107 protein-coding genes (1 of these 107 cut by a window edge) are annotated in these 114,532 nt (G+C 59.8%); 61 read left to right on the top strand and 46 right to left on the bottom strand.

Annotated elements, in window-relative coordinates; genetic code table 11:
* The 6 genes in view from ACQZ45_RS14745 to ACQZ45_RS14720 are tightly spaced (at most 14 nt apart) and all read left to right on the top strand, a layout consistent with a single transcriptional unit that may run on beyond the window.
* On the top strand, window positions 1–266 hold the 3' portion of the coding sequence (locus ACQZ45_RS14745) for a hypothetical protein (RefSeq protein WP_065688507.1). It extends 2,260 nt beyond the left edge of the window; only the last 266 of its 2,526 coding nucleotides appear in the window; the start codon falls outside the window, past its left edge; it ends in the stop codon at window positions 264–266.
* Between the two features lie 13 nt (window positions 267–279).
* Window positions 280–1,374 (top strand): beta-galactosidase BglB, encoded by a 1,095-nt coding sequence (gene bglB / locus ACQZ45_RS14740; RefSeq protein ID WP_013762386.1) that lies wholly within the window; start codon window positions 280–282, stop codon window positions 1,372–1,374.
* Complete coding sequence (pglB, locus tag ACQZ45_RS14735) at window positions 1,371–2,723, top strand: polygalacturonase PglB (protein ID WP_065688506.1); 1,353 nt, start codon at window positions 1,371–1,373, stop codon at window positions 2,721–2,723. Before bglB ends, pglB begins: the two co-directional genes overlap by 4 nt.
* The gene (locus ACQZ45_RS14730; protein ID WP_448742314.1) at window positions 2,723–3,829 is read left to right on the top strand and encodes an ABC transporter ATP-binding protein; all 1,107 of its coding nucleotides are present in this window, start codon (window positions 2,723–2,725) and stop codon (window positions 3,827–3,829) included. Before pglB ends, ACQZ45_RS14730 begins: the two co-directional genes overlap by 1 nt.
* A gap of 1 nt (window position 3,830) precedes the next feature.
* Complete coding sequence (locus ACQZ45_RS14725) at window positions 3,831–4,826, top strand: carbohydrate ABC transporter permease (protein WP_004431062.1); 996 nt, start codon at window positions 3,831–3,833, stop codon at window positions 4,824–4,826.
* Window positions 4,827–4,840: 14 nt separating this feature from the next.
* A complete protein-coding gene (locus ACQZ45_RS14720; RefSeq protein ID WP_004431060.1) occupies window positions 4,841–5,887 on the top strand; it encodes a carbohydrate ABC transporter permease in 1,047 nt (348 codons plus the stop codon).
* Between the two features lie 10 nt (window positions 5,888–5,897).
* On the opposite strand, the gene ACQZ45_RS14715 is transcribed toward ACQZ45_RS14720, so the two are convergent.
* From ACQZ45_RS14715 to ACQZ45_RS14675, 9 genes are all read right to left on the bottom strand, one after another.
* Window positions 5,898–6,944: a LacI family DNA-binding transcriptional regulator gene (locus ACQZ45_RS14715; RefSeq protein ID WP_013762382.1), complete on the bottom strand. Its 1,047-nt coding sequence runs from the start codon at window positions 6,942–6,944 to the stop codon at window positions 5,898–5,900.
* A gap of 220 nt (window positions 6,945–7,164) precedes the next feature.
* Complete coding sequence (locus tag ACQZ45_RS14710; protein WP_076844714.1) at window positions 7,165–7,950, bottom strand: TIM barrel protein; 786 nt, start codon at window positions 7,948–7,950, stop codon at window positions 7,165–7,167.
* Between the two features lie 9 nt (window positions 7,951–7,959).
* The gene (locus ACQZ45_RS14705) at window positions 7,960–8,970 is read right to left on the bottom strand and encodes a Gfo/Idh/MocA family protein (protein ID WP_448742313.1); all 1,011 of its coding nucleotides are present in this window, start codon (window positions 8,968–8,970) and stop codon (window positions 7,960–7,962) included.
* A gap of 10 nt (window positions 8,971–8,980) precedes the next feature.
* Window positions 8,981–9,880: a sugar phosphate isomerase/epimerase family protein gene (locus tag ACQZ45_RS14700; RefSeq protein ID WP_004431052.1), complete on the bottom strand. Its 900-nt coding sequence runs from the start codon at window positions 9,878–9,880 to the stop codon at window positions 8,981–8,983.
* Between the two features lie 143 nt (window positions 9,881–10,023).
* Window positions 10,024–10,965, bottom strand: coding sequence for a sugar ABC transporter substrate-binding protein (locus tag ACQZ45_RS14695; RefSeq protein ID WP_309510109.1), 942 nt, complete (start codon window positions 10,963–10,965; stop codon window positions 10,024–10,026).
* A gap of 282 nt (window positions 10,966–11,247) precedes the next feature.
* Window positions 11,248–12,276: a LacI family DNA-binding transcriptional regulator gene (locus ACQZ45_RS14690; RefSeq protein ID WP_038495107.1), complete on the bottom strand. Its 1,029-nt coding sequence runs from the start codon at window positions 12,274–12,276 to the stop codon at window positions 11,248–11,250.
* Between the two features lie 403 nt (window positions 12,277–12,679).
* A complete protein-coding gene (gene pcaF / locus ACQZ45_RS14685; protein ID WP_309510108.1) occupies window positions 12,680–13,885 on the bottom strand; it encodes a 3-oxoadipyl-CoA thiolase in 1,206 nt (401 codons plus the stop codon).
* Window positions 13,886–13,895: 10 nt separating this feature from the next.
* Window positions 13,896–14,591 (bottom strand): CoA transferase subunit B, encoded by a 696-nt coding sequence (locus tag ACQZ45_RS14680; RefSeq protein WP_013762376.1) that lies wholly within the window; start codon window positions 14,589–14,591, stop codon window positions 13,896–13,898.
* Entirely contained in the window at window positions 14,588–15,295 is a 708-nt protein-coding gene (locus tag ACQZ45_RS14675) for a 3-oxoacid CoA-transferase subunit A (RefSeq protein ID WP_112515306.1), read from the bottom strand. Before ACQZ45_RS14675 ends, ACQZ45_RS14680 begins: the two co-directional genes overlap by 4 nt.
* Before the next feature lie 136 nt (window positions 15,296–15,431).
* Here ACQZ45_RS14675 and ACQZ45_RS14670 point away from each other — a divergent pair, with 136 nt between their 5' ends.
* Window positions 15,432–16,193 (top strand): IclR family transcriptional regulator, encoded by a 762-nt coding sequence (locus ACQZ45_RS14670; RefSeq protein ID WP_060642653.1) that lies wholly within the window; start codon window positions 15,432–15,434, stop codon window positions 16,191–16,193.
* On the opposite strand, the gene ACQZ45_RS14665 is transcribed toward ACQZ45_RS14670, so the two are convergent.
* A complete protein-coding gene (locus tag ACQZ45_RS14665) occupies window positions 16,139–17,086 on the bottom strand; it encodes a helix-turn-helix domain-containing protein (RefSeq protein ID WP_309510107.1) in 948 nt (315 codons plus the stop codon). The two genes, ACQZ45_RS14670 and ACQZ45_RS14665, sit on opposite strands and share 55 nt — an antisense overlap.
* Window positions 17,087–17,205: 119 nt before the next feature.
* Between ACQZ45_RS14665 and pobA the strand changes: the two genes are divergently transcribed.
* Window positions 17,206–18,378 carry a 4-hydroxybenzoate 3-monooxygenase gene (pobA, locus tag ACQZ45_RS14660; RefSeq protein ID WP_309510106.1) on the top strand — a complete coding sequence of 391 codons (1,173 nt, stop codon included), beginning with the start codon at window positions 17,206–17,208 and terminating at the stop codon, window positions 18,376–18,378.
* On the opposite strand, the gene pcaQ is transcribed toward pobA, so the two are convergent.
* Window positions 18,375–19,316 (bottom strand): pca operon transcription factor PcaQ, encoded by a 942-nt coding sequence (gene pcaQ / locus ACQZ45_RS14655; RefSeq protein ID WP_019567002.1) that lies wholly within the window; start codon window positions 19,314–19,316, stop codon window positions 18,375–18,377. The genes pobA and pcaQ overlap by 4 nt on opposite strands.
* A gap of 95 nt (window positions 19,317–19,411) precedes the next feature.
* Here pcaQ and pcaD point away from each other — a divergent pair, with 95 nt between their 5' ends.
* The 12 genes from pcaD to aroQ all read left to right on the top strand — a co-directional run bounded on the left by pcaD (window position 19,412) and on the right by aroQ (window position 28,704).
* On the top strand, window positions 19,412–20,209 hold the full coding sequence (gene pcaD / locus ACQZ45_RS14650; protein WP_309510104.1) for a 3-oxoadipate enol-lactonase: 798 nt from the start codon (window positions 19,412–19,414) through the stop codon (window positions 20,207–20,209).
* Window positions 20,210–20,212: 3 nt separating this feature from the next.
* Window positions 20,213–20,635, top strand: coding sequence for a 4-carboxymuconolactone decarboxylase (pcaC, locus tag ACQZ45_RS14645; protein WP_004431033.1), 423 nt, complete (start codon window positions 20,213–20,215; stop codon window positions 20,633–20,635).
* Window positions 20,632–21,372 carry a protocatechuate 3,4-dioxygenase subunit beta gene (gene pcaH / locus ACQZ45_RS14640; protein ID WP_323131631.1) on the top strand — a complete coding sequence of 247 codons (741 nt, stop codon included), beginning with the start codon at window positions 20,632–20,634 and terminating at the stop codon, window positions 21,370–21,372. The genes pcaC and pcaH overlap by 4 nt, the downstream gene beginning before the upstream one ends.
* 2 nt (window positions 21,373–21,374) lie before the next feature.
* Window positions 21,375–21,995: a protocatechuate 3,4-dioxygenase subunit alpha gene (gene pcaG / locus ACQZ45_RS14635; RefSeq protein ID WP_025595017.1), complete on the top strand. Its 621-nt coding sequence runs from the start codon at window positions 21,375–21,377 to the stop codon at window positions 21,993–21,995.
* Window positions 21,996–22,013: 18 nt separating this feature from the next.
* A complete protein-coding gene (locus ACQZ45_RS14630) occupies window positions 22,014–23,075 on the top strand; it encodes a 3-carboxy-cis,cis-muconate cycloisomerase (RefSeq protein WP_448742312.1) in 1,062 nt (353 codons plus the stop codon).
* A gap of 368 nt (window positions 23,076–23,443) precedes the next feature.
* Window positions 23,444–24,112: an amino acid ABC transporter permease gene (locus tag ACQZ45_RS14625; RefSeq protein WP_004431026.1), complete on the top strand. Its 669-nt coding sequence runs from the start codon at window positions 23,444–23,446 to the stop codon at window positions 24,110–24,112.
* Between the two features lie 10 nt (window positions 24,113–24,122).
* The gene (locus ACQZ45_RS14620) at window positions 24,123–24,773 is read left to right on the top strand and encodes an amino acid ABC transporter permease (RefSeq protein WP_004431025.1); all 651 of its coding nucleotides are present in this window, start codon (window positions 24,123–24,125) and stop codon (window positions 24,771–24,773) included.
* A 43-nt stretch (window positions 24,774–24,816) separates the two neighbouring features.
* Complete coding sequence (locus tag ACQZ45_RS14615; protein WP_004431022.1) at window positions 24,817–25,653, top strand: transporter substrate-binding domain-containing protein; 837 nt, start codon at window positions 24,817–24,819, stop codon at window positions 25,651–25,653.
* 34 nt (window positions 25,654–25,687) lie between these two features.
* Complete coding sequence (locus tag ACQZ45_RS14610; protein WP_111801968.1) at window positions 25,688–26,527, top strand: transporter substrate-binding domain-containing protein; 840 nt, start codon at window positions 25,688–25,690, stop codon at window positions 26,525–26,527.
* Between the two features lie 29 nt (window positions 26,528–26,556).
* Entirely contained in the window at window positions 26,557–27,318 is a 762-nt protein-coding gene (locus tag ACQZ45_RS14605; protein ID WP_004431018.1) for an amino acid ABC transporter ATP-binding protein, read from the top strand.
* Between the two features lie 58 nt (window positions 27,319–27,376).
* Complete coding sequence (locus ACQZ45_RS14600; RefSeq protein WP_448742311.1) at window positions 27,377–28,264, top strand: shikimate dehydrogenase; 888 nt, start codon at window positions 27,377–27,379, stop codon at window positions 28,262–28,264.
* Window positions 28,261–28,704, top strand: coding sequence for a type II 3-dehydroquinate dehydratase (gene aroQ, locus ACQZ45_RS14595; protein WP_004431014.1), 444 nt, complete (start codon window positions 28,261–28,263; stop codon window positions 28,702–28,704). The genes ACQZ45_RS14600 and aroQ overlap by 4 nt, the downstream gene beginning before the upstream one ends.
* On the opposite strand, the gene ACQZ45_RS14590 is transcribed toward aroQ, so the two are convergent.
* A complete protein-coding gene (locus ACQZ45_RS14590) occupies window positions 28,676–29,371 on the bottom strand; it encodes a TetR/AcrR family transcriptional regulator (RefSeq protein ID WP_004431011.1) in 696 nt (231 codons plus the stop codon). The genes aroQ and ACQZ45_RS14590 overlap by 29 nt on opposite strands.
* A gap of 121 nt (window positions 29,372–29,492) precedes the next feature.
* Here ACQZ45_RS14590 and ACQZ45_RS14585 point away from each other — a divergent pair, with 121 nt between their 5' ends.
* Complete coding sequence (locus tag ACQZ45_RS14585) at window positions 29,493–31,391, top strand: bifunctional sugar phosphate isomerase/epimerase/4-hydroxyphenylpyruvate dioxygenase family protein (protein WP_448742371.1); 1,899 nt, start codon at window positions 29,493–29,495, stop codon at window positions 31,389–31,391.
* An 80-nt stretch (window positions 31,392–31,471) separates the two neighbouring features.
* Here ACQZ45_RS14585 and ACQZ45_RS14580 read toward each other — a convergent pair whose 3' ends face one another.
* Entirely contained in the window at window positions 31,472–31,765 is a 294-nt protein-coding gene (locus ACQZ45_RS14580) for a putative quinol monooxygenase (RefSeq protein ID WP_013762362.1), read from the bottom strand.
* Between the two features lie 523 nt (window positions 31,766–32,288).
* On the opposite strand from ACQZ45_RS14580, the gene ACQZ45_RS14575 reads away from it, so the two are divergent.
* The 5 genes from ACQZ45_RS14575 to ACQZ45_RS14555 all read left to right on the top strand — a co-directional run bounded on the left by ACQZ45_RS14575 (window position 32,289) and on the right by ACQZ45_RS14555 (window position 39,280).
* Complete coding sequence (locus ACQZ45_RS14575) at window positions 32,289–34,109, top strand: ABC transporter ATP-binding protein (RefSeq protein WP_004431005.1); 1,821 nt, start codon at window positions 32,289–32,291, stop codon at window positions 34,107–34,109.
* Between the two features lie 41 nt (window positions 34,110–34,150).
* Entirely contained in the window at window positions 34,151–35,686 is a 1,536-nt protein-coding gene (locus tag ACQZ45_RS14570) for an ABC transporter substrate-binding protein (RefSeq protein ID WP_004431003.1), read from the top strand.
* Window positions 35,687–35,762: 76 nt separating this feature from the next.
* Window positions 35,763–36,686, top strand: coding sequence for an ABC transporter permease (locus ACQZ45_RS14565; RefSeq protein WP_003499197.1), 924 nt, complete (start codon window positions 35,763–35,765; stop codon window positions 36,684–36,686).
* 6 nt (window positions 36,687–36,692) lie between these two features.
* Window positions 36,693–37,541, top strand: a complete 849-nt coding sequence (locus ACQZ45_RS14560; protein WP_004430999.1) for an ABC transporter permease — start codon at window positions 36,693–36,695, stop codon at window positions 37,539–37,541.
* 5 nt (window positions 37,542–37,546) lie between these two features.
* The gene (locus ACQZ45_RS14555) at window positions 37,547–39,280 is read left to right on the top strand and encodes a M14 family metallopeptidase (RefSeq protein WP_112493298.1); all 1,734 of its coding nucleotides are present in this window, start codon (window positions 37,547–37,549) and stop codon (window positions 39,278–39,280) included.
* A gap of 194 nt (window positions 39,281–39,474) precedes the next feature.
* On the opposite strand, the gene ACQZ45_RS14550 is transcribed toward ACQZ45_RS14555, so the two are convergent.
* Window positions 39,475–39,846: a hypothetical protein gene (locus ACQZ45_RS14550; RefSeq protein WP_013762356.1), complete on the bottom strand. Its 372-nt coding sequence runs from the start codon at window positions 39,844–39,846 to the stop codon at window positions 39,475–39,477.
* 379 nt (window positions 39,847–40,225) lie between these two features.
* On the opposite strand from ACQZ45_RS14550, the gene ACQZ45_RS14545 reads away from it, so the two are divergent.
* From ACQZ45_RS14545 to ACQZ45_RS14495, 11 genes are all read left to right on the top strand, one after another.
* Window positions 40,226–41,398: an ABC transporter substrate-binding protein gene (locus ACQZ45_RS14545; protein ID WP_448742310.1), complete on the top strand. Its 1,173-nt coding sequence runs from the start codon at window positions 40,226–40,228 to the stop codon at window positions 41,396–41,398.
* A gap of 82 nt (window positions 41,399–41,480) precedes the next feature.
* Window positions 41,481–42,344 (top strand): branched-chain amino acid ABC transporter permease, encoded by an 864-nt coding sequence (locus ACQZ45_RS14540; RefSeq protein ID WP_013762353.1) that lies wholly within the window; start codon window positions 41,481–41,483, stop codon window positions 42,342–42,344.
* Window position 42,345: 1 nt separating this feature from the next.
* Window positions 42,346–43,353, top strand: a complete 1,008-nt coding sequence (locus ACQZ45_RS14535) for a branched-chain amino acid ABC transporter permease (RefSeq protein ID WP_004430989.1) — start codon at window positions 42,346–42,348, stop codon at window positions 43,351–43,353.
* Window positions 43,350–44,114 carry an ABC transporter ATP-binding protein gene (locus ACQZ45_RS14530; RefSeq protein WP_013762351.1) on the top strand — a complete coding sequence of 255 codons (765 nt, stop codon included), beginning with the start codon at window positions 43,350–43,352 and terminating at the stop codon, window positions 44,112–44,114. The genes ACQZ45_RS14535 and ACQZ45_RS14530 overlap by 4 nt, the downstream gene beginning before the upstream one ends.
* Entirely contained in the window at window positions 44,095–44,811 is a 717-nt protein-coding gene (locus tag ACQZ45_RS14525; RefSeq protein WP_038495053.1) for an ABC transporter ATP-binding protein, read from the top strand. The genes ACQZ45_RS14530 and ACQZ45_RS14525 overlap by 20 nt, the downstream gene beginning before the upstream one ends.
* A 187-nt stretch (window positions 44,812–44,998) precedes the next feature.
* Window positions 44,999–45,814: a MurR/RpiR family transcriptional regulator gene (locus tag ACQZ45_RS14520; protein ID WP_004430982.1), complete on the top strand. Its 816-nt coding sequence runs from the start codon at window positions 44,999–45,001 to the stop codon at window positions 45,812–45,814.
* A gap of 170 nt (window positions 45,815–45,984) precedes the next feature.
* On the top strand, window positions 45,985–47,901 hold the full coding sequence (locus tag ACQZ45_RS14515; RefSeq protein WP_448742309.1) for a bifunctional 5-dehydro-2-deoxygluconokinase/5-dehydro-2-deoxyphosphogluconate aldolase: 1,917 nt from the start codon (window positions 45,985–45,987) through the stop codon (window positions 47,899–47,901).
* A complete protein-coding gene (gene iolD / locus ACQZ45_RS14510; protein WP_111799916.1) occupies window positions 47,898–49,724 on the top strand; it encodes a 3D-(3,5/4)-trihydroxycyclohexane-1,2-dione acylhydrolase (decyclizing) in 1,827 nt (608 codons plus the stop codon). The genes ACQZ45_RS14515 and iolD overlap by 4 nt, the downstream gene beginning before the upstream one ends.
* Window position 49,725: 1 nt before the next feature.
* On the top strand, window positions 49,726–50,634 hold the full coding sequence (gene iolE, locus ACQZ45_RS14505; RefSeq protein WP_065663301.1) for a myo-inosose-2 dehydratase: 909 nt from the start codon (window positions 49,726–49,728) through the stop codon (window positions 50,632–50,634).
* A 187-nt stretch (window positions 50,635–50,821) separates the two neighbouring features.
* Window positions 50,822–51,634, top strand: coding sequence for a 5-deoxy-glucuronate isomerase (gene iolB, locus ACQZ45_RS14500; RefSeq protein ID WP_448742308.1), 813 nt, complete (start codon window positions 50,822–50,824; stop codon window positions 51,632–51,634).
* 145 nt (window positions 51,635–51,779) lie between these two features.
* Entirely contained in the window at window positions 51,780–52,907 is a 1,128-nt protein-coding gene (locus tag ACQZ45_RS14495) for a Gfo/Idh/MocA family protein (RefSeq protein WP_076844751.1), read from the top strand.
* A 133-nt stretch (window positions 52,908–53,040) separates the two neighbouring features.
* Here ACQZ45_RS14495 and ACQZ45_RS14490 read toward each other — a convergent pair whose 3' ends face one another.
* The 3 genes from ACQZ45_RS14490 to ACQZ45_RS14480 all read right to left on the bottom strand — a co-directional run bounded on the left by ACQZ45_RS14490 (window position 53,041) and on the right by ACQZ45_RS14480 (window position 55,967).
* A complete protein-coding gene (locus ACQZ45_RS14490; protein ID WP_076844753.1) occupies window positions 53,041–54,003 on the bottom strand; it encodes a 2-hydroxyacid dehydrogenase in 963 nt (320 codons plus the stop codon).
* Window positions 54,004–54,302: 299 nt separating this feature from the next.
* Window positions 54,303–55,325, bottom strand: coding sequence for a LacI family DNA-binding transcriptional regulator (locus tag ACQZ45_RS14485; RefSeq protein ID WP_004430963.1), 1,023 nt, complete (start codon window positions 55,323–55,325; stop codon window positions 54,303–54,305).
* A 132-nt stretch (window positions 55,326–55,457) separates the two neighbouring features.
* Window positions 55,458–55,967 carry a MarR family winged helix-turn-helix transcriptional regulator gene (locus ACQZ45_RS14480; protein WP_004430960.1) on the bottom strand — a complete coding sequence of 170 codons (510 nt, stop codon included), beginning with the start codon at window positions 55,965–55,967 and terminating at the stop codon, window positions 55,458–55,460.
* Window positions 55,968–56,046: 79 nt separating this feature from the next.
* On the opposite strand from ACQZ45_RS14480, the gene ACQZ45_RS14475 reads away from it, so the two are divergent.
* The 3 genes from ACQZ45_RS14475 to ACQZ45_RS14465 all read left to right on the top strand — a co-directional run bounded on the left by ACQZ45_RS14475 (window position 56,047) and on the right by ACQZ45_RS14465 (window position 59,264).
* Window positions 56,047–56,847 (top strand): creatininase family protein, encoded by an 801-nt coding sequence (locus ACQZ45_RS14475; RefSeq protein WP_060642662.1) that lies wholly within the window; start codon window positions 56,047–56,049, stop codon window positions 56,845–56,847.
* A 115-nt stretch (window positions 56,848–56,962) separates the two neighbouring features.
* Window positions 56,963–58,027, top strand: a complete 1,065-nt coding sequence (locus ACQZ45_RS14470; RefSeq protein ID WP_448742307.1) for a CobW family GTP-binding protein — start codon at window positions 56,963–56,965, stop codon at window positions 58,025–58,027.
* Window positions 58,028–58,271: 244 nt separating this feature from the next.
* Window positions 58,272–59,264 (top strand): WD40 repeat domain-containing protein, encoded by a 993-nt coding sequence (locus ACQZ45_RS14465; protein WP_013762340.1) that lies wholly within the window; start codon window positions 58,272–58,274, stop codon window positions 59,262–59,264.
* Window positions 59,265–59,480: 216 nt separating this feature from the next.
* Here ACQZ45_RS14465 and ACQZ45_RS14460 read toward each other — a convergent pair whose 3' ends face one another.
* From ACQZ45_RS14460 to ACQZ45_RS14450, 3 genes are all read right to left on the bottom strand, one after another.
* A complete protein-coding gene (locus tag ACQZ45_RS14460) occupies window positions 59,481–60,662 on the bottom strand; it encodes an MFS transporter (protein ID WP_013762339.1) in 1,182 nt (393 codons plus the stop codon).
* Between the two features lie 190 nt (window positions 60,663–60,852).
* On the bottom strand, window positions 60,853–61,500 hold the full coding sequence (locus ACQZ45_RS14455) for an outer membrane protein (protein WP_004430952.1): 648 nt from the start codon (window positions 61,498–61,500) through the stop codon (window positions 60,853–60,855).
* Between the two features lie 487 nt (window positions 61,501–61,987).
* Window positions 61,988–62,275 carry a hypothetical protein gene (locus tag ACQZ45_RS14450; RefSeq protein ID WP_004430950.1) on the bottom strand — a complete coding sequence of 96 codons (288 nt, stop codon included), beginning with the start codon at window positions 62,273–62,275 and terminating at the stop codon, window positions 61,988–61,990.
* Window positions 62,276–62,545: 270 nt separating this feature from the next.
* Between ACQZ45_RS14450 and ACQZ45_RS14445 the strand changes: the two genes are divergently transcribed.
* From ACQZ45_RS14445 to ACQZ45_RS14435, 3 genes are all read left to right on the top strand, one after another.
* On the top strand, window positions 62,546–63,724 hold the full coding sequence (locus ACQZ45_RS14445; protein WP_448742306.1) for a hypothetical protein: 1,179 nt from the start codon (window positions 62,546–62,548) through the stop codon (window positions 63,722–63,724).
* Window positions 63,725–63,827: 103 nt separating this feature from the next.
* The gene (locus ACQZ45_RS14440; RefSeq protein WP_004430943.1) at window positions 63,828–64,469 is read left to right on the top strand and encodes a DUF1007 family protein; all 642 of its coding nucleotides are present in this window, start codon (window positions 63,828–63,830) and stop codon (window positions 64,467–64,469) included.
* Window positions 64,463–65,524, top strand: a complete 1,062-nt coding sequence (locus ACQZ45_RS14435; RefSeq protein ID WP_149916181.1) for a nickel/cobalt transporter — start codon at window positions 64,463–64,465, stop codon at window positions 65,522–65,524. The genes ACQZ45_RS14440 and ACQZ45_RS14435 overlap by 7 nt, the downstream gene beginning before the upstream one ends.
* Here ACQZ45_RS14435 and ACQZ45_RS14430 read toward each other — a convergent pair.
* The 4 genes from ACQZ45_RS14430 to ACQZ45_RS14415 all read right to left on the bottom strand — a co-directional run bounded on the left by ACQZ45_RS14430 (window position 65,515) and on the right by ACQZ45_RS14415 (window position 67,978).
* Complete coding sequence (locus ACQZ45_RS14430) at window positions 65,515–65,754, bottom strand: hypothetical protein (RefSeq protein WP_003516247.1); 240 nt, start codon at window positions 65,752–65,754, stop codon at window positions 65,515–65,517. The two genes, ACQZ45_RS14435 and ACQZ45_RS14430, sit on opposite strands and share 10 nt — an antisense overlap.
* Entirely contained in the window at window positions 65,741–66,433 is a 693-nt protein-coding gene (locus tag ACQZ45_RS14425; protein ID WP_019566970.1) for a GNAT family N-acetyltransferase, read from the bottom strand. The genes ACQZ45_RS14430 and ACQZ45_RS14425 overlap by 14 nt, the downstream gene beginning before the upstream one ends.
* Window positions 66,434–66,533: 100 nt before the next feature.
* Complete coding sequence (locus ACQZ45_RS14420) at window positions 66,534–67,229, bottom strand: tellurite resistance TerB family protein (RefSeq protein WP_111789865.1); 696 nt, start codon at window positions 67,227–67,229, stop codon at window positions 66,534–66,536.
* A gap of 110 nt (window positions 67,230–67,339) precedes the next feature.
* Window positions 67,340–67,978, bottom strand: coding sequence for a 2-dehydro-3-deoxy-phosphogluconate aldolase (locus ACQZ45_RS14415; protein ID WP_003516242.1), 639 nt, complete (start codon window positions 67,976–67,978; stop codon window positions 67,340–67,342).
* Window positions 67,979–68,149: 171 nt separating this feature from the next.
* On the opposite strand from ACQZ45_RS14415, the gene ACQZ45_RS14410 reads away from it, so the two are divergent.
* From ACQZ45_RS14410 to trhO, 3 genes are all read left to right on the top strand, one after another.
* Entirely contained in the window at window positions 68,150–68,638 is a 489-nt protein-coding gene (locus tag ACQZ45_RS14410; RefSeq protein ID WP_025595043.1) for a CYTH domain-containing protein, read from the top strand.
* Complete coding sequence (locus tag ACQZ45_RS14405) at window positions 68,622–69,530, top strand: CHAD domain-containing protein (RefSeq protein WP_149916180.1); 909 nt, start codon at window positions 68,622–68,624, stop codon at window positions 69,528–69,530. The genes ACQZ45_RS14410 and ACQZ45_RS14405 overlap by 17 nt, the downstream gene beginning before the upstream one ends.
* 101 nt (window positions 69,531–69,631) lie before the next feature.
* Window positions 69,632–70,588: an oxygen-dependent tRNA uridine(34) hydroxylase TrhO gene (gene trhO, locus ACQZ45_RS14400; RefSeq protein ID WP_149916179.1), complete on the top strand. Its 957-nt coding sequence runs from the start codon at window positions 69,632–69,634 to the stop codon at window positions 70,586–70,588.
* Between the two features lie 110 nt (window positions 70,589–70,698).
* Here the strand turns inward: trhO and ACQZ45_RS14395 are convergent, their stop codons facing one another.
* From ACQZ45_RS14395 to ACQZ45_RS14345, 11 genes are all read right to left on the bottom strand, one after another.
* Window positions 70,699–72,948: a bifunctional diguanylate cyclase/phosphodiesterase gene (locus ACQZ45_RS14395; RefSeq protein ID WP_003516234.1), complete on the bottom strand. Its 2,250-nt coding sequence runs from the start codon at window positions 72,946–72,948 to the stop codon at window positions 70,699–70,701.
* Between the two features lie 196 nt (window positions 72,949–73,144).
* Window positions 73,145–73,924, bottom strand: coding sequence for a MetQ/NlpA family ABC transporter substrate-binding protein (locus ACQZ45_RS14390; protein ID WP_003516232.1), 780 nt, complete (start codon window positions 73,922–73,924; stop codon window positions 73,145–73,147).
* 53 nt (window positions 73,925–73,977) lie between these two features.
* On the bottom strand, window positions 73,978–74,646 hold the full coding sequence (locus ACQZ45_RS14385; protein WP_003516230.1) for a methionine ABC transporter permease: 669 nt from the start codon (window positions 74,644–74,646) through the stop codon (window positions 73,978–73,980).
* Window positions 74,636–75,736 carry a methionine ABC transporter ATP-binding protein gene (locus ACQZ45_RS14380; RefSeq protein ID WP_162692105.1) on the bottom strand — a complete coding sequence of 367 codons (1,101 nt, stop codon included), beginning with the start codon at window positions 75,734–75,736 and terminating at the stop codon, window positions 74,636–74,638. Before ACQZ45_RS14380 ends, ACQZ45_RS14385 begins: the two co-directional genes overlap by 11 nt.
* Window positions 75,737–76,031: 295 nt before the next feature.
* On the bottom strand, window positions 76,032–76,661 hold the full coding sequence (locus tag ACQZ45_RS14375; protein WP_003516226.1) for an NAD(P)H-dependent oxidoreductase: 630 nt from the start codon (window positions 76,659–76,661) through the stop codon (window positions 76,032–76,034).
* Window positions 76,662–77,033: 372 nt separating this feature from the next.
* Window positions 77,034–78,413: a GH1 family beta-glucosidase gene (locus ACQZ45_RS14370; RefSeq protein ID WP_448742305.1), complete on the bottom strand. Its 1,380-nt coding sequence runs from the start codon at window positions 78,411–78,413 to the stop codon at window positions 77,034–77,036.
* Between the two features lie 771 nt (window positions 78,414–79,184).
* Window positions 79,185–80,495 (bottom strand): xylose isomerase, encoded by a 1,311-nt coding sequence (gene xylA / locus ACQZ45_RS14365; protein ID WP_003516221.1) that lies wholly within the window; start codon window positions 80,493–80,495, stop codon window positions 79,185–79,187.
* Between the two features lie 241 nt (window positions 80,496–80,736).
* Window positions 80,737–82,191: a xylulokinase gene (gene xylB, locus ACQZ45_RS14360; RefSeq protein WP_448742370.1), complete on the bottom strand. Its 1,455-nt coding sequence runs from the start codon at window positions 82,189–82,191 to the stop codon at window positions 80,737–80,739.
* Between the two features lie 103 nt (window positions 82,192–82,294).
* Entirely contained in the window at window positions 82,295–83,317 is a 1,023-nt protein-coding gene (locus ACQZ45_RS14355; protein ID WP_448742304.1) for a LacI family DNA-binding transcriptional regulator, read from the bottom strand.
* 368 nt (window positions 83,318–83,685) lie between these two features.
* The gene (locus ACQZ45_RS14350) at window positions 83,686–85,269 is read right to left on the bottom strand and encodes a DHA2 family efflux MFS transporter permease subunit (RefSeq protein WP_013762324.1); all 1,584 of its coding nucleotides are present in this window, start codon (window positions 85,267–85,269) and stop codon (window positions 83,686–83,688) included.
* 30 nt (window positions 85,270–85,299) lie between these two features.
* On the bottom strand, window positions 85,300–86,505 hold the full coding sequence (locus tag ACQZ45_RS14345; RefSeq protein WP_019566960.1) for an HlyD family secretion protein: 1,206 nt from the start codon (window positions 86,503–86,505) through the stop codon (window positions 85,300–85,302).
* 160 nt (window positions 86,506–86,665) lie between these two features.
* Here ACQZ45_RS14345 and ACQZ45_RS14340 point away from each other — a divergent pair, with 160 nt between their 5' ends.
* The 6 genes from ACQZ45_RS14340 to ACQZ45_RS14315 all read left to right on the top strand — a co-directional run bounded on the left by ACQZ45_RS14340 (window position 86,666) and on the right by ACQZ45_RS14315 (window position 95,866).
* Entirely contained in the window at window positions 86,666–87,352 is a 687-nt protein-coding gene (locus tag ACQZ45_RS14340) for a TetR/AcrR family transcriptional regulator (protein WP_333704649.1), read from the top strand.
* A gap of 182 nt (window positions 87,353–87,534) precedes the next feature.
* Window positions 87,535–88,293, top strand: coding sequence for a TerC family protein (locus ACQZ45_RS14335; protein ID WP_003516210.1), 759 nt, complete (start codon window positions 87,535–87,537; stop codon window positions 88,291–88,293).
* A 232-nt stretch (window positions 88,294–88,525) separates the two neighbouring features.
* The gene (locus ACQZ45_RS14330) at window positions 88,526–90,298 is read left to right on the top strand and encodes an SLC13 family permease (RefSeq protein ID WP_003516208.1); all 1,773 of its coding nucleotides are present in this window, start codon (window positions 88,526–88,528) and stop codon (window positions 90,296–90,298) included.
* A gap of 212 nt (window positions 90,299–90,510) precedes the next feature.
* Window positions 90,511–91,968 (top strand): glutamate--tRNA ligase, encoded by a 1,458-nt coding sequence (gene gltX / locus ACQZ45_RS14325; RefSeq protein ID WP_035200649.1) that lies wholly within the window; start codon window positions 90,511–90,513, stop codon window positions 91,966–91,968.
* Window positions 91,969–92,171: 203 nt separating this feature from the next.
* A complete protein-coding gene (gene lysS / locus ACQZ45_RS14320) occupies window positions 92,172–93,671 on the top strand; it encodes a lysine--tRNA ligase (protein ID WP_013762320.1) in 1,500 nt (499 codons plus the stop codon).
* Between the two features lie 494 nt (window positions 93,672–94,165).
* Complete coding sequence (locus ACQZ45_RS14315) at window positions 94,166–95,866, top strand: patatin-like phospholipase family protein (protein WP_414896265.1); 1,701 nt, start codon at window positions 94,166–94,168, stop codon at window positions 95,864–95,866.
* 29 nt (window positions 95,867–95,895) lie between these two features.
* Here the strand turns inward: ACQZ45_RS14315 and ACQZ45_RS14310 are convergent, their stop codons facing one another.
* Window positions 95,896–96,774 (bottom strand): hypothetical protein, encoded by an 879-nt coding sequence (locus tag ACQZ45_RS14310; RefSeq protein ID WP_448742369.1) that lies wholly within the window; start codon window positions 96,772–96,774, stop codon window positions 95,896–95,898.
* A 314-nt stretch (window positions 96,775–97,088) separates the two neighbouring features.
* Between ACQZ45_RS14310 and ACQZ45_RS14305 the strand changes: the two genes are divergently transcribed.
* From ACQZ45_RS14305 to ACQZ45_RS14285, 5 genes are all read left to right on the top strand, one after another.
* Entirely contained in the window at window positions 97,089–97,979 is an 891-nt protein-coding gene (locus ACQZ45_RS14305) for a metal ABC transporter substrate-binding protein (RefSeq protein WP_013762318.1), read from the top strand.
* Entirely contained in the window at window positions 97,976–98,884 is a 909-nt protein-coding gene (locus ACQZ45_RS14300) for a manganese/iron ABC transporter ATP-binding protein (protein WP_162694205.1), read from the top strand. Before ACQZ45_RS14305 ends, ACQZ45_RS14300 begins: the two co-directional genes overlap by 4 nt.
* Complete coding sequence (locus tag ACQZ45_RS14295) at window positions 98,865–99,725, top strand: metal ABC transporter permease (protein WP_003516197.1); 861 nt, start codon at window positions 98,865–98,867, stop codon at window positions 99,723–99,725. The genes ACQZ45_RS14300 and ACQZ45_RS14295 overlap by 20 nt, the downstream gene beginning before the upstream one ends.
* Window positions 99,722–100,576, top strand: coding sequence for a metal ABC transporter permease (locus ACQZ45_RS14290; RefSeq protein WP_065688481.1), 855 nt, complete (start codon window positions 99,722–99,724; stop codon window positions 100,574–100,576). The genes ACQZ45_RS14295 and ACQZ45_RS14290 overlap by 4 nt, the downstream gene beginning before the upstream one ends.
* A gap of 109 nt (window positions 100,577–100,685) precedes the next feature.
* The gene (locus ACQZ45_RS14285) at window positions 100,686–100,859 is read left to right on the top strand and encodes a DUF1328 domain-containing protein (RefSeq protein WP_003516193.1); all 174 of its coding nucleotides are present in this window, start codon (window positions 100,686–100,688) and stop codon (window positions 100,857–100,859) included.
* Between the two features lie 58 nt (window positions 100,860–100,917).
* On the opposite strand, the gene ACQZ45_RS14280 is transcribed toward ACQZ45_RS14285, so the two are convergent.
* Window positions 100,918–101,649: an SDR family oxidoreductase gene (locus tag ACQZ45_RS14280; protein ID WP_013762314.1), complete on the bottom strand. Its 732-nt coding sequence runs from the start codon at window positions 101,647–101,649 to the stop codon at window positions 100,918–100,920.
* Window positions 101,650–101,865: 216 nt separating this feature from the next.
* On the opposite strand from ACQZ45_RS14280, the gene ACQZ45_RS14275 reads away from it, so the two are divergent.
* Window positions 101,866–102,639 carry an IclR family transcriptional regulator gene (locus ACQZ45_RS14275; RefSeq protein WP_111799903.1) on the top strand — a complete coding sequence of 258 codons (774 nt, stop codon included), beginning with the start codon at window positions 101,866–101,868 and terminating at the stop codon, window positions 102,637–102,639.
* Window positions 102,640–102,744: 105 nt separating this feature from the next.
* Here the strand turns inward: ACQZ45_RS14275 and tal are convergent, their stop codons facing one another.
* Window positions 102,745–103,710: a transaldolase gene (gene tal, locus ACQZ45_RS14270; RefSeq protein WP_013762313.1), complete on the bottom strand. Its 966-nt coding sequence runs from the start codon at window positions 103,708–103,710 to the stop codon at window positions 102,745–102,747.
* A 206-nt stretch (window positions 103,711–103,916) separates the two neighbouring features.
* On the opposite strand from tal, the gene ACQZ45_RS14265 reads away from it, so the two are divergent.
* On the top strand, window positions 103,917–104,903 hold the full coding sequence (locus tag ACQZ45_RS14265) for a sugar-binding transcriptional regulator (protein ID WP_003516185.1): 987 nt from the start codon (window positions 103,917–103,919) through the stop codon (window positions 104,901–104,903).
* A gap of 66 nt (window positions 104,904–104,969) precedes the next feature.
* Here the strand turns inward: ACQZ45_RS14265 and ACQZ45_RS14260 are convergent, their stop codons facing one another.
* Complete coding sequence (locus tag ACQZ45_RS14260; RefSeq protein WP_333704643.1) at window positions 104,970–105,842, bottom strand: bifunctional helix-turn-helix domain-containing protein/methylated-DNA--[protein]-cysteine S-methyltransferase; 873 nt, start codon at window positions 105,840–105,842, stop codon at window positions 104,970–104,972.
* A 131-nt stretch (window positions 105,843–105,973) separates the two neighbouring features.
* Complete coding sequence (locus tag ACQZ45_RS14255) at window positions 105,974–106,453, bottom strand: DUF2244 domain-containing protein (protein ID WP_003516181.1); 480 nt, start codon at window positions 106,451–106,453, stop codon at window positions 105,974–105,976.
* A 37-nt stretch (window positions 106,454–106,490) separates the two neighbouring features.
* Here ACQZ45_RS14255 and nth point away from each other — a divergent pair, with 37 nt between their 5' ends.
* The gene (gene nth / locus ACQZ45_RS14250) at window positions 106,491–107,273 is read left to right on the top strand and encodes an endonuclease III (protein WP_003516179.1); all 783 of its coding nucleotides are present in this window, start codon (window positions 106,491–106,493) and stop codon (window positions 107,271–107,273) included.
* On the opposite strand, the gene ACQZ45_RS14245 is transcribed toward nth, so the two are convergent.
* Window positions 107,235–107,972 (bottom strand): sulfate transporter family protein, encoded by a 738-nt coding sequence (locus ACQZ45_RS14245; protein WP_333704641.1) that lies wholly within the window; start codon window positions 107,970–107,972, stop codon window positions 107,235–107,237. The genes nth and ACQZ45_RS14245 overlap by 39 nt on opposite strands.
* Window positions 107,973–108,267: 295 nt before the next feature.
* Here ACQZ45_RS14245 and ACQZ45_RS14240 point away from each other — a divergent pair, with 295 nt between their 5' ends.
* Window positions 108,268–109,101, top strand: coding sequence for a MurR/RpiR family transcriptional regulator (locus ACQZ45_RS14240; RefSeq protein ID WP_025595058.1), 834 nt, complete (start codon window positions 108,268–108,270; stop codon window positions 109,099–109,101).
* 65 nt (window positions 109,102–109,166) lie between these two features.
* Here the strand turns inward: ACQZ45_RS14240 and ACQZ45_RS14235 are convergent, their stop codons facing one another.
* The 5 genes from ACQZ45_RS14235 to ACQZ45_RS14215 form a co-directional block, all read right to left on the bottom strand.
* Window positions 109,167–110,741 carry an FGGY-family carbohydrate kinase gene (locus ACQZ45_RS14235; RefSeq protein ID WP_448742303.1) on the bottom strand — a complete coding sequence of 525 codons (1,575 nt, stop codon included), beginning with the start codon at window positions 110,739–110,741 and terminating at the stop codon, window positions 109,167–109,169.
* Between the two features lie 60 nt (window positions 110,742–110,801).
* On the bottom strand, window positions 110,802–111,521 hold the full coding sequence (locus ACQZ45_RS14230) for an HAD family hydrolase (protein WP_003516170.1): 720 nt from the start codon (window positions 111,519–111,521) through the stop codon (window positions 110,802–110,804).
* 6 nt (window positions 111,522–111,527) lie between these two features.
* Window positions 111,528–113,012, bottom strand: a complete 1,485-nt coding sequence (locus tag ACQZ45_RS14225) for a mannitol dehydrogenase family protein (protein ID WP_112191688.1) — start codon at window positions 113,010–113,012, stop codon at window positions 111,528–111,530.
* Between the two features lie 91 nt (window positions 113,013–113,103).
* A complete protein-coding gene (locus ACQZ45_RS14220) occupies window positions 113,104–114,102 on the bottom strand; it encodes an ABC transporter ATP-binding protein (protein WP_013761442.1) in 999 nt (332 codons plus the stop codon).
* Window positions 114,103–114,114: 12 nt separating this feature from the next.
* A partial coding sequence (locus tag ACQZ45_RS14215; protein WP_448742302.1) for a carbohydrate ABC transporter permease occupies window positions 114,115–114,532 on the bottom strand: 418 nt, incomplete at its 5' end.

Raw genomic sequence — 114,532 nt, 5'->3', positions numbered from 1 at the left:
TCGGCATTATCGGCTGCGGAGATACGAACGCATTCGCGCACTTCCGCGAAAGAATTCTCGCCACGCAGGTCATGTTCGACGCCGACAGGCGCCTGCTGTCTGTCACGCCGCCCGGTGGCCCCGAACTCTCCCTCAACTGGGACGGCAACTTCACCATCGGCGGGCAAGGCATGGCCTTCGACCACGAGCAGCCACAGCCACAGATCACCTTCGACAGTGCCAAAACCGCCGCAGGCAACGGCGTGGCACAGCCATTTTACTCCTAAGCGGAATGACCAGATGAACCAGCAAAGCATCGAGAAAGACACTCTCAGAACGACGATCGACAGCGTCGCCGCCGCCTTCAGCCGCCTCAAGGGCATACAGGAAGGCCTGGCAAGCGGCAGTTCCGACGGCAAGATCCAGTTCGATGAATGGGATTGGGAAGTGGGCGTTGGGCTTTACGGCTTCCTGCGTCGGGCACTTGCCGCGAACGACCAGAAAGCTCTGGACGATCTCGTGACCTGGTACGGCTGGCAGATCGATCGTGGCCTGCCGCCACGCCAGATCAACAGTTCCGCGCCAATGCTGCCGCTCGTCATCCTCACCGAACATGTCGACCGGCCGGATTTCCGGGCGCTGGTAGAAGACTGGGCCGACTGGCTTGTGCACAAATTGCCGAAAACCGAAGATGGCGGCTTCCAGCACGTGGTCAAGGAGCGGCTTAACGAGGGTGAACTCTGGGACGACACGCTGTTCATGGCTTGTCTGTTCCTTGCACGCGCCGGTGTGGTCTGCAAACGTCAGGACTGGATCGATGAGGCAGTCTACCAGTTCATGATCCATGCGCGTTACCTGTCAGACCCCGTGACCGGGCTGTGGTATCACGGCTGGACCTTCATCGGACGCCACAATTTTGCGCATGCCTTCTGGGCACGCGGCAATTCGTGGATCACCGTTGCAATCCCCGAACTCTTCGAACTGGTGCCGACGCTTGCCGAAAAGGACAAACGTTTCCTCGCCAATGTGCTTGCAAGCCAGGTGCGTTCGCTGCGCCAGTATCAGCGCGAGGATGGCATGTTCCACACGCTCCTCGACGATCCGACTTCGCCGGTCGAGACGTCGGCAACCGCTGGCATCGCCTATGGCATTCTGCGCGGCATCGAGGCAGGTATTCTCGGCGAAGAAAACCGCGCCCATGCCGAGCGGGCGCTGAAGGCGGTGCTGGGCAATATCGATGATGAAGGCGTCGTGCACGGTGTGTCGGACGGAACGCCCATGGGCCACGACCTCGATTTCTACCGCCGCATTCCCAATTTGCCGACACCCTATGGGCAGGCGCTGACGATGCTGCTGCTGATCGACGTCTTTCTGAAGAGGCCGCAGGCATCATGAGTGCTCACACCAATATCACCATAGCCGCCGAGGGCCGTGACGCCACTGCCGATATCCAGCAGGCAATAGATACAGCATCGGCTGCAGGCGGCGGCGTCGTGTCGCTCTTGGCCGGACGGCATGTCAGCGGCGGCCTCCATCTTAGAAGCGACGTGGAACTTCACCTTGCACAAGACGCTGTGCTCGCGCCGATTTCCGACTACGACGCCTATGCCCATACGTCCGTTTCTGTCATCGCCGAGGATTCCGATCGCGGCATGATCGTCGCAAAGGGCGCGAGCAACATCGCCGTCACCGGCCCCGGCCGTATCGAGGCTGGCGGTGAGAACTTCATCATCGGTGACGACGAAGCCATGGGAACCTATGTGCCCGCGAAAAAGAGGCCGCGTGTCATGGTTCTGGAATCCTGCCGCGACGTTCGCCTTGAAAACCTCGTCGTCAGCGGTTCGCCAATGTGGACCCTGCACATGGTCGATTGCGAAGATCTGAGTTTCCGCAACATCCGTGTCGAAAACGATCGCCGCCTGCCCAACACCGACGGCATCGTGCTGGATGCCTGCCGGCGCGCACTGATCGAGGATTGCTCCATCTCCACCGCCGATGACGGTATCTGCCTGAAGACCAGCGCCGGACCGGATGGCAAGGCTGTTGGCGCCTGCGCCGATATCACGGTTCGCCGCTGCACTGTCTCAAGCATGAGCTGCGCCTTGAAGCTCGGCACGGAATCCTTCGGCGATTTCACCGATGTGGCGTTCGAGGACTGCAAAGTCATCGCATCCAATCGCGGCATCGGCCTTTTCTCCCGCGATGGCGGCGCCATGCGCAATATCCGCTTTTCGCGGATCGAGGCGGAGTGCCACGAAACGCCGGGCGGGTTCTGGGGATCGGGCGAAGCCGTGACTGTCACCGTGGTAGACCGCCGGCCGGAACGTCAGGCCGGTAAGGTTGAAAACCTTGTGGTGGAAGACCTGAACGGCTCGATGGAAGGGGCGATAAACCTCGTCGCCACCTCGAGCGCCGGCATCCACAATGTCACGCTCGCGCGCATTTCACTGTCGCAGCAGCCCGGCAAACTCAGCACCGGCCTGCAATATGATCTTCGCCCGACCAATGCGGACATTGCGCCAAGTCCGGAGGCTGCCGGCCGCGCCAATGCCTGGACACGCAGCGCCGACGGCAGGATCGTCGGACTTGAAGATTACCCCGGCGGCATGCCTGCGGTCTATCTGTCCGGCGTTCACGGATTTTCTGCGCGCGACGTTGCCATTGGAAGAACGATGCCCTTACCCGAGGGCTGGAATGCAAAAGAGATCGTCGCAGAGACGACCTTGCCCGAAGGGAGCAGGTAATGGGAAGTCTAAAGCTGGAAAACCTCAACAAGGCATTCGGTGCCGTTCATGTCCTGCATGATATCGATCTTCAGATCGAGAACGGGGAATTCGTCGTTTTCGTCGGTCCTTCCGGCTGCGGAAAATCCACGCTGCTGCGCATCATCGCCGGCCTTGAGGATGTGACGTCAGGCACCATCGGCATTGGCGGACGCGATGTCAGCGCGCTCTCGCCGGCCGAGCGCAAGATCGCCATGGTCTTCCAGTCCTATGCGCTCTATCCACATATGAGTGTGCGCAAGAACCTCGCCTTCGGCCTTGAAAACCTGCGTTTCAAGCGGGCGGAAATCGAAAGCCGCATCAACGAGGCGGCACGCATGCTGGCCATCGAACCCTATCTCGACCGCAAGCCGAAACAGCTTTCCGGCGGCCAGCGCCAGCGCGTCGCCATCGGCCGCGCCATCGTGCGCGAGCCTGACATTTTCCTGTTTGACGAGCCGCTGTCGAACCTCGATGCGGCGCTGCGCGTGCAGACACGCGCCGAAATCACAAGGCTGCATCGCGATATCAAGACGACGATGATCTATGTGACCCACGATCAGGTGGAAGCCATGACCATGGCCGACAAGATCGTGGTGCTGCGTGCTGGCCGCATCGAACAGGTTGGCAGCCCGCTCGAGCTTTTCGACAATCCGCGCAACCTCTTCGTCGCCGGCTTCCTCGGTTCACCGCGCATGAACATATTAAAGGGCACATTCGTCGCCGGCAGCGACGGCGGCTTCGCAATCGACACCGGATACGGCGTGTCCCTGCCCTGCCTCGTCGATCCCGCCGTGGCTACCCCCGGACAGGCAGTTCTGGCGGGCATCCGCCCCTCGCATTTTGTCATCACGCAGGAAAGGGGCCTGCCCTTCGAGGTGCAGTATCACGAGAGCCTCGGCACCGAGACCTATCTCTACGGCAATCTTCAGGGCCAGAAAGAGCAGATCATCGTGCACCAAGCTGGCCACTTCGCACCCGCTTCAGGCTCAGTTCTGAACATCATGCCGGCGCGCGAAAGGGTGCATGTCTTCGACCCCGAAACCGAACTGGCGCTGCCGCGCCTTGACAGCCACGGGAGAGACTAGCATGGCCAATCCGACGCTTGCGAGACTGTCCGACCGCGTGCTCGACGCCGTGATGGCGATTGCCGAAGTGCCGCTCAACCTCATAGAGCGGCTGATCGGCAAAAGACGCATGCCCTATATTTTCCTGATGCCGAACCTCGTTCTCTTCGGCATCTTCACCTTCCTGCCGATTGCCATTGCCGTCGGTTACGCCTTTACCGGCGGCACCGAGCTGCTGATCACCGACCGCCCCTTTGTCGGTCTGGAGAATTTCGGCAAGCTGCTCGATTGCCAGAGCTATATGGACCCCGGAAGCTGCCGGGAATCGCTGTTCTGGACAGCGATCTGGAACACGCTCTGGTTCGTCGGCTTCAACGTTGTCGCCACGCTGTTCGTCGCGCTGGTCACGGCCCTCATTCTTAACAGGGCGATTGCCGCGCGCGGCTTCTTCCGCGCCATGTTCTTTTATCCCGTGCTGCTGTCACCTGTCGTCATCGGCCTCATCTGGAAATGGTTTCTTGACCGCAACGGACTGCTGAACGCCTTCTTCCAGATGCTCGGCGTGCCGCCGGAAATCTTCCTGCTGGATGTCGGCTGGTCGCGCTTCTTCGTCGTGGTCGTATCCGTCTGGTTCCACATGGGCTTTTACACGCTCATCCTGCTGGCCGGGCTGCAGGCCATTCCCAAAGACCTTTATGAGGCAGCCGCAATCGACGCCGCTTCGCCCCGGCGCACATTGCTGCGCATCACCCTGCCGCTGCTGGCTCCCAACCTTCTCGTCGTACTGATCCTTTTGATGATCCGCTCAGTGCAAATATTTGATGAGGCCTGGGTTTTGACCAATGGCGGCGGGCCGGGCACGGCCAACACGTTCGTGGTGCAATATATCTACCAGATGGCCTTCGGCAGCGATCTCAGGCTCTTCGGCCTCGCATCCGCCGCATCGGTTCTGATGGGCCTTGTTCTTCTCGCGCTGACGCTCGTGCAACTGCGCCTCGGCAAAAAGATGGAGTCCTGATCATGTCCGGCAATATGAACGCAGTCACTTTCCTGACGCGAACCCGCCGCCCCGGCAGGATCGGTCTCACCGATATTCTCTCCTGGGTGTGGCTCATCGGCGGCACGCTCGCGGTGTTGATACCCGTCGTCTGGGCCGCGATGTCCTCGCTGAAGCCGGAAGCCGAGATCACACGGTTTCCGCCGAGCCTTCTGCCGCGCGCCGCCGTGCAGGTGGAAGTTCCAGGTTATGACAGGCCGCTCAGCCTCTGGACCGTCACCATCGACGGCATGGAGCGGGAGATGGCCATGGTCCGGCGCGTTGGCATCAAGGCGCAGATGGTGGATCCGGCCAATCCCGGCCCGCCGGTCAGCGTCGACACGCGCGAAATGTCGCCCGTCCAGAAACTGACGATCGCGACGCAGAATTTCACCGATCCCTTGACCCAGTTCAACTTCCTGACTTTCCTGAAAAACTCGGTCTTCGTCACTGTTGTCGCGACCGTTTTAACCTTGATCGTCAACGCCATGGCGGCGTTTGCTCTCTCGAAATACCGCTTCCGCGGCGAGAAGGCGATTTTCGTGCTGATCATCTCCACGCTGATGATCCCTCTTACCGTCGTCATGGTGCCAGCCTATCTTGTTATCGTCGGTGTCGGCCTCGTCGACAATCTCTGGGGTGTCATCATTCCCACCGTCGCGACACCAACCGGCGTGTTCCTGCTCAGGCAATATATGCTGACGATCCCGGACGAACTGATCGAAGCCGCGCGCGTCGATGCGGCCAGCGAATTCCGCATCTTCTGGCGCATCATCCTGCCGCTGACGGCACCTGCACTAGCGGTTCTCGCAATCTTCTCGGTGCTGTGGCGCTGGAACGACTTCCTCTGGCCGTTGATCGTCCTCAGCAGCCGCGAGAACTTCACACTGCAGGTGGGTCTGAACGCCTTCCAGGGCGAGTTCTCGGTGCAATGGCACTATATTCTCGCCATGACCTTCCTCAGCCTGGCGCCGGTTACCGTCGTGTTCCTGTTCCTGCAACGCTATATCACGACAGGCATTGCTGGGACGGGCATGAAGTAAAAGCTCGGTATCACTTGGGGGGCGGTGCGATGCTGCCCCTCAGCACAAGTCGACAGCCAAGTTCCAGCCGGTGCGCAGGCCGGGTCGGGTCGGCGGCGACAAGCCGCTGCTCCAGCAGGGAAAGTGCCGCACCACCCAGCCTGTCGGCGGGCAATTGAATGGTGCTGAGCGGCGGCGCACTGAAGGCCGCCGGCATGATATCGTCAAAACCCAATACCGAAACGTCATCGGGAACCCGGACACCGGCTTCCGTCAGTGCTTTCAGACAGCCGAGCGCCAGATTGTCGGCAGCGCAGAAAATCGCCGTTGCATTTCTGAGCGGGCGCTCCTCGGCCAGCAGGCGACGAATGGCGGTTTCGCCCCATTGGGGTTCATAACTCTCCACCTCAATGACCATATCCGCAGGCACCGGAAACCCCGCCGCAAGAAATGCGTCGCTATAGCCGTCGTAACGGCGGCGGATCGTCGTGCGCCCCTTCCAGGTAATGTGCAGAATATTGCGGTGCCCAAGGGAAAGCAGGTGCTCGATGCCGAGGCGGGCGCCGAAACGGTTCTCGGCCGTCACCGTATCGACGATCATGGCCGGGTCCTCGCCATTGATCAGCACCACCGGTTTGCCGAGCGCCGAAAGCGCCTGAACCAGTTGCGACCGGTCATCGTTCAACACCACGATGCCATCCACGTTGTCGGCATCCGCCGCCTGCGCCACCGCGACAGGGTCAAGCCGGCTTGTGGCGCTGACGAAGGGAACGATGCGAATGCCGCGCCGTTCGCATTCGCGCCGAAAGCCGTTCAGCATCGTCCAGCTGACCATGTTGAGATCACTTTGCGGAGCCGCATCGTTGGTCATTGCCAGCAACACCACGCGCAAGGTCGCAATCGTCGCCTTCTGCCGGCGGTTTTCGAGATAACCGAGCGAACGGGCCGCTTCCAGCACCCGCTCGCGCACCAGCGTGGTCAAGGGGGCCGTGCCGTTAAGGGCGTGCGAAGCGGTGCTAAGCGAAACATTCGCCTGCTGCGCCACATCCTTAAGCGTCGTTTTCCTGTCTATTTTCATAAAAGGGAAATTCACCCGCTCTTTTAAGGATGGGGCGGGCAAGAAACCGGCACAAAGCAGTTGATTTCAAGAATACCCGAGCCCGATTGCTGCTCTGTTTTGTCACGCAAAGATTACAGCATCATCCGTAAAAGCGGAATTGATTTCTCTGTGTTTTCTACCAATCAGCCTGTATTCGAACGCAAGCACCGCCTGCAGCAAACCGCAGGCGGTGAGGCGGTCATAGCGCCTGGGAGATATGGTCGATACTGTCTCTGACGGCAGCAGCCGGGTCTTTCAACTCATGCACCTCAGCCGCGAAAGGCTCGAAGCTGTAAGGCCCCTTGTAGCCAGCTGCCTCCAGCGTCCTGATCTGGGCAAGATTCTCCAGCCGGTCGTCGCTATCCACCAGAACGCGGTGGGCGTCCAGCATGTCGGCGACGGAGACAGCGGGGTCTGTCACGCCTGATATGTGGACGAGGCCGGTGCGTTCGGGGAAAAACACCGTCTCTCCTGCCAGATGATGATGGAAAGTGTCGTGCACCAGCCTGTAGACATCGCCCCCGCCTGCCGCGTCGATGGCCTTGACGGCCTCAGCCTTGGTGCGCAGCGACGAGACGGGGAAACCGAGTGGTTCGACAAGGCCGGTCAGCCCACGTTCCTCGAGGATGGGCTTCATGGCCTTGAGCGCGGCCACGAGATCGTCGAACGGTACCTGTCGGCCCTCGTTGAGCGGGCACATGACAAGCGCCTTCGCACCACTTGCGGCGGCGTAATCAGCCATCACGACTGCCCTTTTTGGCAGATCGCCCGACCAGACGTTGAATGGATAAAGCGCGTTGATGGAGATGATGGTCACGCCGGCCTTTTCGGCCGCGGCCTTCACGGCAGCCGGGTCCACCGTGCCGACGATGTCAGGCAGGTCGTTGCGGATTTCAACTTCGCTAAGGCCAAGATTGCGCGCTGTCGCGAAGAAGTCCTCGAGGGAGAGTTTTGGTGCGGTGATGTGGTTGATGGCAAAACGCATGAGATATCCTCACTTATAAAGGGCAGGACGCGCGGGAAGGTCGATGGCGACCGCAGCGCCACCGGTTTCCTGCGCGGCGACGCAGGCATCGGATGTGATGGCGGCCACGTAACCGTCCCAGGAATTAGGTCCGGCCGCGGTGCCCTTCGCCGCCGCATGGATGAAATCCTGCAGCTCGACATCATAGCTCGCGATAAAGCGATCCTTCCAGTCTGTCAGGATATCGTTCTGTAGCTTGGCGCCAAGGCGGGTCTGGACGGACATCGGTTCCGGCAGGCTGGCGATGCCATCCTCTCCCACCACCTGGCACTGAATATCATAGCCATAATGGCAATTGACGAAAATTTCGACGTCGATGAGCGTGCCCCTGGTGGTCTCCAGAATGACGATCTGCGGATCCTTCAGCCGCGCATGGCTTCTGGCTGCCGAGCGGGGAAGGAGAACCCGCGCCGAAACATAGTCATCGTCGAGCAGCCAGCGCAGCACGTCGATCTCGTGGATCATCGTGTCGTGGATGGCCATAGCAGTCACATATTGCTCCGGAACCGCCGGATTGCGATGGGCAGCGTGCACCATGATCGGCGCGCCGATCTTGGTGTCGACGGCCTGTTTCAACGCCACATAACCGGCGTCATAACGGCGCATGAAGCCCACCTGAACCAGCCGCTTGCCCTGCGCCACCTCGGCGTCAACGATGCGCTTTGCCCCTTCCGCCGTTGTCGCCAGCGGCTTTTCGCAAAAGCAGGGCTTGCCGGCGGCAATGGCCGCCAGCACATATTGCTCATGCGTTGCACCCCAGGAGGTCACCAGAACGGCGTCCACATCCGGCGATGCAATCAGTTCCTCGCCGGTGGCGAAAATGACGGCGTCCGCAGCAATGTCGTTCTTCACCGCCTCGGCGGATGCAGGGTTGACGTCACTCAGCGCCACGACCTTTGCGCCTCCGAGGACCTTGTTGATGCGGCGGGCATGGTCACGGCCAATCGCGCCGGTGCCGATGACACCAATTCTCACAGTCATGGGAAAAACCTCACTTGCGGTATTTTTCGATATAGTTGTTGATCTCGGCGCACATGAACCTGCCCGATTCATCGGCCCTGTCCTCCCAGGCAAAAACACAGGAGGTCATGATGCCGTCGAAGCCGATTTCGGAAAGCGTGCCGAAGAAGTCGTCCCACGGCACCTCACCCTGGCCGATGTTCAAGTGCTGGTGCACGCGCGCCTGCGTGCCGGGCGGGTTGAGAATGTAGCGCAGCCCTGAACTGGCCTTGTGATTGAAGGTGTCACCGACATGCACGTGGGCGAGCACATCCTTCGCTTCGCGCAGCATCGCCTTGGTGTCGTCGCCGAAATAGAAGGTGTGCGGGGCGCAATAGAGAAACTTCACATTCTTCGAATTGACGGTGCGGATGATGTCGAGCGCCGGCTGAAGTGTCTCGCACCAGTCTTCCGGATGCGGCTCGACATGCAGATTGATGCCTTCGCGCTCGAAGATCGGCACAAGTTCTTCCATTGAACGCCACCAGGCATCCTCGCAGGCCTCGATCATCGAGCCGGTATGGCAGCAATAGCAGGAACCCTTGTCGGGATGCGGTCCACGGCCAAATTCGGAGTTCATCGTATCGACCTCCAGCTCGACGGCGATCTCGATGGCGCGTTTCCAGTGTTTTACTGCCGCCTGCCGCTCGGTCTCGTCATTGGAGGCCCAGCGATACATCGGCAGCAGCGAGGCAATCTTGACGTTTTCGGCCGCCAGCGCCTTCTTGAACGAGCGGATCCTTTCGGGAAACACGCGTGGCGCCTTGAACCATTCGAGGAAATCGGCGCGCGGGCTGAGTTCGATCCAGTCGTAGCCGAGCTCCCTAACTTTGGCGGGAAGGGCTTCGAGGCTGAGATGGCGGTGCATGAACGGGTCGATGGCGATGCGCATTTACGCTTCCTTGTCGTCGGTATCTGTTGAGGTCGTTGCGGACAGGTTAGGCCGCGGTCCGGGAGAAGAGACCGCGGCCTTGGGCCTGCTTGTCCATGAGCGGCCCCTTGGTTTATTGCCGGCATTCCCAGTGAATGCTGGCCTCAGTTCTTCGCCTGATAATCCTTGAGGTTGGCGGGCGTGACGAGTTCGAAGGGCACGAAGACCTTCTTGTCGATCGTCTCGCCCTTCGCGAGTTTCAGCGCGGCATCCACCGCGCCCTTGCCCTGGCCGGCGGCATTCTGGAAAACACTGACATCCAGTTCGCCCGCCGCCATCGCGGCAAGTGCATCCTGGGTCGCGTCGATACCCGCAATGATGACGCCGTCCATCGGCCGGCCGGTCGCCTTCAGCGACTGGATCGCGCCGATCGCCATCTCGTCATTGTTGGAAATCACCGCATCGAACTCAACGCCAGCCGAGAGCCAGTTGGTCATCAGGTCCGACCCCTGCGTGCGCGACCAGTTGGCGGATTGCTCCTCAACGAGCTTGATGAAGCTGCAATCCGGAGTGGCGACGACCTCCTTGATGTCCTCAGTCCGCATGCGCGCTGCCTGGTTGGAGAGCTCGCCCATCATCACCACGGCCTTGGCTTCCGTCTTGCCGGCAGCCTTCAGAAGCCGGCAGACTTCCTGCGTCTGCAACGTTCCCGACTGTTTTTCATCGGAAGCGACGAAGGCCTGCTTGTCCGGCAGGTTGTCGAGATTGACCGGCTGGCGGTTGACGTAGACAAGCGGAATGCCGGCTGCGGCAGCCGCCTGCGAAAGCGCCACCGTCGCATCCGTATCGACGGGATTGACGATGATGGCGTCGACGCCAGCCGCGACAAAGTTCTGCACCTGGCTCAATTGTTTGCCGACATCGTTCTGGGCGTCCTCGATCTGCAGCGAGACACCGTTCATGCGCTTCGAATAGTCGATCATGCCGTTACGCAGCACGGTCAGGAAATTGTCGTCGAACAGGGCCATCGAAACGCCGATGGTCTGAGCCGAAGCCGTGGTCGCCAGCATGGTGGCCAGAGCCGCAATCGCAAAATGTCTTTTCATGTCATCCTCCTCCGAAACTCTTGAAAAGAAACCGGTCGCACAGCCGCAAGTGCATCGCGCCACAGCCGATCGCCGGCAAAAGGATACCCGTCGCCGAAGATGGAAATCTGCGGCGTTTGGCAACCTTGAAACATCGTTATTGTCGTGGATCAGCCTCCTGCCCGCTCCACATGCCGGCAACATGATCCTAGTCCGGGGCCGGCGTCAACGCGTCTTCGGCGGGCAAAACCATCATGGCTGATAGAAATAGACGCGGCATTTATGATAAAATCTATCAAACGATCAAAGGCTCTCAGGAACCCATAGATGAGCGGGCACAAATCTCTGTCCCGGCGTTTCCGCCATGCCGTGTTCGATGGTATGAACCATCGTGGCAACAAGGTCCGTGCACAGTTCGCGAAGCGGTGTCTGGAACACGCCGGTAATACGCCGCTCAAGCAGCGCCTGACGCGATTCCGGCGTCAACTCGTTGACGAGGCAGACGATGGTTTCCTGGCGGTTCTCCTGCTGCAAGGCCTCGATCACACCTTCCATGCCGCCGCCGATGCAATAGATGCCGACGAGATCTTGGTGTTTGGCGATGGTGTCCATGACAAGCTCGTAGGTCAGCCGCCGCGTTTCCAACGTGATCAGCGCATCCATCACCTCAAATTCCGGCGCATATTCCCTGATATAGCTGCGAAAACCGGTTTCCCGCAGTGAATGGCCGTGAAAACGGTGGCCTCCGAGCAATAGCAGCACCTTGCCCTTGCTGCGCGCCAGCCGCGAGATCATCCAGGCCGCCGTGCGCCCGACCTTCATGTTATTCGCGCCAAGATAGGCCTCCCGCACACCCTGCGCGAAATCGGAAAGCAGCGAAAAGGTGGGAATACCCTTCGCCTTCAGCGCCTCAACGGCCGCCGTAACGTCATGATGGTCAGGCCCGGTGGCCGCAACGGCCTGCACCCGACCTTTCATGCCGGACAGAAGGGCCGCAAGCTCGCTCGGCTCGCCCGACTGCGCAAATTCGATGCGCAGGTTCAGATGGCGATCCCGCACGTTGCGCGCCGCAAGCTCCAGCTCATCGGCAAATGCCTGGTAAAAGGAGTGCCGTTCTTTCCGCAGAATGATTCCGAGATTATAGGACGGCAGATCGGCCAGCATGCGCTGGCGGATGATGTTGGTGGCATGAAAACCGATCTTTTCCGCCGCCTCGAACACCCGCCGCGAGGTTTCCTCCCGCACCGGCAGGCGACCATTCAATACCCTGTCGACAGTCGCAACGCTGACGCCGGCGGCGTTTGCAACATCTGTGATTGTTGGACGCTTCATGAAGACACCCCTTACACGGAAAGAATCCTGTCATACCCCGCAAAACATGTCACGGATCATGATAGAATCCAACGCAAACCGAGATTTCGGCAAGGGGTGCCATAACGCGCGGCATAAATATTGATGGCTGGGGTGTCCGGTGCGAGGCCTGCTTTTCCACTTCCCTCATCTCTGCGCTTGTCACAGAGATCCAGCCAGCCCAAGTCCTTGGGCTGAAAAGACTCCCTCCGCCGCGCAGGCGCGCGTCGGCTGGATTCCTGTGACAAGCACAGGAATGAGGGGAGTTGGAATGCACCAACGCGAGAAAATCATGCGTGGAGTTCCTGAGCACCTGCCGACATATGTGAAGACACGGCGGCAGCGGCATCCGGACCGTTCAACAGAACCGAATGCCGCGGTCCCGTCAGACCCGCTCGAGCGCCACGGCAATGCCCTGCCCGACGCCGATGCACATGGTCGAGAGCGCATAACGCTTGCCGGTCAGAGAAAGCTCGAGTGCTGCGGTGCCGGCAATGCGCGCACCGGACATCCCAAGCGGATGCCCAAGCGCAATCGCCCCGCCATTTGCATTCACCCGCGCATCGTCATCGGCAATGCCGAGCTGGCGAAGCGTTGCGAGACCCTGGCTGGCGAAGGCTTCGTTCAGCTCGATCACGTCAAGCTCTTCCTGTTTCAGGCCGAGACGCGCCAGAAGCTTGGCTGAGGCAGGCGCGGGGCCAATGCCCATGACGCGCGGCGGAACGCCGGCAGTTGCTCCGCCGAGAATGCGGGCAATCGGCGTCAGGCTGTATTTCTTTGCGGCTTCAGCCGAAGCGATGATGAGAGCCGCCGCACCGTCATTGACGCCGGATGCATTGCCCGCCGTCACTGTCGCACCGTCGCGCTTGTTGACAGGCTTCAGTTTTGCAAGGGCTTCAAGGCTCGTCGCGCGCGGATGTTCGTCTTTAGACACCACCAGCGGATCGCCCTTGCGCTGCGGGATCGTGACCGAGACGATTTCCTTGTCGAGGCGGCCATTGGCCTGCGCGTCGGCTGCCTTTTGCTGGCTGCGAACGGCAAAGGCGTCCTGATCTTCGCGGGAGACCTGATAATCGACGGCGACGTTATCACCGGTCTCCGGCATGGAATCGACGCCATATTGCGCCTTCATCAGCGGGTTGACGAAACGCCAGCCGATGGTCGTGTCGTAGATTTCGGCGTTGCGTGAAAAGGCGCTTTCGGCCTTGGGCAGCACGAAGGGCGCGCGGCTCATGCTTTCCACGCCGCCTGCGATCATCAATTCCGCCTCGCCGGATTTGACGGCACGGGTAGCGGCGATGACAGCGTCCATGCCCGAACCGCACAACCGGTTGATCGTGGTTCCGGTCACCGAAACCGGCAGGCCGGCCAGCAGCAGCGACATGCGGGCAACATTGCGGTTATCTTCGCCCGCCTGGTTGGCGCAGCCGAAGATCACGTCCTCGACGGCTTCCCAATCCATGGACGGGTTACGCTCGACAAGCGCCCGCAAGGGCACAGCACCGAGATCGTCAGCCCGCACTGAAGACAATGCACCGCCGAAACGGCCGATCGGTGTGCGGATATAGTCGCAGATGAATGCATCGGTCATCGGTTGTTCCTCAAAGTTCCGGGGCGACAAGATCGGCGACTTCGCCATCGACATGGAGAGGCGCGCCGGTCATGGCCTGCAATTCATCGAAGCTCATGTCAGCCAGTTTTTCGCGCAAAACGAAACGGCCATCCACGACGTCAATCACCGCATGGCTGGTGTAGATGCGGGTGATGCAGCCGACGCCGGTCAGCGGAAAGGCGCATTTGTCGACAAGCTTCGGCTCGCCGTTCTTCGTCACATGTTCGGTGATGACGAAAACCTGCTTGGCGCCATGCACCAGATCCATGGCGCCGCCAACGGCGGGCACGCCCTTGGAGCCAACGCGCCAATTGGCGAGATCACCATTCTGCGCCACCTGATAGGCGCCGAGGATCGCCACATCCAGATGCCCGCCGCGCACCATGGCGAAGCTGTCGGCATGGTGGAAGAAGGAGGCACCCGGCTTCAGCGTCACGGCCTTCTTGCCGGCATTGATGAGGTTCCAGTCCTCTTCACCTTCCGGCGGCGCTTCGCCGAAATTCAGGATGCCGTTTTCGGTGTGGAAGATAGCCTGACGGCCGGGCGGCTGGTAACGGGCGACCATTTCGGGAAAACCGATGCCGAGATTGACGTAAGCGCCATCCTCGATGTCCTGCGCCGCGCGCCAGGCGATCTGGGCGTTGGAAAGCTTGATATCGTCGCGAGTGTTGATTGGCTGGGTCATGCGTAGGCTACTCCCGCGCGAATGAGGACTTCTTCCTGTTGCGGATCGGCGATCTGCACGACGCCGTTGACGAAAATGCCGGGCGTGACGACATGCTCGGGGTCGATCTCGCCGGCAGCGACGATCTTGGAGACCTGGGCAATGGTGGTGGCTGCCGCCATGCACATCAGCGGGTTAAAATTGCGCCCCGCCTTGTTGTAGGTGAGATTGCCGTAGGTATCGCCAAGCTCAGCCTTGACGATGGCGAAATCCGCCTTCAGCCAGCGTTCCTGAACATACGACCGGCCGTCGAATTCGGCGATCGGCTTGCCATTGGCAAGCTCCGTGCCAAAGGCAGTCGGGGTGTAGAATGCCGGAATGCCGGCGCCACCGGCACGGATACGCTCGGCAAGCGTGCCCTGCGGCACAAGTTCCAGCTCGATTTCGCCGGCCAGATATCTGTCGGTGAAAGCGCGCGGATCGGAAGAGCGCGGAAACGAGCAGATCATCTTCTTGACCATGCCCGCATCGATCATTGCGGCAATGCCGATACGGCCATTGCCGGCGTTGTTGTTGATGACCGTCAGGTTTTTCGGTCCCTTGTCGATCAGGGCGTGGATCAGCTCGATGGGCGCGCCGGAGCCGCCAAAACCGCCGATCATCACCGTCGCGCCGTCGTCGATACCGGAAATGGCATCAGTCGCGCTTTTGATTGTCTTGTCCATATCAATCCTCCATCCAGCCTAGCAATGGGAACTCGCAAGGCTGCTTGGCGCAGAGCTAAATCCGAATCCGCCTCGACGGCAACAATTTTGTGCGTTATATGATTTTTGTTCGTATATCGCACAAATGGAGCGTGACATGGCCGTCAATGAAAGAGACATGATGGGCGGTCTCGCCAAGGGGCTGAAGGTGATCGAGGCGTTCAGCGCCGAGCGCCCGCGCCTGTCCATATCCGATGCCGCTGACATCGCAGGCCTTGACCGCGCCACCACGCGGCGCTGTCTGCTGACACTGTCGGAAATGGGTTACGCCGCCTATGACGGCAAGTTCTTCACTGTGACCCCCAAGGTTCTGCGGCTTGGCACCGGCTGTCTTGCCACCATGCCGCTGCCGCGCATCGTCCAGCCCCTTCTCGACCGTCTCTCGGAAGAGATCGGCCACAGCACATCAGTCTCCATTCTGGACGATACCGAAATCGTCTACGTGGCGCGCGCCGCCCAGCAGCGGGTAATGTCCATCGCCCTCATGCCTGGCTCGCGCCTGCCCGCCTATTGCACCTCCATGGGCCGCGTTCTCCTCTCAGCCCTTACACCGGAACGGCAGCGCGAGGTCCTGGAACACTCGCGGCTGGTGGCACGGACGGAAAAGACGATGACCGGTATCGACGCCCTGCTCGACGAACTCGAGGCGACCCGCAATCGTGGTTATGCCCTGATCGATCAGGAGGTGGAGATCGGCCTTCGCTCCATTGCCGTGCCGGTGAAAACCGTGCGCGGGCAGACGGTCGCAGCACTCAATGTCGGGCTTGCCGCCTCGGTAGCGTCCATGGAGGATCTGGTGGAACGTTATTTGCCGCCACTGCTTTCCGTCCAGCGTGAGTTGGGAAGAATGCTTGCCTGAGATGAGGCCGAAGCCGCGCCGTCATCTCCCATTTTCCGCCGTTCAGCCAATCGCCATGCCCGCGGTGTCATGCCTGTTTCCCGCTTGAAGAAGCGGTTGAAATAGGCCGGGTCGGCAAAACCGAGATCTTCCGCAATCATCTGCACGGTCGATACGGTGAAGATCAGTTCCTGCTGGGCGATCTCGATCTGGCGCCTGGCGACAAGCCGTTGCAGGCTGAGGCCGGAAACGGAACGGACGAGACGGTTGAGATGGGTCTCGGAAAGGCCGAGCTTCTGCGCATAAAACGCCGCCTTGCGCGGCTCGCGAATATGTCGGGCGATCAGTGACAGCAGGAGTTCGAAGCGCTGTTCCGCAGGGCCTTCCCCGGTTCTTTCCAGTAGAGGCCGCGCCGCTCGCGCAAGAAGCGCAGCCACGGTGGCAAGCTGACCTTCGATCATCGCCTCCCGGCCTATCTCGTGGCTTTCATACTCCGCGGAGATATGTTCGAAATCCCTGCGCAATCGCTCGCCCTCGGAGAAATCCTGCAACGGCAACAACACGGGCTGCTGGAAATTCCGCAGCAGCAGCGCCTGTACGGATGCGGCAAGCGCGCCGGGCAGCACGGTGACGATCACCCCGCCAATATCGCGCGAAAAACGAAAGCCGTGCTCGAAACCCGGCGGCACGACAATGGCGACCGGTGGGCGGATAGCCTCGGTGAGGCCATCCAGCAATGCATCGCCCTCGCCGCCCCAAATGTACAAGATTTGCAGGAACGCGGCATGCCGGTGCAGGCCGATTTCAAAGCGATGCAGGCTGCTTCTGGAAAAAAGCGTCTCGCAATGAAAGCGGAAAGCGGTTCCTTGCGCTGTCTCCTCGCCATATAGGCCTTCATTCGCCGCAACCCGCATGTCACCCCCAGCTCCCCGCATCATGGTCGAATTGTGCAATTTACGGATCAAAAAGTCCATTGAGCTTGTCGCGCGCTTTGGTCAATTTCCTGACAGGAGACAATTCCGGGAGGAAAATAATGCGCACCAAGGTCGTCATCATCGGCTCCGGTCCTTCGGGTCTGCTGCTTGGCCAGCTGCTTGCCAATGAAGGCATCGATACCGTCATTCTCGACCGGGCCGGCAAGGACTACATCCTCGGTCGGGTCCGCGCCGGGGTGCTGGAAGAAGGTACAGTGCACCTTCTGGAAAAAGTTGGCGCCGACAAACGCCTGCACAAGGAAGGTCTGCCACATGACGGTTTCTCGCTGACCTTTGACGGGCGCGATCACCGTATCGACCTCTTCGATCTTACCGGCGGCAAACGGGTAATGGTCTACGGTCAGACGGAGGTGACGCACGACCTGATGGATGCCCGCGAAAAAGCGGGGCTTACCACAATCTATGAAGCCTTGAATGTGGAGCCTCATGATTTCGATGGTGCCAGCCCCTATGTGACCTATGAAAAAGACGGCGTAAGCCATCGGATAGATTGTGATTTTATTGCCGGATGCGATGGGTTTCACGGCGTCAGCCGCAAATCCGTACCTGAGCGCTCGATCAAGGAATTCGAGAGGATATACCCCTTCGGCTGGCTCGGTATTCTGGCCGAAGTGCCGCCTGTCAGCCACGAACTCATCTATGCCAACCATCCCAGTGGTTTTGCTCTCTGTTCCATGCGCTCGCACACGCGCAGCCGCTATTACCTGCAATGTTCGCTGGAAGACCGGCCGGAGGACTGGAGCGATGAGCGCTTCTGGGATGAAATCCGCCGCCGCCTGCCGGAAAACCATGCCGATGCCCTGGTGACCGGGCCGTCATTTGAAAAATCCATCGCACCGCTTCGGTCCTTCGTGTGTGAACCGATGCGCTTCGGGCGGTTGTTTCTGGCGGGCGACGCCGCCCACATCGTGCCGCCGACCGGCGCCAAGGGCCTCAACCTTGCTGCCAGCGACGTGCATTATCTCAGCGAGGCGCTCATCGAATTTTATCGTGAAGGGTCGGAAGCGGGCATCGATTACTATTCGCAGAAAGCGCTATCCCGCGTCTGGAAGGCCGTGCGGTTTTCCTGGTGGATGACGACAATGATGCACCGCTTTCCCGATACCGGCGAATTTGGCCAGCGCATCCAGGAAGCGGAGCTGGATTACCTCGTGCATTCCCGCGCTGCCTCCACGGCGCTTGCGGAAAACTATGTCGGGCTTCCCTATTAGGAAACAGTTTCGGGCTTCGGGTCGAGCAGTTCGCGCGCAGCTTCGCGAATGGCCTGTATCAGCAGCGACAGCGGCAGTGAGGGCTGCGTATCGGCCCGCACCGTCAATCCGACCGGGCCGCTGGTATCGCCGGTATCGACCGGCAGGATAGCCAGAGTTCCATCTGCCACATCGCCTGCGACCACGCCTTCCGAAATGATCCAGACGGCATCACTGGTGCGCAGGAACGCGCGGCCAAACGCATCCGATACCGTTTCGATGCGGATCGGCAAGGCCGGCACCCCATTGGCGATCAGGAACTGCTCGACGATGGGACCGATTACCGACTGGCGGGTGGGGATCAATACCGGGAACTCGTGCAGGTGATCGAAAACCGAAATGCCCGGCGACAGCAGCGGATGGCCGGCGCGCACGACGAACCGCACCTTTTCGGAATAGAGATGCTCGAAGGAAAAGCCCGCCATCTTTTCCGGCGCAGCCAGGCGCCCGACGACGAGATCCAGATCGCCGACGCGCAACTGCTCCAGAAGAACGGCATTGTCACCGGTGACGATCTTGACCGGGCTGCCGGTTTTTTCCGAAAGAAACCCAGCCATGGCTTTCGGCATGATCCTCACCGAAACGGTCGGCAAGGCACCGACGCGAACCGGCGGGCCGGCACGCGCCGCCTCCTGCGAGACGGAATCGACCGCATGGCGAAGTGCCGTCATCGTCGCCCCGGCATGGCGCAGGAACACCTCGCCATAGCGGCTGATGCGGATGCCGCGCCCCTCGCGGTCGAACAGCGAGACGCCGAGAATCTCCTCGAGTTCGCGGATGGTTTTCGTTACCGCCGGCTGGCTGACATGCAGGATTTCCGCCGCACGAATGACGCTTTTCTGGCGCGCCACCTCCACGAAGGTCTGAAGATGCCGGAACTTTATACGCTGCTCGACCATCGAACATATAATCCATTGGTTATATTTTTCACCGATAATGTCATTTTACTTAACCGGAACGTGCTTGCAATATCGTCAACAGGAGGACGTACATCATGCATTTTCTGCGCTGTGGCGAAAACGCGATCCATTATCGTGCGCACGAACTGGAAAGCGGCAAGCCGGTCATCGCCTTTATCAATTCGCTTGGCACCGATTTCCGTATCTGGGATGCGGTGATTGCGGAACTTGGCGACAAATATGCTTTCGTCCTGCACGACAAACGTGGCCATGGCCTGTCCGATATCGGCCGCCCTGCCTATTCGATAGACGATCACGCGGACGACCTGATTGCCATCCTCGATCATCTTTCCGTCAACAATGCGGTCATCTGGGGTCTGTCGGTCGGTGGACTGGTTGCACAGGGAATTTATGCCCGGCGTCGCGATCTCGTGCGTGCCCTTGTGCTCAGCAATACCGCCCACAGGATCGGCACCGCCGAGATGTGGAACGCGCGCATCGACAAGATCGCCGCTGATGGCCTTGCCTCGCTGATCGATCCGGTGATGGAGCGCTGGTTCACACCAGCCTTTCGCCAGCCGGAAAACGTGGTTTATGCGGGCGCGCGCAACATGCTTTCCCAACAGCCGGAGGCCGGTTACAGCGGCACCTGCGCCGCCATACGCGATGCCGATTTCACGCACGAAGCGGGCCGCATCGCTGTTCCGACGCTCTGTGTGGCGGGCGATGAAGACGGGTCGACACCGCCAGCACTGGTGAAATCGCTGGCGGACCTCATTCCCGCAAGCCGTCTCGCCACCATTGCACGCTGCGGCCACATTCCTTGCCTTGAACAACCGCTCGCCTATGCGCAGGCGGTCGGTGATTTTCTGAAGACCTTGCCGGAGCACTGACAGATGGCGGACAATATCGACAAGAACGAGAGATTTGAGCAGGGCATGAAAACGCGCCGCGCCGTGCTCGGTGACGCGCATGTCGACCGCGCGCAGACGGTGACAACGGGGTTCGACCAGCCGTTTCAGCAGCTCATCACCGAAGCGGCCTGGGGCACGGTGTGGTCCGGTAACCACTGGACGAAGCGCGAGCGCTCGATGGTCACCATCGCCTTGCTTGCCGCACTCGGTCAGGACGAGGAGCTCGCCATGCACGTGCGCGCCACCGCCAATACCGGCGCCACCGAAGCGGATATTCGCGAAGCGCTGCTGCATGTCGCAATCTATGCCGGCGTGCCCGCCGCCAACCACGCTTTCAAGACCGCCAAGCTTGCTCTGGCCGGCATGAAAGCCGATAGTTCCCGCGACGAGGAGGAGACGAAATGAGTAATACAAAGCCCGAAACGGGGCCGTTCTTCGCACGCGACCGCGACATTCATCCGCTGGCCTATGCTCCCTGGTACAAGACCTCTATCCTGCGTTCTCCGAAGCGCGCCCTGATTTCGCTGGAAGGCACCAAAAGCGAGATCACCGGGCCGGTTTTCGGCCACAGCCTGCTGAACGAGCTGGATAACGACCTGATCCTCAATTATGCCCGCCCTGGCGAAATGCCGATTGGCCCGCGCATTCTGGTCCACGGCCGGGTGCTGGACGAGCGCGGCCGCGGCGTGGACGGTGCGCTCGTGGAATTCTGGCAGGCCAATGCCGGCGGGCGGTATCGCCACAAGAAGGAAACCTATCTCGCCGCCATCGATCCGAATTTTGGCGGCGTCGGCCGCACGATCACGGATGAGAACGGTTATTACTGGTTCAAGACCATCCAGCCGGGCGCTTACCCCTGGCCGAACGGCGTCAACGACTGGCGGCCTGCCCATATCCACTTCTCGGTCTTCGGCCACGGTTTTGCCCAGCGGCTGATAACCCAGATGTATTTCGAAGGCGATCCGCTGATCTGGAAATGTCCGATCGTCAAAACCATCCCGGACGAGGATGCGATCAAGCGGCTGATCGCGCCGCTGGATATGAATTCAAACATTCCCATGGACATGCTGGCATACAAGTTCGACATCGTGCTTCGCGGCCGCCGCTCCACGTTTTTCGAAAATCGCAAGGAAGGCAACTGATCATGGTCCAGCCGCTCGGTTATCTCAAGGAATCAGCGTCGCAGACGGCAGGCCCATATGTCCATATCGGCTGCACCCCCAATTTCGTTGGCATCGAGGGCGTGTTCGAAAAGGACCTGGGCTCCGGCGCGCTCTATAACGACAAGGCTCGCGGCGAACGCATAAGCGTGCGTGGCACGGTCTACGACGGCGCTGGCATGCCGCTTAAGGACGCCCTGATCGAAATCTGGCAGGCGGATACGGACGGTTATTACAACAGCCCCAGCGAAACACGCGGCAAGGCAGATCCGAATTTCACCGGCTGGGGCCGCTCGCCCGGCGACATGGATACCGGCGAATTCATCTTCGACACCATCAAGCCCGGCAAGGTGCCCTTCCGCGACGGCCGGTGGATGGCGCCGCACATCACTTTCTGGATCGTGGCGCGCGGTATCAATATCGGCCTGCAAACCCGCATGTATTTTCCCGAGGAGCAGGAGGCCAATGCCGCCGATCCGGTCCTTGCCCGCGTCGAGCAGAAAAGCCGCATCGCCACCCTTGTCGCCAAAAAGGAGGAAGGAAACATCTATCGTTTCGATATCCGCCTTCAGGGCGAGGGCGAAACCGTGTTTTTCGATATCTGAGCGGAGCTGTAACCTGAGATGAGCCTTTCCCCCTTCGAACATCCGTTTCTCTCCGGCCTTTTTGGCGACAGCGAAATCGTTGAGCTGTTTTCGGCCAGAGCGGATATCGATGCCATGATCCGTTTCGAGACGGCGCTGGCGCAGGCGCAAGCCGGGGCGGGCGTCATTGAAGCGGATGCGGCGGATGCGATCGTCTCCCGCCTTTCCGATTTTGCCGCCGATACCACCGCGCTTCGCCATGGCGTCGCCAAGGACGGCGTTGTGGTGCCGGAACTTGTCCGGCAGATGCGGGCGGCGGTTGCCGGTACTGCGGCGGAAAAGCTGCATTTCGGCGCCACCAGCCAGGATGTCATCGATACCAGCCTGATGCTGCGGCTGAAGGCGGCAGCGGAAATCATCGCGGCACGGCTCGGTCGCCTCATCGATACGCTGGGTGATATTGCGGCCCGCGATGGCAGCAACCCGCTGACGGGATATACTCGCATGCAGGCCGCCATCGCCATCACGGTCGGCGACAGGGTGGCAAGCTGGATCGATCCGCTGGAACGGCATCTGGTTCGGATCGACACGTTTTTGCAGCACGGTTTTGCCGTCCAGTTCGGCGGCGCGGCCGGCACGCTGGAAAAGCTCGGCGACAATGCCGGCACTGTCCGCGCCGATCTCGCAAAGCGTCTCGGCCTTTCTGACAGGCCGCAGTGGCACAACCAGCGCGACGGTATCGCCGAGCTTGCCAATCTGCTGTCGCTCGTCACCGGCACGCTTGGCAAGTTCGGGCAGGATATCGCGCTTCTGGCCGAAGTCGGCGCCGAAATTCGCATGAGCGGCGGGGGTGGTTCCTCGGCGATGCCGCACAAGCAGAACCCGGTCAATGCGGAAACGCTGGTGACGCTGGCACGCTTCAACGCCGTGCAGATTTCGGCATTGCACCAGTCTCTCGTTCACGAACAGGAACGTTCGGGCGCGGGCTGGATGCTCGAATGGCTGTCGCTGCCGCAAATGGTGACGGCTACGGGGTGCTCACTCCTGATCGCCGAGCGCCTCGCGGGGCAGATCGACCGGCTGGGAGCAAGCGAAGAATAAAGAGGGAATGACAGATTTTCGCGAGGACTGAGCGGCCTTCGGGCGCTTTTGCCAGCGAGATGGGAATGGCGCGGGCGCGCGATGAAAACTCTTGCGACCAATCACATTAGTCGTTGATAAAAAACGACTTTCTTGAACAAGATGAATGAAGAAAAAGTGATCTTTAAGCTGTTTCTAACCGGAGTTGGCGCTTGACACAAAATTGAACTAACTGGTACAAACATTCAGGTTAACGCTATGCTGGCACAGAAGTGTGGAGCTTCCCCGGCACGGTAAAAACAAACGGAGGGCTTTGGAGCCACAGGCTTTCCAAAGCGATGCGAACAAGGCGAAACGTCTGTTCGGACCCGAACGGGTTGGGAGGAAATATGTCTTACAGTCTCGATTTTTCGGCGGTCATAGACCGTCTGCCCGAGCTGCTTCTGGCCTGTCTTGCAACGATCGGCCTTGCAATCGCCGGCATGTCGCTTGCCACCGTCATCGGGGTTCTCGGCGTCGTGGCCCGCCGCTCGCGCTTCAAGCTGCTGCGCGGTCTGGTAATCGGGTTCGTGGAAGCCATTCGCAACACGCCGTTTCTGGTGCAGATATTCTTCATCTTCTTCGCCCTGCCGCAAATCGGCATCAAGCTTAACCCCACGGTCACGGCAATCATTGCGCTTGCGTTGAACGGCGGCGCCTATGCCATCGAAATCATTCGCGGCGGCGTCGATTCCATTCCCAAGGGCCAGGTTGAGGCGGGATTGGCGCTTGGCCTGCACCGGGCGCAGATCTTCCGGCACATCATTCTGAAGCCGGCGCTTCGGGCGGTCTATCCGTCACTCACCAGCCAGTTCATCATGCTGACGCTGACCACTTCGGTCTGTACCTCGATTGCGGCTTACGAGCTGACCTCGGTGGCCCAGCAGATCGAAGCGGACACCTTCCGCTCCTTTGAGGTCTATTTCTCGATCACGCTGCTTTATCTGGTCATTTCCTCGCTGATGATGGGGGTATTTTCCCTCATCTCCCGCACATCGTTCAGCTATCCGGTCAAGTGAGGAAAAGACAATGGCATCCATCGGTTCCAACGAATTGTTCTTCCTGCTGCAGGGCCTGAAATGGACCCTTGCGCTGACCCTGATCGGCTTCATCGGCGGCGGCATTTTCGGTCTTTGCGTCGCGCTTGGCCGCGTTGCCGAAACCCCGGCGATCCAGCGCGCCAGCACAGGCTTCATCGCGATTTTCCAGGGCACACCGCTCCTGATGCAGCTTTTCGTCGTTTATTACGGCGTGGCGCTTGCGGGCCTGAATGTGGATGCCTGGATTGCGGTCGCCATTGCATTCACCCTGCATGCCAGCGCCTTTCTGGGTGAAATCTGGCGCGGTGGCATCCAGGCTGTGCCGAAGGGTCAGACCGAAGCCGCCAACGCGCTTGGCCTGCACTACGTGTCGCGAATGAAGGACGTGGTTCTGCCGCAGGCCTTCAAGATTTCGCTGCCCGCCACCATCGGTTTTCTGGTGCAGCTCATCAAGGGCACGTCGCTTGCCGCCATTGTCGGCTTCGTCGAACTGTCCCGCGCCGGCCAGATCGTCTCCAACCAGACGTTCCGTCCGCTGACGGTCTTTGCCATCGTCGGCATCATGTATTTCCTGATCTGCTGGCCGCTTTCCCTGTGGGGCGCCAGTGTAGAAAAGCGGATGCAAGCCGCTTCCCGCTAACACCCATCAACATGTCATCAAGCTTTGTAAGGAGGAGCAAAAGATGAAATCCAACGGTAAATTCTCACGTCGCACCCTGCTCGCGCTCGCCGCAGCAACGGTCGCCCTGCCCTTTATCGCACCGGTCGACGCCTTCGCCGGCACGGTGGATGAGGCCAAGGCCAAGGGCAAGGTCGTAATCGGCATTCAGGGCGACAATTCGCCATGGGGCTTCGTCAATTCGAGCGGCGTTCAAGACGGCCTCGATGCCGATATCGGCAAGGCGTTTGCCGAATATCTCGGCGTCAAGGTGGAATTCGTACCGCTTGCCGTGGCAAACCGCATTCCGGCCCTTCTGACGGGCAAGGTCGACCTGCTGTTCGCAACCATGGGCATGACCGCCGAGCGCGCCAAGACCATCCAGTATTCCAAGCCCTATGCCGGTAACGTGCTTTCCGTCTACGGCCCCAAGGACAAGAAGATCGGCAACTATGACGATCTGACCGGCGTCTCCGTCGGCGTTCCGAAGTCCAGCGCCATGGACACGGCGATCACGGCAGGTGCAGGCTCCAAGGCCAAGATCCTGCGCTTTGACGATGATGCCGCCAACATTCAGGCACTGATTTCCGGCCAGGTCGAGGTTGTCGGTGGCAACCAGTTTTATGGCGACCGCCTCAATCAGGCTGCCAACGGCAAATACGAGCCGAAGTTCGACCTGACGACGCTTTACAACGGCGCCGGCACCCGTCCGGGTGAAAAGGACTGGAACGAAACCGTCAACGCCTTCCTCGACAAGATCAAGTCGGATGGCCAGCTTGCCAAGATCTACGACAAGTGGATGAAGCGCGAAGTTCCCGCTTTCCCGGAAAGCCTGCCGGATATTCCTTTCACCGTGAAGTGAAGACCGGAAGAGGCTGGATTGGGAGGAGTAACCAATGGGAATCTTTAACAAACAGACGCGTTGGCGAACAGCCATCGCCATCGGATTGGCAGCAGCTTTGCTGCCAATCCTGACACCCGCAGGCGCAGAAGCCAGAACACTTGACGAAGCAAAGTCCAGCGGCAAGATCATCATCGGCATTCAGGGCGACAACGCGCCCTGGGGCTTCATAAACTCCTCTGGTGTTCAGGAAGGTTATGATGCGGATTTAGCCCGCGGGTTTGCGGACTATCTTGGACTGAAAGTGGAGTTCGTACCGCTTGCAGTCGCCAACCGCATCCCGTCGCTTCGCACCGGAAAGGTCGATGCCCTGTTCGCGTCGATGGGGATGACGCCGGAACGCGCGAAAAACGTACAATATGCGCAGCCTTACGCGCATAACGTCATGTCGGTCTATGCCACCAAGGACAAGAAGATAGCCAACTTCGACGATCTCACGGGAATGACCGTCGGCGCGCCGAAATCCAGTCCGATGGACACGGCTTTGACCGCAGGTGCCGGTACCAAGGCAAAAATTCTGCGTTTCGACGATGACGCCGCCACCATTCAGGCGATCCTGTCGGGCCAGATCGAGGCAATCGGCGGCAACCAGTTTTATGGTGACCGTCTCGCAGCGGCTGGCGGCAAGGATTACGAGGTAAAGTTCGACCTCGTGACCCTCTACAACAGCGCCGCCACGCGCCCCGGTGAAAAGGACTGGAACGAGGCACTCAACGCTTGGCTCGACAAAGCCAAGGCCAATGGCGAGCTCGCAAAAGTCTATGCCAAATGGATGAAGCGCCCGGTTCCGGACTTCCCGGCCTCGCTTCCTGACATTCCCTACACCGTTAACTAACGCTGCTTCCCAGCATGAAGGAAAGTTCCATGTCGCAATCCTCCGCCGCACAGGCTCCGCTGATCGCCCTTGAAGGGGTTGGAAAGTGGTATGGAGCCTTCCATGCGCTGAAAGGCGTCAACATGACGGTTCGCAAAGGTGAAAAAATCGTTCTTTGCGGCCCGTCGGGTTCAGGAAAATCCACCCTTATCCGCTGCATCAACCATCTGGAAGAAATCCAGGAGGGCAAGATCACGGTCGAGGGAACCACGCTTTCGGATTCGACCCGCGCCATCGATGCGGTTCGCCGTGAAGTGGGCATGGTGTTCCAGAGCTTCAATCTCTTCCCGCACAAGACCATCATGGAAAACTGCACCCTGGCGCCCATGCGGGTGAAGGGCCTGTCGAAAGCCGATGCGGAAGCGACCGCGCGCAAATATCTGGAGCGCGTGCGCATTCTCAATCAGGCCGATAAATATCCGGCGCAGCTTTCCGGCGGCCAGCAGCAACGCGCAGCGATTGCCCGTGCGCTCTGCATGGAGCCGAAAGCCATGCTGTTCGATGAGCCGACTTCGGCGCTTGATCCGGAAATGGTCAAGGAAGTGCTCGACACGATGATCGGTCTTGCCCGCGACGGCATGACGATGATCTGCGTGACCCATGAAATGGGCTTTGCCCGGCAGGTTGCCGACCGTGTGGTCTTCATGTCGGAAGGCGAAATCATCGAGGAAGGCCCGCCGGACGAGTTCTTCCGCGATCCCAAGCACCAGCGTACCCGCACATTCCTCGGCGAAATTCTCGCCCATCACTAAGGCTCACCCGGAGCCGACAGGCAGGCGGGGATGCCCCCCGCCTCTCCCACCACGTTCGATGAGCGATGACCTGAACATGACAGACACCAAATCCTTCAAGGTCGGCCTGATTGGCGCCGACATCCAGCTTTCCAAATCTCCCGCGCTGCACATGCGCGAAGGGGCTGCCCACGGCCTCGATTATTCCTATGAGCTTGTCGATGTCGTGGCGCGCAAGCTGCCGGAAAGCGCGCTTCCCGATCTGCTCAATGAGCTGGAATCGCGCGGCTTTGCCGGCACCAACATTACCCATCCATTCAAGCAGGCGGTACTTCCGCACCTGCATGAATTGTCTGATGATGCCCGCATGCTCGGCGCGGTCAACACCGTCGTCTTCAAGGACGGACGTCGCATTGGGCACAATACGGACTGGTACGGATTTTACGAAAGCTTCATGCGCGGCCTGCCGGATGCGAAACGCGACCGGGCGCTGCTGGTCGGTGCTGGTGGTGCAGGCGTTGCGGTGGCCCATGCGGCGCTGAAACTCGGCATTACTCATCTCGATATCTGCGACCGCGATTTCAGCCGCGCCGAGCATCTGGCTGCCGAACTCAACGCCCGTTTTGGCGAAGGCCACGCCTTTGCCGTGAAAGACCCGGCAGATTCCCTGCCCTTCGCGGATGGGTTGATCCACGCCACACCGATGGGCATGCCCGCCCATCCCGGCATGCCGGTCAAGGCCGACCTCCTTGAACAACGGCACTGGGTGGCCGATATCGTTTATATGCCGCTGGTGACCGAGCTTCTGGCGACGGCGGCCCAAAAAGGCTGTCGCACCCTGCCCGGCGGCGGCATGACGGTGTTTCAGGCTGTTGGCGCGTTTCGGCTGTTCTGCGGCCGTGAACCTGATGCCGAACGCATGACGGCACATTTTACCGAAATTTGCACGAAAGAGGGTGTGGCGTGAGCCTTTTCACCATACTTAACGGACCGAACCTCAACCTGCTCGGCCAACGCCAGCCGGAAATCTACGGCTACGAAACGATGGCCGATGTGGAGGCCAATTGCCGCGCGATTGCCGAGGCGGCGGGCCACGAGATATTCTTTGCCCAGAGCAACCGGGAATACGAGCTGATAGACTGGATCCATGCGGCGCGCGGCACATCGGCAGGAATCGTCATCAATCCCGGTGCCTTTACCCATACCTCGGTGGCGATCCTCGATGCACTCAACACCTTCGAGGCACCGGTGATCGAGGTTCACATTTCCAACATCCACAAACGGGAGATCTTCCGCCACCATTCCTATATCTCGACGCGCGCCGAAGGCGTGATCGCCGGTCTCGGCATCGAAGGTTACGGGGTGGCGCTCAGCCACCTCATCGGCCGTCTTTCCCGATCTTCGTGATATGGTCAGGGCTCAGCACATATCGCAACACCATGTCGCTGACGTGATGCGACAATGTTTGCTGACCCTTCTCGGTAAACAGCCCGTCGCCGAAGATGAACGAGAAGGTTGCGACGTTCGAGACGTTGAAAAAGGACAGCGCGCTGATCTGCCAGTGCAGTTCCAGCGCATTGATGCCGTTGCGGAAAATGCCGCTCTTCTGGCCGCGCAGCAGCACGCTTTCCAGGGCATCGATGGCCGGCCGGTTGAGCTGGCGGATCGTTCCGGACGATTGCATGTGCCGGCCGTGATGAATGTTCTCGATCATCACCATTCGGATGAAAGCCGGGTTGCGGCGATGGTGATCGAAAGTGAACCGACAGAGCTTTTCCAGCGCCGCAACCGGTTCCAGACCATCCAGCTCCAGATCGCTCTCGCCGCCACGCACCTTGGCATAGGCTTCTTCAAGAACGCGCTGGTAAAGCCCTTCCTTGTCGGTAAAATAATAATAGATCATCCGCTTGGATGTACGCGTGCGGGCGGCGATCTCGTCGATGCGCGCCCCCGACAGGCCGTTTTGCGAAAACTCCTCCATCGCAACGGAAAGAATGTCTCGGCGCACGCCTTCCGGATCGCGCTTCGCCTGCCGGGTTTCGCTGGTGCCGTTCGAAGTTGCGCTTTTTGTCATGATCCATCCATCAGCAGGGTATACGGCTTGCCGCCGCACCCCTATTATTAACCAATTAGTACATAACGCTGAAAAGGAACGCAATATGGCGAGCTATGACACAGGCAAACAGGGTGTGCCAATGCGTACTTCCATCGCCACCGTCTCCATCAGCGGCGAATTCCCGGAGAAACTGGCGGCCATTGCCAAGGCCGGTTTCACCGGTGTGGAGATTTTCGAGAACGATTTCCTGACCTACGACGCCTCGCCGCGCGAGGTGAAGGCCCTTGCGGCGGATCATGGGCTGGATATCACGCTTTTCCAGCCGTTCCGCGATTTCGAAGGCATGCCGGAACCGCACCGCGCCCGCGCCTTCGAGCGCGCAGGGCGTAAATTCGACATCATGGGCGAACTCGGGACCGATCTGATGCTGATCTGCTCGAATGTCTCGCCGGTGTCGCTGGGTGGCATAGACCGCGCCGCCGCCGATTTCCATGAGCTTGGCGAGCTTGCGTCCAGGCACGGTGTTCGCGTGGGTTACGAGGCGCTGGCCTGGGGCCGGCACATCAGCGATCATCGTGATGCGTGGGAAGTGGTGCGCCGCGCAGATCACCCCAATGTCGGTATCATCCTCGACAGCTTCCACACGCTGTCGCGCAAGATCGATCCCAACTCCATCCGCTCCATTCCCGGCGACAAGATCTTCATTGTGCAATTGGCCGACGCACCGCTGATAGACATGGACCTGTTGTACTGGAGCCGCCATTTCCGCAACATGCCCGGCGAAGGCGATCTGCCGGTGGTGGATTTCATGCGCGCTGTCGCGGCAACCGGTTATAGCGGCCCGCTGTCGCTCGAAATCTTCAACGACCAGTTCCGCGGTGGCTCGGCGCGCCTTTTGGCTGAGGACGGCCATCGTTCGCTCATCAACCTCATGGATCAGGTGCGCCGTCTGGAGCCCGACATCCGCATCGAGGCGCCCGCCATGCCTGAGCGGGTGCAGACGGAAGGCGTGGAGTTTGTCGAGTTCACAACGGCGCCGGAGGAAAAGGCCAATCTGGAAGCGCTGCTCGCCACACTCGGTTTTGATAAAACCGCGAGGCACCGCAATCGCGATGTCGATCTCTATACGCAGGGCGACATTCGCATCGTCATCAATACCGGCGGTACCGGTGAGAGTTTCGCCGGTGCATCCTACTCCATCCACGGCACCAATGCCTATGCGTTCGGCCTGAAGGTCGATGATGCGCAGGCAGCACTTGCGCGTGCGGCAGCGCTGGGCGCACCGACATTCGCCGAACCGCGCAAATCCGGCGAAGTCGCGGTTCCAGCCATTCAGGGCGTGGGCAATGGCGTCATCTATTTCCTCGACGGGTCCACGGCGCTCGCCTCCATCTGGGACAATGAATTCGCACCGGATGCGACGACAGCAGCAGGCAATACCGGACTGACCCGCATCGACCATCTTGCGCAAACCACGCATTACGATGAAATGCTGACCTGGCTTCTGTTCTACACATCGCTGTTTTCAACGCGCCGCACGCCGATGGTGGATGTGGTCGATCCCGGCGGTCTGGTGCGCAGCCAGGCCATAGAAAGCGTGCCCTCCCCGCGTTTCCGCCTGACCATGAACGGTGCCGACAACCGAAAGACCTTCGCCGGCAAATTTCTGGCGGAAGGTTTCGGCACCAGCATCCAGCACATCGCCTTCGCCACGGACGATATCTTCGCCACCGCCAAGGCTCTGCATGCGCGCGGCTTTCACGCCCTGCCGATCTCGCGCAATTATTATGACGATCTGGAGGCCCGCTTCGGGCTGGAACCGGAATTCTCCGACGCACTCCGGGAAGCAAGCATCCTCTACGACCGGGACGACAACGGCGAATATTTCCAGATATACAGCCGCACCTTCGGCGAAGGGTTCTTCTTCGAAATCGTCGAAAGGCGCGGTGCCTACGGCGGATATGGCGCGATGAACGCCCCCTTCCGCATCGCTGCGCAGCGGCGCCTTGCGCCACCGATCGGCATGCCGAAGGAATAGGCGTAGACACCAGTCCACTGGTGCTTCAAAAATGCAAACAGGCCGCAGCCAGCAGGAATGCCGCTGCGGCCTGTCTTTATTTACGCCAGCGTCACTATCTCATAGTCCCGTGGAATGGCGGAGGTGGCCACAAACCATTTAGATGCGCGCGTGCGCTGCTGATGAAAATCGAAAGCAGCGCGGTCCACAAAAAGCTCTTCCACCCTCCAGATCAGGGGGTCTTCGGTCTGCGATACCTCAAAGGAAATACAGCCCGGCTCCGCTCTGGTCAGGCGAATGTGATCGGGTAGATGGCTTTCCACAAGTTGGACATCCTGCACCGATGCGCAACGCAGGAAGCCGGATAGCCTGACCGCACCCGTTCTATTCGTCATACCCGCTATCCTTTTTCAATGGTCTTCGTCCGGCCTGTATCACGCGCAGCGGCACCCGCAACCACTGAAATCGATACACCCTCAATACAGACTAAAACCGTCCCTTAAGCGGGGTCCGGCCCTTCGGCACACCCGCGCCCAAAATAAATGCACTTGCGTATTTGTAGAGCAGTATACAAAAATTGTTCAACACTCTGGACATGATTGTCCTGTTTTGTTAGCTTTTTTGTAAAACAAGGGGTGGGGAATACAAGTTCATGCGCATCATCGATTCTGAGACTGGCAACAGGCATTTTACCGGCACCGGTGAGGTCGCCCGTAGCACTTCGACCAGGTCGCAATTCCCGTATCGACCGGCAGCAGCCAATCTACATCGCGCCTGAAACGCCATGCGCTTTCTTTTTGACACTCCCATCCTCCGGCATAGCGTTTCATCCCGCGCGCCTGCCCCACGCCCTTGCCCCCTCACTATTTCAGATGGCCGCGCCGGCATTGCCGCGCATGCCAAGCCGGAGACGCTGATATGACTGCCGCAAACCGCAACGCCCTCCTCTCGGTTGAAAACCTGAGCGTTGAGTTCGGCGACAGCCGCGTCGTGGACGATATTTCCTTTGCCGTGGAAGCCGGCAGGACAGTGGCGATCGTCGGCGAATCCGGATCGGGCAAATCGGTCACGTCGCTCTCAACCATGCGTCTTGCGGATATGATGGGCGCGACTTACCCCGCCGGTCGCATCATGTTCGAAGGCAAGGATCTGCTGAAGGCATCGCAGAAGGAAATGCGGTCGATCCGCGGCAAGGAGATCGCCATGATCTTCCAGGAGCCGATGACGTCGCTGAACCCGGTCTTCACCATCGGTGACCAGATCTGCGAAGTGCTTGTCCTGCACGAGAAAATGGGCAAGGCGGCGGCCATGGCCGAGGCAAAAAAGTTGCTCGACATGGTGCGGTTGCCGGATGCGGCTGAGCTTCTGCACCGTTATCCGCATCAGCTTTCCGGCGGCATGCGCCAGCGCGTGATGATCGCCATGGCGCTGGCCTGTCGGCCGAAGCTGCTGATCGCCGACGAACCGACGACGGCACTTGATGTCACCATTCAGGCGCAGATCCTCAACATCATGCGCGACCTGCAAAAGAAACTCGGCATGGGCATGGTCTTCATCACCCATGACATGGGCGTGGTGGCGGAAATGGCCGATGACGTCGTCGTCATGTGGAAAGGCAGGAAGGTTGAGGAAGGCCCGGTCAAGGACATCTTCGCCAATCCGCAGCATCCCTATACGCGGGCGCTGCTTTCCGCCGTTCCGCGCCTCGGCAGCATGACCGGCGAAGAGTTTCCCAAGCGCCTTCCGCTCACCGTCCTGCAGGATGGCCAGCCGGTCGTGGTGGGCGAGGAACGCGTGCAGAACACCGCAAAATACGACGAGAAGCCGCTGCTTTCGGTTCGCGACCTGTTCGTTCGCTTCGATATTCGCAAGAACCTGTTCGGCAAGGCGACGCACCGTTGCAGCGCCGTGCAGAAGGTCAGCTTCGACATCCACGCCGGGGAGACACTGGCGCTGGTCGGTGAATCCGGTTCGGGCAAATCCACCATCGGCCGCACAATCCAGCAGCTGCAATCGGCGGTATCAGGCGAAATATCCTTCAACGGCCGCAGCTATTCTGAGATGTCGGCAGCGGAACGTTTCCGCATGCGGCAGGAAGTGCAATATATCTTCCAGGACCCCTTCGCCTCGCTCGATCCGCGCAAGACGGTAGGTTTCTCGATCGCCGAACCGATCAACACCCACGGCCTGATCAACGATGCCAAGGCGGTGCGCCGCCGGGTGGATGAACTGCTGGAACGGGTGGGTCTGAGTTCGGAACATGCATCGCGGTATCCGCACGAGTTTTCGGGCGGCCAGCGGCAGCGTGTCTGCATTGCCCGCGCGCTCGCCTCCGATCCCAAACTCATCATCGCCGACGAAGCGCTGTCGGCGCTCGATGTCTCCATCCAGGCGCAGATCATCAATCTGTTCATGGATTTGCAGGCGGAACGTGGTCTTGCTTACCTGTTCATCAGCCATGACATGGCGGTGGTGGAAAAGATGAGCCACCGCGTCGCGGTGCTTTATCTCGGCCAGATCATGGAAATGGGCAGCCGCCAGCAGGTCTTCGAAACGCCCACGCATGATTATACGCGCCGGCTGCTTTCCGCAGTGCCGGTTGCCGATCCCCTGATCGAGCGCCGCATCGCCATGATCGAGGGCGAAATTCCCAATCCCGTGCGCCGCGTCGGCGATGAGCCCGCCATTCTCGCCCATGAGGAAATCAATCCAGGCCACTTCATCGCGAAGAGTGCCTGAACAATAACCAAAACCGTAACCATCTGAAGAGGAACAGGTAGATGACAAAAATCAAAAAGGGGATGACGGCAACGTTCGTCGCGCTTGCGCTGGCCGGCACGGCCTTCACCGCAGCGCCGGCTTTCGCCGCTGGCAAGATGACCATTTCCAGCCCGCAGGACCCCGGCAGCTGGGATCCGATCGACACCTTCCTGGTGCAATGGGCAGCTGTCGCCACCAACATCTTCGATGGCCTGACCTATCGCGGTCCGGACCTGAAACTCGTGCCCGGCCTTGCCGAATCCTGGGAAGAGCTTGATGAAGGCAAGCGCATCCGCTTCAAGCTGCGCCAGAACGTCAAGTTCCATAATGGCGAGCCCTTCAACGCCGCCGCCGTCAAGTTCACCTTCGAGCGCCTTCTCGGCGAACAGGGTGCCAAGGGCCCGCAGCGCTCCAACTATGTCGCCATCGAAAGCGTCGACGTCATCGACGACTACACCGTCGACATGAAGCTCAAGGCCCCCGATCCGGTGCTTCTGACCAAGCTTGCCGGTTATGGCGGCATGATCGTGCCACCGAAATACATTCAGGAAAAGGGTGAGGACAACTTCAACCTCAACCCGGTCGGCACCGGCGCGTTCAAATTCGTCTCCTATGCGCCGAAGACCAACATTAAGCTGGAAGCCAACCCGGATTATTGGGGCGGCGCACCAAAGCTCTCCGAACTGGAATTCCGCTTCATCGCCGAGCCGGCGACCGCGGTTGCCGAATTGCAGGCCGGCCGCGTCGATCTCGTCATTCCTCCCACCATCCCGATTGGCATGATCCCGGTCATCGAAGGCGATTCCAAGCTGGAGATCGTCAGCGTTCCAGGCCCGACGGTGGATGCGCTGCGTTTCAACACTCGTGACGGCATCACCGCTGATCCCAAGGTGCGCAAGGCCATCATCATGGCCGTTGATCGCGGCACGATCGTCAAGTCGATCCTTGCCGGTCAGGCCTCGGAAATCGCCAGCTTCCAGAGCGCGCTGTCCTTCGGCTACGACGCCGATCTGAAGCCGCTGCCTTACGATCCGGAAGGCGCAAAGAAGCTGCTCGCGGAAGCCGGCGTCAAGCCGGGTGCGGCGCTGCAGATCGATATCAGAGGCAACGATGCGACGATGAACGAAGTCGCGCAGGTCATCTCCAGCTATCTGTCCATGGTCGGCATCACCGCCACCATCAAGCCCTATGAGACCAACGTGCTCCTGAACGACATCATCCCGCAGGGCAAGACCGGCGCGATGTTCCAGCAGAAGTGGGGCGGCTGGACCTTCGATTACGACAACACGGCCTATTCCATGTACCACTCGGGTGAAAAGTGGAATCCTTACGACAAGGACGAGAAGCTGGACAAGCTGCTGGAATCGCAGCGCCCGCTGACTGACCGAGCCGAGCGCGAAAAGATCCTCAAGCAAGTCGGCGCCTATGCCGCCGAGCGCGCGCTGGAAATTCCGCTTTACAACACCAATGCCATTTACGGCATCAACAAGCGGGTCAAGGGTTTCGTGGCACCGCCGGATAACCGCCTGAAGCTGACCGACGTCACCGTCGAATAATCAGGCTTATCCTCCCTAAAAGCGCCTTGCCCGCCATCCCGCGGGCAAGGTCGGGTCTCTCTTCAAGGTAAAAAACGTGGCCGGTTTCCTCATCAAGCGATTGCTGCAGGCGATTTTCGTCGTCATCGCCATCACCCTTCTCGTTTCCTTCGCCATCCGCCTGACGGGCGATCCGGCTGTCACCATGTTCCAGGGCGGCGGCAGCATGACGGAAGACGATCTGGCGCGCATTCGTGCGGCGCTTGGAACCGACCGGCCGTTCTTCGTGCAATATTTCAGCTTCCTGAAAGGCCTGGTTACGCTCGATTTCGGCCGCAGCTTCACCGGCAGCACGCCGGTATCACGGCTCATCGCCGATGCCCTGCCCGCCACGCTGCTTCTCGCCTTCATCTCCATGGCGGTGTCGATTGCGCTTTCCATTCCGCTCGGCATCAAGGCCGCGACCTCGCGCGGCAAGACGGCCGATCAGGTGATCCGTATCTTCTCGCTCGTCGGCCTGTCATTCCCCAACTTCTGGCTGGCCACCATGCTGGTGCTGCTTTTCTCCATCACGCTCGGCTGGCTGCCGCCAAGCGGCATGGGCGGCTTTGCAAGCTACATCATGCCATCGGTCACCATGGGCGTTATCCTGACGGCTACCAATGTGCGCCTGGTGCGCACGGCGATGCTCGATACGCTGCGCTCGCAATATGTCATGGTGGCGCGCGCCAAGGGCCTCAGCGAAAACAAGGTGCTTTACAAGCATGCGCTGCGTAATTGCGCCATTCCGCTGATTACCTATTTCGGCCTGCAGTTCGGCGGACTTCTCGGCGGCATCGTCGTCATCGAGCGCGTCTTCAACTGGCCGGGTCTCGGCACGCTCGCCTTCGATGCGGTGGGCGCGCGCGACTATCCCGTGCTTCAGGCCGTCATCACCGTGCTGTCGCTGATGATCGTCGGCATCAACCTTCTGGTCGATATCGCCTACGGGCTGGTCGATCCGCGCATCCGCACGGAGTAATTGACGATGGCTGCCAAAACCTCGCGCCTGTCGCGCTTCAACAATCTCGAATTCATCCTCGGCGCCCTGCTTACCGTCGTCATCTGCCTTGCGGTTCTTCTTTCCGACGTGCTGTTTCCGGGCGGTGCCGAAAAGATCGACCTGATGGCGCGCCTTGCCAAGCCCTTCACTAGCGCCGCCCATCCACTCGGCACCGATCCGCTCGGCCGTGACGTACTGGCCCGAGTCGTGGCCGGCGGCAAGATTTCGCTGCTCGTCGGTTTCACCTCGGTCATTGGGGCCGTGGTCTTCGGCGTGATCGTCGGCCTGGTCGCCGGTTATTATCGCGGCTTCTGGGACATGCTGGTCATGCGCTTTGCCGATATCCAGCTCGCCATGCCCTTCATTCTCTTGGCCATCACCTTCATCGCAATTGTTGGCGGCAGCCTCACCAACACCATCATCCTCCTGATCGTCTCGCAATGGGTACAATATGCCCGCCTGGTGCGCGGCTCGGTGCTGACGCTGCGCGAACGGGAATTCATCCTGTCCGCCCGCGCCATTGGCGTGAAGGACTGGCGCATCATCCTCCAGCACCTTCTGCCGAACCTGATCGGCCCGGTCATCGTGCTGATGACGCTCAACGTCGCCAACAACATCCTGCTGGAAAGCAGCCTCACCTTCCTCGGCCTCGGTGTCGATCCGACCATTCCGAGCTGGGGCGGCATGCTGGCGGATGGCCGCACCTATCTGCAAACGGCATGGTGGGTCAGCGTCTTCCCCGGTCTTGCCATCCTTCTGACCGTGCTTGGCCTCAACCTTCTCGGCGACTGGCTGCGCGACAGCCTCGACCCCACCGGCAGAACCTCAAGGTGATCGTGATGAGCCAGATTTTCGACCAGACCTTCAAGCGTACTCTGGATGTGCTTCTCGCCAATGCCGCGCCCGGCCAGTCCTTTGAGGCATGGACGTTCGATGACGCCAAAAGCCGCCGCGAAGCCGAAGAAAGGCTGAAGAAAAAAGGCGTCAGTGCCCGCATCCGCAGCGCCTACAAGCCGCTTCTCTTCACCTTTCTGGAAGAGATCAATCTTGGTGGCGTCGATGCCATCGAGGTGCATTACCCGGTGCACGCCAATGCACCCGCCAATCGTTTCCGGCTGGAGGCCTATCCGCTGGCGGCACTAGCCGGCGACGCAAAGATCGATTTTATCGCCCGCGACGACGACGCCCTTCATTATGACGTTACGCTGAGCCGCAACGGCAAGAAGGAAACCCTGAAGGTTCTCGCTCCCAACCGGGTTCATACCGATATCGTCGGCGAAACCAATGTCTCGCCAACCGGCTGGTTCCGTCCGGCCGGTGACGCTACGGGCGAGCGGCTGGAGACGGATTACGAGCAGCTTTTCGAAGCGGCAATCAATGCCGTTGCCAACCACGGCTGGGGCGATGAGGAACCCTATTTCGAGGAATTGAACATCCGCGTCACGCACCCGTCCGAAGACATGGCGCTGCCGGTCGGGGACGAGGTGATCAGCCTGCGTGAAGCGCTGCACGAGGATTTCTATTTCTCCCTCCTGGAATTCTTCCAGAAGAAGTCCGGCCGGCCGCTGGGCGACCGGGGCCTGAAACCCGGCCAGATTGTTCCGGAAGTCGCCAAAAGCAACGGCGACGTTTCGGTCCGTATCGAGACCCGTGCACTCACCACCACTTTCCTGGATGGCGGCGAACAGCGGATCGACGAGGCCCGCGAACCGGTGGCGGCGGGTCAGATCGCGCGTATGCTTGCCGAGATCGGCGGCGAGGCGTTCGAGGCCCGCTCGCGGTCGGGCCGCGTTCTTGCCGCCCGTTATGTCGCGGGCAGCGATGCCGCCGTGATGATCAGCGGCGGCCAGCATCCCAATGAAACCACCGGCATCGTTGGCGCCGTCCGCGCCGCCCGCAAACTTGCGGAAAGACAGGGCGCGCATTTCACCATTTCGCCGCTGGAAAACCCCGATGGTTATGCCCTGCACCAGCGGCTGCGCGCCGACAATCCACGCCACATGCACCATGCGGCGCGGTATACGGCGCTCGGCGACGATCTCGAATATCGCACGCGAGAAAATTCGGGCGTCCATCTCAACGAGAAGGCAATCCGTTTCAGCGCGCAAGAGATGAGCGGCGCGAGCCTGCATGTGAACCTGCACGGTTATCCCTCGCACGAATGGACCCGTCCGCTTTCCGGTTATGTGCCGCGCAATTTCGCCATGTGGACGCTGCCGAAGGGTTTCTTCCTCATCATCCGCCACCATGCGGATTGGGAAAAGCAGGCGGAAGCCCTGCTCGACCGGGTTACCCGCCATCTCGGCGCCATTCCGGGCCTGCTGGATTACAACAACCGCCAGATCGCGCTTTATGAGATTCACGCCGGTGAAACCGGTTTCCGCATCATCAACGGTTTCCCGTGCCTGTCGTCCATCGACGACCGCCACACAGTGCCGATGACGCTGATTACCGAATATCCTGATGAGACGATCTACGGCGATGACTTCATCACCGGCCACACGGCGCAGATGGAAACGGTTCTTTCCGCTTACGACGCCTGGCAGGATATTTTCGTCGCGGACGTTGCCTGATTTCGAAGCGCCCCCGATTGGGGGCCTCAGAATGATGACGAAGTCCCGAAGCCCTCGTCCGTCATGCTTGCGCTTGTCCGGAGCAGCTGCAACGTCTTGGTCTAGTTGGACGTGATTGGATCCTTTGGACAATCCCAGGGATGACGCCGGGTGTGGGGGAGCTTTGTCATCACCCTCAGTTGCCTTTGTACGGCTTACTTCTCAGCCGTGGCGGCAAGCTTCTTTTCCTGCTGCTTCTGCAAAAGTCGCTTGCCCTTGCTCAAAATATGCAGATTGGCGGCATCAAGTTTGTTATATCCGGCCTGGATAATATCGAGATCGGCGACGTGACCGATTGCTGCCAGTTCATGCATCACGTCGCCAACAGCGACATCGACGCTCGGCTTCGGCAGGTGCACAACATCTTCCACCGCGGCGCGCATGCCATCCGCCGCGCCGCCCATGACGTGATACAGCGCCAGCGCCTTGCGGAGAAAAGCTTCGCGGCGCTCGATCTTGTTGTTGAGTATACTGTCGCCAACGCGATTCCGCATAAGATCAACGGCTTTATTCTGATATTCGCCCATCAAGACACCAAATGAAATTCAAAATATGCTTCGGGAGACTACGGACAATCCCCTTAGAACTGGTTAAGGCACCGGGATTACGTGCATATTATCGTCATTTTCCGGCCGCGTGGAGCAGGGCATTTTTCATAACGGCGGCATTTGGAAGCAGCATGCTGCAACGGGACCTTTCGTGATGGCTGCAGCGGCTGCGGCAATTGAGAATCGCCAGACTATCCCTATTGTATGATCCAATATCGGGCAGAACCGGATAAGGCGGCGATCCATAACCATCAGGTTATTTATTGCCCCCTTTTTTTCATTTTACTTTGGCCATCGCACTTACCAGTTTGACTGGCTGGATCGGTGGAGGGAGCCACGGATCAATTGGGAGGAAATCATGAAATTACGGATCACCGCCGCAATCGCGGCCATCTGCTTCAGTTCCGTTGCCTATGCCGAGACGATCAAGGTCGGCGTGGTCGGCCCGTTCTCCGGCCCCTTCGCGCTGCAGGGCAAGAACTTCAAGGCCGGCATAGACGCCTGGTTTTCGCTTCACGGCAACAAGGTGGGCAATGACACTGTCGAAGTCGTCTACCGCGATGTGCCGCAGGCCGATCCGGCGCAATCCAAGGCGCTGGCGCAGGAGCTGGTTGTAAAGGAAGGCGTGCAATATCTCGCGGGCTTCTATTTTACGCCCGACGCCATGGCGGTTACGCCGCTTCTGAAACAGGGCAATGTGCCCATGGTCATCATGAATGCGGCCACATCGGCCATCGTTACCAAAAGCCCCTATGTGGTGCGCACCTCGTTCACGACATGGCAGACATCCACGCCCGTCGCCAAGGTGGCTTTTGATGGCGGCGTCAAGAAGGTCATTTCGCTGGTCAGCGATTACGGCCCGGGCGTTGACGCGGAGAACGCCTTCAAGGCAGCCTTCACCGCCGCTGGCGGCGAAGTTGTGGAGAGCATTCGCATGCCGCTTTCCACCAATGATTTCAGCCCCATCATGCAGCGCGTGAAGGATTCCGGCGCACAAGGCGTCTTCGCCTTCCTGCCCTCCGGCCCGACGACGCTCGGCTTCGTGAAGGCCTTCAACGACAACGGCCTGAAATCATCAGGCATCAAGCTTTTCGCGCCGGGCGATCTTACACAGGAATCGGATCTGCCGGCCCTTGGCGAAGCAGCGCTCGGCATGCAGACTACCTTCCACTATGCCGTCTCCCACGATTCAGCCGAAAACAAGACCTTCGTGGAGGCTGCAACCAAGGCCATTGGCAATCAGAAGGAACTGTCCTTCCCCGCGGTCGGCGCGTTTGACGGTATGTATGTCATCACCAAGATGATCGAGGCGACCGGCGGCAAACAGGATGCGGAAAAGGCTGTCGAGGCGGTGAAGGGTCTTTCCTGGACAAGCCCGCGCGGCCCTGTCAGCATCGATCCGCAGAGCCGTCACATCACCCAGAACATCTATCTGCGCGAAGTCTCCAAGGGCGATGACGGCAATTATTACAACAAGGAAGTCCAGACTTTCGAAAAACAGGGCGATCCGGGCCTTGCCGCCGCCAAGTAAGCATTGAGACGGAAATGACCGGCGCCGCCTTTTGCGGGCGGCTCCGGCACGGGTGCAATCGCATCAGGAGGAGCTTTCGAACATGCAGACGGTCTTCAGCATCCTTGTCGATGCGCTTGCCTATGGAATGGTGCTTTTCATCATCTCCATCGGCCTATCCGTGACAATGGGGCTGATGCGTGTGGTCAATCTCGCCCACGGCGCCTTCGCCATGATCGGCGGGTATCTCGCCTCCTATGCCGCCCATGGCCTCGGCCTTGGTTACGCGGCGGCAATCCTCGTTGCGATTGTCGGCACCATCGTGATCGCCATACCGCTTGAACGGTTTCTCTACCGGCGCATCTACGGCGCACCGGAACTGACGCAGGTGCTGATGACCATCGGCATCACCTTCTGCATCATCGGCATCGCCAATTTCGTGTTCGGGCCAACGCTCAAAACCATTCCGCTGCCTCAGGAACTGGCCGGTCCTACCGATCTCGGTTTTCGCACCATCGCCACCCACCGCATCTTCGCCATCGTCGCTGGCCTCGTGGTGGCGGCGGCACTTTGGTTCACGTTCGAAAAGACCGCCTTCGGCATCAAGTTGCGGGCAGCGGTGGACAATGCGGCCATGGCAGCAGCCCTCGGCGTGCGCACCGAAATCATCTATGCCGTCAGCTTCGCCATCGCCGTCGGCCTTGCGGCCATGGGCGGCGTCATCGGTGCAGAATTGCTGCCGGTCGAACCCTATTATGCGCTGCGCTACATGGTCACCTTCCTGGTGGTCGTATCCGTCGGCGGCGCAGGCTCGATCCCCGGCGCGCTGATCGCCTGTCTGCTACTTGGCGCCATCGATACGACCGGGCGGTATCTTGCCCCCGAATATGGCGAATTCTTCTTCTATCTGGCGGTCATCGTGATCATCACGCTGTTTCCGCGCGGCCTTCTTGGAAGGGCGAAATGAGATGGCGGTGCTCATGAACGACCTCACTGAAACGGCAAAACCGCCGAAGGCCCGCTCGCCCATGCGCGCGATTGGCGGTCCGCTGCTCATCATCATCGCCGCCATCGCCGGTTACTTCCTGTTTCCGGATAATCTGGCGCTGTTGACGCGCATCATCGCGATAGCGCTTCTCGTGCTCTCCATCGATCTCGTTACCGGCTATTGCGGCGTGGCGACACTTGGCCATGCGGCCCTGTTCGGTGCCGGCGCCTATGCCGCCGGCATAGCCGCTGCCCACTACGGTATCACCGACCCGCTTCTCATGACCCTCATCGGCGCAGCAGTGGGCGGCATCGCGGGATTGCTGTCCGGCACCATTCTGTTGCGCGCGCACGGCCTGCCGCAACTGGTGCTGTCCATCGCCGTCGTCCATCTTTTCCATGAGGCGGCCAACAAGGCGTCGGACTGGACGGGCGGCAGCGACGGGCTTGCCGGCGTCTCGCCCGATGCGCTGTTCGGCACCTTCGAATTCGATCTTTACGGCCGCACCGCCTATATCTACGGCGTCTGCCTGCTGCTTCTGGTTTTTCTGGCACTTCGCGTCGTCGTCAATTCGCCCTTCGGCATGCTGTGTCGCGGCGTCAAGCAGGACAGCATCCGCATTCAGGCCATGGGCGGTTCGGTCAATGGCACGATTTTGAAGATGTTCGTGATATCAGGCATCGTCGCCGGAATCGGCGGCGCGCTGAACGCCATCTCCACGCAGGTGGTCGGCCTCGACAGCCTCAGTTTCACGCTGTCTGCCGAAGCGCTGGTCATGCTGGTTCTCGGTGGCGCGGGCTCGCTTTATGGCGCGCTGATCGGCACCGTCACCTTCATGTGGTTCGAGGACGTCGTTTCCGCCGCCAATCCGTTCCACTGGCTCACAATCGTCGGCCTGCTTCTGATCGCCGTCGTGCTGTTTGCGCCGCGCGGCCTTTATGGCGCGGGCGAACAGATCATCGCGCGCCTGCGGGGAGATCGCAAATGAGCGCCATTTTCGAAGTTTCCGGCCTGCAGAAAAATTTCGGCGGTCTCGTCGTTACCAACAATGTCTCGCTGTCGCTTTCGCCCGGCGATCGCACCGTGCTGATCGGCCCCAACGGCGCCGGCAAGACCACCTTCGTCAACCTCGTTACCGGAAACATCAAGCCATCCGCCGGAACCGTGCGGATTGCCGGAGAAGACGTGACGGGGCTCAGCGCCAGTCAGCGCGTGAAGCGCGGACTTGTCCGCTCGTTTCAGGTGACGCGGCTGTTCCAGGACATGACGCCGGAGGAACATGTCGCACTCGCCATTCTGCAAAGGGAAGGCAGGACGGGCCGGATTTTCGGCCGTTACCGCGCCATGCCAACGGTGATGAGCGAGGCGCGCGACATTCTCGGAACGCTTGGCCTGCTTGCCATCGCCGAAACCCGCGTTCGTGAAATCGCCTATGGCCAGCAGCGGCTCATCGAGATCGCGCTTGCCATGGCGCTCAGGCCCAAAATCCTGCTGCTTGATGAACCTGCCGCCGGCGTTCCCTCGACGGAAACGGCGCGTATCGAACAGGCGCTCGATCGCCTGCCCGCCGACCTCGCCATATTGATGATCGAACACGACATGGATCTGGTCTTCCGTTTCGCCAGACGTGTGGTCGTGCTCGCCGCAGGCGCCGTCATATTCGATGGTTCGCCTGGCGAAGTCACCAGCAACGCAGAAGTCCGCCAAGCCTATCTCGGAAGTTACGCCAATGCCCGCAGCGCCGCTTGAAATCGCCAACCTGACCGCCGGTTACGGCCCCACCCGTGTCATCGAGGGTCTGTCGCTCTCCGTTCCCGCCGGTTCGCGTTTCGCGGTGCTCGGACGTAACGGCGTTGGCAAGACAAGCCTGTTTGCCACGCTTGCCGGGCAGACGAAACGATTTGCCGGTGATATCCATCTCGGCGGGCAGGACATCACCGCCCTGCCGAGTGCTGCCCGCGCCCTCGCCGGTCTCGGTTACGTGCCGCAGACCCGCGATGTCTTTCCGACACTCACAGTCGAAGAAAACCTCTTCGTCGGCCTCAAGGGCCGGCCGAAATCGGCCATCGAGGAAGCCTACACGCTGTTTCCGCGCCTGAAGGAAAGACGCCGCAATCTCGGCTCACAACTCTCCGGTGGCGAGCAGCAGATGCTTTCCACCGCCCGCACCATCCTCGGCCAGCCGCAGGTGCTGCTTCTCGATGAACCCCTCGAAGGTCTCGCCCCTGTTATCTGCGAGGAACTGATGGCGGCCTTCTCGAAACTCGCGCAATCGGGCGAAATGACCATTCTTCTCATCGAACAGCGCATCCAGATGGCCATCGACTTCGCCGACCACGCCATCATCATGGAACGCGGCCGCATCGTCTGGTCGGGACCGTCCGACGATCTTGCGGCGAACCCGGATATTATCGACACCCATCTTGGGGTTGGTGGCCTGCACTGACCCAAAAGCGTCAATCACCCCCTCTTCGTCGTTCCGGCCTCGAGCCGGAATGACGAAAGTTAACCCGATCACACACCGCAACAAACCCCGATCCCACTTCATTGATCCGTTCGTAAAAAACACAATGGAATAAAAATTCCATTGCAGTTAAAGTGCACACGATTTCAATCTGCACAAAGGAACGACAATGACGGCAATCGATGCGCCAGACTCCGTGAAGGCTTTTGAGGAGCGGTTGCTTCAGGTCGCGGAAGGCCTGCCGAAACGATTACGTCAATGTGCAGATTATGTCGCGTCCAATCAGGATCGCATTGCCGTTTCCACCGTCGCCGAAATGGCAGAAGGTGCCGGTGTGCAGCCGTCTGCATTCATGCGCTTTTGCCAGATCATGGGTTTTTCCGGCTTTTCGGAGATGCAGCGCCTGTTTCGCGATTCCTATGTCGGCGGCTGGCCGGACTATGCGACCCGGCTGGACCACCTGCGCGAAAAGGGCGACGAGAGCGCGTCGGGCCTGTTGGCGGAGTTCGTGGAGGCTGGCCGTTCTTCATTGGAAATGCTGCTGAAATCGGTCGATACACGGCAGCTTGACGAGGCGGTCTCGGCGCTGGCACAGGCGCGCACCGTGCATATCATCGGTTTGCGGCGCTCCTTCCCCATTGCCAGTTACCTCGCTTACGCCTTCGAGAAAATGAAGGTACCTGCGGTTTTGCACAGCGCCGTCGGTGGCCTTGGCAATCTGAGCGCCATCTCCCGCGACGACGCGCTGATTGCGATCACCTTCTCCCCCTATTCGGCTGAAACGCTGGAACTGGCGGAAATGGCCCGCGCCAATGGTATTCCGGTCGTCGCCATGTCCGATTCGGCCGTCAATCCGCTGCGCAAGTCCGGCGCGACGCTGCTCACGGTAACGGAAATCGATTTTGGTGCATTCCGCTCGCTTTCCGCCACGCTCTGTCTCGCCATCACACTCGCTGTCGCTGTGGGAACACGCAAAACAGCCTGAATATTTTTATTGAAAACATAAAAAATAGAATTTATGATCCAAATTCATGAAACGGGCATTCCATAATTGTCCGTCTCGTGAATGCACCCGAAGGTGGTGAGACAGAAAGTGGGCGGAGGAGGCCCACTGGCATCAGGCTCCCTCAATGCGGGGTCCGAAGGAGGAAGCTTTTGAAAAAACTTGACCTTATCACGATCGGGCGCTCGTCGGTCGACCTTTATGGTTCGCAGGTCGGCGGCCGGCTGGAGGACATGGCCTCCTTTGCCAAATATATTGGCGGCTCTCCCACCAATATTGCGGCCGGCGCTGCGCGGCTCGGCCTTGCCAGTGCCGTCATCACGCGCGTTGGTGACGAGCATATGGGCCGCTTCATCCGTGAACAGCTGGTGCGCGAAGGCGTGGACGTACGCGGCGTGAAAACCGACCCGGAGCGGTTGACGGCGCTGGTGCTTCTCGGCATTCGCGACCAGAACCAGTTTCCGCTGATTTTCTATCGCGAGAACTGTGCCGACATGGCGCTCAGCGAAGACGACATCGATCCCGCCTTTATTGCCGAAGCAGGCTGTGTCTGCGCCACCGGCACGCATCTGTCGCATCCGAAGACGGAAGCGGCCGTACTGAAGGCGCTGAAACTTGCCCGCGAAAACGGTGCGAAAACAGCGCTCGACATCGACTATCGACCCAATCTCTGGGGTGTTGCCGGCCATGGCGATGGCGAAAGCCGCTTCGTGGAATCGCAGAAGGTCACCGCCAAGCTGCAATCCACCCTGCATCTCTTCGATCTGATTGTAGGCACGGAAGAAGAATTCCACATTGCCGGCGGCTCGACCGATACGCTGGCCGCACTGAACGCCGTACGCAAGGTGTCGAACGCGACGCTGGTGTGCAAGCGTGGCCCGATGGGTGCTTCGGTTTTCGCCAGCGAAATTCCGGCAAGCCTGGACGATGGCGAGACGGGCGAAGGTTTCCCGATCGAGGTCTTCAATGTTCTCGGCGCGGGCGATGGTTTCATGGCCGGGCTTTTCCGTGGCTGGCTGCGCGGCGAGGACTGGCCGACGACACTGAAATACGCCAATGCCTGTGGCGCCTTTGCCGTTTCCCGCCACGGCTGCACTCCCGCCTATCCGAGTTGGGAAGAGCTGCAATATTTCTTCAAGGCCGGCATCCGCAACAAGGCGCTGCGCAAGGACGAGGCGCTGGAACAGGTGCATTGGTCAACCAATCGCAAGGGCGAATGGGACACCATGCGCGTCTTCGCCTTCGACCATCGCATGCAACTGGAAGCGATCGCCGACGAACTCGGCATTAAACATGAGCGCATCGGCGCCTTCAAGAAGCTCTGCCTCGAGGCCGCGCAAACGGTCGCCGGTGGCAAGGCGGGTTACGGCATTCTCTGCGATGGCCGCCTCGGACGCGATGCGCTTTTCGCAGCCAGCGGCTCCGGTCTGTGGATCGGCCGGCCGGTGGAATGGCCGGGTTCGCGCCCGCTGACGCTGGAACCGGAACTCGGCAAGGATTTCGGCGGGCTTTCCGAATGGCCGCTGGAAAATGTCGTCAAGGTTCTGTGCTTCTATCACCCGGATGATACCGACGAAATGCGCGCCGCGCAGGAGGAGACGGTGATGCGTCTGTTCCAGGCGACACGCCGCAACCGTTTGGAAATGCTGCTCGAGGTCATTCCCTCCAAGGTCGGCCCGACCGACGATCTGACCGCCGCGCGCATCATCGAACGCTTCTACGAGATCGGCGTTTATCCCGACTGGTGGAAACTGGAGCCGATGAAAACCAGAGCCGCCTGGAAAAATGCCTGCGACGCCGTGCATCGCAACGATCCTTACGTGCGCGGCATCGTCGTTCTTGGTCTCGACGCACCGCAAAGCGAGCTGGAGGAGAGCTTCCGTCTTGCCGCCGGTTTCGATCTGGTCAAAGGTTTCGCGGTTGGCCGCACGATTTTCGCCGACGCCGCGCGGGGTTGGCTCGGTGGCAAGATCACCGATGAGGAAGCGGTGAAGGACATGGCGCAGCGCTATACCAGCCTGTGCCGCATATGGGATGAGGCGCGCGCCAAAAAGGGAGAGGCAGCGTGAAGACAATCAGATTGACGGCTGCGCAGGCTATGGTTCGTTACCTCGCCGCGCAGATGAATGAGCATGGCGAGACCTATATTGCCGGTGTTTGGGCCATCTTCGGCCATGGCAATGTCGCCGGCATCGGCGAGGCGCTTTATGGCATTCGCGAGGAACTGCCGACCTATCGCGGCCAGAACGAGCAATCCATGGCGCATGCGGCGATTGCCTATTCCAAGCAGCTGCGTCGCCGGCGGGCAATGGCGGTCACCTCCTCCATCGGCCCCGGTGCTGCCAACATGGTAACGGCGGCAGCGCTCGCCCATGTCAACCGCCTGCCGGTTCTTCTCATCCCCGGCGATGTCTTCGCCAATCGCGGTCCCGACCCCGTGCTCCAGCAGCTGGAGGATTTCGGCGACGGCACGATGACGGTGAATGACTGCTTCCGCCCGGTTAGCCGTTATTTCGATCGCATCATGCGCCCGGAACAATTGCTGACCGCCCTTCCCCGCGCCATGCGCACCATGACGGACCCGGCCGATTGCGGCCCGGTAACGCTGGCCTTCTGCCAGGACGTGCAGGCGGAAGCTTACGATTATCCCGTCAGCTTCTTTGAAAAGCGCGTCTGGCGGCAACGCCGCCCGGAACCGGATGTGGTGGAATTCGAAGAGGCCGTCGCCGCGCTGAAGGCTGCGAAGAACCCCGTCATCGTTGCCGGCGGCGGTGTGCATTTTTCCGGCGCCACCGAAACGCTGAAGCGTTTTGCGGAAACCCATTCCATCCCGGTCGTCGAAACCCAGGCCGGCAAATCGGCACTGGCGTGGGATCACGATCTCAACTTCGGCCCGGTCGGCGTCACGGGTGCCGAAAGCGCCAATATCATAAGCGAGAAAGCCGATCTGGTGTTCGGCGTCGGCACCCGCTTTCAGGACTTTACCACCGGTTCCTGGGCGCTGTTCAAGAACCCGGACCGCAAGATCCTCGCCCTCAACGTGCAGCCCTATGACAGCGCCAAACACGATGCGATCAGCCTGACGGCGGATGCGAAGATCGGTCTCGAAAAACTGTCGGCCGCCCTTGGCAGCCACCGCTTCACGGCACCGGATGCCAAGCTCAAGGCGGCATGGTTCGAGAAGGCCGATGCCGATACGGCAGCACCGGGTGAGGACAATGCCAACAGCCTGCCCACCGACATGCAGGTGATCGGCGCCGTACAGCGCCAGTCACGCGACAATACCGTCGTCATGTGCGCGGCGGGCACCATGCCGGGTGAGCTGCACCAGTTGTGGAAATCCAAGCTGCCGCTTTCCTATCACATGGAATACGGCTTCTCCTGCATGGGCTATGAGGTTGCCGGCGGCCTCGGCATCAAGATGGCGGAACCGGACCGGGACGTGATCGTCATGGTCGGCGACGGCTCCTATATGATGATGAATTCCGAGCTTGCGACATCGGTTGCCATGGGCGTCAAGATCACGCTCGTCATCACCGACAACAGGGGTTACGGCTGCATCAACCGGCTGCAAATGGAAACCGGCGGCGCGGAGTTCAACAACCTCTACGCCCACACCAACGTCAACCCCATCGCCATCGACTTCGTCGCCCATGCCGGCTCTATGGGCGCGGATGCGCGCAAGGTTTCCACCATTGCCGAGTTGGAAGCGGCGCTCGCGGCCGCTCGCGAATCCAGCCGCACGACTGTCATCGTCATCGATACCGACCCCTATCCGACCCCGCAGGCCGGTGGCCACTGGTGGGATGTGGCGGTACCCGAAGTTTCCGACCGCGCCGAAATCGGACCGGCGCGCGCGCGCTACGAAAACCATATCAAGGAAAGACAGTAAGATGATCCGTTACGGAACCAACCCGATTGCCTGGTCCAACGACGACGACCGCACGCTGGGCGCCCATATCAGCCTTGAACAATGCCTCGATGAAACCGCCAAGATCGGCTTCGACGGCATCGAGAAGGGCCACAAGTTCCCGACTGACCCGGAAGGCCTGAAGGGTGTGCTTGCGCCGCGCGGCCTTTCCTTCGTCTCCGGCTGGCATTCGCTGAACCTTCTGACCGACAGCATCGAATCCGAAAAGAAGGCCATGCAGCCGGCGCTCGATCTGCTGAAAGCCATGGGCTCGAAAGTCATCATCGTCTGCGAGACCTCGAACGCCATTCACGGTGCCGACGACACGGCGCTGGTCGACCGTCCGCGCCTTGCGGCTGAAGATTGGGCGAAGTTCGGCGCGGGTGTGGAGGCGCTGGCGGCCTATGCTGCCGAACAGGGCATCACCCTCGTCTACCATCACCACATGGGAACCGTGGTCGAGAGCGAAGACGAGATCGACCTTCTGATGAAGCATACCGGGCCGAAGACCCATCTGCTGCTCGATACCGGCCATTGCCTGTTCGGCGGCGGAGATCCCGTGCGCGTCGCGCAGAAATACATGCACCGTGTCGGCCATATCCACGCCAAGAACGTGCGGCCGGTGATTGCCGATCAGGTTCGGAACGAGCGGCTTTCCTTCCTCGAAGGCGTTCGCCGCGGTGTGTTCACCGTGCCGGGTGACAGCGAGGGCGGCGTGAACTTCCCGCCGGTTCTGAAAATTGCCGCCGAGCACAATTACAGCGGCTGGCTGGTCATCGAGGCCGAACAGGACCCGGATGTGCGCAACCCCTTCGAATATCAGAGCCTCGGCCTGAAATCGCTGAAGGCTTTTGCGCGTGAGGCCGGACTGGACAAGGCTCAGGCGGCTTGAGGCCCTTTACTCCCTCATTCCTGTGCCTTTCACGGGAATCCAGCCGATGCGGCTCTAGCGCGGCGAAAAGACTCCTCTCAGCCCAAGGACTTGGGCTGGCTGGATCCCTGTGACAAGCACAGGGATGAGGGAAACGCGGGAATAGCCGCCCGATAAATTGAACGACTGACCAAAAAGGAACACCACCATGACCTCACTTCTGCGCAAGCCGGTCGCGACAAGCGGCAAGGTGCACGACATCACGCCCCAAAGCGCGGATTGGGGTTATGTCGGTTTCGGCATTTATCGTCTGAAGCCCGGTGAAACCGCAGCCGAGAAGACTGGCGATACGGAAGTCATTCTGGTGCTTGTCGAAGGCAAGGCGAAGATTTCCGCCGGGGGCAAGGAGTTCGGTGAACTCGGCGACCGCATGAACGTGTTCGAGCGCAAGCCGCCGCACTGCGTTTATGTCCCCGCCGGCTCCGAATGGTCGCTGACGGCCACGACGGATTGCACCGTCGGTGTCTGCACCGCACCGGGTGAAAAAGGTAGCCGCGAAGCGCAACAGATCGGTCCCGATGGCGTGCAACTGACCGAGCGCGGCAAAGGCGCCAATACGCGTTACATTTTCCCCATCGCCATGGAAGAGCGCGATGTCGCCGATAGTCTCCTGGTGACGGAAGTGTTCACTCCGTCGGGCAACTGGTCGTCCTATCCGCCGCACCGGCATGACGAAGACAATTACCCCGATATGACCTATCTGGAAGAGACCTATTATCACCGTCTCAACCCGGCACAGGGTTTCGGTTTCCAACGCGTTTTCACCGAGGATGGGTCGCTGGACGAGACCATGGCTGTAGCGGACGGCGATGTCGTGCTGGTTCCCAAGGGACACCACCCCTGCGGCGCGCCTTATGGCTACGAGATGTATTATCTGAACGTGATGGCCGGGCCGATGCGCAAATGGCGCTTCAAGAACCACCCCGATCACGACTGGATTTTCAAGCGCGACAATCCCTGAGGCATGCCAGCGTCCACGGCACCCTCCTCATCCCTGTGCCTGTCACAGGAATGAGGAGCGAGGAAGGTCCGCGTCGCGATTGCCGTAAAGAAAAAAGCAATCGAACGTATTGATTTCATCGTAATGATTTAGGGGAGAAGAGACCATGGCCGCTCTTGGCGTTGGCCTTATTGGCACGGGTTACATGGGCAAGTGCCACGCTTTGGCGTGGAACAACGTCACCAGCGTTTTCGGCGATGTGGAGCGTCCACGACTGGTCACACTGGCAGAGGTCAATCCCGAGCTTGCGGCGAAGAAAGCCGCCGAGTTCGGTTTCGCCCGCTCGACCGGCGACTGGCGCGATCTGCTTGCCGATCCTGAAATCGATGTGATCTCGGTCACCACACCCAATGCCTTTCACCCCGAAATGGCGATTGCCGCCCTTGATGCCGGCAAACACGTCTGGTGCGAAAAGCCGATGGCGCCTGCCTTCACGGATGCCGTGAAGATGCGCGATGCGGCCCGCCGTTCGGGCAAGGCGGCGGCCATGGGCTACAACTACATCCAGAACCCTGTCATCCGCCATATGCGCCGCCTTATCGACGAAGGCGCGATCGGCAATGTCTACCATGTCCGTGCGGAAATGGATGAGGACTTCATGGCGGATGCCACCCAGCCCTTCTACTGGAAGAGCGAAGCCTCCTCCGGCTATGGCGCGCTGGATGATTTCGCTGTTCATCCGCTGTCACTTCTGTTTTCCCTTTTCGGCCATGCCGAAAGCGCGATCACCGATATGGTGAAGCCTTACGAGTCGCGGCCGCTAAGTGGCGGCGGCGAGCGCGCTGTGGAAACGCATGATCTTGCCAGCGTGCTTCTGAAGCTCGAAGGCGGCATTTCGGCGGTGCTGATCGCCAACCGCTCGGCCTGGGGCCGCAAGGGCCGTATCGCCATCCAGATTTACGGCTCCACCGGCTCGATCCTTTTCGACCAGGAGCGGATGAACGAATTCCAGCTCTACACCACGGACGGGCGCCCGGAGGAGCAGGGTTTCAGAACCATTCTCGCCGCCCCTCACCACAAACCGTATGACCGCTTCATCCCCGCCCCCGGCCACGGGCTTGGCTTCAACGATCTGAAGGTGATCGAGTGCCGGGAACTGATCGCGGCCATCGAGGGCAAGAAGGCGCATATCATCGACTTCGAGGAAGGCCTGAAGATCGAGCGCAGCATTCATGCCATGGCCCGGTCCTTCGCCGAGGGACGATGGGTCGCGACGAGTGAGATTGCGGAATAGGCAGAGGCGGGGTTAGCGCGGAACTTTGCCTCTTTCGTCATGCTCGGGCCTGTCCCGAGCATCTGCAACCGATTGATTTAAAGCTACGTGGTTGAATCCTCGGGACAAGCCCGAGGATGACGGCGGAGAGGTGTTATCCCTTAACCGGCGTTTCCGGCACCGGCGTCAGCACCTTGCCATCCCTAAACCAGCCGAGAATATTGTCGGCCACCAGATCGGCCATCGCGTTGCGCGTCGGGATGGACGCAGAGGCGACGTGCGGCAGAAGGGAAACGTTCGGCAGTGACAGGAACGCTTCCGGCACCTTCGGTTCTGCGTAGAACACATCGAGACCGGCAGCACCCACCGCACCGCTCTTGAGGGCCTGCAAAAGCGCATCCTCATCGACGCTGGAGCCGCGTCCGACATTGATGAACACGCCCTGCGGACCAAGTGCCGAGAGGATTTCCGCGTTGATCGCCTTGTGCGTTTCAGGGGTGCCGGGCACGATGCAGATCAGCGTGTCGACAGCCTGCGCCATCTCCTTTAGCAAACCGTAATAGGTATAGGGCAGGCCATCGCGCTTGCTGCGGGTATGATAGCCGATCTCCACCTTGAATGGCTCCAGCCGCTTGGCGATTTCCTGGCCAATGCGGCCCATGCCGAACAGGCCGACCTTGCGGCCGCGCAGGGAAAACGGCGAAAGCGCGAAGGGCCCTTCGCCAACCCATTTACCCTCACGCAGCCAGGTTTCGGCCTGATAGAGACGACGAACCGTGTTGATTAGCAGCGCAATCGTCGTGTCCGCAACCTCGTCGTTCAGCACATCGGGCGTATTGGTCACCACGATACCGCGCGTGGCGGCATGTTTGGCATCAACGCCATCATAACCGACGCCGAAATTGGCGATGATCTCGAGTTTCGGCAGCGCATCGATCCATTTGGCGTTGACGACGCCTGAAACGGCGATGGCATTAATGCGCTCAGCCGCACCATCAGGCAGAACCGGCTCAGCACCGGCGGGCACTGTCACGATCTCGACCTTGCCTTCGAGGCGTTCGAGCACGCGCGGGTTGATCTTGCCGGGAACGAGAACGACGGCTTGTCTGTCAGACATGGGTGGATATTCCTCCTGATTGCATTCCGATATCGTCAGAGCGGATTCATCGGCGAACCACTCGCCATCCCGCTCTTCTGGGCCGCGATCTTTTCAAACAACGGCGGCCGTGAAAAGGGCAATAAGGGGAAGCTATGGGGGCAGACGGAAGTTTCATGCCGTTTTTTTACGCGCCCGCCTCCGTCATGCCGCACTTGAGGCGCGCGTCGGCGGGGCGCAAAGAGTCTTTCCAGCTCAAGGGCTTGAGCTGGCTGGCTTTAGGCTGAAGGCCGGAATGACGAAAGAGAGGGAAACGCTGCTCAAACCCTCGGACGCACCGGCCCTGTCGACTGGCGGATGCGCATTTCCGGCTTGATGAGGTGCACGCCATCCGGCTCGTGGCTGCCCGCCAGCCTGTCCAGAAGCGCGCGCGCCGCAAGGCGCCCCACCTCGGCCTGTCCATTGGACACCGTGGTCAGCGCCGGCGTGGCGATGGCCGCCTCCTCCAGATCGTCGTAACCCGTCACGGAAATATCCACGCCCGCCACCAGTCCGGCGCGCGAAATGCCGTTCATCAGGCCGATGGCGACCAGATCGTTCCAGCAGACGGCAGCGGTGGGCTTCTGCGGCAGCGACAGGAAATGCACTGCGGCCTCGAAACCGCCCTGCTTGGAGCGTGGGCCGGGAATACGCAGGTTCGGATCGACCTCGATTCCCGCCTTGCGCAGCGCGTTGACATAACCCTGATAACGATCGCGGCCGGTCGAGGTCTGGTCGGTACCACCAACCATGGCGATGGTGCGATGGCCAAGACTGATCAGATGATTGGTCGCAAGCGAAATGCCATAGCTGTCATCGCCGCGATAGGTCGGCATGTCGACGCCCTCGAGCGAGCGGGCCACCAGAATGGCGGGCATGCCGTTTTCCTCAGCCAGCGTCATGTCCTCGATCGGCGTGCCGATGGCGGGCGACATGATGATACCATCAGAACCAAGTTGCAGCAGCGTTTCGATGAAGGTGCGCTGTTTTTCAACCGAATCATAATGGTTGGACAGAATGAAGGTCTGGCGGCTGCGATCCAGCTCGGTTTCGATGGCCTTGAGAATTTCCCCATAAAACGGGTTCATCACATCGTGGAACACCACGCCGATAATGCCGGAGCGCGAAGTGCGCAGGCTGGCGGCCCGGCGGTTGTAGATGTAACCGAGCGCCCGGGCCTGTTCCTTGATCTTGTCGCGAGTGTCAGAGGCGACCAGCGGACTGTCGCGCAATGCAAGGGAGATGGTGGCAGTCGATAGACCGAGGCTTTCGGCGATCGTCGACAGTTTGATCTTTTGTGCCACGGCATTTCTCCCCAAACCCATGTCATTGACAGACGTTTCTGTTTAAATCGCAATTAAACAATTTAAACAAAATCCGCAACCGGTTTAAGGAATATCAACAAAAAGACAGTGGTTTTTTAAAAACTCAACAAATTATTGAAGGTTGGTATCGATCACCTTGAGAAGTTTAACCACCGTCCTGATGTCCTTGGCCGAAAGCCCCTCAATCGCCCGCGCACCGCAATTTGCGATGGATACGTTGATATGTTCGACGCTTTTCAGGCCCGTCTCCGTCAGTTTCACCAGTGTTACGCGGCCATCCTCGTCATCGCCACTGCGCTCCACGAAGCCCTGGGCTTCCATGCGGCCGATGGTTCGCGTCATGGTCGGCGCCTTGACACCAAGTTTCTGGGCGATCTGCCCAGGCGTGAGGCTGCCTTCCTGCGCCAACGCCAGAATAACGCCGTCCTGCCCGGCATAAAGGCCGCTTTCGGCAAGGCTGTGGCTCAGCGCCGTGCGCATGGAACGGGCGGCCTGGGTGATGGATTGCGCCAGTTCCTCAGGGTTGAAATTCTCATCCCTCTTTTTGGCGTCCTTTACTTTCTTGGTGCCCTTGTCCTTTTTGGCGCCCTTGTCCTTATGCCCAGTTTTGTCCTTGCTCATATGCGAGTGCCTTTTACCCTGTGGCGGAACCGATATATGTTGCTGGAAATCCTTACCGAATGCACGCGCGGACTGCCAGATGCCAAACTCATACACGCATTATCACGACGAAAACGTAACAGACCCTCATCTTCGCGCAACAGGTGCAATTTCAGTGCTGCCGCTCGGTGCGCACGAACAGCACGGGCCGCACCTGCCCTTCGAGACAGACACGCTGATTGCGGCGGGCATTGTCTCCCGTTTGGCTGCTGTTTTGCCCGCCAGTCTGCCGGTCTCCTTCCTGCCGGTGGAGCCCGTTGGATATTCCATCGAGCACATGAATGTGCCGGGCACGAAGTCGTTGCGTTACGATGAGGCCGTTGAGCGCTGGCTCGGCATTGCTAAGGCCGAATATGAAAAAGGCGTGCGCAAATTCGTGATGTTGAACGCCCATGGCGGCAATTCGCCATTGATGACCATCGTCGCCACCGAGGCGCGCGCCCGCTTCGGTATGCTGGCGGTCGCCACCAGCTGGACTCGTTTCGGCGTGCCGGTGGATATCGTGAAGCCTGAAGACAAGGCGATCGATATCCATGGTGGCGATATCGAGACGTCGGTCATGCTGGCGCTTTGCCCGGAGCGGGTGGCGATGGAAAAAGCCGCCAACTTCCCCTCCCGCCAGAGCGATTTCGCCAGCCGTTTCAGGCATCTGCGTGCCTATGGTCCACACGCTTTCGGTTGGCTTATGGGCGACCTGAACCCGGATGGCGTTGCCGGAAACGCCGCCGCCGCCTCAGCCGAGAAAGGCGAAAGGATCATTTCCCATGCCGTTTCGGGCCTTGTCGAACTGCTTGAAGACGTCCACGCTTTTGACATAACGTTATTTCATAACAAAATTTGAAAAACTGCGCCGAAACCAGCCAGAATCCCTTTGAACTGCCCGAACGTCGCGCCTATATGGACGTCGACACTTATTCCTTGAGGCCTCAACCGGCCTTTCTCCACGCGAGGTTTCCATGACCGAAACAGCACCAGCCAAGCCCATTCCAGTCACCGTCCTGACGGGATATCTAGGCGCCGGCAAGACGACGCTTCTCAACCGTATCCTGTCCGAGAACCACGGTAAGAAATACGCTGTCATCGTCAACGAATTCGGCGAGATCGGCATCGACAACGATCTGATCGTCGAATCCGACGAAGAAATCTACGAAATGAACAATGGCTGCGTCTGCTGCACGGTTCGCGGCGACCTCATCCGCGTGGTCGAAGGCCTGATGCGCCGGCCCGGCCGATTCGACGGCATCATTGTCGAGACCACTGGCCTTGCCGATCCCGTTCCGGTCGCCCAGACCTTCTTCATGGATGACGACGTGCGCGCCAAGACCGAGCTTGACGCGGTGGTCGCACTTGTCGATGCCAAGCACCTGCCGCTGCGCCTGAAGGACAGCCGCGAAGCCGAAGACCAGATCGCTTTTGCCGATGTCGTTATCGTCAACAAGACCGATCTCGTTTCGCCGGAAGAAGTCGCCCGCATCGAGGATATCGTGCGCGCCATCAATCCCTCTGCGCGCATCTACAAGACCACCCGTTCCGGCGTCGATCTCGCCCGCGTTCTCGACCAGGGCGCCTTCAATCTGGAACGTGCGCTCGAAAACGATCCGCATTTCCTCGAGCACGGCCACGAGGATCACGCATGCGGTCCTGATTGCGACCACCACCACCATGATCATGACCACGGCCACGATCACCACCACCATGGCGCCGCCTCCCCGATTCATGACGTAACGGTGCAGTCGGTGTCGCTGCGCGGCGGCGAAATGAACCCTGAGCGCTTCTTCCCGTGGATCCAGAAGGTCACCCAGACGGACGGCCCGAACATCCTGCGCCTCAAGGGCATCATCGCATTCAAGGGCGATGCGGAACGTTACGTGGTGCAGGGCGTGCACATGATCATCGAGGGCGATCACCAGCGCCCGTGGAAGGAAGGCGAAAAGCGCGAAAGCCGCCTTGTCTTCATCGGCCGCGAACTCGACCGCGAAAAGCTGGAAAAGAGCTTCAACGCCTGCCTTGCCACGGCTTGACATCCTTGACGGGGCACCGTGTCACCCTTGGTGTTTTCGGTGCCCTTCCTCACTTTCGACGTCATCCTCGGGCTTGACCCGAGGAGCCATTGCGGCCAGCATATGGATGGTCGAGTGATCCCCGGGTATGACCCGAGGACCGACCTTGACGCCACGGGTTGAAACCGCACCAACGGGTCTTCCCGACCTGGTCTGCGACCGAAATCCATCAATGACAAACACATAGACGAAAGACCGATGCCCCATGCCGACTGTTGCCCCGCTTGATATCGAAGGCCACGTGGTCTCGACCCATTTTCTCGGCGACATTCCGCTGTTTGCCACCGCCGCCGGCACCATTCACCGGCTGGATGGCGGCGAGAAGGTCACTGAGGCGCATGAGGGTCTGCTGACCTGCATCCGCGATCCCTATAGCGCCACGCTGCTTTCCGGCGGCGAGGACGGGCGCGTGCTGCGCATTGGCCATGATGGCAGCCTCAGCGAGATCGCCAATGTGCCGCGCAAATGGGTGGGCGTCGTTGCGGGCGGACCGCAGAAGGCGGTCGCTTATGGTGTCGGCAAGTCCAGCTTCGTGCGCCTCTCGGACGGCACGGTCAAGGAATTCAAGGAAGAACGCACGGTGGAGGCAATAGCCTTCGCGCCCAAGGGCCTGCGCATTGCCGTTGCACGCTATAACGGCGTGACGCTGCATTGGGTGGCGAGTGCAGGCGATCCGGTCGATCTGGAATGGAAAGGTGCCCATACCGGCGTCACCTTCTCGCCTGACGGTAAGTTCCTCGTCACCACCATGCAGGAAAACGCCCTGCATGGCTGGAAGATGGAGGCCACCAAGGGCGGCATGGAAGCCCGCCATATGCGCATGACGGGTTATCCCGCCAAGGTGAAATCCGTTTCGTGGTCGGCAAAGGGCAAGTGGCTCGCCTCATCAGGTGCCCCGGCCGCGATCGTCTGGCCGTTTTCTGGCAAGGACGGCCCGATGGGCAAGGCACCCGAAGAACTCGGCAGCCGCGCCAACATCATGGCTACCAATGTCGCTTTTCACCCGCTGGAAGATGTGCTGGCCATTGGCTTCATTGACGGCATGATCCTTGGCGTGCGGCTTGCGGATGGCAAGGAAGCCCTGCTTCGCCGCCCCGGCAAGGGCGCCATTACCGGCATGGACTGGAGCGCCACCGGCAAACTGCTCGCATTTGCCTCCGAGGCAGGCGACTGCGGCATTGTCGATATTTCGGCGTAAGGACAGCAACAGGCGCACGTCCGGTTTCGACGGATGGCTCGATACGGCTCAATATCCGCCCTCATTCCTCTGCTCGTCACGGGAATCTAGCCAGCCCAAGTCCTTGGGCTGAAAGGGGCTCTTTTCGGACGCAGACGCGCATCGACTGGATTCCTGTGACAAGCACAGGGATGAGGGCTGGCAGGTGTCAGCGCCAGAAACCTCGGCGTTGTCTCGCTATTCGCTGACCTGACGCCGCGTCAGGAACAGCAGCAGCAGGGCTGCCCCTGCACCAACCGAAGCAAGTCTGATCGACGTACCGAAGCTTGCATATTGCGACACAAACCCCATAAGCGGCACCGCAAACAACCCGGCAAGGAAAATGGAATTCATGTAGAGCGCGGTCGCCCGCGCGGTGCGTCCGCGCGCAAAGCCCTGCACGAAGGTGAGGCACGTGCCGGCGCAAAGCCCGTAATAGGCCCCTTCAAGTGCTGCTCCGAACAACATGGCCGGAAGGGTCTGGACCGAGGCTATGACGTTGAAGGCGACGATTGCCATCACCGCAGAGATGCAAAGAAGGATGCGGGCGCTGACCCGGCGCATGATCCTTGGCGCAAGCAGGATCAGCAGAACCTCCATCGCGCATTTGACGCTGAGCGACAGGCCCGGCACGTAATCCGGCAGGCCCACCTCGCGCACCAGAAATACCGGCAGGGCCGAGGCGCACAGGGCGTGGGCGAAAGACATGCAGAAGCTGGCCGCTGCCGCCATCAACAATGGCAGGTTGCGCCGCGTATCGTTGTCGCCCTCTTTCCGTCGTTCCATCGGGCACGTCTGGCCGCGCGGCACGAAGGCAAGGGCAAGACCGCCCCAGATGGCCGCCATCAGCATGGCATTCATGAACACGGCCTGCGCACCGGCAAGATCGAGGATCAGATAGGCGGCGGCCGGAAGCAGCATCCATGCCAGCGACACCATTGTCCGCAGAAAGGCGTTATAGGCAGGTGCATCCAGTGCTTTTACCCGGCCATAATAGCGACCATAACTGAAAATCAGGGTACTGGCGGCGTTGGAAAGCCCCATTCCCGTTGCCGTCACCGCCACGAGCAATGCCAGATGCCCGGAGGTCGCCGCCGCCGCTGCGATAAAAGCACCAAACACAGAGAGCAGCAGCAATGGCCGCACCCGCACACCGGCATCGACACGTTCGCCATAAGTGCGGCTGGCGATGATCGAAGCAACCATTGCCGTCACGCTGTAGAGACCAAGCGTGGCCGGCGGGTGACCAAGGACCTGTATGATGTAAAAACCGATAAATGGCACAACAGCCGCATTGGTGCCGCCGGCGATGAAGACCAGCACGGCAATCATATAGGCCTGACGATCAAAAACGCCCGGCGAGGTGTTTTTCTGTAGCATGGGAGAATCGACTGGAGATCGGCAGCGGGAAGTGGATTGATGCCACCATCACACCAAAAGGGTATGCTGTTCAAGCCCGAGCGGAAGGCGATGTGTGTTTTCGTTCCTCACGAAGCACACCACCCCTGTTTCCTTAAGCACCGGGGCGTCGCAGCGCTTGCGCCGCCCCTTGTCGAAGACGGAAAAACCGTCAGAACTTCACGCCAAGGCCAACCTTGACGACATGTTCGCTGACATCGCCGGTCGAAGTGATCGGACCGGTATGGTAGGTTGCCTTGCCGAAGTCGTTGTAACGATATTCGACGCGTCCAAACAGGTTGTTGGTAAAGGCATAGTCTACACCCGCGCCGACCGTCCAGCCGTGCAGCACCTTGCTGTCCTCACCGAAGGGCGCCTTCACTTCGCTGTCCGTCGCGGTGTAGCCGGCAGCGGTGTAGATCAGCGCCCGGTCGATCGCATAACCGGCGCGCAGACGCGCGGAGCCGTTCAGGCCTGCGGAAACCTCGCTGGTGACGATGGTCTTGTCGCCCCAGGCATAACCGAGATCGCCCTCGACACCCAGAATGATGGAGGGGGCCACTTCAGCGTTATAACCAGCGAAACCGGAAAAACGGCCGCCGTCAAATTCATGCTTCGTGGTGACACCGAAAGTGGTCGACTTCACGCGGTTCCAGCCATAACCGGCGGAGGCACCGACATAAACACCGTCCCAGGAAAAGGCAGGCGCAACATCGTTGACGACCGGTGCCGCTGGAATATCGCCGACGGCGTCGGCGGCAACGGATGCGTCAGAAAGAATGCCGAGCAGGCCGAGGGCGAGAAGAGATTGTTTCAACATGCGATAGCTCCTTGAAAATACCATCCCGGCACCTGCGTGATGCGAGTTTTCGCGACCAGAAACGCAGCGTAATGACGGGGTTGACGCACCCCTAGATTGAAGAACATCGTGGTTAAAATCGCGTAAACGGTACGGACAAAAAGGCCCTTGCAGAAGGTATTCCCGTTAACATTGCCAATATTTATCAAATATAAATCAGAACTCACACGGATGATCCCGAACCGTGCGTCCCGACATATGACGACAGCGATCGCCTCACAAAACCCTCATGAGTAGTGGCCATCCCGCAGTTTTGTGTGTGCAGTCATTGGCGGCCACACAAACAAAAAAAGGGAGCCCGAAGGCCCCCTTGCAGTCATGCGATGCGCCGTTTGTTATTTCCGGAAGCACCGTGTGTCATACACACGTAGCTGGAGGACTGCTTCCGGCTTATATCCTGCGCGCATCGTTCACGCCGAAAATCCCTGTCGATTTTCGATCTGCACCATTAGTGGCGACGCTTTTTGCCGCCATCGTTCTTGTTGTCGATGACATCGACGGAAGTCTTGTTGCCGTTGAGAAGGCCATTCAGGATACCGGTCTTGTTGCCGTTCAGAATCCCGTTATTGGACAGGATACCGCTGACACCCAGATCGATGCTTGGCGACACGACGACGAGTGCGCCGCCCTTGTTGCTGTTTCCGGACAGGATACCGCCCAGCAGACCACCGGCATTGGCTTGACCAACGGAAGCGACAGTAAGAACAGCGGCTATGCAAGCAAATTTGGCAATCATTTCTCTCTCCTCTTATGTTTGATCACGCCCCATGGCGTAGTCGAACTGTATATTTAGAGGATTCTAATTCAAGCAAAGCCTAATATTACAATAAACAATTAACTTTAATACTGGTGATTTTAATCAAGTTTTACGCGATTGGCACCGGTCTATTCTTCTGGAATTTCCGTGGAATACACCATGACTTCCGGCCTCGACAATATATCGCCCCTGAAACTTTATTAACCATCCAAATATAAGATATTGCTTAATTAGAGACCGGAGATGCAAATGCGGCTGGGAGGATACATCGCGCTTGTTATTGGGCTTGCCTGCACCTGCGGTGCGCAGGCGGGGGAAAACGCCGATGAACACAATATCACCTATAAAACCGGCATCGGCTACGACACCAATTACTTCGGCGATACCAACCGGTTGAAGGCGATTTCGCTGCGCGCCGGCTTCGGGCTTAACGGAAAGTTCGTGCTTGATGGCACGGAACTGCGTTATTCGCTCGAGCATGAGGAGGTTCGCCTCCCCCGTTACCGTTTTGCCAATGAACACAACACCATTGCCAGCCTGGGGCTGACCAGGCGTCTGTCGGAACGGCTGGAATGGGCCGTGGAACTGCGTGGCACACGCAGCGATGCCGGCGATATCTTCCTGCATCTGCCGGAAGAAGACATCGGTTACCGGCGACTGGACCACAAGCTGGAGGCATCGACACAGCTCGGCATCCTTGCTCTCGGCGGTAAAAACACGCTAACGGCGGGTTTTGCCAGTTTGATGAAAGGCAGGGCGCGTTTTCGTCCGGCCTATTTCGAGCCAACCCGCCTGGAAGCTAATGAAGCGCTCTTGTCGCTCAAGGCCGAACATGTGCGCCCACTGGCCGGCGGCGAGGCCGGACTGACAATTGCTTATGACCGCATTGTCGTGCCGGAAAGCCAGCAGGAGAAATACGAGCGTTTTCCGGCCAGCACGTTGCGGGGATCACTTGCCTACGGTTACAAGTTCTCCGAACGCTTCGCCGTTCTGGCCGAAGGGGGCCTGACGACCATTTCCGGCGACGATATCAGCGACAAGGTGAAGCGCACCCGGCCCTATCTCAGGGCCGAAGCCGAGGTGAAGGCTACCGACCGCATCGCCTTCGGTGCTGGCTTCTCCCAGGATTACGCGCTTTTCGACCCTGATGATCCCATTGCCGAGTTCCACCGCCGCTGGCAGTTCGTGGTTAAAAGCAAGCTCACCGACAAGGTGGGGCTGGACCTGGCGCTGCAGCGTGTCCACAAGGACTGGATCTATTACAATTACGACACCAGCGAACGCAGGCTGGTGGCCACACTGTCCTTCGATACTGGCAAGAACAGCAAGCTGGAGGTGGAATTCAACCGCCTTCTGCATGGCGAGCGCGACCCCGACCTGTCCTATAGCGGATCGAGCGTCACCTCGCGTTTCACCGGCACCTTCTGAAACATAGGGCAGCCACATCACCAAAGCGCATATCAGGTCGAAATTCGGTCCCAATTTCTGCTAGAATCCAGCTCCGAGATTCGAAGGCAGGACAGACCGGATAATGAACAGACGACTTTTGCTCCTTGCGGCTGGCCTGACCTCCATTCCCGTTGCCGCCGCGGCACATCCGCATATTTTCGCCGAAGCGCGCATGGAAATCGTCGAGGGGCCGAACGGTACCATCCAGGAGGTGCGCAACATCTGGCGTTTCGACGAGATGTTCTCGGCAAGCGTGGTGATGGATTACGACAAGAACGGCGACCTGAAGCTGGACAAGAACGAGCTGGCCGAAATCGGCAACACCGTGCGTGAATCGCTCGGCGAATATTCCTACTACACCTTCATCACCGCCAACGGAAAACAGGTGGATTTCGCAAAGCCCGACACCATTCATGTGGACTACAAGGACAAGCAGATCCTGATGTTCTTTTCCGTCAAGCCAAACACGCCGCTTTCCATCAAGGGCAAGCTCAGCTTCGGCGCGTGGGACCCGACCATGTATACGGCGATCGATTTTGCGAAAGACGGCGATCTGGCGACCGTCGGCAAGGATCTCGCCGCCTGCAAGCACCATGTCGTGCGCCCCGACCCGGACGAGGTGATCTCACAAAACCAGAGTTCGCTCACCGACGCCTTCTTCAACGACCCGACCGGCACCGACATGACCAAACTCTTCGCCACCCGGCTGGAGGTGACATGCTGAGCCGAAGCGGGCGCCTTTGCGGACACCTGACCATCGTCGCAATCTGCGTGCTGGCTGTGGCAGGTGCTGCCCATGCGCAATCGCCGCTCGGCATAGGCTCGGCCGAGCCGTCCTTTGCCCCTGGCGGGCCGTTCGCGCCGCTGATGCAATGGATCAACGTGCACCAGCAGATGTTCTACCGGGCGCTGACCGGTGCCCTGAAAGCCATGCGCGAAGACAATTGGGCGATGGCATCGCTGGTTGGCCTCTCCTTCGCATACGGGGTCTTTCATGCCGCCGGTCCTGGCCACGGCAAGGCTGTCATCTCTTCCTATATGATCGCCAATGAAACGCAGCTGAAACGCGGCATTCTCATTTCCTTCATTTCAGCACTCATTCAGGGCGCAATGGCCATCGGCCTCGTTGTCGCAGCCTGGCTCGTGCTGCGCGGCACCTCCATCACCATGACGAAAGCCACGCAGGCAATGGAGATCGCCAGCTTTGCCATGGTGGCGCTGTTCGGCGCTTGGCTTCTGCTACGCAAGCTCTGGTCGCTGCGCATCCGGCGCGTACCGGTTGCAGCCTTCGCGGTTGCGGGGGAAGCAACAGCAGTCAGAACCACGGGCATGGGCACGGGCCTCAGGTTTCAGGGCAAGCCGGTTTTCGCGGACCACGTCCATAGCGGCACAGGTGATCTTTGCGTCTCCTGCGGAAAATCGCACGCGCCCGATCCGCTGCTTCTCAAAGGCAAGAATTTCAGCCTGCACGAAGCGTGGTCGGCCATCATCGCAGTTGGCCTGCGGCCATGCTCCGGCGCCATCATCGTCATGAGCTTTGCGCTCTTGAACGGGATTTTTCTCGGCGGCGTGCTTTCCGTGCTTGCCATGTCGCTGGGTACCGCCATCACCGTATCGCTGCTTGCCATCATGGCCGTCTCGGCCAAGGGGCTTGCCGTGCGCTTCGCCGGCCCCGGAAGCCGCAGGGCAGCGGGCATCAGCCACGCGATCGAGATTGCCGGTGCGCTGTTCGTGCTTTTGATGGGCCTTATGCTGCTTGGCGCGTCGCTTCAGTTCTGACTGTCGCGGCGGCGCTGGTAGCGGGCGCGCAGCCAGAACAGCAGGAAAAAGCACAGCACCACCACCGAGCCAAAAGCCGCGGCAAGAAAGGGCGAATAATCCCCCAGCCATAGCATGATTTTCGGCATCACGTAAAACACCAGCCCAAAACCAAGGATGATGCCAGCGGCGGCAAGGCCCGGCGACCAGTCTTTACGGCCAGAGCCAGCCTTCTTTTCAGGCGTGGTCATGGGCGAGCTCCGCGCGGATATCCTCAAGCTTGCGCTTCTGCGCGCCATCGGCCGTAAAATTCTCCGGCGAAAGCCAGATTTCAAACGCCTTGCCAATCAACGGCCATTCGCCGTCGATCATGGAAAACCACGCCGTATCGCGGTTGGCACCCTTGGAGATCATGTGCTGGCGGAACACACCCTCGAAGGTGAAGCCGTAACGCTTCGCAGTGATCTTGGAGGGTTCGTTTTGATTGTGGCATTTCCACTCGTAGCGGCGGTAACCCAGATCCTCGAAAACGTGTTTCGCCATCAGATAATGCGCTTCGGTCGAAAGCGGCGAGCGCTTCATCCTGGCGCCATGGGCAACCGAACCGACCTCGACCACGCCATTGGCGGGATCGGGCCGCATGTAGCTTGCCATTCCGACGACGTCACCGGTGGCATTTTCAACGAAAACCAATGTCACCCAGTTGAGTTTATCACCCGCGTTGACAAGCCAGTCACCAAAGGCTGCAGCATCGGCAAAGCCGCTTTGCGGGAAATATTTGAGAAGCGCATTGACCCCCTCACCACCAAGCGCAGTCCAGAGCCTTGCAAGATGCCTGTCGCGATCAAACGTTTCCGCCGTCACATAACGGCCCTTCAGCGTCACCGGCTGCGGCGCCGGACATCCCTTAAAATCACTCAGATCGCGCATTCTCTTCCCCATTGTCTGGGAGAAGGATTAGGCCAAGCGGGGCTGGATGACAACAGTGCATATACGGCAGGGGGGCGTGGTTCACCCCCCTCTTCTAACCTCAAACCTTCGCCGCCACCACCGTCGACTCGATATGATCGACCAGCGCATCGGGCAACCCCAACCGCCCGGCAAGCAGATCGAGATAACCGCGCTCAGCCCGCGTATCGGCCTCTATGGCAAGACGCGAGGCGGTGTAGATTTCCACCTTCTGCTCCTCTGTGCGGGCAGCAGCCACCAGTGCGTCGATATCCAGCGGATCGGCCAGTTCCTTTTCGAGGAACCGCTCGGCTTCAGTGTCGAGGCCGGACACCTGCACCTTATCCATGATGTTGGCGCGCTCTTTTTCGTCGATATGGCCGTCTGCCTTGGCAGCGGCAATCATCGCCTGGATGAGTTTCAGCGCAAAATCGTTGGAAAGGGCGGGGGACTGCGGATGGAAGGCGGAATCGACGGGCGGGGCGAGAAGCTCCGGCTCGGGTTTTGGAGCTACTTCAGGTGCCTGCCCGGATTTGTAATTCTTGTAGGCGAGATAACCGAGACCGGCGATGGCCGCGACGCCGCCGATGGTGGCGACATTGCCGGCGAGCTTGCGGCCGGTCTTTGTGCCCAGAATGGCGGCGGCAAGCGCACCGGCCTTCATCGGATTGTTCTTGGCGATATCGGCGGCCTGCCCGGCTCTGTCACGGACGCTTCCCGAAAGGCCCGGCACCTGTGAGCCGAGGAATTGTTCAAGAAGCTTCTTGGCGTCGAACATCAAAATCTCCTGTGAGGGTAAAGTCTACACGGGAAGATAGGGAGCCATGGCACGAATACAAATGACAAACCCGCTCACGCCTTCGTGAACGGGCTTGAAGAAGTGGCAGATCAGCCGCGCAGTGCTGCGGCTTCGGCAGCGAGCCTGGTGATGCCGGCCCAGTCAGCCGTTGCCACCAGTTCGCGCGGAGCAACCCAGGAACCGCCGACACAGACGACGTTCGGCAGGGAAAGATAGTCATTGGCATTCTTCAGCGAGACGCTGCCGGTCGGGCAGAACACCGTGCCGGCGAGCGGCGAGGACAGCGCCTTGAGGTATGGCGCGCCACCGGCTTGTTCCGCCGGGAAGAACTTCAGCACCTTGTAGCCTTCGTCGCGCAGCGCCATGACTTCGCTTGCCGTGGCGGCCCCAGGAAGCAGCGGCACGTTGGAGGCGCGCGCAGCTTCCAGCACGCTTTTGTTGATGCCGGGGCTGACGATGAAGGTGGAACCGGCTTCAGCGGCCGCCTCGAAATCTTTGGCGTTGAGGATGGTGCCAGCGCCGACATGGGCGCCCTCCACTTCCGCCGCAACCGCACGGATGGCATCGAGTGCCGCCGGCGTGCGCATGGTGATCTCGATTGCCTTCAGGCCACCTGCGACCAGAGCGCGCGCGAGCGGCACGGCGGAAGCGGCATCATCCACGATCAGCACCGGCACGACTGGCTGCAGCTTGAGGATGGAGAGCAGTTTTTCGGAGTCCTGGGCCAAGATAAGCCTCCCTTGCGCGATTGAAACGATTGAAATCCGGTTTATCGATTAGCCTGCCCCGGCCTTGATGTCGAGGCATGGCAAGACCATTTTTATCCAGATACTTCAATCTATTCGCTTCTTTATGACGTCTTCATGCGATAATCTGGCGCACCGGTTTACGGAGACAGCATGGCCAAGGAAATCGAGCGGAAGTTTCTGGTTGCAGGCGATGAATGGCGTAATGAAGTGACGCATAGCATGGCTTTCCGGCAGGCATATGTCGCCTCGCTGGAAAATCGTTCGGTCCGGGTCAGGATCGTCAACGGGCTTGACGCGACACTGACCATCAAGATCGGCGCGAGTTCGCTCGTCCGCGATGAATATGAATATTCCATTCCTCTGAATGACGCGGAAGAATTGATGGCCAGCGCCCCCGGCGTGGTGATCGAGAAGATGCGCCACACGGTTGATCACGGTGGATTCACTTGGGAAGTCGATGTTTTCGAGGGTAAATACAAGGGGCTGATCGTGGCGGAGGTAGAGATGGACGACGAGAACGCCAACCCCGATCTGCCCTCCTGGCTTGGCAAGGAAGTAACGGGCGACCGTCGCTTCTCCAACCAGTCGCTCGCCATGGACTGTCCCCACGGAGACTTGGCGGATGCCCTTCAGGATTGACCCGAACAAACCGTTCGACGATGAAATCCGCCGCGCGGGACTGGAACTCATCGAAGAGGCGATAACCAGCCTTCGCGACCAGCCTTCCGGGCGCGATGAGGCGGTGCACGATGCCCGCAAGCGGTTCAAGCGGCTGCGCGCCCTCTACCGCCTCATCGCCAGGGCAGCACCCGATTTCAGCAAAGAGGAAAACGCCCGCTTTCGCGACATCGCCCGCTCGCTCGCTTTTGCGCGGGAAGCGACGGCGCTGGTGGAGACGGTGGAGTATCTCGAGACTTTCGCGGCCTCCACGACGCAAGGAAAGGCGCTGCGATCGATCGCGACAGTCCTGCGCAAGCGCCGTGACCACGCCATCGAACATGAGGCAGGTCTCGACGAGGCCATTGCGGCCGCCATCGCCGGCTGCGAGGAAGCACGCAAGAGGCTGAAGGCAGTGTCGCTGCCGGACGAGCTTAAAGATGTGACAAGGCTGGTGAAAACCGGGTGGGCGAAGCAGAGGAAGAGGGCGCGTAAAGCACTTGCCGACTGCCATGAGCAGGCCGACGTCGAACATTTCCACGAATTGCGCAAGGCGGGCCAGGCCTACTGGATGCATCTCGGCCTTCTGCGCCGCCTCTGGCCATCGGCCATGCGCGCCAAGCGGGCCGACACCAAGCGGCTGGTCGACATCCTTGGCCACGAGCACGATCTTTCGGTCCTTGCAGCCTTTGCGGACCGGGAACCGGAGCGTTTCGGCAATGGCGAGCGACTGGCTCTGCTTCTCGATGCAATCATTCAGAGGCAGCAGGCGCTGCGCGGAGATGCCCTTGAGCTGGCAAACGAAGTCTTCTCCGAATCCGCCAGAACCGAAAGCCGCATCGTCGGCCTTTTATGGCGGCAGGCGGCGAAGTAGACCGGAAAGCCCGAAGAGACTGAGAATTTGACGATTTTCAAAATACCGGCAGCGGCGGATAAATATTGATTTGCGGCCGCCGCCGCTGTATTTCAGCGCCCATGACCGACACCACCATTCTCCCCCGCCCGGAAGCCGCCCCTCACCCCACTGGCGATTTTCTCGTGGCTGCGCTTTATCATTTCGCCCGCCTGCCGCGGTTTGAAAGCCTGCGCGACGAGCTGTTTCAGCTTTGCCGGGAAAACGGCGTCAAGGGCACGCTGCTTCTGGCGGCGGAAGGCATCAATGGCACCATTGCCGGGCCGGATGCGGGTGTGCGCACCATACTTGCCTTCCTGCGTGCGCAGCCGGAATTTACGGCGCTGGAACATAAGGAAAGCCGGGCATCGAACATGCCCTTCGTGCGCATGAAGGTGAAGCTCAAGAAAGAGATCGTCACCATGGGCGTGCCGGATATCGATCCCAACCGCATTGTCGGCACCTATGTCGATCCGCGCGACTGGAACTCGCTGATCTCCGACCCGGACACCATCGTCATCGACACCCGCAACGACTACGAGACCGCGATCGGTCTCTTCAAGGGCGCGGTGGACCCGAAGACCAAGACCTTCCGCGAGTTTCCCGACTGGGTAAAGAACAATCCCGGCCTGCACAACAAGCCGAAGATCGCCATGTATTGTACCGGCGGCATCCGCTGCGAAAAGGCGACCGCCTTCATGAAGGAACAGGGGTTCGATGAGGTCTATCACCTCAAGGGTGGCATCCTGAAATATCTGGAAGAGGTGCCGGAAGAAGAGAGCCTGTGGGAAGGCGCCTGCTTCGTGTTTGACGAGCGCGTCTCCGTCGTCCACGGTCTTGCCGAAGGCGATCACAAGCTCTGCCACGCCTGCCGCAACCCGATCACATCGCAGGTGCGCCAATCCCCGTTGTTCGAGGAAGGTGTGTCCTGCCCGAGCTGTTACGACGACCGGACAGAAGAGGACCGCCAGAGGTTCCGCGACCGGCAGCAGCAGATCGAACTGGCAAAGAAGCGCGGCGAGCGCCATCTGGGGCGCTAAAGCGGATCGGCGGCCAGCCACGGCACGTCTTCACGGTGGGAAAGCTCTTACGCGATTAACCACTTGATCGCCCTGGGCCCCGGATGATGTCCGGGGTGACGGAGTGTGGATCACCCTTTTGCCCCTGCCCGAAGCGCAAACAGCGGCGCCGTCTGCTCCTCCAGCATGGCGGTAATCTCTTCAGCGGCGACGGGTTTTGAGAACAGGTAGCCCTGCAATTCGTCACAGCCACACAGATGCAGGATAGCCGCCTGTTCTTCGGTCTCGACGCCCTCCGCCGTGACCGGAATATCGAGAGATTTCGCAAGCGCCACGGTTGCCTGCAACATTTCCAGCGACCGCCCGCCCTGTTCCAGGGCCATGACCAGCGACCGGTCGATCTTCATGCGGTCGAAACCGAAGCGGCGCAGATATCCGACGCTGGCGAAACCGGCTCCGAAATCGTCGAGCGCTATATGCAGGCCAAGCTGTTTCAGCTTGTCGATTGCCGCACTTGCCCGCTCCGGATTCTGAATGAAATAGCCCTCGGTCATTTCCAGCCGCAGCCTTGCGGTTGGCGTCTGCGTGGCGGCGAGAATATCCGCCACGTTGCCGGAAAAGGCCGGATTGCGGAACTGAACGGGTGAAATATTCACCGAGAGCTTGATGGAGGGCCATTGACCCGCCGTCTCGCAGGCCTTGCGCAGCACCAGCAGGCCGAGCCGCTCGATAAGGCCACTGGTTTCGGCAGCGGCGATGAATATATCCGGCGGCACGAAGCCGTATCCCGGCCTTTGCCAGCGGGCAAGCGCCTCCACCCCGGTTATGCTGCGCGTGGCGGCATTGACGACCGGCTGGTAGACCACCGATATCTCGTCATTCAGGATGGCATAACGCAGATCGGCCTCAAGCTGCAGCTTTTCCTCGCGCAGCGCATCCATTTTCAGCTCGTAGGCGACATAACGCCCACGCCCGTTTTCCTTGGCCTGATACATGGCCATGTCGGCGCGGCGCAGCAGTTCCTCACCGTTGATATCACCGGCTCTGGAGACGGAAGTGCCGATGCTGCAACCGATGCTCGCCACCCGCTCGCCGATGCTGAACGGCTCGGTGAACAGTTCGAGCAGCGCCTGGCAGAGCTTGCGGCCTTCCGACCACACGTCGTTACCCTGAATGGCGATGGCGAATTCGTCGCCGCCGAGCCGCGCGAGCACGGCATCTTCCGGCACAAGCACCCTGAGCGCCGCCGCAACGCCCTTGATCAGCCGATCGCCGGCAGCGTGACCGTAGGAATCGTTGATCTCCTTGAAACCATCAAGATCGAGGTAAAGCAGCTTGATATCGGTCTTGTCGTGGCGGGCCTTGCCCACCATGCGGTTCAGCTTGGAAAACAGCCCGGCGCGGTTGCTGAGCCCGCTCAGACGATCGCGCAGCGCCTCTTCCCTCGCCGCCGCTTCGTCAGCCTTCAGCCGGTCGAGCGTCGCCGAACCGATGATGAGAAGTACGAGAAAGAACGTTCCGGCAATGCCGAGTGCCGTGAAGACGACCGGCCTGGCCTCATGGAAGCTCACGTCCCCCGGCAGCTGGGAGCGCCAGACGAGCCGCGCCAGCACATCACCAAGCGGATTGACGACATCCACATGGTTGGTCGCCGGTCCGTCGCCATATTGCAGTTGCAGACCATCGATGACGTAATTGCGGGCCAGCTTGTCTACCGTCGCCTGTTTGAGATGACGGGCGAAAATCAGATATCGCCGCTCGGATCCAACCGGAGGCAAGACCCCGGATTTGAGCCGCACCAGCGCGACCCCCGTAGCCGCGACGCCGTCGCGGGTTTTCACGAAACCGGTGACCTGCGACGCGATGCCGGGACGCATGGAGCGCACCCGTTCGATCATCTCCTTGAGGCCTTCTGCGAAATAGTCATGGGGCTTCCAGGCAACCGGCTTGCCGTTCTGGTAGGCCATGCGGACCTTGCCGTCTTCGTCGAGGACGACGGCGGTATCGAAAAGATCGCTGTTGACCGTCATCTCGCCATAATTGCTCGCCACCCAGTCGAACCTGTCGGGGGCGTAGACATAGTCGGCAGCATCGTCCCAGGCGGCGTAGTCGTTCAGCGTCGCGCCAAGCTGGTCGCGGAAGGTGACAAGGGCGCCCGCCGTTGTCTCGCGCGAGCGGGCATTGTCGAGCGAGTTCGCCCTTTCCCTGACCTGGCTCAGAGCAGACAAGACCAGCGCGGTGACAATGAGAAGCACCAGCGCAAATGTGGACAATACGACGCCGACGGCGGTTCTACGCCCGACCGGCAAATATTCCCCAATGTTTCGCGGCGCAATCCGCATAAAATCCCCTTCGAAAGCATCATCTTGCGAAGGAAACATTCAAAAGCCGTTAAGTTGGATTGTGGCGACGCCACAAAAAACAACGGGTATAAAACGACAGTAGGGGTGAAATAGAGAAAAATTCTCCCCACAATGGTGGGGGATTTTCATAAAAACCGCGGATGCGTTCGCCCCGCAAACAAAAAACCTCCCCCGCGAACGGGAGAGGCTGCAACTTCAATCGTGTCAGGCCTGATTACCAGGACGGAATGACCGTGCCGTTGAACTTCTCCAGAATGAAGGCCTTCACTTCCGGGCTGTGGTAGGATTCCACCAGCGTCTTCACCCACGGCTTGTCCTTGTCCTGCGCACGAACGGCGATGACGTTTGCGTAAGGGGACTTTTCGCTTTCGATGGCGATGGCGTCCTTCTTGGGGTTCAGGCCTGCTGCCGTGGCATAATTGGTGTTGATGACCGACGCGTCGGTGTCATCCAGCGAGCGCGGCAACTGCGCAGCGTCAAGTTCGACGATCTGGATGTTCTTCGGGTTTTCGGTGATGTCGGCAGGCGTCACCTTCAGACCGGCTTCTTCCTTGACCTTGAGCACACCCTTGGAAGCGAGAACGAGAAGCGCACGGCCGCCATTGGTCGGGTCGTTCGGAATACCGACCGTCGCGCCGTCCTTCAGCTCGTCAAGGCTCTTCACCTTCTTCGAATAAACGCCCATCGGGGTGGTGATGGTGGTGCCGACGCTGACGAGATCGAACTTGCGGTCAGCGATCTGGTTGTCGAGGTAAGGCTGGTGCTGGAAGGAGTTGGCCTGAAGCTCACCGTCTGCCAGTGCCTGGTTCGGCACGACGTAGTCGGAGAACTCGACGATATCGATGTCCAGTCCCTTGGCGGCGGCGATCTTCTTGACCTGTTCCATGATCTGCGCGTGCTCGGCAGGTGTAACACCAATCTTGATGGTTTCGGCCAGCGCCTGACCGGCGGTAAAGAGAGCGGCGAGCGAAGCCGCGAGGATGATTTTTTTCATGGATGTCTCCTTGGGTTTGTTGTTCTTGGGATTGTTGTTCGTGAACGGTTTTATCAGTTCTTGCGGGTGCGCTTGTCGAAGCTGCGGGCAAGCCGGTCGCCGGCGCTCTGCACGAGTTGCACGAGCACGATCAGCACCAGCACCACGACCAGCATCACGTCAGGCATGAAGCGCTGGTAGCCGTAGCGAATGCCGAGATCACCCAACCCGCCGCCGCCGACAGCACCGACCATGGCCGAATAACCGATGAGGCTGACGAGCGTGAGGGTAAGCGCCAGTGTGATGCCCGGCTTTGCTTCCGCAAGCAGGACCTTGGTGACGATCTGCAACGGTGTTGCGCCCATGGCGCGGGCCGCTTCGATCAGGCCCTTGTCGACCTCGCGGATCGCCGCTTCCACCAGCCGCGCGATGAAAGGCACGGTGGCAACCGTCAGCGGCACGATGGCCGCACTGGTGCCGATGGAAGTGCCGGCGACCAGCCGCGTGAAGGGAATGATCGCCACCACCAGAATGATGAAGGGCGTGGAGCGCGCCGCATTGACGACAAGGCCGAGGATGCGGTTCGTCATCGGCGCGGGGAAGAGTTCGCCTTTGCCGCTGGTGGCAAGGAAAACGCCCATCGGCACGCCGATGATGGAGCCGACGATGCCGGCGACCGCGACCATGTGCAGCGTCTGCAGAAGACCCTTCGACAGAAGGTTGAAAAGCATATCAGGCGACATAACCGAGCACCTCCGTGTGAAGACCGGTCTCAGTATAAAAGCGGCCGGCGCGGGCGGTGGTTTCCGCCGTGGCCGGATAGGACACAACCAGCGAGCCGAATGGTTCGCCGGAAATTTCCTCGATGGTGCCGGCAAGGATGTTCACGTCAGGACCGATTTCCGCAACAAGACGCGCGGTCAGCGGCTGGAATGCCGTTTCGCCGAAGAACACCAGCCGCACGAGAACGCGGTCACCCTCCTCGGCTTCCGGCTTCAACCCTGATGTAACCCAGTGCGGCAGCTTAACCCCGACCGAGGACGACAGCAGGCTGCGGGTCGTCTCGTGTTTCGGCGCGGTGAAAATATCGAAGGTGCGCCCCTCCTCCACGATCAGGCCCCTGTCGATGACGGCGACCTGCGAGGCGATGGTCTTCACCACCTCCATCTCGTGGGTGATGAGCAGCACTGTCAGCCCAAGTTCGGCATTGATGCGCTTCAGGAGTTCAAGGATGGACTGGGTCGTCTCCGGATCGAGCGCGGACGTCGCCTCGTCCGACAACAGCAGCTTGGGTTGCGTCGCAAGCGCTCGGGCGATGCCGACACGCTGCTTCTGCCCACCCGACAGTTCCGCCGGATAACGCTTCGCCTTGTCGGAAAGGCCGACGAGTTCGAGCAGCGGCGTTACCCGCGTTTCGATCTCTTTTTTACCGAGACCGGCAATTTCTAGCGGCAGCGCCACATTGTCGAAAGCGGTGCGCGACGACAGAAGATTGAAGTGCTGGAAGATCATGCCGACGGAACGGCGAAGGGTCCTCAGACTCTTCTCATCAAGGGCGGCAACATCGACGCCGTCGACGACCACCCGGCCGGACGACGGTTTTTCAAGGCCGTTGGCGAGGCGGATGAGGGTGGATTTGCCGGCACCAGAGCGGCCGATTATGCCGGTGATGGAACCCTTCGGCACGACATAGTCAATGCCGGCGAGGGCTGCGAAGCCCGGCTTGCCATCGCTGCCGCCAAAGGTCTTGGTCACGCCTTCAAACGTTACCATCGCGTCCTTGGCAGTCTGCGGTGCGCGCGCGAGCGATGTCGCGTTGGATGAAAAACTCATTGGGAACTCTGCGAAAACTCTTGACGGATCGGGTCTCAAAAAATCCTGTTGCGGTGCTGAACCGCTCTCTTCATGCAGCCTTCCGGCACATTCGATGACAGCTGATTTTCCGGGTCATTTCGTCAGGCTTTCACTCAGAAATGCCGGGGATCGGCAATTCGATGGCGCATACTTGCCCGCAGGCGCCATCTTTTAACAGGGATGATTTTTCAATTATCTGAAATCAGAGAAAAAATCTACCGCAAAGCCGTCTGTGCGGCCCTGCGGCAGTCAAGACTTCGCGAGTGCGTGGAAATCAGACGCGGCTGACGAATTCCTCAAGCGGGCGGCGGACCTTCTTCAGGTTCACCAGCCAGTCGCCTTCCGGCTCGCGGTATCCGAGCGGCAGGATGGTGACGGAGCGCAGGCCCTTTTCACGCAGGCCGAGGATTTCATCCAGCTTGGCCGGATCGAAACCTTCCATCGGTGTGGAATCCACACCCTCGAAAGCAGCCTGCGCCACCGCCATGCCGAAACCAATATAGGCCTGACGGGCTGCGTGTTCGAAATTCACCTGCTCATCACGCTGCGGATAGGAGGAGAGAAGCTTCTGACGATACGCTTCCCAGCCCTCGTTCTTGACGCCACGCTCTTCGTTGACCAGATCGAACATATGGTTGATCCGCTCTTGCGTGTAGTTATCCCACGCCGCAAACACCAGAAGATGCGAGCCTTCAGTCACCTGCGCCTGGTTCCAGGCGATCTCGCGGATCTTTGCGCGAACTTCCGGATCGGTAACGACGATGACTTCGAACGGCTGCAACCCGCTGGAAGTCGGCGCCAGCCGGGCGGCTTCGACGATGCGCTCGACCTTGTCTTCCGCAACAGTCTTGGAAGGATCCATTTTCTTGGTGGCATAACGCCAGTTGAGTTTTTCGATAAGCATGTTCGTTTTCCCTGGGAGGACCAGCCCGCACCGCTCCGGATGAGGCAGCAGCAGGCGCTACGTCTGCGTAGCCTGCCTGACATAGGAGACAGGATGGCAGGCGCAAGCAGGCACCGCCGGGTAACTGGCAAAAAAGTTTGGAAAACTGATAGTAAGGTGGAAGAACTTTATTGGAGAGAGCGATCGTGTACTTTCCTGGTGAGGGAATACGGCAGGTAAAGTTCACATAGGAGCCATCCTCTCCACCCTCATTCCTGTGCTTGTCACAGGAATCTGGCCGACACGCGTCTGCGTGGCGGAAATACTCATCCCAGCCCAAGGACTTGGGCTGGCTGGATCCCTGTGACAAGCACAGGGATGAGGGAGAAAGCCTTACCCCTTCATCACACCGTGGTTCCCCTTCGGAAAACCCGATGCCAGCGCGCTGTACCATTTGCCGCTGTTCTTCAACGTACGAACCTGCGTTTCGTAATCCACGTGCACGAGGCCAAAGCGCATGCGGTACCCTTCCGCCCATTCGAAATTGTCCATCAGGCTCCAGGCGAAGTAACCCCGCATGGGGTAACCGTCCTTCACCAGATCAGCAACGATACCAAGATGTTCGGCGTAATAGTCAAGACGGGGTTGATCATCCACCTCGCCGTTTTCGACGCCCATATTGTAGCAGGCGCCATTTTCGGTGATGTAGCAATCGGGCAGCTCGTAGCGCTCGTAGAGCGTCTCCACCAGGGAATGCAGCGCCGGCGCATAGACTTCCCAGCCGATATCGGTTTTGACATCGCTGACGGCCGGGGCTGGTTTGGTGGCAGGGAATTCCGCACCTTCGGTGGCATCGTCGGCAACGCGCATCGGTGTATAATAATTCAGGCCCCACCAGTCGAGCTTCTGGCTGATGATGGACAGGTCTTCCGCCTCCACCACCGGCATGCGGCTGCCCAGGGCTTCCATCATTTCGGCCGGATATTCGCCCTTGAAGACCGGATCGAAAAACGCGCCGTTGTGGAACTGGAATGCCCGTTCAGCTGCCTTCAGGTCGGCGTCGCTATTGGAGGCCGGGATGACGGAATGGGCGTTCAGCACCAGTCCGACCGGCACCTTGGGCGCAACATGGCGGGACGCCTCGACGCCGAAACCATGGGCAAGGTTGATGTGGTGCATGGCCGCAAGGGCTGCTTCCATGTTGCGCTCGCCCGGCGCATGAATGCCATAGAGATGGCTGAGCCAAACCGCACACCAGGGTTCATTGAAGGTCGCCACCGCATCCAGCCGGTCGCCCAGCCGTGCCATGACGGTCTTGGCGTAACGCTGGAAGGCATGGGCGGTGGAACGCGAGGCCCAGCCGCCGTCGCCCATTAGTGTCAGCGGCAGGTCCCAATGGTAAAGCGTCGCATAGGTCTTTATGCCGCGCGCCTTGCAGCCATCGACGAGGCGGTCGTAGAAATCCAGCCCCTTCTCGTTGATCGGACCGAAGCCATCGGGAACGATGCGCGGCCAGGCAATGGAGAAACGATAGGCCTCGACACCCATTTCCTTGATGAGATCGAGATCATCCTCCCAGCGATTATAGTGATCGCAGGCAACGTCGCCATTGTGGCGCCCGAAGACATGGCCCGGCATGTTGCAGAAGGCATCCCAGATGGATGGCTTGCGGCCGTCAACCTTGGTGGCACCCTCGATCTGGAACGAGGCGGTCGCCACGCCGAACAGGAAATCGCCGGGGAAACGGGCTGCAAGCGCTTTGTGATCGGTCATCGGATAGGCCCTTTCGTCATCCATCGAGCGTCAAAAGATGGAGAGCGGTTTAGACCAAGTCAGCAATGAGGTACAGCCGCAGGCGCGCAAAATCTGCAACGTTTCAGCAGCGCGGTTAAGATATCCAAAGCGCTTTAGTTACACGAAAGTCGCCGCAACGGTTTCCCGGCGGCGGGAGAAACGACAGCCCGGCAAATGCGGATGGGAGTTGAGTGTGGTGGAAAGTCTTGCATCTGCCGGGCCGCGCCTCGTTTGACCGGAATGCCGGTCCATCGGTGACAGCCTTTTCACGACACCTACCGGATCGGCCCTTCCCGCTGCTGGCAATTGCAGGACGCCTTTCCGGAACGCGGTTTGCCAGAACCACGCTTGTCGATGCCGGCAGCCGGTCCGCGAAAGGCGCCGCGCGTATCGCCCTTCCGTTCCGGTTGCAGGGGAATGATGCAGCGAAATGGACGGGTGGGGACATGCGGGGGAAAGGTTTTGCGGTAAGAGACTGGAAAGAAAGGAGGGGTGGCGCGGAAATGTTCTCGCCTTTGGCAGCAGACGGCGAGCATGCCCCCTAATCCGGCTATCGCAACCTTCTTAGTCTCACTTTATGGAATGTTATCTGCAGCATCGGGCCCGGAGACCGCACGGGGGCCGTACACCGCAGATACGACGTCATCCTCGGGCGTGTCGCGAGGATGACGGAGGAGAGGTTTTGCGGCTTTAACCAGCCTCTAGACGGGGGATGCTCCCCCGTCCTTTGTTTATGAACGTACCAGCCCGTCAAACGTAACGATTGACGACGTTCTCCAGATATTCCTGACGACCGGACTTCGGCTCGGGGTTGATATCCTGACGCTCGACCAGCGCTGCGATTTCTTCGAGCTTCAGCTCGCCGCGCAACATCTTCTGGGCTTCAGGTGCGTCCCACTTCGCGTAACGCTCCGAAAGCGGCTTCGACAGCGCGCCGTCCTCGATCATCTTCGCCGCCGCCTTCAGACCGCGGGCGCAGCAATCCATGCCGCCGATATGGCCGATCAGCAGGTCCTGCGGATCGAGCGACTGGCGACGCAGCTTGGAATCGAAGTTAGTGCCGCCATTGGTGAAGCCGCCGCCGGCCAGCACGTGGTAATAGGCCAGCGCCATTTCAGGTACGTTGTTGGGGAACTGGTCGGTATCCCAGCCAGACTGGTAATCGTTGCGGTTCATGTCGATGGAGCCGAAAATGCCGAAGGCATTGGCCATGGCCAGTTCGTGTTCGAAGGAATGGCCGGCGAGGATGGCGTGACCCTGCTCGATATTGACCTTCACTTCCTTTTCGAGACCGTTCTTCTGCAGGAACGCATAAACGGTTGCGACGTCGTAGTCGTACTGGTGCTTGGTCGGTTCCTGCGGCTTTGGCTCGATCAGGATCGTGCCTTCGAAACCGATCTTGTATTTGTATTCCACAACCAGATTGAGGAAGCGGCCGAGCTGGTCCAGCTCGCGCGAAAGATCGGTGTTGAGCAGCGTTTCGTAACCTTCACGACCGCCCCATAGCACGTAATTGGCGCCGCCGAGCTTCTTGGTGGCATCCATGCAGGTCTTCACCGTCGCAGCCGAGAATGCGAAGACATCCGGGTCCGGATTGGTCGCGGCACCCGACATGAAGCGGCGGTTGGAGAACAGGTTCGCCGTGCCCCACAGAAGCTTTACGCCGGTATCAGCCTGCTTCTGCGCGAAGTAGTCGACGATCTCGTTGAGGTTCCTGGTGTTTTCGGCAAAGTTCCTGCCTTCCGGGCGCACATCGGCGTCGTGGAAGCAATAGAACGGCGAACCGAGCAGCGAGAAGAATTCAAAGGCGACATCGGCCTTCAGCTTGGCAGCCTGCATGGTGTCTTCAAACCACGGACGCTGGAACGTCTGCCCACCGAATGGGTCGCCGCCCGGCCAGGTGAAGGTGTGCCAGTAAGCCACGGCAAAGCGCAGGTGATCTTCCATACGCTTTCCGGCAACGATCTCGTCGGGGTTGTAATGGCGGAAGGCGAGCGGGTTGGTGCTGTCGGGGCCTTCATATTTAATCTTGGCGATATCGCCGAAGAAGCCTGTGCTCATTGGATGGTTCCTCCTCTGGGGTGGGTTTAGGTGGTGTTCAAAAATTCGAGGTCTGCGCGGGCCGCTTACCCCCCTCTGTCCTGCCGGACATCTCCCCCACAAGGAGGGAGATCAGCAAGTTGCGCTCAACCGCTTCGATCGCGACCTCACAGGAGGACGTGACCTAGCCGCTTGTCGATCTCCCCCATTGTGGGGGAGATGCACGGCAGGGCAGAGAGGGGTGAACGGCGCACGCAAAACCTCAATGCGAAAGCGGCCGAATGGCGGGATAAAGCGCGTGATACCGCTGGTAAGCCTCCTCATAAGCATCGCCAAGCGCCACCACCGGCTCGATCGTCCGCGCCGTTTCCGGCTGCGTGCAGACTGCAACCGGATCTGCACCTGTTGCAGCGATGAGACCGAGGCGGGCGGCGCCGAAAGCGGCGCCGAAATCGCCCTCGGCCGGAATATCCACGGGCACACCGAGCGAAGTCGCGATCGAGGCCAGCCAATAGGCCGAGCGCGAACCGCCGCCGATGGCGGTGACGCGGGAAATGGAGGTGCCGGCCGACTTCAGCGCTTCGAGATTGTCACGGATGGCGAAAGTCACGCCTTCCAGCACGGCCTGCGTCAGCGCCCTGCGGTCACTTTCATGCGAAAGGCCAATGAAAGAGCCGCGAATGGCGGCATCGTTATGCGGCGTGCGCTCGCCGGAAAGATAGGGTGCGAAAGTGACGCCGCTCGGCGCAAGAAGCTCGTCGCCCAGTTCACCCGTCAGTTCGGCTGCGGACTTGCCAGTGAGGCGCGAATACCAGTTGAGTGCATCGGTAGCGGACAGGATGACGCCCATCTGGTGCCATGTGTTGGGAAGCGCGTGGCAGAACGCGTGTACGGCGCTTTCCGGCTTCGGCAGATAGGAGGCGTTGGCGGCAAACAACACGCCGGAAGTGCCGAGCGAAACGAACGCGTGGCCCTCTTTCACCGTGCCCATGCCGCAGGCGGAAGCGGCATTGTCACCCGCACCGCCGGCCACCACGGCCTTGCCCGCAATGCCCCATTGCGAGGCGAGCTCGGCACGCAGCACACCTGCCTCCTCGGTGCCTTCGACCAGCGACGGCATGTGTTTTTCTTCAAGGCCGGTCGCCGCCAGAAGATCGGCAGACCATTTGCGCGCACCGGTATCCAGCCACGATGTGCCGGCGGAATCCGACATTTCCGAGATATATTCACCCGCCAGCCACAGGCGCAGGTAATCCTTCGGCAGCAGTACCTTGGCCACCTTCGCGAAGATTTCAGGTTCGTTCTTCGCCACCCAGGCCAGTTTCGGTGCGGTAAAGCCGGGGAATACGATGTTGCCGGTGATCTTGCGGAAGCGCGGATCGGCATCGAGTTCGGCAGCCTCGGCATAGGAGCGCGTGTCGTTCCACAGAATGCACGGCCGCAGCACATTGCCGCTCGCGTCTATCAGCGTCGCGCCATGCATCTGGCCGGAAAGGCCGATACCTTTCACGGCAGCGAGTTCCTTCGCAAACTTCTGCTTCAGACCTTCGACTGCGGTTTTCGTGGCGGCAATCCAGTCCGCCGGGTCCTGTTCCGACCAGCCGTGATGCGGGCGCGAGACCTCCAGCGAGCCGTTGGCCGAGCCGACGATCTTCTGATCGCCGTCCATCAGCAGGGCTTTGACACCGGATGTTCCAAGATCGAGACCGAGATACATGTAATTCTCCATTCCGGCGCTCCTTGCGCCACTTCAGCGGTTTTAAGGGTCACCGCATTTCCGGACGGAAAACCGGCGGCCACTTTTCCTGGAAATGCTCTCCTCAGGGCAGATTGTCCCTGAGGAATATGTCGATACGGATACGCTCCTGCGCGGCGATGACAGCGAGACCATCCGCGCGCGCTTTCAACACGCGAATGGCGCTGCGCACCTCATGCCCTGCATCCTGGTTGAGCACGGCATCGAGCACGCCTTCCCGCAGCGCATTGGCCGTGTTTTCGGTGAGCTCATGGGCGATGGCGGATGGCGACCTTTCGCCCGATGACGCTCTGAGCGCCCGGATGAGGCCGCGATTACCGGCGCCGAGACTGTAGATGCCGGACAGCGCGTCGCTCGCAAGCGCCTTGGTGACCAGCGCCTCGACGGTGACGGGATCGTCCCGGCCTTCGAGGACCGGCAATAGTCGCAGGTCCGGAAATTCGCTTTCGATGACGGAGCGGAAGCCGTCTAGGCGTTCGCGATGGTCGCGCACCAGCATCGAGCCGGCAACGACCGCAATATCGCCGCCGCGCCCGGACAGGAAGCGCCCCATGAGGCTAGCCGCCGTGCGCCCGGCCGCAACGTTGTCGACGCCGGCATAATGGTCGCGGCGCGAACCGGAGAGATCGGAAACCAGCGTGACGGTGGCGATGCCATCTTCGGCCAGCCGGTCTGCGGCTTCGGCAACATCCTCAGAATCGGTGGCGACGAAAGCGACGCCCGACGGCTTTTCCCGCCGCGCGACTTCCAGCGCCTCCGTCAGTGCCGCGGCATTGAAGGGCGGCACCTCGATAACGCGGATCGCCGTGCGCTCCAGATGGGCACGGGCGGCTGCGGCACGAACTTCGGCTCGCAGCGTCGCCATGAAGGAATTGTCGTTGCCGGGAAGGATGAAGACCAGTGAATAATTGCGACCCTTGGCCAAATTGGCGGCGGCGATATCGCGCACATAACCAAGCTCGGCAATCGCCGCCTCTACCCGCGCTCGAGTAGCGGCGTGAACGCCGGGGCGCATGTTCAGCACCCGGTCGATGGTGGCAAGGCTGACACCCGCCCGCTCGGCGATATCGTGAACTGTCGGCTTCATGTTTCCTCCCGTGCCATTTGAATATCCAGCTTTGCCGCCGTCGTAAACCGAAAAATGATGTACGTACCTCACATTTTCAGCAAGATGATGATTTCGCTTTATTTCAATCTCTGAACTGCGGGTACGCGCCTTTGCCCGGCGTCATCCCTCGGCTTTTCCCAAGGATTTAGGCACGTCAATAAAATCAACAGGCTGCAGATCATCGGAGCTGACCAACAACTTTCGTCATTTTAGCCTTGGATCAAGGACTTGGGCTTACTGGATACCGGCTCAAGGACGGCATGACGGAAAAGTATCGCAAACCAGACAAAAAAGGGGCCGTCATTTCCGACGGCCCCAGCTCTGCGGTGGATGGGAGGGGATTTTGTTCAGTGCGCCGCGTCTGGTGGCGGCGCTGCCTTGGGTTTCTGGATCAGCACGGTCATGAAGATCAGGCTGCCGAACAGCAGCGTCAGCGCGAAGAACACATCCGCAAAGGCGAGTATCCACGCCTGCTGCGAGACCATGCCGACCAGCTTCTTGATCGCGACGGAAGCACCGTCCAGCCCGTAAGAATCATAGTTCGCGCCGACATTGTTCAGCCACTCCAGCGCCTGTGGATTGGAATAGCTGACATGTTCCGCCAGCCGCACATAATGATCGTCGGTGCGCTGCGACAGCAGGGTGTTGATGACGGCAAGGCCAACCGCGCCGCCGAGGTTGCGGGTGAGGTTGAACAGGCCCGAGGCATTGCGGATGCGCGCGGGCGGAAGCGTGCCGAGCGCGATGTTGTTGATCGGCACCATGCACATCATCAGTCCGAAACCGCGCAGGACCTGCGGAATCAGCAGCTCGTAGAAATCCCAGTCGGTGGTCACATGCGTCATGATCCACGTGCCGCAACCGAAGCTGATGAAGCCGATGGCCATCATGATGCGCGGATCGAGCTTGGTGGATACCTTGCCGGCAATCGGCGCGGTGAAGAACATGGCAAGACCGGAAACGAACATGGTCTCGCCGATCATCAGCGCATCGTAACCGCGCACGCGACCGAGATAGAGCGGGTAGAGATAGGTTAGCCCGTAAAGCCCTATGCCCATCACGAAGGAAAACAGCGAGCCGATGGAAAAATTTCGGTCCGCAAAGGCGCGGATGTCCACAACGGGGAAGTCCACCTTGAAGGCACGCCAGAAGAACACCACCGCACCGATGACCATGGCCACCGAACCGATGACGATATGCTCGTCGTTGAACCAGTCCTTGTTGTTGCCCTCTTCCAGCACGTATTCCAGAGAGCCGAGGAAGACGGCCATGGAGATCAGCCCCCACCAGTCGAACTTCTTCCAGAGCGAGGTTTCAGGCTTGTCGAAATCGATCAGGCTCCATGTCAGGATGGTGACGATGATGCCGGGAATGATGTTGACGAGGAACAGCCAGTGCCAGGAGAAGGCATTGGAAAGATAACCGCCGACCGTGGGACCGATGGTGGGCGCAAGCGTGGCGACGAGACCGATGATCGGCGAGACGACCGAACGCTTGGAGGGCGGGAAAATGGTGAAGGCGGCCGCAAAGACCGACGGGATCATGCCGCCGCCGATAAAGCCCTGGATCGCCCGGTAGACGATCATCTGGTCGATATTGGTTGCGGTGGCGCAGAGCGCGCTCGACAGGGTGAAGCCGGCGGCGCAGGTGGCAAACAGCACGCGCGTGGACAGGATGCGCGCCAGCGTGCCCGACAGAGGGATCATGATGACTTCTGCGATCAGATAGGATGTCTGCACCCAGGCGATCTCGTCGGAGCCCGCCCCGAGACCTGCCTGGATTTCCGCAAGCGAGGCGGAGACGATCTGAATATCGAGAATGGACATGAACATGCCGAAGACCATCGCGAAGAACGCGATGAGCCTGCGCTTGTCCATGGGTGGATCGACGGGGACAGATACCCCGCCTGTGCCGACAACCGTAGCCGCCATGATCTTGCCCTCAACGACGCCCTGGTTGGCCTATGGGTTAACGTGCGCCGTTTTCGTGTTTTCCGGCGCCGTGCGGGTATCCACATCAACGACGACGCTCAGGCCCGCACGCAGATTGTGCTTGGCGAGATCTTCCTTTGAGAAGACGATACGCACCGGTACGCGCTGGATGACCTTGGTGAAGTTACCCGTGGCGTTTTCCGGCGGCAGCATCGAGAAGACCGAACCGGAACCGGGCGAGATCGACTGGACCGTGCCCTCAATGGTCTCGTCGTCGAAAGCATCCACATGGACGCGGACCTTCGAACCGGGCACCACGCGGGCCAGCTGCGTTTCCTTGAAATTGGCGTCGATATAAAGCTCGTTCAACGGCACCAGCGAAGCAAGGCGCTTGCCGACCGAAACGAGATCGCCCGTCTGCACCGCCAGATTGCCTATAACGCCGTCATAAGGCGCTTTCAGCACGGTGAAGGCCAGATCGCGGGCCGCCTTGTCCTTGGAAAGTTGCAGCGAACGGATGGTGCTTTCGGCTTCCTCGCGCTGGGCGCGAAGAAGCTCGACATTGGCTTTCGCGGACGAGATCGCCGCCTCGCCGGCTACGACATTCGCCCTGGCCTGATCGAGCGCGACCTGCGCGCTGTCGGAAGCGGCAACGGTGCCGACATCTTTCGCCTGCAATTCGGTGGCGCGCTTCTGGGTGATTTCCGCGCCGCGAAGGGCCGCATCCAGAGCGCCCTTCTGGGCAACGGCCTGTTCCTGCGCTGCCTCGCCGCCGATGATCTGCGCATCGATGCGCTTCAGCGACAGTTCCTCGGTGCGGATCTGCGCGTCGGCCTGTTCAAGCGCGATGCGATAGTCGCCGTCATCCAGAGTGACCAGCGGATCACCCGCCTTGACTTCCTGGTTTTCGACAACGTTCACCTTGGCGATGTAACCCGAAACCTTGGGCGCGATGACCGCGATATCACCCTGAATGTAGGCGTCATCCGTCGAAACCATGAAGCGACCGTCGATCCACCAATTATAACCGTACCAGCCAGCGCCAGCGAGAAGGGCGATCGCAAAGATCGGCAGAAGCGGCGAACGCTTCTTCTTCTTAGGTGCGGCAATTGTCTGTGGCGGCTGTTGCGGCGGGGCCTCCACCGGCTTTGCCGGAGAGGTCTCAGCCTTGGCGGAAACGTCCGCCTCTTCCGCATCGTTGACGGCGCGAACCGCGCTATTCTTCTGGGCCGACATGAGATTGTACCGTGATAAATTGAAGAAAGTTTTTCGAACTGAACCGTTCGGTTCGATTGACATAATCCCTTTCCTGACACATATCAAGTGTAATCGAACTGATTGGTTCGACGTTCGGTTAATTTTTTTTACGCCATTGCAGTGCTAGGAACCGGTAACGATGGCAGGTAAAGACATGGATATGGAGACGGAAACCGAAACGGGCTGTCCGGGAAACCCCGCCGGGCGTTTTGCTGCGGGCGAAGACCCGGCCAAGCGTGAGCAGATTGTTGCCGGCGCCTGGCGCGTGTTCAAGCGCAAGGGCTTCGATGCCGCCAGCATGAACGACATCACGCGGGAAGCCGGCGTTTCCAAGGGAACGATCTATGTCTATTTCTCCAACAAGGAAGACCTGTTCGCCGCCCTTGTCGATCATCACCGGCAGGAATTCGCGACCTCCATGCGCAACATTCTGGCCGGCACCGAAGAGGTGCGCGACGGCCTGAAACAGTTCGGCAAGGCCTTCGCCAACAAGATGATCTGCTCCGAAATGATACCGGCCATGCGCTCGGTGATCGGCGTCATCGACCGCATGCCGAAGCTGGCGCAGCGTTTCTTCATCGCAGCACCCAACAACGTGCGCACCGTTCTTCAGGATTTCATCGAGCATCAGGTCTCGCTCGGCCATCTCAAGGTCGATGACGTCGAACTTGCCGCCCGGCAATATATCGAGCTTTCCACGGGAACTTTCTTCAAGCTGCGCCTGTTCGGAGAACTCGAAGGTCCGGTTCCCGAAGAGGAGCTGGACCGGGTGATCGACAGCGCCATCATGGTGTTCATGGCGGCTTACGGAACCGACAAGGCCTGAAATCATTCAGCAACGGGCGACCGGACCGGCAACGGCACGGGGCCTGATACGCGGTTTGCGCGAAATTTCGATGAAATCTTGCCTATCACAGGCGCGGTCTCCTTGTTTCTCGCGTATTGCGCTATAAATTCCACGAACCGAATGTTTCGGGTGGCCTTGTTGCTGAAAGGAAAAATTCCCTGATGGAGTCCGTTCTCCCTCTTCTGTCCGACCCCGCTGCCTGGGTGGCGCTGGTCACCCTGATCGTCATGGAGGTCGTGCTTGGCATCGACAACCTGATCTTCATCTCGATCCTCACCAACAAGCTTCCGCCTGAACAGCGCGAAAAAGCCCGCAAGATCGGCATCGGGCTTGCCTTAATCATGCGCCTCGGCCTTCTCGGCACTGTGGCCTGGATCGTGCAGCTCACCACGCCGGTCTTCGAAATCTTCGGCCACGCCTTCTCGTGGAAGGACATGATCCTCATCGCCGGCGGTCTCTTCCTGATGTGGAAGGCTACCAAGGAAATCCACCACAATGTCGATCCTGAAGATCACAAGGAAGACATGGTGGGCGGCCCGGTTGCAATGAATTTCGGCGCCGCCATCGGCCAGATCCTGCTGCTCGACCTCGTGTTCTCTGTGGACAGCATCATCACCGCCGTTGGCATGACACCGCATCTGCCGATCATGATCGTGGCCGTGATCTTTGCCGTTGCGGTGATGCTGCTCGCCGCAACGCCGCTCGCCAACTTCATCGAGCGCAACCCCACCATCGTCATGCTGGCACTCGCCTTCCTGATGATGATCGGCACCACTCTGATCGCCGAAGGCATGGGCTTCCATGTTCCCAAGGGCTACGTCTATGCCGCCATGGCGTTTTCGGCGCTGGTGGAACTGCTCAACATGCTGGCGCGTAACGCCAGACAGCGCAAGAAAGCACAGGCGGCCAAACCGCACTGATTGCCTCGACCCGTCAGCCCGACTTGATCCGGCATCCCTTCAGCCCAAGCCCTTGGGCTGAACACTTCCCGCCGCGCCGACGCGCGGCGGCTGGATTCCGGCTCAAGGCCGGTATGACGCGAACGTGTGGAAAGCGCCGGCCAGTCGGAACCGCATGCCCCGCCTCGCGTTCTTCGACATCCCTACCGGAAGAGTCCGTCCCGCCGTCTCTCCTTCGAAAGCATAAGCAAGCATGACGACCGACCAGATCCTCGCCTTTACCGTCATCGCCGGCATGATGGTCGCGTTCATATGGGACAGGTTCCGCTATGATGTGGTCGCGTGCAGCGCGTTGCTGGTGGCGGTGGCGGTTGGGGTTGTGCCTTTCGACAAGGCGTTCTCCGGTTTCTCGGACGATATCGTCATCATCGTCGGCAGCGCGCTGATCGTCAGTTCGGCCGTGGCGCGTTCAGGGGTCGTCGATATGACGATCAAGAAATATTTCCCGGAGATGCACTCCAAAACCCTGCAACTGGCCTTTCTGATGATCGTCGTCGCCATCATGTCGGCCTTCATCAAGAACATCGGCGCGCTTGCCATCATGATGCCGGTTGCTTTCCAGTTCGCCCGCAAATCCGGCAGCCCTGTTTCCTATTATCTGATGCCCATGGCCTTCGCCGCCCTTCTGGGCGGGCTTATGACGCAGATCGGCACCTCGCCCAACATCGTCGTTTCCAGGCTGCGTGAGGAAATGACCGGGCAGAGCTTCTCGATGTTCGATTTCACCCCGGTCGGTGCCGGGCTGACCGTGATCGGCATCATCTTCCTGACCTTCGGTTACCGCCTGCTGCCGGTGCGCAACCGCCAGCAGGCATCGATGGAGGATATTCTGGACCAGTCGGCCTATACCGCCGAAGCGACGCTTCCCGCCGACAGCACCTACGCCGACAAGCCGCTGCGGGAGCTGTTGAAACAGGCGGATGGCGACGTAATCGCCAGCACGATCCTGCGCGGGCCCCGGCGTATCTCCCCCTTCCCCGATGTCAATCTGAAGCCGGGCGACACCATTCTTCTCGAAGGCAACCCGGAGGGCCTCGACCGCATCGTCTCGCAGGCCAAGCTGCTGCTGTCAGGCAAGCCGCTCACCGAGAACGGCCAGAAGACCGCTGACCTTATTTCCATGGAAGCGGTTATCAGCAACGAATCCGTTCTCAACGGGATTTCCGCGCGCGAACTGGCGCTGTCCTACACCCGCGGCGTCAATCTGATTGCAGTGAGCCGTCGCGGCCAGCGCGTAAGCCAGCGGCTCTCCGACCTGACATTGCAGGCGGGCGACGTCATTCTCCTGCAGGGCAGCCGCAAGAACCTGCCACAGGTATTGCAGGAATTTTCGCTGCTGCCCCTGGCGCAGCGGGAAATCCTGCTTGGGGTGCAGCGCCGCGCGCTTTTGCCCGTCATCGTGCTTGCCGCGGCCATGATTGCCGCCGGCAGCGGGCTGGTGCCGGTATCCGTCGCCTTTTTCGCCGCCGCCTTCCTGATGATCGTCGTCGGCGCGATACCGCTCACCGAAGTCTATAAATCGATCGACGGGCCGATCCTCGTCATGCTCGCCGCCCTCATTCCCGTCAGCGACAGTCTGCGCACCAGCGGCGCCAGCGAGCTGATCGCCGCCTGGCTCGGCCATGCCGCACAAGGACTGCCGCCCTTCGCAGCACTCGGCATGATCCTGTTGACCGCCATGGCGGTAACGCCCTTCCTCAACAATGCTGCAACCGTGTTGGTCATGGCACCCATCGCCGCCGGTTTCGCCACCACGCTCGGCTTTCGGCCGGAGGCCTTTCTGATGGCGGTGGCGATCGGCGCCGGCTGCGATTTCCTCACGCCCATCGGCCACCAGTGCAACACGTTGGTCATGGGTCCGGGCGGTTATCGGTTCAGCGATTATCCGCGCCTTGGACTGCCGCTGTCGATCATGATCGTCATTGCCAGCATTCCGATGCTGCTTTATGTCTGGCCGGTGAATTAGGGGCGGTTTACGTCCGGGCGAAGACAGCGCAAGCGCCATATTTCCTTGACGCCTGCGGCATAATATGGCCTAAGCCGATGCCGAACGGAAATATGCAAAAGTGCGTTCAACACGCCTTTCCGCACCCTTTCCCGCCGCATTCAAACGAAAACTTCGTGATAGAAGGGTGAAGCCGCCCCGATGTCACCACCCCGTCACGACGAGTGAATTTCATGACCACTTCCGGCGTTCGCGTCCGCATCGCACCTTCCCCCACCGGCGAGCCGCATGTCGGCACCGCTTACATCGCGCTGTTCAACTATCTCTTCGCCAAGAAACACGGCGGCGAGTTCATCCTGCGCATCGAGGATACCGACGCCACCCGCTCGACGCTGGAATATGAGCAGAAGGTTCTGGAGGCGCTGCGCTGGACCGGCCTCACCTGGTCGGAAGGCCCTGACGTCGGTGGCCCCTACGGTCCCTACCGCCAGTCCGAGCGCAAGCTGATGTACTGGCCCTATGCCGAAGAATTGCTGGAAAAAGGCCATGCCTTCCGCTGTTTCTGCACGCCCGAGCGGCTTGAGCAGATGCGCGAAGCGCAGCGCGCCGCTGGCAAGCCGCCAAAATATGACGGTCTCTGCCTCCACCTGAAGGCTGAAGAAGTGACCACCCGCGTCGCCGCCGGCGAAGCCAACGTCGTGCGCATGAAAATCCCGACCGAAGGTTCGTGCGATTTCCATGACGGCGTTTACGGCGATGTCTCGATCCCCTGGGATTCGGTTGACATGCAGGTGCTGATCAAGGCCGACGGCATGCCGACCTATCACATGGCAAACGTCATCGACGACCATCTGATGAAGATCACCCATGTGGCGCGCGGCGAAGAGTGGCTGGCTTCAGTGCCCAAGCACATCCTGCTTTACCGTTATTTCGGCTGGGACCAGCCGACGTTCATGCATCTTTCGCTGATGCGCAACGCCGACAAATCGAAGCTTTCCAAGCGCAAGAACCCGACGTCGATCTCCTATTATTCCGCGCTCGGCTACCTGCCGGAAGCGCTGATGAACTTCCTCGGCCTGTTCTTCATCCAGATCGCCGAAGGCGAAGAGCTGCTGACCATGGAAGAGCTGGCCGCGAAGTTCGATCCGGAAGCACTTTCCAAGGCCGGCGCCATCTTCGATATCCAGAAGCTGGACTGGCTAAACGGCCGCTGGCTGCGCGAAAAGCTCACGCCTGAGGACTTCATTGCCCGCACGCTGGAATGGGCGATGGAAAATTCCCGCCTGACCGAAGGCCTGAAGCTTGCCCAGAGCCGCATTTCCAAGCTCGGCGAATTGCCAAACCTTGCCGGCTTCCTGCTTTCGAGCGACGTTGGCCTGACGCCCGCCTCCTTTGCCGGTCTCAAAAGCAAGCCCGAGGAAATCCACGAAATCCTCACCACGGTTGCCACCGATCTGGAAAAAATGCCTGATTGGAACGTTGAAGCCATCGAGGCCGAGCTGCGCGACATTGCCGAACGCACCGGCAAGAAACTGCGCGTCGTCACCCCGCCGCTCTTCGTCGCCGTCTCCGGTTCCTCGCGCTCGCTGCCGCTGTTTGACTCGATGGCGCTGCTCGGCCGCTCCGTGGTGCGCCAGCGCCTGAAGGTCGCTATTGCCGTTGTGGCCACGATGGTTGGCAGCGGTGCTTGATGCCTGCCGGGGCGGGTTTTAAATCCACCCCTCATTCCTGCGCTTGTCACAGGAATCCAGCCACGGCGCGTCGGCGCCGTGAAAGAATGAATTGAGGTCTCCCGCGCCAAGGACTTGGGCGCACTGGATTCCTGTGACAAGCACAGGAATGAGGGATACGGGAGGCAATTGTCGCCGCGGCAACGCCGCAACAGGATTGAACAATGAACGACAAGACAACCGAAACCACCGCCCTTTCCTCCGACGCCACCGAAGTGCGCCGCCAGAAACTTGCGCTGCTGCGCGAGCAGATCGGCGATGTCTATCCGGCGCATTTCCATCGCACGCTGACCAATGCGGAGCTGGCGGAAAAATATGCCGATATCGAACCGGACACGGAAACCGGCGACACGGTAACGGTGGCGGGCCGCGTTTATTCGTCGCGCAATTCCGGCATGTTCATGGATATCCATGACGCCTCGGGCAAGGTGCAGATCTTCTCTCACAAAGATACGACGCCGGAAACGGCGCGCAATCTTCTGCCGATGATCGACATCGGCGACATCATCGGCGTAACCGGCAAGGTGCGCCGCACCAAGCGCGGCGAGCTGACGATCAACGCCGAAGAAATCACCATGCTCACCAAGTCGCTTCTGCCGATGCCGGAAAAATGGCACGGTGTCTCCGATATCGAGCTGCGTTACCGCAAGCGCCATCTCGATATTCTGGCGAACGAGGACTCCAAGCTGCGCTTTTTGCAGCGCTCCAAGATCCTGTCCGGCATCCGTCGCTTCATGGAGGCCGAAGGCTTCCTAGAAGTGGAAACGCCGATGCTGCAGACAGTTTATGGCGGTGCGACGGCCGATCCGTTCAAGACCTTCCACAATACGTTGAAGATGGACATGTATCTGCGCATCGCGCCGGAACTGTTCCTGAAGCGCACGCTGGTATCAGGCCTTTCCGACAAGGTCTTTGAAATCAACCGCAACTTCCGCAACGAAGGCGTCTCCACAAGGCACAATCCTGAATTCACCATGATGGAGTGCTATTGGGCCTATGCCGACTACGAAGACATCATGGGTCTCGTAGAGCGTCTGTTCGAGACGCTGGCGATTGCCCTGCACGGCACGACCGAGGTGGAATTCCAGGGCCAGACAATTTCCTTCAAGGGACCGTTCAAGCGCGTGCCCATGCCTGATGCGGTGAAGGAAGCGACCGGCATCGACTTCCTTGCGATCAAGACTGACGAGGAAGCCCGCGCCGCCGCCAAGGCTGCCGGTTTCGCCGTCGAGAAGGACTGGACCTGGGGCGAATGCCTTGCCTTCATCTTCGAAGAGAAGGTCGAAGGTACGCTTATCCAGCCGAGCCACGTCACGCATTTCCCGAAGGATATCTCGCCCTTCGCCAAGGAAGTGCCGGGCGAACCGCGCCTCGTGGAGCGTTTTGAGAGCTATTGCAACGCCTGGGAAGTGGGCAATGCCTTCTCCGAACTCAACGATCCCGAAGAGCAGCGCCGCCGCATGGTGGAGCAGCTTGAGCAGGCCCATGCCCGCGGTGAAAAGGACAAGCAGCTGGATGACGAATTCCTCGACGCCATCGATCAGGGCATGCCACCCGCCGGCGGCCTCGGCATCGGTGTCGATCGCCTGATCATGCTCCTGACCAACGCCCCATCGATCCGCGACGTCATCCTCTTCCCGGCCCGCCGCAACAAGGCGGACTGATCGGACGAAACCCGAGGCGGCCCACGGCCGCTTCGGCGGCCGATTTTTCGCCATGCTCCACCTTGTCCAACTTCTATCCAGTTTAAACGATGGGACACTGGGCATGACATTGAAGTTGGTGGCAGCGAAGGGTGCGTATTTCTCAACGTCATCCTCGGCCCTGTGTCGAGGATCTAATCACGTCCAATAAGGTTAGTCCGTTGCAGATCCTCGGGACAAGCCCGTGGATGACGTCAGAGTGTGTGGCGTGATTGCACTTAATCCCCTTGCCGGTTTTCCACTTGAGACGAAGACGCACCGAAGTAGTTATCTGGTTCCCCGGCCTGCGGATCGCATAGATTCACTTAACCCTTAGTAGAATATACTGGCGATACCGCCTCAACTTGTGATACCCATTCCCCATCATTTCGAATTGTGTTTGACGGCTTTCCGCTAACGGGGCTGTCGGGGAGATACGCATGCCCGAGAATGAGCTTCCCAAGTACCGGCCCGATATGTTCGCAACACCGGAAAAGGAATGCGACGTGGTGATGAAGGGCGGCATCACCTCCGGCGTCGTTTATCCCTATGCCGTTTTGGAACTGGCGCGCCGATACCGCTTCCGCTCGATAGGCGGCACGTCAGCCGGTGCGATTGCCGCCGCCTTTGCGGCTGCGGCTGAATATTCCCGTACCGTGAGGGACGATCCGGATGGCTTCGTCCGCTTGCAGGCCCATTGCGATACGATACCCAATATTCTGGGCAAGCTTTTCCAGCCGGAACGCCGTTTTCGCCCGCTGATGCGTTACCTGCTGTGGGCGCAGGCCGGCGGTTGGCCAGGCAAGATCCTGGGGCTCCCCATGGCTTTCCCGCTGGCCTCGATAGCCGGCATAGCCATCGGCGCCAGCCTGTTGTGGGCCACAGGCGGAGGCTACGCCGGGTCAATTCTCGGCGGGCTGGTGGGGCTGTTGATTGGAATCCTTAGTCAAATCCTGTGGCTGGTTTTCTATCGGTTACCGCAGGAGGGGTTCGGTTTCTGTTCGGGACTAACGGTTTCAGATGCGGATGGTCCGGGCCTGACGGAATGGCTTCATTCGTCGATCCAGGACATCGCTTTTGGTAACGAAGCCGCGACAGCGCCGCCGCTGACCTTTGGCCACCTCGCCAGCGACGACCCGAAAAAAAGTATAAACCTGAAGATGGTTACGACGAACCTGTCGATGCGGCGGCCGCACACGCTTCCGACCACGAATCTCATGGTGGCTTACGACCCGAAGGAATGGAGCCAACTGTTTCCGGCTGCCGTGATGAACTGGCTGAAGCAGGTCGCAACACCAGGCGGCCCGTTTCCCGAACTCAAGGCATTTCCGGAGCCTACCCAGTTACCGGTCATTATCGCCACGCGCATGAGCCTGAGTTTCCCGGTGCTGTTCAAGGCTATTCCGGCCTATACCAATGATCGCGGCACGCTGGATATTGTGCAGCGTATCAGTGGTGAAGCGCGGCCCGTCATGAAGGCGAAAATCTGGTTCTCCGATGGCGGGATCAGCAGCAACTTTCCCATTCACCTTTTCGACGCCCTGCTTCCGTCGCGTCCCACTTTCGCACTCAGCCTCGATGAACTGCCGAAATCCATCGCCAGCAGCAGCAAGCGCGTCACGATTCCGCAGGCGGCCGGCGAAGGGATAGGCGTGCCCGTTCACAAGATGGAAAAGATGAGCGGTTTCCTGGGCAGCATTCTCAGTTCGGCGAAGGACTGGCAAGATCAATCCCTTGCCACCATGCCAGGCCAGAGAGAGCGCATTGCCCGTGTCTTTCTCTCCAAAGAGGAAGGCGGGCTAAACCTTACCATGCCACCGGAGCGATCGGCGAAGCTCATGAGTTACGGCCTTGAGGTCGGATCGCTCTTCGCAAATGGCGCGCTGGATTTTGACGAGCATCGCTGGCGACGAACGCTTGTTGCCTATGATCGGCTGGAAGACACGGTGTTTGCGACGCAGCGCCTGTGGAGCGAGGGCAAATACGAAGAATGGCTGACGGGTTACATCGACAGGGTCGACAGCTACAAAAACGTGACGAAGGCTGAGCGGGAAAAACTGATTGCTCGAATTGCCGCCTTTGCCGCTCTATCGCAAAGCTTCTCGCCGGAGATTGTCAACAAGCGCAAGAAATTTCCAAATCCGGCCGGCCGCTTGCGTATCGGGCCGGACACCTGACCAAAACGCTTAGGGGAAACGGCATGCTCCTAATGCCCCGTCTTCTCCGCAGCCGGCTCTTCCGCAGGCGCGCTCTCGGCCAGCTTCTCTTCCGCCGCCTGCGCGGTCGTAGTGCCTTTTCCGAAAATCAGTGATTTCAGATAGCTGATGCTGAAGATGCTGCTGCCATCGGCTTCCGGGGTCGAGGTCAGAAGTTCTTCGTCGGCTACGGGTTCGCCGTGGGCTTCCGCACCGGGTCCGCCCTCATGCGTTTGCGCCGGCGCAGCGTCGTGGCCGCCGCCGCCTTCGCCCTTGGTTTCGCCGTGTCCGCCCGCGCCTTTTGCGGCTTTTCCGCCGTGCCCTTCGGGTGCGGCGTCCGAAGCGGGGGTTGCGCAGTCGGCGGCATCGCTCAGGCTTGCGGCCATTGCTTCGGCATCTTCCAGCGGCAGATCGATGCGCAGCCCGTAAAACTGGCCGCTGCCGTTTGATGCACCATCGTAATAAAAGGCGGAATAACGCTGGGCATCGGCGCCTTCGGGAATTTTCGCCGGGTCGGCAATGAAGACCACCTGGGCCGCGATGGCGCGGCCGCGCATTTCCGAGCGCAATTGCGGGCCGTTTTTATCCAGCACGGAAACCTGGACCAGATCGGGCTTCTGTTTGTCGTAAACTGCCCTGGCGACACGCAGCGCCGTTTTCAACCGGTCCGTGCCGTTGCCGCCGTCAGTACGAATGAATTTGCGGACCCACAGGGAACCGTTCTTGCGGATGTTGACTGTCTGGACTGCGTCGCAGGAAAGCCCGTTGGCGGAGGCATAGGTGGACCCGAGCAGCCGCTCGCTGCCGATAAACACGGCAGCAGAACCGGTCGCACCCGCCAAAAGCAGGATCCCGCCTCCGATCATAACGAGTTTGCGCGAAAACCGCATTCGTCCGAATACAGCCTTCACGCGCAAAATCCTGACATTCAGTACCCCGCCTATCGCCCTCACCCCGGAACGTGGCTCGAAGGATGAGGAACACACGCGGGATAAGCTCGGGACCTCGTTGTCCGAGCCTTGCGATAGTGCCGCTTTCTCATTGAAAAAAGTTTAATCCCCCCGGCGCCGTGCGGGCAAAAGCGCACCATTTTCAGACATTTTTGAAATCCGCTAAATTGCGAATGATTTGCAATAGCGTTGACAAGTGTGTTTCCATGACGGATGGTGTTGCGAGTTGATCGCAACAAAAATCGGTGACAGACGTGAATCTTCATAAAATCCGCCATGCCCTTTTTGCTTTTTCGCTTTTCCTGCCTGCTGCGGCTGTCGCGCAGGAAAAACCGAAGGTGGTGACCACCTTCACGATCATTGCCGATATGGCGCGCAATGTGGCGGGCGATGCGGCAGAGGTTGAGAGCATCACCAAGCCAGGCGCTGAAATTCACAACTACCAGCCGACGCCTCGCGACATTCTCAAGGCCCGCAAGGCCGATCTGGTGCTGCGCAACGGCCTCAATCTGGAATTGTGGTTTGAGAAGTTTCTGGCCAATCTTTCAGGCGTGCCTGATGTGACTGTCAGCGACGGCATCGAACCGATGGCGATCAATGGCGGGGCGTATCAGGGGAAACCCAACCCGCACGCCTGGATGTCACCCGATAACGCCTTGATCTATGTGGAAAATATCCGCAAGGGACTCGCTGGAATAGATCCCGCCCACGCCGAGATTTACGCCGCCAATGCCAAGGCCTATTCCGACAAGATCCGTGCCACCGTGCAGCCCATCCGCGATGAGCTTTCCGCGCTTCCTGAGAACAAGCGATGGTTGGTAACGAGCGAAGGGGCGTTCTCCTATCTCGCCCGGGATTTCGGGCTGAAGGAACTGTTCCTGTGGCCGGTCAATGCCGACAGCCAGGGTACGCCGCAACAGGTGCGCGGCGTGATCGACGCCATGCGCGAACATAATATTCAGGTCATCTTCAGCGAAAGCACGGTTTCCGCCGATCCCGCCCGGCAGGTGGCCAAGGAAACCGGAGCGGCCTATGGCGGCATACTCTACGTGGATTCGCTGAGCGAGGCCGACGGCCCTGTTCCGACCTATCTCGACCTGCTGCGCGTGACGAGCAGCACCATCGCCAAAGGACTGTCTTCATGAGAATGGGCAGCAAAAAAAGCGGCGGCGGCCTGACGGTTCAAAATGCGACAGTGACCTATCGCAACGGCCACACCGCATTAAGAAATGCCAGCTTTTCCATTCCACGCGGTACGATCACTGCACTTGTCGGCGTCAACGGCGCCGGCAAGTCCACGATTTTCAAGGCAATCATGGGTTTTGTGCCGCTGGCCGCCGGTTCCGTCTCTATTTTCGACCTACCCGTGAAGGATGCACTCAGAAAAAACCTCGTCGCCTATGTGCCGCAAGCTGAAGAGGTGGACTGGAGTTTTCCCGTACTGGTTGAGGATGTGGTGATGATGGGCCGTTATGGCCACATGAACTTCTTCCGTATTCCGTCGAAACACGATCACGAGATGGTCGAGAGAGCGCTGACGCGCGTCAATATGCTTGATTATCGCAAGCGGCAGATCGGCGAGCTTTCCGGCGGACAGAAGAAGCGGGTGTTTCTGGCCCGCGCGCTGGCGCAGGAAGGTCAGGTTATCCTGCTGGATGAACCCTTCACCGGCGTCGACGTGACGACGGAAGAACAGATCGTCGCGCTGTTGAAGGCACTGCGTGAGGAGGGCCGCGTCATGCTGGTTTCCACCCATAATCTCGGTAGCGTACCGGAATTCTGCGATCGCGCCGTCTTCGTCAAGGGCACCGTTCTCGCGTCGGGCAAAACAGCGGACACCTTTAACGAAGAGAACCTGCAAAAAGCCTTTGGCGGCAGCTTGCGCCACTTCGTTCTCGGCGGGGCCGAACTGCATGATGATGCCGATCCGCGCCGGGTGAAGGTGATTACCGACGATGAGCGGCCTTTCGTGATCTACGGAAAGAACGGCCAGAACGGACACGATCCGCAGGCTCCGAAGGAAAAAGCCGATGATAAACAGCCTTCTTGAGCCTTTCACCTATGGCTACATGCTGAACGCCATCTGGGTCAGCGCACTTGTGGGCGGCGTCTGCGGCTTTCTTTCCGCTTATCTTATGCTAAAGGGCTGGTCGCTGATCGGCGACGCGCTCTCGCACGCCATCGTTCCCGGCGTTGCGGGCGCTTATATGCTGGGGCTGCCCTTTTCGCTCGGCGCCTTTCTTTCCGGCGGGCTTGCGGCTGGCTCGATGCTGTTCCTCAATCAGAAAACCCGGCTCAAGGAAGACGCAATCATCGGCCTGATCTTCACCTCGTTCTTCGGGCTGGGGCTGTTCATGGTGTCGCTGTCGCCCACCTCGATCAATATCCAGACCATCGTGCTTGGCAATATTCTGGCAATTACCACCGAAGACACGATCCAGCTTGCCCTGATCGGCGGCATCAGCCTCATCGTACTGGCGCTGAAATGGCGCGACTTCATGGTGGTGTTCTTCGATGAGAACCATGCGCGCACAGTGGGGCTGAAACCGGAAGTGCTGAAAGTGATCTTCTTCACCCTGCTTGCCGCCTCCACGGTTGCAGCCCTTCAAACCGTCGGCGCCTTCCTTGTCGTTGCCATGGTGGTGACCCCAGGCGCGACCGCCTATCTTCTGACCGACCGTTTCGAGCGGTTGATCCTGATGAGCCTTGTGATCGGCGCGACCACCAGCTTCGTCGGCGCTTATCTCAGCTACTTCCTCGACGGCGCCACCGGCGGCGTTATCGTCGTGTTGCAAACAGCGATCTTCCTTTCCGCTTTCGTGTTTGCACCCAAACACGGGCTGCTCGCTTCGCGCGCCAAAGCCCGCAAGGCACTGGGAGAAGCGCAATGAGCGAATATCTCGAACTCGCCATCCTGCCGTTTCAGCTGCCCTTCATGCAATATGCCTTCATCATCACCCTGATGATTGCCGTGCCGATGGCCATGCTCTCGTGTTTTCTGGTGCTGAAGGGCTGGTCGCTGATGGGGGACGCGGTTTCGCACGCCGTGCTGCCCGGCGTGGTGATTGCCTACATTGTCGGAATTCCCCTTTCCATCGGCGCCTTCACCGCCGGTATGATCTGCGCTCTCGGAACCGGTTTCATCAAGGAAAACAGCCGCATCAAGGAAGACACTGTGCTCGGCATCGTCTTTTCCGGCATGTTCGGGCTGGGGCTGGTGCTTTACGTGAAGGTGCAGAGCGACATGCATCTGGATCACATCCTCTTCGGCGACATGCTGGGCATTGCGCCTTCAGACATGCTGGAGACCGGGCTGATCGCGCTTTTTGCCACCCTGTTTCTCGGGGTGCTGCGCAAAGACCTGCTGGTCAATGCCTTCGATCCGCAGCATGCCAAGGCAATCGGCCTGCCCGTTCGCATCCTGCATTACGGTCTGCTGATGGTTTTGTCGCTTGCCGTGGTCGGCGCGCTGAAGGCTGTGGGTATCATCCTCTCCGTCGCAATGCTGGTCACCCCCGGCGCCATCGCCTTCCTGCTGGCGCGGCGCTTTTCCGCAATGCTCCTGGTCGCCATCTCGGTTGCGGTTCTCTCTTCGCTTGCAGGAATATGGCTAAGCTTCCTGATCGACAGCGCGCCAGCCCCGACCATTGTACTGTTCATGAGCCTGGCATTCGTCGCGACATTCATTCGCACCAGCCTCAAGGCCCGCCGGATCGACGCCGCCAATGAAACGGTGGTGTAAAAGAACGATTTTTGCGGGCGCGTGGAACATTTTCCCCTTTTGCGCGTCATTTTCATGAGCTTGCCCTCAAGCGGCAAACTCATGAAAATTAAGCGAAAGGGGAAGCTCCATGCTGAAATGGGCTCTTATTTTCTTTGTTATTTCGTTGATCGCGGGCGTATTCGGCTTTACCGGCATTTCGGCAGCGGCGTCGGGCATTGCCCGTATCCTGTTCTTCATCGCCGTCGTGATCTTCCTGGTCTTCCTCGTGCTTGCACTGATCGCTGGAAGCGTGGTGGCGTAATAAAAAAGGCGACCGGCTTTTGGGCCGGTCGCCTTCTCCTCTCTCCCGTATAGAATTATCAGCCTGTCCAGCCACCGTCGATCACATGGATCTGGCCAGTGGTGAAACCTGCCTCGTCCGAAGCGAGATAGGTGACGAGTGCGGCGATTTCTTCCGGCGTGGCAATGCGGCCCATAGGCTGGCGGGCAATGAAGTCGGCCAGGGCCTGTTCGTAATTGCCGGTGGCGCGCAGGCGGTCGTGCAAGGACGGGCTATCCACTGTGCCTGGGCAAATGGCGTTGCAGCGAATACCCTTGGTGACGAAATCAGCAGCAATTGCCTTGGTCAGACCGACAACCGCCGCCTTGGAGGCGGTGTAGGCGAAACGGTTCGGCACGCCCTTCACGCTGGATGCGACGGAGGACATGTTGACGATTGCGCCCTTACCCTTTTCCAGCATGCCTGGCAGGAAGGCGCGGCACGTGCGGTACATGGCCTTGGCATTGAGATCGAAGGAGAAATCCCAGTCCTTTTCCTCGCAATCGAGAATGGTGCCGGAATGAACGAAACCGGCGCAGTTGAACAGAACATCCGCATGGCCGATATCGGCAGCAAAAGCCTTCACACCATCGCCATCCAGCACGTTCAGAACCCGCGTTTCCGCACCTTTCAGGGTCGAGAGCGCCTGCTCGTTGATATCAGTGGCGATGACGCGCGCGCCGAGCGATATGAATCGCTCCGCCGTCGCACGGCCGATACCCTGGCCGGCTGCGGTGATCACCACTGTCCGCCCGTTAAAATCCTGCACCATGAATAGCCTCCCGCTACGGCGCACCCGCCCGCTGGGGCCGAGCCGCTGAATTTCGCCAGTGAATTTCATTGATCTCAAATATGGATCGACAATTCATATGTAAACGCGGTATTCATGTAACGTCAAGCAGGCTTGCGCAAAAGGGCAGCGTGCGGCAACGGTATTTAAAAAGTGCATTTCCCGCCAGGCAATCCTGCAAAACGCCACCGAGGCAAGATGACCGAAGACGACAGCGAAAGATATCGCGCCCCCGCCCTCGACAAGGGTCTGGACATTCTGGAGCTTCTCGCCCGCACGGATGGCGGGCTGACGCAAATCGAGATTGCCAAGGCCATAGGCAAAACCCCGAACGAGCTTTACCGCATGCTGGACCGGCTGGTGCGCCGTGGTTACGTACAGCGGCTGGAGGGTGACCGGTTTTCGCTGACGCTGAAAATGTTCGGGCTCGCACATTTTCACGCGCCGGTGCGCCGGCTGGTTTCTTTCGCAGCCCCGGTGATGCGCGATTTTTCCGCAAGCGCCGAGCAGGCCTGTCATCTGGCAGTTTACGACCGCGGCAGTGTTGTCGTCATCGCCCAACAGGAGTCCTCCACCTATTGGGCGATGTCCATGCGGGTGGGCGCGCAGATGAGCCTCTTCCAGACCGGTTCCGGCCATGTGCTGCTGGCCTTCCAGAACGAGGTACAGCGCAAGATAATGATCACAGAGCAGGTGCGCGGTGGCGGGGAAACCGAGCCTTCAGACCTTGAGGAGCGGCTGGCGGAAATTCGCAGGAATGGCTTCGAATCCATGGACAGCATGCAGACCGCAGGCGTGCGCAATATTTCCGCCCCGGTGCTTACACTTGATGGTACCGCACTTGCCGTCATCACCTGCCCCTATATCACCCCGCTTGGCGGCAAGGCCCCGACGCGCGAGGCCTGCGAGGTACTGATCCGCGATGCGGCAAGGCGCATTTCCGAAGTGGCGACGGGTCAGGGAACCATCTGAGAAGCACAAAAAAACGCGACCGGCAGGGACCGATCGCGTTTAAAGTGACTGGAGATTTCTGTATCTTAAACGCAAAGGGGATCGGGATGGTTCCCCTTTTTGTTATCAGGCGGCAGCCAGCGTCAGTTCCTTGCGGACCATTTCGCGCAGCGTTACCAGATCCTTGGCGAACAGACGGATGCCTTCCGAGAGCTTCTCGGTTGCCATCGCGTCTTCGTTCATTGCCCAGCGGAACGCCTTTTCATCGAGCGACTGCAGCGGCTCGGCCTTCACATTGTCGGGCGAAAGCTTGCGCTCCAGCGTGCCGGTGTCCTTGTCCAGCTCTTCCAGCAGCGCCGGGCTGATCGTCAGGCGGTCGCAACCGGCAAGCGCTTCGATCTCGCCGACATTACGGAACGATGCGCCCATGACGACGGTGCCGATGCCATTGGCCTTGTAATAATTGTAGATGCTGCGCACCGAAACGACGCCCGGATCGGTCTCGGCAGTGTAGGTCTCGCCGGTCGACTTCTTGTACCAGTCGAGGATGCGGCCGACGAAGGGCGAGATGAGGAAAGCTTTCGCTTCCGCGCAAGCGATGGCCTGTGCCTGCGAGAACAGCAGAGTCAGGTTGCAATCGATGCCCTCGGACTGCAGGACTTCCGCAGCCTTGATGCCTTCCCATGTGGAAGCCAGCTTGATGAGGATGCGTTCACGCTCGATACCGCGCTCCTTGTAGGAGGCGATGATGTGGCGTGCCTTGGTGATGGAGGCCTGTGTGTCGAAGGACAGGTCGGCATCGACTTCCGTCGATACGCGGCCGGGAACCAGACCTGCAAGGGCCGCACCAACGGAAATGGCAAGACGGTCGGCAACGGCCGCAACGACAGCATCAGACTGGCCGCCCTGTTTCTTGCCCCAGGCAACGGCTTCCTTCACCGCATCCGCAAAAGCGGGGGTGCCGAGCGCCTTCAGAACGATGGTGGGGTTGGTGGTGCAATCCACCGGCTTCAGGCGCGCAACCGCCTCGATGTCGCCGGTATCGGCAACCACCGTGGTGATAGCGCGAAGTTGTTCGAGTTTGGACGTCATGGCGAATGATCCTTCATGATCTCTTGTAAACTTGCACAGCCGTCTTTTCGTTCCCGCACCATGGTGCGCCCAAGGCCGAAATCACGGTTTTGTCCGGCTCCGACTATCGCAAGCGGCAAGGTCGAAAGTCAAGACATTTGCGCATCGCAATTGACATAAGTTTCATGCCTGCGATACTCCGCTCCATAAAGAGAGTGACAAAAACCGTGGCGAAACTGAGAAGAGAAACCCATACGGCCTATTCGGAAGCGGCTTCGCTGAGGCTGCGTGCCGCATGGCTCTACTATAATCAGGGTTTGACGCAGAAAGATGTCGCCGAGAAGCTCGGCATCAGCCGCTCCACCGTCATACGCCTACTGGACGAGGCGATGAAACGCTCCGAAGTGCAGATCTGGATCAACGAGGGCATCGAGGATTTCGTCGAACTGGCCGGCAGGCTGGAGGCAGCTTATGGGCTGGATGAGGCGGTGATCATTCCCTCCCCCGGCCCATCCCCCGGCAAGGCGAATGCCGAAGGCACGGCCAAGGCCGTTGGCCTGGCGCTCGGGCAATTCCTTTCCGAAGCGGTGCCGAACGACGCCACCATCGGCGTCGGCTGGGGCCGCACCATGACCGCCTCGCTATCCAGCTTTCGCCCGCCGCGCCGGGAAAACTGCAAGGTCGTCTCGCTGCTCGGCGGTATCGTCGCCGTGCACCAGACAAACCCGCTTGATTACACCTGGCGGCTGGCAAGCGCGCTTGGGGCGGAATGTTACATGTTCCTTGCACCGCTGCTGGTGGACTCCGTCGAGACCAAACGGGCGCTGATTGAGAAATGCGGACTTGCCACGCTTTATGATCTGGCCGAAACGCTCGACCTCGCCATCGTATCCTGCGGCGATATCGGCCCGCATTCCACTTCGCTTTCGGAAGGTTTCATTTCGAAGGAAACGCTTCAGGAACTCATCGATGCCGGCTGCGTCTGCGACACCATGTTCAACTTCATCGACGCGGAAGGCCGCTCCGTCGATCACCCGATCAACGAGCGCGCCATGGCGATCGATCTAGACACGCTGCGCAAGGCCAAACACATCGTGCTCGCCTCCGGCGGCGCCCACCGCGCCATCGCCATCCGCGCCACCATCAAGCGCATCGGGTGCAATACGCTGATTACAGACGAGGCGGCGGCAAGAGCATTGATGGAACTGGTTTAGGCCTCGACAGGCGACCCAGGCTGTTCCTCATTCATGCGCTTGTCACAGGGATGAGGGAGAGCTGCCTCACACCTTCCCCGTTTCCCATCCCAACATCGCCCGTTTGCGGGTAAGGCCCCAGTGATAACCCGTGAGCGCCCCGCTTTTTCCCACAGCGCGATGGCAAGGAACGACGAAGGAGACCGGGTTCGCGCCAACAGCTGCACCGACCGCACGAGAGGCAGTTGGCTGGCCGATATCGCAGGCGATGTGCGAATAGGTAACGGCGCGGCCCATGGGAATTTTCAGAAGGCTTTCCCATACCCGCACCTGAAAATCCGTGCCGAGCAGCACGACCCGCAATGGCCGGTCCGCCGACCACAGCGTCGGTTCGAAAATACGTGCGGCATAGGGCGCGGTGGCTTCACGATCCTCGACATAATCCGCATTCGGCCAGCGACCTGCCATGTCCTCGAAACAGGCTCTTTCCTCGCCGGGATCGGCGAAAGCGCAGCCGGCAAGGCCGCGATCGGTCACCATGACCAATGCAAGACCGAAGGGTGAAACATGGAAACCGTACCGGATCGTCAATCCACCGCCCTTAGCCTTCCATTCGCCTGGAGACATGGCCTCGTGGGTGACGAACAGATCGTGCAGGCGGCCGGGCCCAGACATGCCGACCTCGATCGAGGCTTCCAGCAGCGGCAGATCCTCTTCGCGCAACAACCTTTTGGCATGATCGAGCGTTACGGCCTGCAAAAACGCCTTGGGGGAAAGACCGGCCCAGCGGGTGAAGGTCTTCTGCAATTGCGTCGGCGACTGGCCGAGCCTTGCGGCAATGGCTTCAAGGGAGGGCTGGTCGCGATAATCCAGCGTCAAAAGCTCGATAACCCCGCGCACCGTATCGTAATCCGAACCGATGGGGGTGATGTCTTCATTCAGCATGATATTGGCGTTCATCGCATGTCTCCTAACGCCTCACAGAAAACCATCAAAGCGCGTCGGTCTCCACCCGTTTCTTGCGCCGTACTCAGTTTCTGCCGAGATACCGGCCTCGAGCCGATTGACGGGTTTTAAGCGGAATTATCCGCTCACATCCGCCGCACCGTCGCCAACGCACCGCCGAAAGCCTTGGCGAAGCTTTCCCGGTCATCCGGATTGAGAAACGAGCCGATATCCGTTGCCTTGCCTTCACCCGTTACATGCATGGAGACGATGCCGATTTCCTCGTGCCGCTGAACCCTGAAGCGGGCCCAGAAGGGGTTGAAACGATGCTCGACAACGCGGCCAGTCGGGGAGAATTTGCGGATAGACAGGCTGGTGCGCGAGACGCTCACCTCTTCCCGGGCCTTCGCTGCCCGGTAATTGGCGCGAAAGGCGACATAAAGCAGCAGAAAATCCAGCCCGAGGAACAGGCCGACGGGCCATGCGCCAGTGGTGAGGAAAAAGCCGCCATGGAGGAGGCAGGCAAGCCCGGACAAGGCGAGAAGCAGCCGGAAACCCCTTCTTCCGAGCGAACGGTGCGGAACGAGTTCCGCCGCAAAAATCGGCTGATCGTTGAGCGTATCCACGTTGATTTCCTCAGGGCGGGCTGGCTATAGATAGGTCATGACAGTCGCCAAAAAACGATCCAGCACCCAAACATTGAAAAAGTCAAATGCGACATCCGCCCGCAGACCGGCGCGTGTGAAGACGATCTATTCGAAGGACGAGTTGAACGAGATCTTCCGCCGTTTCTCCATTCAGCGGCCGGAGCCGAAAGGCGAGTTGGAACATACCAACCCCTTTACCCTGCTGGTGGCCGTGGCGCTTTCGGCGCAGGCGACCGATGTGGGCGTAAACCGGGCGACGCGGGCGCTGTTCAAGGTGGCCGATACGCCGGAAAAAATGCTGGCACTTGGCGAGGAGGAGCTGATCGGCCATATCAAGACCATCGGGCTTTACCGCAACAAGGCCAAGAACGTTATCGCTTTGTCACAGATGCTGATCGACAATTTCGGCGGTGAGGTGCCGAGGACGCGCGAGGAGCTGGTGACCCTGCCCGGCGTCGGCCGCAAGACGGCCAATGTGGTGATGTCGATGGCCTTCGGCGTGCCTACACTCGCCGTGGACACCCATGTTTTTCGTATTGCCAACCGGCTCTGTCTCGCGCCGGGGAAAACCCCGGATGAAGTGGAAGACCGGCTCGTCCGCATCATTCCCGAAGAATATCTGTTCCATGCCCATCACTGGCTGATCCTGCACGGGCGTTATTGCTGCAAGGCGCGCAAACCGGAATGCGAGCGCTGCGTGATTGCCGATATCTGCAAATCACCGGAAAAGACCTTCGATATTCCAGCTCCGCTGGTGGAACTACCCGCGCAATTGTTCGGTGCGGCCAGCGGCGAATGACGGATCGCGCCGGCTGGCGGCCTTGTGCAGATGCACCATCATCGAAGCCGCAAAAAGCGGCGTCAGAAGGTTGAGGAAGGGGATTGCAAGGAACGCTGCAATCACCAGCCCGGCCATGAACACGGTTGTGCGGTGTTTCAGCCGGAACAGCCGCGCGTCAGCGGGGGAACGGAAACGCATGGCCGCAAATTCGAAGAACTCCCGGCCCAGCAGATAACCGTTCACCAGAAAAAAGGCGATGAGGTTGACGCCCGGCACCAGCAGCAACAAAAGCGCAATCAGGTTGCCGGCAATGACGACGCCAAAGAACTTGATCGATGACACCACGGCCTCACCGATGGGCATCGCCTTGCCCGGCGGATCATCGGGATAGGTCTTTTTCTCCACGACTTCGGCGACATCGTCGAGAAACAATCCGGCAATAACGGCAGTGACCGGCGAGATCAGCAAGGCCAACGCCAAAGCCAGCCCGATTCCGGCGAAAATGGCGAAAACGAAAGTCAGCCATCCCGCCCAGTCAGGCACGCTGGGGATCAGCGTATCCACCCACGGCAAGGCGAAATAGATGAAGACAGAGCGGATGGCGAACCACAGCGCTGCCAGCACCAGAAGCGTCAGCCCCAGAACCTTCCAGAACACCGACCGGGTCTCGGTGGCAAAAAGATTGCTGAAGGCAAGCCTCGCCGCATTAAAAATCATTCGGAACTCCTGTGACGCCTCTCGCGTTTTAAACTGGCGTTCAGGAGAGATAGGCGCCGCCCATCCGCTCCGCAAGACAGGAATGAAGACGTCGCTGTTGGGAATTAAACCGCTGATGGAATTTCCCTTGAATAAAAGACGTCTCTAAAATATAATAATCTATCTATTAGAATTCGCATTCCGGTCCGGTGGAGGACAAGGCCGGAAAAGCTCGCCCCCACCGACAAGTCGCGGTTCGCACGCTCGCCCGGGCGCGCGGATGCATCATCGTTCATAAATATAAAAGAATGAGGCGTTGGTGGAACAGCTACTGTTGAATCTGACCCGTGCCATGAAGGCCGGTACGCCTTCAGAGCGCAAGATCGCCAAATATCTGATCGAGCATCTGGACGAATTGCCGTTTGAGACGGCGCAGACGCTGGCTGCCAAGCTCAGTCTCAGTCCGATGACGGTTGGACGTTTTCTGCGCTCGCTCGGATACCGGCAATTCAGCGATATTCGCATCGATCTGCGCCACGCCGAAGAGACCGCGGGCGTGGACCAGCCCGCTATTGTTGAAAGCGGCGATCAGAAGTCCAATCCGTTTTCGCAACTCCTTTCCCAACAGATCCAGGCCATTCAGGCTGCTTTCGAAATGACGGACCAGCCGATATGGCGCGTCGCCATGAGCGAGATCGCTTCGGCGGCAGATGTTTTTCTGGCAACGTCACCGGAAGGCCTTGGCACCGGAAGGCACTTTCACGGGCGGTTGCTGGAGTATCGCAGACGCGTGCACTTCCTCGGCAGCGACAGCGCCGCCTATATCGCCCTTTGGGACTTCGATCCCGCAGAAGCGCTTCTCATCCTCATGGATTGCGGCGGCAGCATCACGCCCTTGCAGAGCCTTTCTGCGACGGCGCGAAAGAGCGGCTACAGAACCCTGTTGATCACCACCCGGTTCTATGAATGGGGACCGGAAAGCGCCGATATCTGTCTTGCCATGCCGCACACCCAGACCGGCGGACAAGGCCTGCTGCAGCTCGTTGCGCTGATGGAATTCACCCTCTGCAGCCTGATTGCCGGAGCCGACGAGCAGCGCACGGCACGCATGAAAAACCTAACCGGCCTGAAACGCTCGCTTGGCATCTGACCCTCGGCGGGAGGAAACGGATCGCGCCCGTCCGCCACGACCTTACCTGCCGTTGTAGGCAAAGATCAGAGGCTTTCCAGCTCCTGGCGATGGCGGTGCATGGCGAGAAAACGGCGATAATCCCGCTCGTAAAGCGGTGTGAGCGCCGGATTGCCTGGGATTTCCATATTGCCCGGATACATGGCGGCACCCGCCGCTGCAAGGCCCGCATGCACACCGCCGGCGGCTGCCGCCGTCATTGCCGTGCCGAGAAGAACGGCGTCGGCTGTGGCAGGCACGACGATGCGCTTGCCGGTCACATCAGCGTAAAGCTCCATCAACAGCGGGTTCTTCACATGGCCGCCGGTAACGTGCAGGCTTTCGACGGCATAACCGAAACGCTCCATCGCATCGAGCACATGGCGCGCGCCAAGCGCAATCGCCACGGCAGTGCGCCAGTAGAGCCGGCAGAGACTGTCGAAGGATGTATCGAGCGTCAGCCCGCTGATGACGCCCACCGCATGCGGATCGGCGAGCGGTGAGCGGTTGCCGTGGAAATCCGGCAGTACATGCAGCCGTTCGGCAAAGGCCGCGCCCTCGAGCGCGCGCAATTCGGTAACCCGCGCAACGATGCGGGCGTGCAGCGCCGTATCCGGCTCTCCGCCCGCCGCGTGCATGCGCACGATATGATCGAGCAGCGCGCCGGTGGCAGATTGCCCGCCCTCCACCAGCCAGTGGCCGGGCAGCACCGCCTGCCAATAGGGACCCCACAGGCTGTGGCCTGGCATCTGCCGCTCGGACATGGCGACAAGGCAGCTGGAGGTGCCGGCGATCAGCGCCACATGTTTACCCACATCATCAGAAAGGCATCCGCCAAGCGCACCCAGGGTGCCAGCGTAAGCATCGATCATGCCCGCCGCCACCTGACAGCCGGTGTCAAGGCCTAGTTCGGCGGCAGCCTCGGGCGAAAGCGGGCCGATGGCTGTGCCCGGCATCACGGTCGTTTCGGGCAGGCCTGCCCGCTGTTTCAGATCGCCAAGCCCGGCAAGATTGAGATAATCCGCCTGCCAGCCGGGATTTTCCTGCGCCAGAAAATTCCACTTCGCCGTCTGCGTGCAATTTGAACGCTTGGTGGAACCGGTTGCCTTCCATGTCAGAAAATCCGCCAGATCGAAGGCGAAAGACATGCGCGCCCAGCTTGCCGGCAAATTCGCCTTCAGCCACATCAGCTTCGGCATCTGCATTTCCGGTGACACGCTTTTGCCGGCGAAATCCAGCACGCGGTGGCCGGATGCCGTCAGCCGGTCGGCCTCGCCGATTGCCCGATGGTCCAGCCAGACGATGGTGTCGAACCGGTCTTTGCCCGTGACGGAGACAGAAACCGGTTCCCCACGCTCATCACGGATAACGAGCGAGCAAGTGGCATCAAAACCAATGGCGGCTATGCTGTCCGGTAACACACCCGCATCGGCAATCGCTGCTCTCACCGCAAGGCAGACGGCGTTCCATATATCGGTGGAATCGTGTTCGGCGTGGTTTTCCTGCGGCCTTTGCATCAGGATGGGATGGGTTGAGCGGGCGAGAAGCCTGCCGGTCGGGTCGAAAATCCCGGCGCGGGCGCTCGCCGTTCCGACATCGACAGCGACGAGATTTTGACGCATCAAGACTTCAGTTCCATCCCTTGCGTAACGACCTCCGGGCGGTGGCAGGCACGGTTTCCTTCAGCCTGCGTCACGTTCCACCTGGCTGTCAAAACCGCCCTTCCCCATATAATCGCCGACAAGTTGAACCAAATCTTCCATGGCGTCAAACGTGGCATTGGCCCCGAGCTCCGCGATCTTTTCGCGAAATGCCGGAAACCGCGCATGCGAGCCGCCGGTGAAGGCAAAAACCGCCATGCCGGCTGCCTTCGCCGCCGCAATGCCCGCCGGGCTGTCCTCGATCACGATGCACTGACGCGGATCAGTGCCCATCTGCCTCGCCGCATGCAGGAAAAGGTCGGGTGCCGGCTTGCCGTTCTTCACCATGGTGGCGCTGAAAACATGCGGCTCAAATTTATCGATGAGGCCGGTCAGCCCCAGCGAGTAACGGATGCGTTCCGGTTGACTTGAGGAGGCAACGCAGCGTTTGAAGGCCACCAGCCTGTCCAGCGTTTCGGCAATGCCGTCGATGGGACGCAACTCGGTGCGGAAACGCTCAAACAGCGTCGCGCGCATATGCTCGAGAAAATCGATGTCGGTCTCGATACCGTATTCCTCAAACAAAGTCGTCGTCATGCTGGCAACGCTGCGACCGAGAAAGCGGTTGTAGGCCTCTTCCTCCCCCATCTCCACGCCAAGATGGGAAAGCATGTCGAGAAGAACCGAGATGGAGACCGGCTCGCTGTCGACCAGAACGCCGTCGCAGTCGAAAATCAGAAGAGGTCCGGTCCCGTCTCGCATCTCACGTCACTTTTCAGCCAGCTTGTCATCCAGATAAAGCTGCAAGGTCTTCGCCGTGCCTTCGTGCCACAGTGTCGTCAATGCATGAGAGAAGCGTTTACGGAAAAGCTCCGATTCGGCAACCTCCCCGAAGATATCGTCAAGCGAAAGGAAGGCCATCGGGTCGTCCTTGGCCTTTGTGGCTGCCGCCTGTAGCCGCTCGGCGCTGGCGTCGTTGAAGGTGATTTGCCTGCCGCTGTCGGAGGTGCCGTAGAAATAACGGCACCACAGTGCTGAAACCAGTGACAGACCGACGATATCTTCACCGCGCGCCAGACGGTCGGCGGTGGAGGGCAGGATGAATTTCGGCTGGCGGTTGGAGCCATCCTGCGCGAGGCGCGGAATGGTATCGCCGATTTTCGGGTTGAGGAAACGCCGTTCGATCAGGCCGAAATATTCGCCAAGATCGGTATCGGGTACTGGCGGAATGACCGGGATGATCTCTTCCTTTTCGAGCTTTGCCAGAAACGCCCGGATCAGTGGATGCTCCATCGCCTCATGCACGAAATGGATGTCGAGCAGCGCTGCCGGATAGGCGATCGCCGCATGGCCGCCATTGAGGATGCGGATCTTCATATGCTCGTAAGGCGCAACATCCTTGACGAACTGAACGCCTGCCTTTTCGAGCGCCGGTCGGCCCGCCGGGAAATTATCCTCCATCACCCATTGCTTGAACTCTTCGCAGAAGACCGGCCAATTGTCCTCGATGCCGAAATCGTCACGGGCGATATTGCGTTCGCGCTCTCCCGTGGCGGGGGTGATGCGGTCGACCATCGAATTGGGGAAAGCGACGTTGTCGCCGATCCAGTTGGCGAAGGCCGGATCGAACAAGGCGGCGAGACCGACCACCGCGTTTTTGGTGACCTTGCCATTATGGGGAATGTTGTCGCAGGACATGACGGTGAAGGGTGGAAGCCCCTTGTCGCGCCGCGCCTTCAGCCCGGCAACGATAAGGCCGAACACGGTTTTCGGGGAAGACGGGTTCCTGCCATCCTCGGCAATCGCGGGATGCTGGGGATTGAAGGAGCCGGAAGCATCGATGAAATAACCGCCTTCGGTAATCGTCATCGAAACAACTCGGATTTTCGGATCTGCGAGCGTGTCGATAATGCCTTGGGTATCGCCAACCTTCAGAATGTCGATCATTGGCCCGGTGACGCGCGCACCGGTGCGATTATTGTCCTGCTCCACCACCGTGGTCAGGAAATCCTGCGCGGCAAGTTTTTCGCGCATTACCGCGTCCGATGGCAGTACACCCGCACCAATGATGGCGAAGTCGTGGTCCGCGCCGGTGTTGAACAGGTCGTCCAGATAGACCGCCTGATGGGCGCGATGGAAATTGCCGACGCCGAAATGCACGATTCCGGCGGAAAGATCGGCCCGGGAATAGGACGGAATCGCCGCGGTTTTTTTGGCTTCATCAAGCGTGGCGAGGGAGAGTTTGCATGTCATGTCACGATCCTCGAAGGGGAAACGTTGTTTGTGCCAGGACCGGATGACAGATACCCGGCACGCAGCGCGGATTTGCCTTCCGGTCTTCACGTCATATCGCGATGCCCTTGTCATCGAACCTGTGGATTTTGGCATCATCTGGTGTGATGAAGACGGTATCGCCGTGTTTGCATTCGAACTCGCCGTCGGTTCTGGCGGTGATGGGGCCGATGCCGGGGACGTCGAGGTGGAGGAAGGTGTCGGAGCCGAGATGCTCGGCAACCGTGACCTTGCCCTGCCACAGGCCGGTTTCTTTCGACAGCGTCAGGTGCTCGGGCCGCACGCCGGCGGTGGTCGCACCCTTTTGCCGGGCGTAATCGCCGGTCACCAGGTTCATGCGCGGCGAGCCGATGAAGCCAGCGACGAAGAGGTTGGCGGGCGAGCGGTAAAGCTCCATCGGCGAGCCGACCTGCTCGATATTGCCGCGGTTGAGGACCACGATCTTGTCGGCCATGGTCATGGCCTCCACCTGGTCGTGGGTGACGTAGATCATCGTCGTCTTCAGCGTGTTGTGCAGCTCGGAGATTTCCAGCCGCATGGTACCGCGCAGCGCCGCATCGAGGTTGGAGAGCGGCTCGTCAAACAGGAACGCCTTCGGTTCGCGCACGATGGCGCGGCCGATGGCCACGCGCTGGCGCTGGCCGCCGGACAGTTGCGAGGGCCGGCGTTCGAGATAATCGGTGAGGTTGAGGATGCGGGCGGCATCGTCGACCTTCTTGTCGATGACGGCCTTGTCAAGCTTGGCCATCTTCAGCGGGAAGGCGATGTTGTTGCGCACGCTCATATGCGGATAGAGCGCATAGGACTGGAACACCATGGCAAGGCCGCGCTCGGCCGGGGCCTTTTCGGTGGCGTCGTTGCCGTCGATGACTATTCTGCCGCCGGAGACGTCTTCCAGCCCGGCAATCAGGCGTAGCAGCGTTGACTTGCCGCAGCCGGACGGGCCGACGAAGACGACGAACTCGCCGTCATGGATGTCGAGATCGATCGACGGGATGACTTTTGCCTCGCCGAAGAGCTTGGACACGTTCTGAAGGGAAATGCTGCCCATTATTGTCGTTCCTTATTTCACGGCGCCAAAGGTGAGGCCACGCACGAGTTGTTTCTGCGAGAACCAGCCGATGACGAGAATGGGGGCGATCGCCATCATCGAGGCGGCCGAGAGCTTGGCCCAGAACAGCCCCTGCGGTGAGGAGAAGGAGGCGATGAAGGCCGTCAGCGGTGCCGCATTGGTGGTCGTCAGCCGGATGGTCCAGAAGGATTCGTTCCAGGCAAGAATGACGTTCAGGAGCAGCGTCGAGGCAATGCCCGGAACCGCCATTGGGGTCAGTACATGCACGATCTCGTTCCAGAGCGAGGCACCATCCATGCGCGCTGCCTCGAGGATCTCGCCGGGGATTTCGCGGAAGTAGGTATAAAGCATCCACACCACGATCGGCAGGTTGATGAAGGTGAGCATGACGGTCAGCCCAATGCGGGTA

The sequence above is a fragment of the Agrobacterium sp. 16-2014-1-2a genome, from assembly GCF_053522705.1.
Note: the sequence above shows the minus strand (reverse complement) of the source record. Positions and strands in the feature narration are given on the sequence as shown.

Coding starts and splice junctions, on each gene's coding strand:
- ACQZ45_RS14530 (WP_013762351.1), top strand. CDS start 43,350: ATGAGCGCCATTTTCGAAGTTTCCGGCCTGCAGAAAAATTTCGGCGGT.
- ACQZ45_RS14520 (WP_004430982.1), top strand. CDS start 44,999: ATGACGGCAATCGATGCGCCAGACTCCGTGAAGGCTTTTGAGGAGCGG.
- nth (WP_003516179.1), top strand. CDS start 106,491: ATGACAGTCGCCAAAAAACGATCCAGCACCCAAACATTGAAAAAGTCA.
- ACQZ45_RS14390 (WP_003516232.1), bottom strand. CDS start 73,924: ATGAAAAAAATCATCCTCGCGGCTTCGCTCGCCGCTCTCTTTACCGCC.
- ACQZ45_RS14405 (WP_149916180.1), top strand. CDS start 68,622: ATGCCCTTCAGGATTGACCCGAACAAACCGTTCGACGATGAAATCCGC.
- ACQZ45_RS14345 (WP_019566960.1), bottom strand. CDS start 86,505: ATGTCGGCCCAGAAGAATAGCGCGGTTCGCGCCGTCAACGATGCGGAA.
- ACQZ45_RS14585 (WP_448742371.1), top strand. CDS start 29,493: ATGCGTACTTCCATCGCCACCGTCTCCATCAGCGGCGAATTCCCGGAG.
- iolE (WP_065663301.1), top strand. CDS start 49,726: ATGATCCGTTACGGAACCAACCCGATTGCCTGGTCCAACGACGACGAC.
- ACQZ45_RS14675 (WP_112515306.1), bottom strand. CDS start 15,295: ATGGACAAGACAATCAAAAGCGCGACTGATGCCATTTCCGGTATCGAC.
- ACQZ45_RS14275 (WP_111799903.1), top strand. CDS start 101,866: ATGACCGAAGACGACAGCGAAAGATATCGCGCCCCCGCCCTCGACAAG.
- ACQZ45_RS14605 (WP_004431018.1), top strand. CDS start 26,557: ATGTCGCAATCCTCCGCCGCACAGGCTCCGCTGATCGCCCTTGAAGGG.
- ACQZ45_RS14310 (WP_448742369.1), bottom strand. CDS start 96,774: ATGCGGTTTTCGCGCAAACTCGTTATGATCGGAGGCGGGATCCTGCTT.
- ACQZ45_RS14385 (WP_003516230.1), bottom strand. CDS start 74,646: ATGTCGCCTGATATGCTTTTCAACCTTCTGTCGAAGGGTCTTCTGCAG.
- ACQZ45_RS14290 (WP_065688481.1), top strand. CDS start 99,722: ATGAGCGAATATCTCGAACTCGCCATCCTGCCGTTTCAGCTGCCCTTC.
- ACQZ45_RS14590 (WP_004431011.1), bottom strand. CDS start 29,371: ATGACAAAAAGCGCAACTTCGAACGGCACCAGCGAAACCCGGCAGGCG.
- pobA (WP_309510106.1), top strand. CDS start 17,206: ATGCGCACCAAGGTCGTCATCATCGGCTCCGGTCCTTCGGGTCTGCTG.
- ACQZ45_RS14355 (WP_448742304.1), bottom strand. CDS start 83,317: ATGAAGCCGACAGTTCACGATATCGCCGAGCGGGCGGGTGTCAGCCTT.
- ACQZ45_RS14245 (WP_333704641.1), bottom strand. CDS start 107,972: ATGATTTTTAATGCGGCGAGGCTTGCCTTCAGCAATCTTTTTGCCACC.
- ACQZ45_RS14285 (WP_003516193.1), top strand. CDS start 100,686: ATGCTGAAATGGGCTCTTATTTTCTTTGTTATTTCGTTGATCGCGGGC.
- ACQZ45_RS14440 (WP_004430943.1), top strand. CDS start 63,828: ATGAACAGACGACTTTTGCTCCTTGCGGCTGGCCTGACCTCCATTCCC.
- ACQZ45_RS14540 (WP_013762353.1), top strand. CDS start 41,481: ATGCAGACGGTCTTCAGCATCCTTGTCGATGCGCTTGCCTATGGAATG.
- ACQZ45_RS14575 (WP_004431005.1), top strand. CDS start 32,289: ATGACTGCCGCAAACCGCAACGCCCTCCTCTCGGTTGAAAACCTGAGC.
- ACQZ45_RS14315 (WP_414896265.1), top strand. CDS start 94,166: ATGTTCGCAACACCGGAAAAGGAATGCGACGTGGTGATGAAGGGCGGC.
- ACQZ45_RS14260 (WP_333704643.1), bottom strand. CDS start 105,842: ATGAACGCCAATATCATGCTGAATGAAGACATCACCCCCATCGGTTCG.
- ACQZ45_RS14435 (WP_149916181.1), top strand. CDS start 64,463: ATGCTGAGCCGAAGCGGGCGCCTTTGCGGACACCTGACCATCGTCGCA.
- pcaG (WP_025595017.1), top strand. CDS start 21,375: ATGGTCCAGCCGCTCGGTTATCTCAAGGAATCAGCGTCGCAGACGGCA.
- ACQZ45_RS14475 (WP_060642662.1), top strand. CDS start 56,047: ATGCCAAACTCATACACGCATTATCACGACGAAAACGTAACAGACCCT.
- trhO (WP_149916179.1), top strand. CDS start 69,632: ATGACCGACACCACCATTCTCCCCCGCCCGGAAGCCGCCCCTCACCCC.
- ACQZ45_RS14420 (WP_111789865.1), bottom strand. CDS start 67,229: ATGTTCGACGCCAAGAAGCTTCTTGAACAATTCCTCGGCTCACAGGTG.
- ACQZ45_RS14730 (WP_448742314.1), top strand. CDS start 2,723: ATGGGAAGTCTAAAGCTGGAAAACCTCAACAAGGCATTCGGTGCCGTT.
- ACQZ45_RS14455 (WP_004430952.1), bottom strand. CDS start 61,500: ATGTTGAAACAATCTCTTCTCGCCCTCGGCCTGCTCGGCATTCTTTCT.
- ACQZ45_RS14410 (WP_025595043.1), top strand. CDS start 68,150: ATGGCCAAGGAAATCGAGCGGAAGTTTCTGGTTGCAGGCGATGAATGG.
- xylB (WP_448742370.1), bottom strand. CDS start 82,191: ATGTATCTCGGTCTCGATCTTGGAACATCCGGTGTCAAAGCCCTGCTG.
- ACQZ45_RS14230 (WP_003516170.1), bottom strand. CDS start 111,521: ATGCGAGACGGGACCGGACCTCTTCTGATTTTCGACTGCGACGGCGTT.
- ACQZ45_RS14680 (WP_013762376.1), bottom strand. CDS start 14,591: ATGACCCAGCCAATCAACACTCGCGACGATATCAAGCTTTCCAACGCC.
- ACQZ45_RS14450 (WP_004430950.1), bottom strand. CDS start 62,275: ATGATTGCCAAATTTGCTTGCATAGCCGCTGTTCTTACTGTCGCTTCC.
- ACQZ45_RS14350 (WP_013762324.1), bottom strand. CDS start 85,269: ATGGCGGCTACGGTTGTCGGCACAGGCGGGGTATCTGTCCCCGTCGAT.
- ACQZ45_RS14490 (WP_076844753.1), bottom strand. CDS start 54,003: ATGTCTGACAGACAAGCCGTCGTTCTCGTTCCCGGCAAGATCAACCCG.
- ACQZ45_RS14470 (WP_448742307.1), top strand. CDS start 56,963: ATGACCGAAACAGCACCAGCCAAGCCCATTCCAGTCACCGTCCTGACG.
- pcaF (WP_309510108.1), bottom strand. CDS start 13,885: ATGACCGATGCATTCATCTGCGACTATATCCGCACACCGATCGGCCGT.
- ACQZ45_RS14580 (WP_013762362.1), bottom strand. CDS start 31,765: ATGACGAATAGAACGGGTGCGGTCAGGCTATCCGGCTTCCTGCGTTGC.
- ACQZ45_RS14430 (WP_003516247.1), bottom strand. CDS start 65,754: ATGACCACGCCTGAAAAGAAGGCTGGCTCTGGCCGTAAAGACTGGTCG.
- ACQZ45_RS14375 (WP_003516226.1), bottom strand. CDS start 76,661: ATGCTTATCGAAAAACTCAACTGGCGTTATGCCACCAAGAAAATGGAT.
- ACQZ45_RS14610 (WP_111801968.1), top strand. CDS start 25,688: ATGGGAATCTTTAACAAACAGACGCGTTGGCGAACAGCCATCGCCATC.
- ACQZ45_RS14495 (WP_076844751.1), top strand. CDS start 51,780: ATGGCCGCTCTTGGCGTTGGCCTTATTGGCACGGGTTACATGGGCAAG.
- ACQZ45_RS14715 (WP_013762382.1), bottom strand. CDS start 6,944: ATGAAAATAGACAGGAAAACGACGCTTAAGGATGTGGCGCAGCAGGCG.
- ACQZ45_RS14300 (WP_162694205.1), top strand. CDS start 97,976: ATGAGAATGGGCAGCAAAAAAAGCGGCGGCGGCCTGACGGTTCAAAAT.
- ACQZ45_RS14395 (WP_003516234.1), bottom strand. CDS start 72,948: ATGTTTCCTTCGCAAGATGATGCTTTCGAAGGGGATTTTATGCGGATT.
- ACQZ45_RS14695 (WP_309510109.1), bottom strand. CDS start 10,965: ATGAAAAGACATTTTGCGATTGCGGCTCTGGCCACCATGCTGGCGACC.
- ACQZ45_RS14335 (WP_003516210.1), top strand. CDS start 87,535: ATGGAGTCCGTTCTCCCTCTTCTGTCCGACCCCGCTGCCTGGGTGGCG.
- ACQZ45_RS14295 (WP_003516197.1), top strand. CDS start 98,865: ATGATAAACAGCCTTCTTGAGCCTTTCACCTATGGCTACATGCTGAAC.
- pcaH (WP_323131631.1), top strand. CDS start 20,632: ATGAGTAATACAAAGCCCGAAACGGGGCCGTTCTTCGCACGCGACCGC.
- ACQZ45_RS14460 (WP_013762339.1), bottom strand. CDS start 60,662: ATGCTACAGAAAAACACCTCGCCGGGCGTTTTTGATCGTCAGGCCTAT.
- ACQZ45_RS14380 (WP_162692105.1), bottom strand. CDS start 75,736: ATGAGTTTTTCATCCAACGCGACATCGCTCGCGCGCGCACCGCAGACT.
- ACQZ45_RS14720 (WP_004431060.1), top strand. CDS start 4,841: ATGAACGCAGTCACTTTCCTGACGCGAACCCGCCGCCCCGGCAGGATC.
- ACQZ45_RS14620 (WP_004431025.1), top strand. CDS start 24,123: ATGGCATCCATCGGTTCCAACGAATTGTTCTTCCTGCTGCAGGGCCTG.
- ACQZ45_RS14560 (WP_004430999.1), top strand. CDS start 36,693: ATGGCTGCCAAAACCTCGCGCCTGTCGCGCTTCAACAATCTCGAATTC.
- ACQZ45_RS14550 (WP_013762356.1), bottom strand. CDS start 39,846: ATGGGCGAATATCAGAATAAAGCCGTTGATCTTATGCGGAATCGCGTT.
- ACQZ45_RS14725 (WP_004431062.1), top strand. CDS start 3,831: ATGGCCAATCCGACGCTTGCGAGACTGTCCGACCGCGTGCTCGACGCC.
- gltX (WP_035200649.1), top strand. CDS start 90,511: ATGACCACTTCCGGCGTTCGCGTCCGCATCGCACCTTCCCCCACCGGC.
- ACQZ45_RS14220 (WP_013761442.1), bottom strand. CDS start 114,102: ATGGGCAGCATTTCCCTTCAGAACGTGTCCAAGCTCTTCGGCGAGGCA.
- lysS (WP_013762320.1), top strand. CDS start 92,172: ATGAACGACAAGACAACCGAAACCACCGCCCTTTCCTCCGACGCCACC.
- ACQZ45_RS14225 (WP_112191688.1), bottom strand. CDS start 113,012: ATGACATGCAAACTCTCCCTCGCCACGCTTGATGAAGCCAAAAAAACC.
- ACQZ45_RS14630 (WP_448742312.1), top strand. CDS start 22,014: ATGAGCCTTTCCCCCTTCGAACATCCGTTTCTCTCCGGCCTTTTTGGC.
- ACQZ45_RS14625 (WP_004431026.1), top strand. CDS start 23,444: ATGTCTTACAGTCTCGATTTTTCGGCGGTCATAGACCGTCTGCCCGAG.
- ACQZ45_RS14465 (WP_013762340.1), top strand. CDS start 58,272: ATGCCGACTGTTGCCCCGCTTGATATCGAAGGCCACGTGGTCTCGACC.
- pcaC (WP_004431033.1), top strand. CDS start 20,213: ATGGCGGACAATATCGACAAGAACGAGAGATTTGAGCAGGGCATGAAA.
- ACQZ45_RS14670 (WP_060642653.1), top strand. CDS start 15,432: ATGGCCGTCAATGAAAGAGACATGATGGGCGGTCTCGCCAAGGGGCTG.
- ACQZ45_RS14480 (WP_004430960.1), bottom strand. CDS start 55,967: ATGAGCAAGGACAAAACTGGGCATAAGGACAAGGGCGCCAAAAAGGAC.
- ACQZ45_RS14280 (WP_013762314.1), bottom strand. CDS start 101,649: ATGGTGCAGGATTTTAACGGGCGGACAGTGGTGATCACCGCAGCCGGC.
- ACQZ45_RS14545 (WP_448742310.1), top strand. CDS start 40,226: ATGAAATTACGGATCACCGCCGCAATCGCGGCCATCTGCTTCAGTTCC.
- iolB (WP_448742308.1), top strand. CDS start 50,822: ATGACCTCACTTCTGCGCAAGCCGGTCGCGACAAGCGGCAAGGTGCAC.
- ACQZ45_RS14700 (WP_004431052.1), bottom strand. CDS start 9,880: ATGCGCATCGCCATCGACCCGTTCATGCACCGCCATCTCAGCCTCGAA.
- ACQZ45_RS14235 (WP_448742303.1), bottom strand. CDS start 110,741: ATGCGTCAAAATCTCGTCGCTGTCGATGTCGGAACGGCGAGCGCCCGC.
- ACQZ45_RS14330 (WP_003516208.1), top strand. CDS start 88,526: ATGACGACCGACCAGATCCTCGCCTTTACCGTCATCGCCGGCATGATG.
- ACQZ45_RS14555 (WP_112493298.1), top strand. CDS start 37,547: ATGAGCCAGATTTTCGACCAGACCTTCAAGCGTACTCTGGATGTGCTT.
- ACQZ45_RS14525 (WP_038495053.1), top strand. CDS start 44,095: ATGCCCGCAGCGCCGCTTGAAATCGCCAACCTGACCGCCGGTTACGGC.
- ACQZ45_RS14705 (WP_448742313.1), bottom strand. CDS start 8,970: ATGACTGTGAGAATTGGTGTCATCGGCACCGGCGCGATTGGCCGTGAC.
- ACQZ45_RS14690 (WP_038495107.1), bottom strand. CDS start 12,276: ATGAAGCGTCCAACAATCACAGATGTTGCAAACGCCGCCGGCGTCAGC.
- ACQZ45_RS14665 (WP_309510107.1), bottom strand. CDS start 17,086: ATGCGGGTTGCGGCGAATGAAGGCCTATATGGCGAGGAGACAGCGCAA.
- ACQZ45_RS14535 (WP_004430989.1), top strand. CDS start 42,346: ATGGCGGTGCTCATGAACGACCTCACTGAAACGGCAAAACCGCCGAAG.
- ACQZ45_RS14615 (WP_004431022.1), top strand. CDS start 24,817: ATGAAATCCAACGGTAAATTCTCACGTCGCACCCTGCTCGCGCTCGCC.
- ACQZ45_RS14600 (WP_448742311.1), top strand. CDS start 27,377: ATGAGCGATGACCTGAACATGACAGACACCAAATCCTTCAAGGTCGGC.
- tal (WP_013762313.1), bottom strand. CDS start 103,710: ATGACGTCCAAACTCGAACAACTTCGCGCTATCACCACGGTGGTTGCC.
- ACQZ45_RS14445 (WP_448742306.1), top strand. CDS start 62,546: ATGCGGCTGGGAGGATACATCGCGCTTGTTATTGGGCTTGCCTGCACC.
- ACQZ45_RS14370 (WP_448742305.1), bottom strand. CDS start 78,413: ATGACCGATCACAAAGCGCTTGCAGCCCGTTTCCCCGGCGATTTCCTG.
- ACQZ45_RS14710 (WP_076844714.1), bottom strand. CDS start 7,950: ATGCGTTTTGCCATCAACCACATCACCGCACCAAAACTCTCCCTCGAG.
- xylA (WP_003516221.1), bottom strand. CDS start 80,495: ATGAGCACAGGCTTCTTCGGCGATATCGCCAAGATTAAATATGAAGGC.
- ACQZ45_RS14570 (WP_004431003.1), top strand. CDS start 34,151: ATGACAAAAATCAAAAAGGGGATGACGGCAACGTTCGTCGCGCTTGCG.
- ACQZ45_RS14425 (WP_019566970.1), bottom strand. CDS start 66,433: ATGCGCGATCTGAGTGATTTTAAGGGATGTCCGGCGCCGCAGCCGGTG.
- pglB (WP_065688506.1), top strand. CDS start 1,371: ATGAGTGCTCACACCAATATCACCATAGCCGCCGAGGGCCGTGACGCC.
- bglB (WP_013762386.1), top strand. CDS start 280: ATGAACCAGCAAAGCATCGAGAAAGACACTCTCAGAACGACGATCGAC.
- ACQZ45_RS14340 (WP_333704649.1), top strand. CDS start 86,666: ATGGCAGGTAAAGACATGGATATGGAGACGGAAACCGAAACGGGCTGT.
- pcaQ (WP_019567002.1), bottom strand. CDS start 19,316: ATGGTCGAGCAGCGTATAAAGTTCCGGCATCTTCAGACCTTCGTGGAG.
- pcaD (WP_309510104.1), top strand. CDS start 19,412: ATGCATTTTCTGCGCTGTGGCGAAAACGCGATCCATTATCGTGCGCAC.